Source organism: Mesorhizobium sp. M0968, assembly GCF_040319065.1.
GTDB lineage: Bacteria > Pseudomonadota > Alphaproteobacteria > Rhizobiales > Rhizobiaceae > Mesorhizobium.
This window is the reverse complement of record NZ_JAMYNL010000007.1, coordinates 55,199-162,957: the sequence shown is the minus strand read 5'-3', so window position 1 is coordinate 162,957 and position 107,759 is coordinate 55,199. Positions and strand designations below refer to the sequence as shown.

Sequence of the window (107,759 nt, the reverse complement as noted above, 5' to 3'; positions counted from 1 at the left end):
CGTCACGTCGACTCGCTGGATGGCGCAAACGGCCCCGCGGCGCTTCATATAAATTATTCAACCAAACGGTTGACTATCTTAAAGCGTGCGTCTATATTCAACTACATGGTTGAATTAGAGACACCCCAGATGGACGCGGTTTTTCACGCCCTTGGCGACGCCACCCGGCGGCACATGCTTCGCGATCTCGCCGATGGCGAGAAAACGGTAAGCCAGCTGGCGGAACCCTTCGCGATGTCGCTCGCGGCGGCCTCCAAGCACATCAAGGCGCTGGAGAACGCAGGGCTTATTCGTCGAGAGGTGAGGGGCCGCACGCATCTGTGCCGACTAGCCCCTGGACCGCTGGCCAGCGCCCATCAGTGGCTCAGCTTCTACGAGCGCTTCTGGACCGGTCGTCTCGATGTTCTCGAACGCCTTCTTCGCGAAGAGGACGCACGCAAAGCCCAGGATGAGTCCAGGAAATCGCCCAACCCGAATGAAGGAGACGAGCAATGAACCAGATGAGAAGCATCGACGCCTATGGCGAGCTGAGCGAGCCCGCCACGTTCACCATCCAGCGCCTCTTGCCCGGCCCCATCGAGCGCGTCTGGGCCTATCTCACCGAGAGTGACTTGCGCCGGCAATGGATGGCCGCGGGCCAGATGGAACTGAAGGCCGGCAGCTCGTTCGAATTGGTCTGGCGTAACGACGAGCTGACGGACCCGCCTGGCCAGCGCCCCGCGGGCTTTCCCGAAGAGCATCGGATGGAGGGCCGGATCACCGAACTCGATCCGCCGTCCAAGCTTTCCATCACTTGGGGAAACACCGGCGGCGTCTCCTTCTTGCTGGAGGCGAAGGGTAGCGATGTGCTGCTCACCGTCGTTCATCGCCGCCTGCCGGAACGTGCAATCCAGCTCAACATCACCGCCGGCTGGCACATCCACCTCGACCTGCTGGCCGCCCGCCTGGCGGGCAAGACGCCGACCTCGTTCTGGGACGGCTGGAGCCACCTGCGGGAAGAATACGACCGCCGTCTGCCGGCCTGATGTAACTCGCGGCGGCTATCCCTGAGGTCGCCGCCAGCAACACGAAGCAACGCTGAACCGATGAAACGTGCTTGCATCCCGCAAGCCTGATGGAGGAAGTCATGCGCAAATTGATCGCTGGAATGAAGATTTCCGTCGATGGCAAGATGGAGGGGCCCGAGGGTTACGCCGATTGGGTCGACGCGTGGTCGGACGAATACGGCCTGACGCCGCAAATCGATGCCTGCCTGCTTGGCAGCGTCATGTATGCCGGCTACGAGCGCTACTGGAGCGCCATCCAGAACGAGCCCGACAAGCCGCTGCCGATGACCGGCAAATTGCCGAAGCCGGCCGAGCTAGAATGGGCCCGCTTCGCCGCGCAGACGCCGCATTATGTGCTGTCGAACACAATGACTTCGGCGGCCTGGCCAAAGACGCGCTTCGTGCGGAATTTCGAGGATATCGCTGCGCTGAAACAGCAGCCCGGCAAGGACATCTACCTTATGGGCGGCGCCCGAATTACCGCGAGCCTTATCGATGCCGGGCTGGTCGATGAACTCAGGCTGATCGTCTATCCGCTGCTCGCCGGTGACGGAAAGGCGCTGTTTGGGACGGCGAAAAATCGTCGTGGGCTCGAACTGCGCAAGGTCGAACAGCTTTCGGACGGCCGCGTCGGGCTGGTCTATGGGATCGGCTAAAGCGCGTCGCGTTCGATCGGCCTCATGCGACGCGCTTTTTTCGCGGCATGCATTAGCGCCAAGGTCAGGCAACGACGCCGCGGCAGGCCCAGGCGACATTGGCAAAGGACCTCGGGCCATCGGGCCGGCCGGCCTCGTAGGCGTCGCGCATGGCGGCGTCGGTGCGCGCCCGCTCTTCCGGGTCGAGCGCGGCCACATACTTGCCGAGCGGCCCTTCGCCGGCGGCAATCGGCGCCCAGTAATCATCGAAGTTTTGGTAGTCCATGCGGATCATCAACTGGGTTTCCGTAACGTCGCGGAGACCCTGTTCGACAAAGGTCCGTTTCATTTCACCCGGCTGCATCATCGGCTGCGTGCAATAGCGGGCACGCAGCTGGCGTCCGCCTTCACTGAGCACCGCCACCGTGTCGATCATCATGCGCATCCCCGGCATGCCGCCGAGATGGTCCCATACCGTCGCCGCGACGACGCCGCCCGGCCGCACGACGCGGCGCATCTCGGCGACTGCCTTGCCGGCTTCGGGCACGAAATGGAGCACGAGCAGGGCCAGGGCACGGTCGAACGCGCCGTCCTCAAAGGGCAGGGCGCAGGCATCCGCCTGACGGATTTTTATCCGCGGATCGGTGTTGCGCCGGATTGCCTCCTCGACGAAAACGGCCGAAAAGTCGATCGCCGCGACCTCACCGAGGTCAGCGGCCTTGGCGAGCGCGAAGGTCAGACTGCCGGTGCCGCAACCGACGTCGAGGATCTTTTCGCCGTCCTTGAGGCCCGCGAAACCGATGAACAGCGGCGCGAGCTTTTGGCTCCAGCGGCCCATGAGCTGCTCATAGCCGGCAGCATGGTGAACGTTGAAACTTGAAGTCATCGAACCCTCCCTTAGCATAAGCTAAACCTCGACACAGCGATTGCCAAGGCGGGCGAGCATTCGTCCACCTCGGGGAGCCGTTGGCGAAAGCTAACTTACGGATGCCGGGTTGCTTCGTGGATTGAGGCCCCGCGTCGGCCTCGATTAGCCTCAGCGAGTTATTCGGCCGGCAGCCCGCGACGTTTCAATTCGCTGCGCGGCACCGGATCTCCGACACGGAAGCCGAAGGAAATGACTTTCGTCGCGTCCGGATCGACCTCGCAACGAAAGCTCAGGTCGTACCACTGTCCGTTGACGGGAAAGGGTGCACTGGCGACGTCAAGGACCGTGCCCTCCTTCAACCGATACTTGGGAATGCTATCAAAAAAATAGGGGGGCGAGGCGTGGAGCAACTGCCCGCCGAGTTCCGTGGCGCAGAGCTGCCCGACCCGTTCGCCGCGCGGCAAAGCAGCCATTGCGATTGTCGCTATCGGATCACCGGTTGCTGCTTCCGAGAACAACGTCTTGGCTTGCTGAAGCTTCAAGGGTTTTTGCTCCTTGGCGACGTTCGCTGGCTTGGGCTTAGGCGGCGCGGATGCGCCAGGCGACGGAGCCGAGTCTTTGCCGTCGGCCGCAGTCACGGCAGGTGGCTGCGCAAGATCCTGTTTATTGGGATCTTGCGGCGCTGGCGGTTGTTCCGAACCATCCTCCGCACTGTTGCCGTCCAGAGACTTGCGAGGACCGGCGTCCTTCTCACCGAATTGGAAGACAGGTCTCTGCGCGGTGACCTCACGGCTCGTCGGCGTCTCGACCTTGGCTTCCGGCTGCTTTTCCGGCTTGGGCGGTTCAGCGGGGGACGGAGGTTTGGTTTTTTCCGGCGGTTTAGGCGGCGGCACGATATCAACTGCGATGGGCTGCTCCTTCTGCGGCTGCGGCTGCGGGGGCGACAGCGGCAGTGCGGACAAAAGAAGCGCGGCGGCGAGCAAATGCACGACCGCGGAGGCAGGCAAGGCCCACCCGAATACCCGGCGCTGATCCCGTATGTCGTCTCTCATTGTGACCGGTGTGTGGAATGAAATATTGGCGGCATCAAGCATCGATGCCGCCAGACGTCGAAATAACCTGTTGCGAATCGAAAGTCGGCGGCTGCAATGCGGCGCGGCATCCAATCGTGTGGCGTCGGCGTCCGCGCAGGGGACCGGGCCAGCAGCGCATGCATCAAGTCGTCATTTCAGGCGGCTAGCAGGCACGCCCTGCCGGCACGGTGCCGCCGGTTGAAATCACAGGGAAACCGATAGCCCGCCGTCAACCGCCAGCACGTGCCCGTTGACGTAAGCGGCAGCGTCGGAGGCGAGAAACACCACGGCTCCGCCGAGCTCCTCAGGCTGGGCCCAGCGGCCCGCGGGGGTTCGTGCCTCGACCCATTTGGTGAAGGCCTCGTCGTGCATAAGTGCGGTGTTGAGCTCGGTGGCGAAATAGCCGGGGGCGATGGCGTTGACGGTGATGCCGTGACGGCCCAGCTCAGCGGCAGTGGAGCGTGTCAGCCCGTGCAGGCCCGCCTTTGCCGCCACATAGGCGTGAATGGTGGGGCGGCCAAGGATCGCTGCGACCGATCCGGTGTTTATTATGCGCCCGAACTTGTTGGGCAGCATCAGGCGCACCGCGTCGCGCATCATGCGGAAGCAAGCCGACAGATTGACGGCAACCACATGGTTGAAATCCTCGTCCTGCCATTCGACCAGCGGTTTCCGATGCTGGATGCCGGCGTTGTTGACCAGAATGTCGAGGCGGCCGTGGCGTTCGACGATTCCTTCGAGCGACGCCCTTGAGATCGCCGCGTCGGTGACATCGAACGGCAGGGCTTCTGCACCGATCCTTTCGGCCGCCACGGAAAGGGCGGCCACGTCGCGGGCATTGACGATCACCGTCGCACCGTTTTCAGCAAGTGCCTTGGCCATGGCAAAACCAAGACCACGCGAGGCACCCGTGACCAATGCGACACGGCCCTTGAGCGAGAACAATTCCGGCATTGAGATCCCCTATGAAAAGGGCGGGAGTTTCCTCCCGCCCAAAAGCGCTATTTGGCGACGCAGGTGTCGGCTGTCTCCGGAGTGCAGACATCGAGGCCCGTGTAGGTCGGGTCGGCCGGCGGAGCCTTGCCCTCCTTCATGTCCTTCAGCGCCATCATCGTCTTGTAGCCCATCTCGAACGGCCGCTGACCGACCTGGCCAAGGGAGAAACCTTCCTTCATCTGGTCGATCTGTACCGGAAGCGTGTCGGCAACGACAAGGGCCAGGGCTTTCGAGGCGATCTTGTCCTTGTACGGTGCGACCGCGGCGCGGTTGGCGTCGGGAATGAACTGCGGGAAGCCACCGGTTGGGACGAATGCGTCGAGGTTCGGGTTTTTCGCCATGATATCCTCGAACTGTTGCACCGAAAGCGGGAAATCATCGTTGGTGTAGAGCGGACAGCCTTCGATTTCGGTCCAGCCGTTCTGGCCCGTCAGCCGATCCCCGGGCGAGGCCGCCGATTTGGTGCCCGAAAGCGTATCGCGAATGCCCTGCATGCGCTCGTTGTGGTTGGCCGCCGCGGCGCCGCCGGACTGGATGCAGATCGTGCCGCCTTTGGGCTTGATCTGCATGACAAGCTTGGCGAGGTTCTCGCCGATCTCATAATTGTGCGTGCCGATATAGGCAACGCGCAGATCCTTGTTTTCGGGCAGGAGATCGGAGTCCCAGGTGAGGACCGGGATGCCGGCTTCCTTGGCGGCCTGCAGCGCAACCGCCATCGCGGCGGCGTTCGATGGCGACACGGCGATGCCGTCCACCTTCTTGGCCACGAGATCCTGCACGATCTGCACCTGCTCGTCGCCACCACCATGCTCGCCGGGGCCGATATACATGCACTCCACGGCGCCATTGGATTCGGCCTCGGCTTTCTTGCAGCCGTCGCGTGCCTGGTCGAAGAAAGGATTGTTCATGTTCTTCGGCACCAGGGCGAAGGTGTATTTCGCCTGGGCGCCGGAAACGGCAAGCACCATTGCGCCAAGCGCGACGGCGGCCGTCAGCAAATGTTTTTTCATGTGACGTTCTCCTCCTTGGTGTGATGTCCCGCAAGCCTCCCGCCGGCGGGTTTCTAGCGGCGTTTTTTGGGCATCAAGACTGCCAGCGACGCGGCGAGAATCGATTTGCCGCCCGTTTGCATGCCCAAGAGAACCGCAAGAACGATGAAGGCGCCGACGAAGGCACCCTGCCAGTTTGAATCGATGCCGGCCATCAGCAGCGCATTCCTGATCACCTCGAGGAAGGCCGAACCGATGATCGCACCGAAGGCCGTGCCGGCGCCGCCCATGAGGCTGGCGCCGCCAATGACTGTCGCGGCGATAACGCGCAGTTCGTAGCCCTGGCCCATGGCATTTATAGCCGAACCGTTATAGCCGAGGAGCAGGAGCGAGGCGAGCGCGGCGGTGAAAGCCGAGAAGACATAGGCCTCGAATTTAATCCAGTTGACCGGAACGCCGGTGAGCCGTGCCGCCTCCTCATTGCCGCCGATGGCGAAGAGATGCCGGGCCCAGGCTGTGAAGTTGAATACGAAGCCGACAATCAGGGCCAGGATCACCATGGTCCAGAACTGTGACGACAGTTCTGGTATCCAATGCGGTGCCCAGTCGTTCGGACCATGCCGCGGCCATTTCCACTGACCGATTGCCTTCACGATCGGAGCATCGGGCCCGAACTGGTAGAGCATCTGGTTGGCCGAGAATACGACCGCCAGCGAGCGCGCGACGGACAGCATGCCGAGGGTGACCACAAAGGACGGCATCCCGACATAGGCGACAAAGACTCCGTTGACCGCGCCACAGGCCAGACCGGAGAAAAGGCCCATGGCGAAGGCGACGTACCAGGGATAATGCCAGGTGAGGAACAGGCCGGCGACGATGACCACGAGACCCATGACGGAGCCGACCGACAGATCGATACCGCCGGTGATGATGACGATCGTCATGCCAAGTGCCATGATGCCGAAAGGTGCGAAATTGCGCGTCACATTGGCGACGTTTTCAGAGGTGCCGAAGCTCGGCTCCATCGCAGTCATCAACATGACGAGCGCGATGAGCGCGATCATCACCCAGAAGGGCTGACTTGAAATCACACGTTGGAGAACTGTTTTTTCCTTGGTCGGGACGAAATCCGACATGGCCGGCCTGCCATGTTCTTCGACTGAGCCCTGAACGCCAACTGACTCCTGAACACTATTCGCCACGGATGGCCCCCGTTATCAGTCCGGTGATTTCCTCGGGCGATGTTTTGTCGGCTGGCTTGTCGGCAACTTTCGAGCCCCGCCTGAGGACGATAATGCGATCTGCCACGGCGAACACGTCAGGCATTCGGTGACTGATCAGCATGACGCCGACTCCTTGTGCTTTGAGGCGTCGGATCAGTTCGAGTACTTCCGCCACCTGGCGCACGGAGATGGCGGCCGTTGGTTCGTCCATCAGCACCAGCTTAGCATTTGAAAGCCGGGTCCGCGCGATGGCGACCGCCTGGCGCTGCCCACCCGACATCTTCCTGACGAGGTCGCGCGGCCGGGTTTCCGATTTGAGTTCCTTGAACAGCGCTGCCGAGCGATCGATCATCGCCTGCTTGTCAAGAATCCTGATCGGCCAGAAGCCTTTCTTGATCTCGCGCCCCAGAAAGACGTTCTGCGCGGCCGTCAAGTTATCGGCGAGCGCCAGGTCCTGATAAACAACTTCGATCCCCTTGGCGCGGGCCTGCACGGGCTGGTGGAAGTGGCACACCTCGCCCTCGACTACAATTTCGCCGTCGCTCGGAGGAAAATTCCCGGCCACCGTCTTGACTATCGTCGACTTGCCGGCGCCGTTGTCCCCCATCAGACCAACGACTTCGCCTCGCTCCACCTGGAAGCTAACGTCGGTCAGGGCCTGGATAGCCCCGAAATTCTTGGAGACGTGGCGAACCTCAAGCACCGGCATCGCGGTCCTCCCGGGACAACATTTTATCGGTCTTGTCCCTAGTCTATGCACAGCAGCTAATCAGCGAAACGTATTCAACACAATCATTTATTAGGTCAGGCATTTATTAGGTCAGGCCTCCCGGCAGTGACACGCGTCGTCTTAGGCCGTGACCTTGTAGCTGCTGCAGAACACCGAGGACTCGGCCGGTCCTTAAGACAATCACCAGGCGATCCTCAGGCTTGCGCCGCTTCATATCCGTTTCGGGTGAAATGAGTAGGCATTTTGCGAGCGGTGCCAACGCCTCGGGTATGGAGCGCGGCAGAACACGGCTTTGCGTCATTCAAACACACGAGGACAGTGGCCAAGCCTGTCCCTAGCGTGCGTCGGCCAGAGCGCACGTCAGGAGATGAACCCGCATTCGGGGGAGGCGAGGGTCAAGTGTTGAAAATCCGCTCCTTGCCGGCGCTGCACGAGAGGGATATTCGGTCATGAATTTCAAAGGTTTGATCAAGCGTGCCGAGACAGTGGAGAGAGCGTTCAAGGAGCTCGAAACCGATTTGGCGGATGCGTTTAGCGAATGTCTCAATGTGGACGATCAGTCGCCGTTGAACGACGTCACTGTGCCGGATGAGACGGTATCGGATGAGAATCTCGCGGCAACGGATGACAGCTCGCAACTCGAAGCCAATGCGGACGCTTTCGAGACCGCACGACGGCTGTCCCCCCATACGCAAACCCGGCTGGCTGCCTTAAATGCGGTCGATGGGCTCTTTCACGACGCGCAGGAGTATCTGGGGGAGATCAATGCGAAACTGTCGGAGATCGCGACCTCGCATCATCTGACGGGCGAATTCCTGAAACTGCTTCACGGCGACATTCTTCGCGCCAACGAATTGGAGCTGGCAAATACCGGCCTGACCGCGCAGCAAAGGGTGCTGTCCGAACAGCTCCACGATGCAACCAGAAAGCAGCGCGAGCGCGACAGCGCTATCGAGGCCCTGCAGCAGCACGAGGCGAGCCTGGTCGAGGACAAGGAAGCACTTCGCGGCGCGCTGGCTGCGGCAAGGCTGGAACTCGTCGTCGCAGGCAATGCGAGCGCAAAACGCGAGGCCGAGTTCGGCGAGCTTGTCAAAACACTCTCGGCCAGAGCCGTCGAGGCCAACAGACGCTCGCGCGAGAACGAGATGCTGCGGGAGAAACATGTCAGCCTGTCGATCGACCTCGACAAGGCGCTGAAACGGGAGGCCGAGGCTCGGCACAGGCTGGACGAACTCTCGACTGTCCATGCCAATGATGCCGCGCAGGTTTCGGAACTGCTGGCCGCGCTTGGCAAGAGCGAGAAAGAGGAGATGCGGCTGCAGAAATCGCTCGATATGGCGCAGGCAAAGCTATCGGAAATAACGGAAGCGGCCCGCCTCAGGGACGGTGACAGGGAAGCCGAGCTTGCACGCAGTGTCGCGGAGATGACCGGCTTGCGTTCTGAAATCGAGGACCTTCGATCGCGATTGGAGGCCGCCTCCAACCAGAACAGCGAAGCCGCCAGCGAGATCGCCAGGCTCAAGGCCCAAGCGAGCGACGCGGTGGCGGAAAAGCAAATTGTCGAGAAAAAATTGTCCGCTCTCACGAAGGAGAGCGAAAACGACAAGATGAACCTTTCCGCAATCAGCGCGAATTTTTCGCAGCTTTCCCTGCAGCAGGCATCCGAACAGATACAGTTCGACGTTCAGAGGCAGGAATGCGAGGATCTGCGAGCCGAAGTCGCGTCGCTTCAAGCCCGGGTCAAGGAACTGTTGCCCTATGAGCGGCTCCACAAGGTCACCAACGCCAGACCGCGTGAAGACGGCGTGGTCGAGATCACCGCCGCGGTGGCGGAGAAGGCCCGCGCCAGCAGGCGGCGCCTTCGCCTGCGCGCTGCTTCGTAGCTCAGGCGCGGCTGTCTGAAGGTCGACTGGTGCGGAGCGAACATCCATCGATGGGAGCGATCGTTGGGGCTGGCCTCCCCCGCGTCAGGCTGCGATAGTGCACGCCGGGAGGCGGAGGGGGCTGAGCATGCGGCTGTTCACAAACCGGAATCACCTCCGGTGGAGGATGTTGGCCTTCATCGCAATCATGGTGCTTTTGCCGAAGGCGGCGTCGGCCGACACCATTACACCCGACCGGATCGCCGCGGCCCTTGCGAAGCTCGAATTGCTGGCCGAAGGCGTCGTCGCGGATGGTAGCGTACCTGGTCTCGCCATCGGTGTCGTGCACGGCGACGAGGTGATCTTCCTCAAGGGTTTTGGGCATCGCGAAGCCGGAAAACCGGAGACCGTCGATGTTGACACGGTTTTCCAGATTGCCTCGCTCTCCAAGCCGGTCTCCGCCACCGTCGTGGCGGCGCTGGTCAGCGACGGGATCGCTTCGTGGGATTCCAAGATCGCCGACCTCGATCCGGCTTTCCGGCTCGCTCAGCCCTATCCGACCAGCGAACTCACAGTCCGCGACCTGTTTGCGCACCGCAGCGGGCTTCCCGGCACCGCCGGCGACGACCTCGAGGATATCGGCTATGACCGCGCGGAGATCCTGCGCCGGCTGCGGTTCGTGTCGCCGTCATCGAGCTTTCGTGCGGGCTATTCCTACAGTAATTTCGGACTGACCGAGGGTGCCGTCGCGGCCGCGAAGCCGACGGGTAAATCATGGGAAGAGGTCTCCGAAGAGAAGCTCTACCGTCCGCTTGGAATGGCCTCGACCAGCTCGCGTCATTCGGACTTCATCAAACACGCCAACCGCGCCGAGCTCCACGCCAAAATCGATGGCGCCTGGACCGCGAAGGTCCAGCGCTATCCGGATGCGCAGGCGCCAGCAGGCGGCGTCAGTTCCACCGCACGCGACCTCTCGCAATGGATGCGCCTTGTGCTCGGCAACGGGGTCTATGCCGGCAAGAGACTCATTGCCGCCGATGCGCTGGACCAGACACATATTCCCTTGACGGCTCGCGGCAAGAATCCCGTCTCCGGAGGCGAGGCCTTCTACGGCCTCGGCTGGAATATTGAATTCGGCCGGCACGGGCTGATCTGGGGTCACGCGGGCGCCTTCAGCACCGGCGCACGCAGCCTGGTGATGCTCTTCCCCGAGGAGAAGCTTGGCATCGTCGTCGTCGCCAACGCCTTTCCGACAGGCGTGCCGGAGGGGCTGTCCGACAGCTTCGCCGATCTCGTTTTCGACGGAACGCTGGGGAAGGATAAGGTAAAGGCATGGAATAATATCTATGCGAGCATGTTCGGCCCGGTGATTGCGGCGGCCAAGGCCACCTATGCCGCGCCGCCCTCTCCAGCAAGTCCAGCCGAGCCGGCTAGTGCCTATGCAGGCCGTTACTTCAACGATTTCTTCGGCGATGCTATTGTATCGGGCGAAGGAGACACTCTTGTCCTCAAGGTCGGGCCTGCCGGCGCGCGGTCCTATTCGCTGAAGCATTTCGACCGCGACCTCTTCGTGACCTTCCCCGATGCCGAGATGCCGGACAGGCCCTCGGCCGTCAGCTTTGCCGTCGGCCCCGACGGCAAGGCGTCGGCCATCACCGTCGAATTTCTCGACGACAATCATCTCGGCACGCTGCAACGCGTGGAAGATTAGAGCACTTCCAGGAAAGTCCGGAGCGGCTTTCCGTCCATAATTGCGTAAAAACAGATATTTGGAGCGGGTCAGCGACTATCAAAAGCTGAACCGCTTTAGGTCAAAATTCAATCAGCGGGCTGCCGCCAACAGCCGAGATGGTCAAAAAGCAGTCAAGCTTATTATGGTAGGAATCGCCGATAGCGGATTCGACAAATCATGCAAAGACCGACTAACGAGACCAGTCGGCTTTCGTCCCAAATTGGAGACCAGCAGGTGGCCTGGGTGCAGAATTGGGTCTGGCTAGTTAATTGGAACCCGCTGATCGATGAACTCGGTCACATGGCTGGCGAGGCCCTTGATGTCGGATTGCGTAGGATTCTCGAAGACGAGCTCAAAGAAACCGATACAGATGCATCTCCACAGCGATGGGCATCGTGCCATTTTGATGGTCCCCGACCGATTGCCGCTTTGTTCGGAATTGATCAAGGAACAGACATTTTACTCGTTCGGATCGAGGTGCCAGACAACCTTTCTGTACGCGCCGAGACAACACTTGATCTGATGAAGTCATACGCGTTTGTGGCGCTTGACTGATCGTCCGCAATGGGGTCGAACCTGGTCGTTGAGTGTTTGGCTCGTTCTCAACTCAAAGGCGCCGGGCCGAACTGGAGCAATTTGAAGCAATCGCCACTTCCTGACTTCAACTGCGTCAGGAAGGGTTTCGACCGGTCGAGCCATTCCTGGTGCGATCTGGCATCGGCTTCGATTTCATTGGCCGGTGCAAGCTTGACGAAGCCGCGCCCCGTGCTGAAAAGCCAGCACGCGCGGGCGAGAAACCGCCTGCTGCGCTGGCGCAGGAGGTCGGCATCATAAAAGACGTCGAGCACCTCCTGCTTGATCTTCCGTTCCTTTTCGGGATTGGCGATCGCAACCTCGATCGGCTCGCCGCCGATTGCATCCTGCAGGTCCTTGTAATCCAGGGCGATCTGGGTGGTGGCATATTTGATGTCGCTCTCGTCCCGGACGATGTTGAACCATAGCGTTGGGTTGAGCTCGTTGACGACGAACGATGCTTCGAAATCGCGCGACAGATTGAGAATATCGAACCCCTGGACATCGACGTCGCGCTCGACCAGAAGGATCTGCGAAACCTGCTTGGCGAGCCCCGTTCCCTGGGCGCTGACGGCGGCATTGTTTCCGCCGTGTTCCGGACTGACATAGGCACCGCCATCATCCAGCAGCGCGTCGAATTCGCCGAGGGCCTCCACGACAGCGCTGCCGCGGGCAACACGCGCCGCCAGTTTGGCGAGAACCTGCTGGAGCTCCGTTTCGCGTTTGCGCTGGTCCTGATAATTCTGCTGGAAAAAGAAGATGAACAGGGACACGCCAATCCCGATCAGGATCACGCCCAGCTGCGAAAAGATATTGCGATAATATTCCAGCAGCTTTTCACGATGGCGTACGTCGTCACGCACACTGTGCGCCACGCGAAGATTGACGATCAGCGAAACGACCAGGAGCCCGGCGCCGACCAGGATCAGGCCACCGATCAGCAGGTAGCCATGGCGTGAGTTGAAGTCCATTGCTTTGCCGCGCTCCCGAAACCCCAGACAGCGCAGACTAATACCATTCCGCCTCAACACCTACGATCATCCCCACCATTCGGCCACTGTTCTTACAGCCAGGACTATGCTCGCCATCCGCCTCGTTTCGTGGCGGTCTTCTCGCAGCCGGATTCAGGCCGCGTGCTTGGAACCAATGACGGGCGAGACTGTTCAGCTATGACTTTGATACGACGCCGACGTGCCCGGCCGGCTGGGCATGCGGCGATCTTGAGGAGTTCTCATCATGAAGATTTCGTCCAGATTTCGTTCAGTCGCAGTTGCCGTCATCGCTGCGGCGGCAGTTAGCTTTGCCAGCGTCGCGCATGCCGACAGCGGTACGATCCGCTTCGCCGTCTACAAGGCGGCCTTCTTCATCGGCGGCTCCGGAGGCGAGGGCACACTGACCTTCCATGGTCGCCGATATCCGATCTCGGTCGGCGGCATCTCGGGCGGCCTCGCCTTCGGCGCCTCCAAGACCTATTTCAAAGGTACCGTGCGCCACATACGCCGCGCCCGGGATGTGACGGGGGTGTACGGTGCAGCGGGCGGTGGCGGCGCGCTCGGCAAAGGAGCCCAGGTGATCGTCATGACCAATGACAAGGGTGCCCAACTCGAACTCACGGGCAGGCAGGTAGGCCTGCAAGTCAATGCCGATCTCAGCGGTATGAGCATCTCGCTGAAATAAGGACAGTCACTGCATTCGTTATTCCTTGGATGGGCCGGATTTGGCCGCTCCAAACCGCAACCCATCCATCAGCAGCGACACCAATCGGCGCGAGCGGTCGCGCCAGTCCTTGGTGTCCGGGGCCGAATAGATGCCGCCCAGCGCATGCAGCACGTCGGAGGCATCGACATCGCCGCGGATCGAGCCGTCGGCGACCGCAGCATCGATCAGCCGCCGCAAGGCGAGCGTCACCCTGCCGGAAACGTCGGAGAACAGGGTTGAGTTGGTCGTGAGCAGGATGCGCAGGCTTGTCGACAGCCCGCGCTTGGTGGCGATGTAGTCGACGAAGCGCTGCATCCATTGTTCGAGCGCCATGTCGGGCGGATGATCGCGGGCGAGTTCGTCGGCCGCCTGGCACAGTCCTTCCACTTCGCGCCGATAAACCACCTCGACCAGGTGCTCGCGGGTTGGGAAATGCCGGTAGAGCGTGCCGATGCCGACGCCGGCCTGGCGCGCAATCTCCTCCAGCGAGGCATCGACGCCTTGCGCGGCAAAGGCTTTTGCCGCGACCTCGACCAGAGCATCGCGGTTGCGCTGCGCGTCGGCGCGCAGCGGCTTTGCAATGGCGGCTTCGGTTTTGTCTCCAGAAATGACGGGCGGCTCCGCGGCCAATTTTTTCTCCAGTGCTGATCCGAAGCATACCCGGATAGGCAGGCCCCGTTTCAAGAACGCAGACGCTTCCACCTTCGTTACGTCTCCGGCAAATATAATCGCAAGTAAACATAATCACAGGATCGAATCTGGGCCGGCGTTCCGGCAGGCGAGGCATCTTGCCCGCCTCCGGTGCACGGCCCGTGGATGACGTCCGGTGGATGACGACGGAGGATATTTCCTCGCGGCCGGCACTCGTCATCTGTTCGGCCGATGCCGTGGGGCAAAAATGAGCCCATGTTGAGCACGATCCCCTCAGGATCATTGGACTGTCCTGCCCCTACAGACAGTTCAGAGAGCACCACCGGCTTGGGCCGGTGGTGCTTTTTTGTCTCCAGACATGACGGCCGGCTGCCCTGCCAATTTCCTCCAATTTTGATCATTTTCGATCCGGGGCTTGAACAGGGCGGAGCAGGCCCTTAGGTAACAAACGGAGGCGCCTCCGATTGTGGAGCGCCTTTCTCATGTAATCACGGGATCGGGTATGTCACGTCTTTCGACCTCCCAAGCCGCAGCCCTCCCGGAGCTCGCGCCAAGTCGAACCGACCCCCTCTGCCCTGCCGGGCACTTCCCCCAAGGGGAAGATAGCCTTCACCTAGCCATAAGCTGACCTTGCCGCTCGCCGGCCGGGCACCAGATCATCCCCTCCCGCGTCAAGCAACTGGAGCCAGACGCCCCATGACAAGCAAAACCCGAACTCCAATCCAACTTCGAATCAACGGACATCGACATGAGCTGGAGGTCGAACCGCGCGTTACCCTGCTCGACGCCTTGCGCGACCATCTCGGGCTGACCGGCACCAAGAAGGGCTGCGACCAGGGCCAGTGCGGCGCCTGCACCGTTCATATCGACGGCCAGCGCGTGCTGGCCTGCCTGACGCTTGCCACTCAGGCTGAAAGCAGGGACATCACCACCATCGAAGGGCTTGCCGGGGAGGATGGCACGCTGCATGCGGTGCAGGCCGCCTTCCTCGAACAGGATGCCTTCCAGTGCGGCTATTGCACGCCGGGCCAGATCATGTCGGCGGTCGCCTGCATTCGCGAAGGCCATGCCGGCTCGGATGAGGAGATCCGCGAATACATGGCCGGCAATCTCTGCCGCTGCGGCGCCTATCCGCATATCGTCGCCGCCGTGCGCCAGGTGGCCATGGAGGCCGCGTCATGAGGGACTTTTCGTATCTCCGCGCCGGCTCCGTCGATGCAGCCCGTGAGGCAGCAGCACTTCCCGGCGCCATGCTTCTGGCCGGCGGCACGACGCTTGTCGATCTCGCGAAATGCGGCGTTGCGGAACCCGAGACGGTGGTCGACATCACCCATCTCAAGGGACTGGATACGATCGCCGTCGACGGACGGGGCGCCACGATCGGGGCGCTGGCCAGGATGAGCCGCGTCGCCGATCACGCCGATATCAAAAGCCAATTCCCCGCCGTCTCGGAAGCCTTGTGGCAGGCGGCGTCGGCGCAGCTGCGCAACATGGCGACGATCGGCGGCAATCTGATGCAGCGTACGCGCTGCCCCTATTTCCGCGATCCGGCGAATTTCCCCGCCTGCAACAAGCGCTTGCCCGGCAGCGGCTGCTCGGCGATCGGCGGCGTCACCCGCGGTCATGCCGTGCTCGGCGCCAGCGATGCCTGCATCGCCACCTATCCGGGCGACCTGGCCGTTGCGCTCGTCGCCTTCGACGCGACCGTCCATCTCGGTGACCGCCAGATCGCCGTCGATGATTTTTTCCTGCTGCCGGGCAACACGCCCGACAAGGAACATGCGATCGAGCCCGGCGAGATGATCACCGCGATCGGCATTCCGGCTTCCGCCGCCGCCCGCCGCTCGACCTATCTCAAGGTCCGCGACCGCCAGTCCTATGAATTCGCCGCGGCAAGTGCCGCGGTCGGCATCGAATTCGAGGCTGACGGACGGACGATCCGCGATCTGCGCGTGGCACTTGGCGGCGTCGCCACCAAGCCATGGCGCGCCCTTGCCGTCGAAGAGGCGCTGAAAGGCAAAGTGCTCGAGCCGGAGGTCGTCAGGCAAGCCAGCCTGCTCGCCGTCGAGGCCGCCGTCGACCATGGCGCCAACCACTACAAGATCGAACTGGCGCCGCGCGTCGTCGCCCGCGCCATCCTCAAAATGGGAGAAACGGCATGACCGTTCACGAGTTGAGAACAAGACCCGGCGATGCCAAACGCGGCGACGCTTCGGACGGTGCCGTCCTCGCCGACCAGGTCGGCGGCCGGCTGTCGCGCGTCGACGGCCCGGCCAAGATCACCGGTGCCGCCAAATACGCCGTCGAGCAGCAGCTCGAGGGGCTCACCCATGCGGTGCTGGTCGAGAGCACCATTGCCGCCGGCCGGGTGCGTTCGATCGACACGGCCGCGGCCAAGGCGTCGCCCGGCGTGCTGCTGGTGCTGACGCCCGACAATATCCTGCCGCTGAGAACCGCAACGGACTGGCTGGGCACGCCGCCGCCGGATGTCGCCTATTGCCCGCTGGCGCGCGACATCACCTTCAGCGGCCAGCATGTCGCGGCGGTGGTGGCCGAGAGTTTCGAGCAGGCGGTCGCCGCCGCGGCGCTGGTCAAGATCGCCTATGACGAGGCGCCGGCGATCGTCGACCTCAGCGATCCAAAGGCCGGCGACGGCATCCCCGTCGATGCGATGACCAAGGAATGGGACGAAGCGGAGACAGCGTTCGCCTCGGCTCCGGTCAGGATCTGCAACGCCTACAACACGCCGCGCGAATACCAGGCGCCGATGGAGCCGCATGGCCTGATCGCAAAGTGGCAGGGCGACCAGTTGACGGTCTGGGAGCCGAGCCAATGGCTCGACGGCATGGCGCGGACCTATGCCGAATGGTTCGGCGTGCCGTTCGAGAATGTACGACTGGTCTCGCCCTATATTGGCGGCGGCTTCGGCTCCAAGGCGTTTGCCTATGGCTACGGCGCTGTAGCGGCAGTCGCCGCGAAAATGCTGGGACGGCCGGTGAAGCTGGCGGTCACCAGGCCGCAGACCTTCACCGCCTATGGCGGACGGGCGGCGACGCGCCAGACCGTGGCGCTCGGCGCCAACGCGGAGGGCCAGATCCAGTCGATCGTGCATCGCGGCGTCAACGAGACCTCGGTCGACGGCATGTGGGTCGAGCCGCTCGGCTCGGTCACCTCGGTCATGTACGCGACGCCGAATTTCTCGTCGCGGCAGAACGTCGTGCGGGTCAACACGGTGGTGCCGGGGGCATTGCGCGCGCCGGGCGAGAACCCGAGCGCCTTCGGCATCGAAAGCGCCATCGACGAGCTCGCCTATGAGGTCGGTATCGATCCGCTGGAAATCCGGCTCAGGAATTATGCCGAGCAGGATCCGCATGCGAAGAAGCCGTGGTCGACACGGCAGCTGCGTGAGGCCTTCGCGGCCGGCGCCGAAGCCTTTGGCTGGTCGAAGCGGAACCCCCGGCCGTGTTCGATGCGCGACGGCAACCAGTTGATCGGCTGGGGTGTCGCGGCAGGCACCTACCCGGTACGGCGCGCCTATGGCGAGGCGGTCGTGCGCATTCTCGCCGACGGCTCGGTCGAGGTCGAAAGCTCATCGATCGACATGGGGCAGGGCACCTACACGATCCTGGCGCAGACCGCCGCCGAGGTGGTGGGCGTGCCGGCGGAAAACGTCGTCGTCAAGCTTGGCGATTCCCGCTATGCCCGTGCCGGCGTCACCGGCGGTTCGCGGCTGGCCGGGGTGATGACCGGCGCCGTCCACAAGGCGGCGAGTGCCGCGCTCGACCAGCTGATCGGGCTCGCCATCAGCGATCCGGCTTCGCCGTTCCATGCGCTGCAGGCCAACACGCTCGTCGTCGCCAATGGCCGCATCGCCTCGCCGCGCGGCAACGGCCCTGAGGTTTCGATCGCCGAACTGCTCAGCAGCGTCGGGCGCGAGCATATCGAGGCGAAGGGCGACACCATGCCGGCCAATTCGACGGTCGAGGACCGCTACAAGAACTACACCACCATAGCCATGGCGCTGCCACACACCGAGGGCGACTATTCCCGCCACAGCTGGTGCGCGCATTTCATCGAAGTCCGTGTCGACGAGGACTTTGGCACGGTTCGCGTCTCCCGCGTGGTGTCGGCGCTGGATTCGGGCCGGCTCTACAATCCCAAGCTCGCCGAAAGCCAATGGAAGGGCGGCATCATCATGGGCATCGGCCAGGCGCTGCTCGAGGAGGGCATCGTCGACCGCCGGCATGGGCGCATCGTCAACGACAATTTCGCCGACTATCTCATCGCCACCAATGCCGACATTCCCGACATCGAGGTGATCTCGGTCGGTATTCCCGATCCGCATTCCTCGGTGCTGGGCGGCAAGGGGGTCGGCGAACTGGGCATTGTCGGCGTGGCGCCGGCGATCGCCAACGCGGTATTCCACGCCACCGGGAAAAGGGTGCGGGACCTGCCGATCACGCTGGAGAAGCTGATTTAGGCGGAGGTTGGGACTGTCGGCGCATTGGCGATTGTCAAAAGCCGAGGTGACGACCGATCTCCCCACGAGAGGGGAGATCGGCAGCTTCAACGCTTTGCCTTTTTCAGGCTCACCACGACAGACTGAATGCAAGCTTGCCGAAATGCCGACCGCCGGCTGCCATATGGGCGTAGGCCTCGGTCGCCTGGTGCTGGCTGTAGACCGTGTCGATGACCGGATCGATACGGGCGGCGCCGATGGCCCGCGCCGCGTCGCGCAGGTCGGATACCGAACCGGTGTTGTTGCCCACCACCTTGAGTGCCTTGATGATGATCGGCAGCAGGTTCGTGGTGGCCTCGGCGCCGGTGACGAAGCCGATGGCGAACACCGTGCCGCCGAGCGCCGCGGCATTGATGGAGCGGGCGAAGGTCGCCGCGCCGCCGGTTTCGACGATCAGGTCGGCGCCCAGCCCGTCGGTCAACTCGAGCACCTTGGCGTCCCAGTCCGGCGTCTCACGATAATTTATGAGATGATCCGCACCCAAGGCCTTGGCGCGCGCCAGCTTTTCGTCAGACGACGAGGTGATGATGACCGTGGCGCCGGCTGCCTTGGCCAGTTGCAGGGTCAGGATCGAGACACCGCCGGTACCGAGCAGGACGACGACCGACCCCGGCCCGGCATCGGCGGCGCGAAGCGCATTCCACGCGGTGGTGCCGGCGATCGGCAGCGTCGCTGCCGCTTCGAAGGACAGATGCGCCGGCATCGGCACGACGGCATCGGCCGGCAGCGCGACGTATTCGGCGAGCGAGCCGGGCAGTGTCAGCCCGCGCATCTCTCTGGTCTCGTAAGGCCGCGGACGGCCGCCGATCCAGCGCGGTTTTGCATGGGCGATGACGCGGTCGTTGATGGCGAGCCTCGACACGCCCTCGCCGATGCCGACGATCTCGCCGGCGCCGTCGACGACGGGAATGAGCGGAAAGCTCGGACCTGGATAGTTGCCGCTCGCTATCGCGACATCGACAAAATTGAGGCTTGCGGCGCGCAGGCGGATCAGCACTTCGCCGCGCTGCGGTTCAGGCGTGGGAACGGTGGCCGCGCGAAACGCGTCCAGTCTCGGGGCAGTCAGTTCGATCGCTTTCATGTCTCACTCCGGTTGATGGCCGATTGACGGGCCGGGATTGAGTGAAACTAGCTGCTGCGCTATTGGTATATAATCCTTGTGTTTTACATTTGAGCTCTGCGCCTGATGCAGCAATCGCACGAACCGGCAGCATTGGTCGAAATGGCCGCCTTCGCGGCCATCGCCGAAGCACGCTCCTTCACCAAGGCGGCTGCTCGCATCGGCCGCGACGCGACGATCCTGTCGCGGCGCCTTGCCTCGCTGGAAGAGCGGTTGGGCGTGCGCCTGCTGCACCGGACGACACGAAGCGTGTCGCTGACCGAGGCGGGTTCGGAATTTCTCGTTCGCGTCCGCGCCATCCTGGCTGCGGTCGACGAGGCCGAGGCTGCCGCGTCGGCGCATGCCGGCGGCGGGCCGCGCGGCGTGCTGCGGCTGGCGCTGCCCGGCTCGTTCGGGCGCATGTGGATCGGCCCGCTGCTGCCGCAGTTTCTCGCCGAATTTCCCGATGTCCGTATCGAGGCCGAGTTCTCCAACCGCTTCGTAGATCTCGTCGCCGAGAATTTCGATGTCGCCGTGCGTCTCGGCGCGCTGGAGGATTCGCGGCTGGTGGCGCGCAAGGTCGCTACACGGCGGCGGCTGCTGTGCGCCGCGCCGTCCTACCTCGCCCGCCGGGGCACGCCGACTGAACCTGAAGCACTGCTGGAACACAGTTGCCTGGGCTTCTCAGGCTTCCAGACCTTTCCGGCCTGGGAGATGACCGACAGTTCGGGCCGTCGCGTCAGTATCGAGGTCTCCGGGCCGCTGGTCACCGATGATGCCGAGGTACTGGTCGAAGCCGCCGTGCAAGGCGTCGGACTGATGATGAGCACGGATTGGCTGGTCGGACGCGAGCTCGCCGACGGCCGTCTGGTGCCAGTGCTGGAGGACTGGACGCTTGCCGACGAGGGCGCTGTCTATGTCGTCATGCCTTCGGCCAAGGGGCAAGCCGCCAAGACACGTGCCTTCGCCGACTGGATCGGCAAACGCTTTGCGCCGGTCCCGCCGTGGCGGAGGTGAGGGTGCTGATCTCCCCCTCGAGGGGGGAGATTATGCGCTCAGCCGCCTCCGCCTCCACCACCCTGCTTGATGAAATGACCGAGCAGATCCATCGGCACCGGAAACACGACCGTCGACGAGCGTTCACCGGCGATGTCATGGAGAGCCTCGAAATAGCGTAGCTGCATGGCCTGCGGTGCTTCGGCCAGCATCTTGCCGGCCTCGACGAGCTTTGCCGCCGCCTGCTGTTCGCCGTCGGCATTGATCACTTTCGCACGCCGCAGCCGTTCCGCCTCGGCCTGCTTGGCGATGGCGCGGACCATGTTCTCGTTGAGGTCGACATGCTTGATCTCGACATCGGAGACCTTGATGCCCCAGGCATCGGTGCGCTGGTCGAGAATCTCCTGGATATCGCTGTTGAGCTTGTCACGTTCGGCCAGCATTTCATCGAGCTCATGCTTGCCGAGCACCGAGCGCAACGTGGTCTGTGCCAGCTGGTTGGTGGCGGTCATGAAGTCTTCAACCTGGATCACCGCCCGCTCGGCGTCGACGATACGAAAATACAGCACTGCGTTGACCTTCACCGAGACGTTGTCGCGCGAGATCACGTCCTGCGGCGGGACGTCCTGGACCACCACTCGCAGATCGACCTTCACCATCTGCTGCACGAAGGGGATGAGGATGATAAGGCCGGGGCCCTTGACCCCGGTGAAGCGGCCGAGCGTGAAGACCACGCCGCGCTCATATTCCCGCAGGATGCGAATGGCCGCGGATAGGAACATGACCACGACGAGCGCTGCTGCCAGATAGGCCACATAACCGATGATCATTGCCTTGCTCCATCGCTTCTCACATTGCGGCGCCGTATCGTCAGCACAAGATCCCTGACATCGGCCACCTCGACGCTGTCGCCCACTGCAAGCGGTTCGTCGGCTTTTGCCCGCCAGCGCTCGCCCCGGGCGAGCACGTGGCCCTCGCTGCCCTGCCAGTCGAGGACCTCCGCCGGCAGCCCCTGCATGGCCTGTGCGCCAACACGCGGAACGTTCTTGCGGGCCGCCCACAGATAGCTGCCGGTCAACAGCGCCAGGCCGAGCGTCAGGACGGCGGCGGTGCCGATAACGGCCCACGACATCTCGAAGCCGGGCCCCTCGATCCTGAGCAACATTGCAGCGCCCAGCAGAAACGCAGCCACGCCTCCCAGCCCAAGGACCACAGTCGGGTTCAAGGCTTCGACGACCAGGAAGATGATGCCAAGCAGCATCAAGGCAAGGCCGGCATAGCTGATCGGCAGGAGATTGAGCGCATAGAGTCCGAGCAGAAGGCAAATCGTGCCGATCACGCCGGGCGCGACCGCGCCCGGGCTCGTGAATTCGAAGACGAGGCCATAGACGCCGACCAGCATCAGGATGACGGCGATGTTCGGGTCCGTGATCACGGCGAGAAGCCGGATGAGCCAGCCTGGCTCGAGCGTTTCGACCGGCAGTCCTTTCGTCGCCATTGCCTCTTTTTTGCCGACGATCTCGACTGTCCGGCCGTCGGCCAGTTGAAGCAGTTCGGTGGTGTCGCGGGCGACGAAGTCGATGACATGCTGCTGCAGCGCCGCGCCGGCCGACAGGCTGGCCGCCTCGCGCACGGCCTTTTCTCCCCATTCGGCATTGCGCCCGCGCAATTCAGCCAGGCTGCGGATCAGGGCAACGGCATCGTTCGTCGCCTTGGCGATCATCGCATCGCCCGCGGGTGCGTTCTTCTTGTCCTTGTCCGCCTCCGGGCCATCGTTCTTGCCACCGGGAAACGATGGCAGCGGCCCGCCCATCTCGATCGGCGTTGCCGCGCCCAGATTGGTGCCGGGCGCCATCGCCGCCAGATGGGTGGCGTAGAGGATGTAGGTTCCGGCGCTCGCCGCGTGCCCGCCGGCGGGCGCGACATAGCCGATGACGGGAACCGGCGAGGCGAGAATGCCGGCGATCATCTCGCGCATGCTGGTGACCAGCCCGCCGGGCGTGTCCATCTGCAGGATGAGAGCCTGGGCATTTCGGTCCGCGGCCACCGCCAGTGCTTCCTCGAGCTGCCTGGCACTCGCCGGACCGATGGCGCCGTCTATCTCGACGCGCAACACAATTTTCTCCCGGCCGTCCGCCTCTCCGGTTGCGGAAGAGGGACAAACGGCCGCAACAGCCACGAAAGCCGCGGCAAGCAGGACCGCACGCGCGAGTTTCACGCTCAAAGCTCCACATCTAGGAATATGGGCTGGATTTTGCCGAAATCCATGACGCGGCGCGCGGCGGGTGACGCATCGCACGGTCCTACTGGATGTCGGCCTGCTCAGGCGGCGGCTACGGCACCGTAGAAGCTCCGCCAATCGGGCGCGTTTCGCGTCTATGAAGATCCCGACGACATGCTGCGCCATGTCGACGAAGTCAGCGGCCGCACATGAAGGCGACGGCGGGCTGTCGCCGTCATTCGATCACACCTATGTCTCTTGCGCATTGGAGCCATCTAGCGGGCTTCTATTGCGCGACGTCCTCCTGGGTTGTCTGTTCCTGGATTCGGGCGGGTGCCCCGAGACACTGATCGTAGCCGATGGTGCAATTATTCAGACATTCGTTGCGCCCCTGGATGGATTTGACGCTGTTGTAGTCGATCGGCACAGCCTGGCATTTCTTCTGGCACGCCTGGTCCTTCTCGGCGCAATTCGTGCCGTGGCCCTTAGGGTACTTCTTCGTGGTCGCTTCAGCGTTCAATGGCATGACGGCCAGCAGCGCCAGCAGCGTCGGTATCAGTCGGAGCATACGCATGGATCCTCCCTTGCGCGTTAGACCCTCTACACTTGGAGGCAATGTTAGCGCGCCACTTCCGCTGGCCACATCACCCGTGCGGGGGATGGACGGCAGCGGGGCCGCCGCTAGCCCAGGCAATTTCCCCGTGGTCGGTTCCGATCGTCATCGCTCCGGCCGGCAGCCGATCACAAAACGCGACGACGTTCAGGCAGTCATATCGCGCGCTGGGCACGATCAGACCGTCATAATCGAGGAAATGCGCGGCCTCGCCGATGTCTTGCGACCTCGGATATTCGGCGTGCTTTTCCTGATACGAAAGCTGCCCGTAGCGCGCGGTGTCGAGGCCAAGGGTCTGCAAGGCTGCAAGGTCGAGCAGTCTGAGCGTCCGGTCCAAAGCAAGATCGATCTCGAAGAGATTGTATCTGACGCGCGAAGGGATCACTGGCTGCCCCCGCGTCAGGTGGAATCTCATCTCGCTCAAGGCACCCTCGCGCTCTTGCGAGGTGTAGAGCACGTCGAACGTTCCATCGTCCCAACGGCCGCCGGAGCTCGAGCACTGGATCGGGCTGCGGCCCTGGCGCACCACACGCCAAACCGTCCCGGAGTATTCGACCGGAACCATTTCCTCGATAGCATCGATGAGCCGACTGTCTCGTCTCATCCGCCCGGCGATCGCCAATTACAGAAAGACCTCGTTCTCAAGCCGGTCGATGACTTTGAGCACGTCGAGAGCACGGTCGTCGTGAATGAGATCTATCGCCCTTTCACCGTTCAATTGCGGGTGGCGAGCGTAAAGCCAGGTGCGGATATCGCTTGGCTCGTAGAATTCCTGCAGTCGGCCGACGATATAGTGCAGGTCCGACAGAATGAGCTCGCTGCGCGGCTGGGGCTTGATGTCGCCGGCCTTCCACCTCGAAACCGTGGCCTTGGACACGTCGGTGATGTTTGCAATATCGGTTCCCTTGAGGCCGCCAAACGTACCCAATTCGTCCAGGAACCTGGGGACCGCCCGCAACGCCGTGCTCATGCTTTTCTCTCCGGCTGCCGAGCCACTTCGCGTCGGACCAGCCCTTCAATTGCGCTGTCGCATTTCGGTTTCATAAAAGGAAAATATGAAACAGAAATGTTAATGTCAATCACCCGTTCGGTGCGAAGGCCCTGGAGCCAGCACTTCAGGCCTGAAGTAGCGCCAGCTCTTCCGCGCTCCGATGGCGTGCCTTGCCATTGGCAAGCTCGCCGAGCTGCAATTGGCCGATCGCCACCCGCACCAGGCGCAGCACCTCGATATCGTAGGCGCCAAGCAGCCGGCGGATGTGGCGGTTGCGGCCCTCGTCGAGCACGATCTCCAGCCAGGCGGTTCTGGTGCCGCTTCCACTCGATCGAAAATCAATCGCCTGAATTGCTACAGCGCCCTGGTGTCGCCGGTAATGCCACGGGACAATTTGTTTTGTATAGTCCTTGATGCCACGTGGCCGACGATGGTTCGATGACTTGGGAAGGGAAGATCATGCGAAGCGGATTGGCGAAATTCGTCGTGGCGGGTTGCGTCGCCGCTCAGGTCGTCCTGCAAGCGGCGCAGCCGGCGTTTGCCGCGCCGTGCGGCTGGACGGCGAAACTGGAGGAAGAGGAGGGCGGCAAAGTGCTGATGGCGTCGGTCTGCGGCGGATCGAATGGCGGCGCCCAGCTGACGCTGGCCTGTTTCGGCAAGCCGACGCTGAGCTATGATTTGGGCGACAGCGGTCCGCAACTGGAACCCGGCATCGCTTCGTTCGCGTTCAAGGCCGGCGGCAAGGCGGTGACCAAGACGCTTCAACTCGAAGAAATGTACAACACCTTCACCGTGGAATTGAGCAGCACCGACCCGCTGTTGGCCCTGCTGCGCTCCAAGGGCGAGGTCACGGTCGCCTCGGGCAAATATGGCGAGAACAGCTTTCCGCTTGCCGGCTCATCCGCCGCCATCGGCAAGGTGCTGGCCCAGTGCGGCAAAGCCAAGGCTTCTTCCGACAATGAAGATTGATGAACCCCTCACATTTCGATTTGAATCACGCGAGACGTTGGTCGCGAACATAGAGCGTGATCCTGCTGATCTCGATCCCTGGACAGGGCTTGTCGAACTGGAGGCCGAGGAAAGCAGCCTGGACACCGCGGTGTCAGTTCTCTTGCGGGCAATTGATGCTGTATCCGACAGGGAACAGCTTTGGCGGGCAGCTGCCTGACTGTCGAGTCGCCGCCAGCAGTTCAGGCCTGAAGCAGCGCCTGCTCTTCCGCGCTCAGATGGCGTGCCTTGCCTTTGGCAAGGTCGCCGAGTTGCAGAGATCCGATCGCGATCCGCACCAGGCGCAGCACCTCGATATCATGGGCGGCGAGCAGCCGGCGGATATGGCGGTTGCGGCCCTCGTCGAGCACGATTTCCAGCCAGGCGGTGCTGGTGCCGCCGCGCAGCAGCTCGATCGAGCGGGCTGCCAGCAATTCGCCGTCGACGGTCGCGCCGGCGCGCAACCGCGCCAGCATGGCCTCGTCGGGCAGCGCGCCGATCTGCACGTGATAGGTCTTGGCGACGTGCGAGGCGGGGTCGAGCAGGCGCTGCGCGAAGCGCGTGTCGTTGGTCATCAACAGCAGGCCTTCGCTCGCCTTGTCGAGCCGGCCGACCGGCGAGACGAAAGGCAGGTCGAGGCCTGCCAGGCAGTCGTAGACGGTGCCGCGGTCCTGCGGGTCGTCGCGGGTGGTGACCAGCCCGCGCGGCTTGTTGAGCATCAGATAGACCTTGCGCTCGGCGGCGACGCGGCGGCCGTCGACCTCGATGCGATCGCGGCCTGGATCGACGCGCATCGAGCCGTTGCGCACGATCTTGCCGGCGACCCGCACGCGCCCCTCGGCAACCAGATGCTCGGCCTGCTTGCGCGAGCACAGGCCAAGCTTCGACAGCGCGCGACAGAGGCTGACGCCGGGAGGCTGGGCCCCGGGGGCAGGGCGTTGCCGGGCAATGTTCGGTCGCGGCGACATGATGTTGCCTGTGGATTCTTGTATACGAGCATCCCACTATAGCCGGCCGCCGGCTATGTCCACGGAAGGGAACTGCATATCGTTTGCGTCGTGCGCAGCGGCTGCGAGGACTTGCATGAAAACAGCCATTCGCCTTTGCCTGCTGCTCGCCTTCCTGCCGACATCGCCGGCGCATGCCGGCTGGCAGGCGGTCGAGAAGGTCGAGACCTATGCCATCTCAGGGCAATCCGGCCCGGAGCTCTATGCCTCGATCGGCGGGCGCGGGCCGCTGCTCGGCGAGCGCCGCGTCATCGCGCATACCAATTTCAAGCTGACCTGGGTAAGGGACTACCAGCCGCAAGGCGACGCCTGCGTGCTGGTGTCGGCGCAGCCGAAGCTGATCATCACCTACACCTTGCCGAAGCCGGCTGCGGGGCTGCCGGGCGCAATCCAGAAGAACTGGGAGGTTTTCGCAGCCGGCCTTGCCGCCCACGAGAAGGTGCACGGCGCCAGCATCGTCGACATGGTGCACAAGATCGAGGCGGCCACCATTGGCCTGACCGTCGCCGATGACCGTGGCTGCAGCAAGATCAGGATCGAAGTGACGAGACGGCTCGCCGGAATCTCGCAGGCACAACGGCAGGCGAGCCGCGATTTCGACCGGGTCGAATTCGGCCCGGGCGGCAAGCTGCGGCAGCTTGTGTTCACGCTGATGACCGGCGGATGACGCTGCGGGGGCGGCGCAGGGTACCACCTTGCGGCCTCACGCCTGCGCGGTCGGATAGAGCGTCAGGATGTTGACGTTGACCCTTGGCGGCTGGCTCACCGCATAAAGGATGGCGGCGGCGATGTCCTCGCTTTCCAGCTGCTCCATGTCGCCCAGCCTCTGCTCGACCGCCTGGCGCACATCGGCGCGCATATTCTGGGTGAACTCGGTCTTGACGGCGCCAGGCTCGATGCAGGTGACGCGGATGCCGTCCTTGCCGATCTCGCGGCGCAGCGATTCCGCCATCGCGCTCACCGCGTGCTTGGTGCCGGAATAAACCACCGAAGGGTGGATATAACGGCCGGTGCCGGACGAGACCACGACGATGTGGCCGGCGCCTTGCCGCTGCATCGACGGCAGTGCCGCATGGATCGGATAAAGCAGGCCCAGGATGTTGACGTCGACCATCCGGCGGTATTCTTCCGGCGTCGTGTTGCGGAACGGCGCGGCGACGCCGACCCCGGCAACCGCAAGCAGCATGTCGAGCCGGCCGTACTCCTGCTGGACCCGCTCGACCATCGCCGTGGCTTGCGTTTCGTCGGTGACGTCGACGGCAATCGGCAGTGCCGCGCTGCCGGTCTCACGGATCCGCTTCGCCAGATCGTCCAGCCGCTCGGCGCGCCGCGCGGCAATCGCCAGCGTGGCGCCCTCGGCCGCCAGCGCCAGGGCGGTGGCCTCGCCGATGCCGGAAGAGGCGCCAGTCACCAAGGCGATCTTGCCGCTCAGTTTTCCTGTCTGCATCTTTTTCTCCTGACGCTTTGGACCGGCCGTGAAGCTAGGGCGCGGACATTCTGGAACAATGCTGATCGAAAAACCGAATGCACCGTTAGGGTTTTGGCCCCAGCAAGCCCACGTCTGCGCACGAACGGGCCTTGACGCGACCGGAGGTGTTGCGTCTTGATACGGGGGCTGCGGGGCTTCGCATGAAAACAGCTGATCGACTACGTCTGCGGGTGGCTTGTTTGCATGCGACGCTTGCATGCACCCCCGCGATCCTCTCGCGACCGACAGGTCTGAGCGCCAGATGAAGGTCCTCGTCGTCCATTGCCATCCCTGCGCCGACAGCTTCAGCGGCGCGGTGCGCGACACGGTGCTGGAGACGCTTGCCGAAAGCGGTCACCAGGTCCACCTGCTCGACCTCTATGCGACCGGCTTCGATCCGGTCATGCGCACGCAGGAATGGCGCGGTTACCACGACAAGGCGGCGAACCTGCAACGACCATCACCATCTATCACAACCCCGATTGCGGCACCTCGCGCAACACGCTGGCCATGATCAGGCAGTCCGGCGAGGAGCCTGAGGTGGTCGAATATCTAAAAAATCCGCCGTCGCGCGAAAAGCTCGTCGAGCTGATCGCAGCGATGGGCATGACGCCGCGCCAATTGCTGCGCGAAAAGGGCACGCCCTATGCCGAACTTGGCCTGGGCGAGCCGAAGTGGAGCGACGACGAGATCCTCGATTTCATGCTGGCGCATCCGATCCTGATCAACCGGCCGATCGTGGTGACGCCGCTCGGCACCATGCTCGCCCGACCATCCGAAGCGGTGCTCGATATCCTGCCCAATCCGGATATCGGCCCGTTCACCAAGGAGGACGGCGAGATGGTCATCGACGCCAGCGGCAAGCGCGTCGGCTAGATATCGTCTTATTTCGATCTTTGTCGAAATTCTCTTGACGTGCAGCGATTCTGGAAATAGTTTATTTCCATGAAACTCGAAAAAGCAGCCTCGCAACTTGAAGCCCTCGGCAGCCCGACGCGGTTGCAGCTCTATCGGACGCTGGTGCGGGCGGGCGATGAGGGGCTTCCGGTCGGGCGCATCCAGGACAGGCTCGGCATCGCCGCCTCGACGCTGTCGCATCACCTCAAGCGGCTGGTCGACACCGGCCTGGTGACACAGGAGCGCCAGGCGACGACGCTAATCTGCCGGGCTAACTATCCCGCCATGAACGGGCTCATCGGATACCTCGCGGACGAATGCTGCGCCGACGCCACCTGTGCGCCGGCATCGACGGAAGCGGCCGCCAAAACGGCGGCATGAATTTTTTTGGCAGTATAATTCGAAATTACCGGAAGGATGGAAGAGATGGAGATGATCGAAAAACTCCCCGTTGCAGTGATTGGCGCCGGGCCAGTCGGCCTGGCGGCAGCGGTCCACCTCATCGCGCAAGGCATTCCTGTCAAAGTCTACGAAGCCGGCAATGCGGTTGCATCCAATCTCAGGGATTGGGGCCATGTCCGTGTGTTCACGCCTTGGCGCTATTGCGTCGATCAGGCGGCCAGAAACCTGCTCGAGGCGCATGGCTGGCGGATGCCTGAGCCCGAGGCATTCCCAACCGCGGACGACCTCGTCGCGGATTATCTCGAGCCGCTTGCAAAGCTTCCGCAATTGTCGCCGTCGATCGAAACCGGCGCCCGGGTCGTCGGCATTTCGCGCTGGGGCGCCGACAAGGTGCTGAGCAAGGGACGCGAGAACCGGCCGTTCATGCTGGCGGTCGAGACTGCCGATGGTACAAGACGCGACAGCGCACGTGCCGTCATCGATGCTTCGGGAACCTGGCAGATGCCGAACCCGCTCGGCGCCGGCGGAATTCATGCCGAAGGCGAAGCCGAGTTTGCCGACCGCATCGCCTACGGCATACCCGATATTCTCGGCCGCGACCGCAGCCTTTATGCCGGCAATACGACGCTGGTCGCCGGCTCCGGCCATTCGGCCGCCAATGCGGTGCTGGATCTCGCCAGCCTGGCAAATGTGGAGGCCGGCACCGCTTTCATCTGGACAACGCGCGGCACCGACCTGGTGCGCATCTACGGTGGCGGTGATGCCGACCAATTGCCGGCACGCGGCGAACTCGGCGCCGAAGTGCGCGAACTCGCCGAGAGCGGCGGCGTCAGGCTGGTGACGGGCTTTGCGGCTGTTTCGATCCGCGATGCCAACGGCCGGCTGGTCGTCGAAGGCCAGACCAGGGACGGTTTGCAGGCGCTTGGCCCGGTCGACCGCATCATCGCCGCGACCGGGCAACGCCCGGATCTGTCGCTGACCCGTGAGCTTCGGCTCGAGCTCGATCCATGGCTGGAAAGCGTCAAGGCACTGGGACCGTTGATCGATCCCAACGAGCACTCCTGCGGCGACGTGCCGCCGCACGGCCACCGTGAGCTCAGCCATCCAGAGCAAGGGTTCTACACAGTCGGCATCAAGAGCTATGGCCGCGCACCGACCTTCCTGCTGCTGACCGGGTATGAGCAGGTCCGCTCGGTCGCGGCGGCGATCGCCGGAGACATGGTGGCGGCCGACAATGTCCAGCTCGTGCTGCCCGAGACCGGCGTCTGCACCGTGCCGCGGATCGGCGTGGCCGACAAGGGGTGCTGCGGCGGTCCGGCGCCGGCAGTGGTGGATGCGTGCTGTGTCGCCGACGCCAAGGCGAAGGCGGTCGGCAAAGGCGGCTGTGGCTGCAGCGTCGCGGCATGAGTTTTTCGCCGCCTTCGCCGGCCATCCTGCGCAGCCGCGGCGCGATCATCACCGCGCTTGGCCTGACGCAGATCATGGCGTGGGGTTCTTCCTACTATCTTCCCGCGGTCATCGCACCGGCAGTCTCCTCCGATACCGGCTGGCCGCTGGCATGGGTTGTCGGCGGCCTGTCTCTCGGCTTGCTTGTGGCCGGATTGATCTCTCCGCGCGTCGGGTCGTCGATCGAGCGGCATGGCGGCCGCAATATCCTGGCGTTCAGCGCCGGATGCATCGGGCTCGGCCAGATCGGGCTGGCTCTTGCCCCTAATCTTGCGGCCTATATCGCGGCCTGGCTGATCGTCGGTCTGGGCATGGGGGCGGGGCTTTACGATGCCGCTTTCGCAACGCTTGGCCGCCACTACGGCCACGGCGCGCGCTCCGCCATCACTATGCTGACGCTGTTCGGCGGCCTTGCCAGCACCATCTGCTGGCCGATCTCAGCCTTGCTGCTGGGGGAGGTCGGCTGGCGCGGCACCTGCCTGGTTTACGCCGCCTTTCAGCTGGCAATTGCGCTGCCGCTCTATCTCGTGATCCTGCCCCGGGAGCCGCCGCAACCGGCAGTCAAACCGGGAGTGAAGAAGGCGGCACCCATTCTCGACAACCAAGCCGATCCGTCGATCATGATCGTTCTGGCCGCGACCCTGACACTCGCAGCGGTGATCTCGTCGACACTATCGGTGCATCTGCTCACAATCCTGCAAGGCAGCGGCATGGCGCTTGCCGTAGCCGTAGGGCTCGGCGTGCTGGTTGGTCCATCACAGGTGGCGGCGCGCGCGATCGAGATGATGATCGCGCGCTACCACCATCCGATTTTCACCAAGTTTGCCTCGGTTACGTTTGTGGCGATCGGCGTTTCGACGCTCTGGGCCGGCATGCCAATCATCCCGCTGGCGCTGGGCTTCTACGGCGCAGGGATCGGCCTGGAATCCATCGCGCGGGGGACGTTGCCGCTCGCGCTGTTCGGCTCTAACGGCTACGCGAGACTGATGGGCCGCCTCGCCATGCCGAGCCTGATGGCCCAGGCGGCGGCACCCTCGGCCGGAGCATTGCTGCTGGAGCGCTTCGGCCCGCACGGGACGTTGGCCGCGCTTTCTGGTCTAGCGCTGGCCAACGTCATCCTCGCATGCGGCTTGGGCTGGCGGATGCTCCGCCGGCGGCAATCGCAGGTTCAAACCCGATAGGATTTCGACCTGCGTTCAGCGCCTTCAACTGGAGAGCGGGAGATCTTCCAAGGGATCGACAAGGAAAGACGCGGCGATCAGATCGTCCGCATCGAGGCGCAGTGAGCCTTTGGCGCCGCCCATAATGGCGGCAACCTTTTGAAACGTCTTGATCTCATGCTCGGTAATCTGGGCACTTTGCATTCTGGATTTGAGGTCAGCGACGCGCAGCCCCAAACTGTGGGACATTCCGATTTTACGGTTCGACATGGTAAGATGCTCCTCCCCGGCCCATGTTGTTTTGCCACCCGCCCTTATTCGTATTTCCTCCGCCTGCCTAAATATGAGGCATCGCGATACAGCGCCCGAACGCCCGATGCAAGGGAAGGTTCCGGCGCGCAGAGGTCACGAAATAATAATACGAAGGAAGTACGGCCGATGGTCCGGCCGGAGGTAGGACTTAGGTACGACGCCCCGCCGGACAGAGGGCTCCGGTGCCTTATCGGCTGGCGAGGACCATGCGGTTGCCTTCGCTGTCGCGAAACTCCGCCACTGTGCGCCCCGGCTGCCACGGCGCCTCATGCGCTTCGGTGATGATCTCGACGCCGCCCGCTTTCATGGCCGCGATCATTGCCCCGACATTTTCGTCGACCAGCACCAATACAGGCTCCGCTCCGGGAGCGTCGTCGGCGCGCCTGACAAAATGCAGGTTCGTCACGGCATGCGGAAATGCCAGCTCGATCCAGCGCCAGCCGCCATCACCCATCTTCTGGTCGGCCATGACCTGGCAGGCGAGATGCCTGGTGTAGAACGCCTTGGCGCGGTCCTGCTCGAACACCGGAAGCTCGGCAAACTGGATATGCATGATCGTCTCTCCTGCTTGATGGCTGCCGCGCAGCCGCCCACGCGGGAAAGACGATGCGGGCAACCGAAAAGATTCTTCGGCAAGGAGAATCTTTTCAGCGCAGCCGGTCGTCCTTCGTTCATACCAACCAGTCAGGAGACGATGATGAACTACGCGCTCATTCGATACGGTGTGAACCAAGCCGACCTGGAAGATAACCGCGTGCTGGTCGAAAAAGTATTTGAAGCGCTGGGCGAGGCGGCACCGCCGGCGGTGCGTTATCTCGTGCTCGAACTGGACGACGGCTCGTTCGTCCACATCGTCTGCCAGGACGGCGATTCGTCGGCGCTGACCGGGCTTGCCGCCTTCAAGGCATTTGCGGAAAACCACGCCCAGCGCCGTTCGACCCCGGCAATGCGATCGCCTGTTAAAGTCATCGGCAACTATCGTATGCTGGCGGATCAGAAAGCCGGGTAGCGCCCGCCATGCCGCTCGCGCAGAAATGGGAAGCTACGCCGAAAATGAACAGGGCGACTTTGGAGGCGATGCTCGTCGGGTTGCGGCCAAGGCTGCATCGATACTGCGCACGCATGGCCGGCTCGGTGATCGACGGCGAGGACATCGTCCAGGAGGTGCTGATCAAGGCGCTGCAGGCGATCGACGGCGGTGCGATCGTCGAACGTCCCGAGCAATGGCTGTTTCGCATCGCCCACAATGCCGCGCAGGATCATCTGCGGCGGCGCAATCGGGAAAGGTCGCGCATGACCGAGGCCGACATGAGCGTCATCGAGGATCCCTCCGGCAGCGCCGACAGCCGGCTCGCCGCCCAGACCAGCCTGCGCTCCTTCATGCAGCTTTCGGTGCCGCAGCGCAGCGCTGTGATCCTGGTCGACGTGCTCGGCCTCAGCCTGCACGAGACCTGCGAGGTGACCGGCACGACGCTTGCCGCCACCAAGGCCGCGCTGCATCGCGGGCGGGCGCAGCTCAAGCTGCTGGCGCTGCAGCCCGAACAGGCGCTGGCGCCGAGGCTCGACGCCGATGACGAGCGCCGGCTGCGGCGCTATGTCGACCTGTTCAACGCGCGCGACTTCGACGCTGTGCGGGCACTGATCGCCGAGGACGTGCGGCTCGACGTCGTCAACCGCGTCCGCCTGCGCGGCAGGGCCGAGGTTTCGACCTATTTCGGCAATTACGACCGTATCAGCGACTGGACATTGTCGCTCGCCGTGGTCGACGGCCGGCCGGCGATCCTCATCCGCGACCCGCAGGCGGCCGACGGCGCTGTGCGCGGCTTCATGCTGGTCGAATGGAGGGACGATCAGGTCATCCAGATCCGCGATTTCCGCTATGCGCCCTGGTGCCTGGTCGACGCGGAGATCAGGGCCGTGGAGGGGTGAGGAGAGCGCTGGAAATGGTGCGAAATGGCGATCAGGCAGCCTCCTGCTGTTTGACCCAAACGCAATTGCCACATGGCAGCAAGTTCTTGGAGCGGTTCCGGTTCTCCTGGAACCGGTAACTCGCTCTAACTATCTGTTTTGGCGCATTTATGCGGACGCCAAATGACTCCATTTGGCTGCAAAATGCTCTAGCCGATACGCACGCGGCGCGTCACCTGGCCATTGCTTTCCCAGTATGTGTGTTTCTTGGCTATCAAGGGATCGTCCATCGCCGGTTGAATTTGTCCTGTGGTGCTGACCGCGCGCGAGGTCACCGTGTGTTCTCCAGGAGAGGGATTTGCCCAAGCCAGGGACCAGATTTTCCAGGCGTGTTCGGCCTCCTCACTGTGGTCAATGGTCGCTGGTGTCCAAGGCCCTTGATCGATTTGCACTTCGACCCGGTCGATCGGCGCCCCCCAGGCTGCCCCAACGATGCGGTAATCTGAATCTTTCCGGGTAACCTTCGCAGGCGCGGACTTTATCAGCGCTCGCCCGACTGACGTCTCGGCCCATACGGTCTCGCCGTTGTGGTCCTCCTCCCGGATGGTGACATAGTCACGGGCCATCAGAAGGCTCATGAACCGCGTATCGCGAACTTCGATGCGCTTTAGCCACTTGACGTTGGCGATCCCGTACCAGCCTGGCGCAATGAGCCGTACCGGGAAGCCATTGGGCGCCGGCAAGGCGGCCCCGTTCATTTCATAGCAGAGGAGATTGTCGGGGTTCATCGCGTCGGCGAGCGACATGCTGCGAGCGAAGTTCTGCTGCATCTTGACGTCGCGTATCGGGATCTCGCCTGTGTCGGTACCGAAAAAGACGACCTCGATGCCCTTCTCCAGAACGCCGGCTTCCTCGAGGATCGGGGCGAGCGGCGTCCCTGCCCAGCGAGCATTGCCGATGCCGCCGGTGAAAAAGGGAAACCCGTGGTTGCCCGAGCATTCCACTGTGAAAACGACCTCCTGCCGCGGTCGCGCCCTGATGTCGGCGAGCGTTAACTCGAGGGGCTTCTTGACCAGGCCTCCGATCTCCATCGACCATGCCTTCTCGTCGATCGTCGGTCGGTTGAAATGCGAGATGCTGAAGAACTTGTCGTTTGGCGTTATCCAGCTATCCAAATCCTCCCAGACAAGCTGCTTCTGGATACCCGCCGGATCGGGATTTTCGGTCGGCTGATCCAGCCATCGAATAACTTCCTCGTTCGGCCGTGTTGGAAAAGCGTAAGCCCGGCGCGAGGTATAGAGAGCAGCAATTGCGGCAAGAGCCGCGCTTCCTTGAACAAGAAGTTCTCTGCGCTGAAAATCAGGCATGTTGTTTACCTCCCAGTTGATCCGGAACGGGCTGCAACGTGCCTTAGGCCGTAGCCTGATCACGGATAGGCGACACAATGTGAGGTCTGCCCACCCGGAAGTATCCGGGTAGGTCAGATAATCACCGACGCAAGTCAAGCATGTGAAGCGTTGCACGAAACGCTAGCTCGCGTTTCGCATGCTAAGAGTGCGCCTTTGAGAAGGAACTGTCCACAACTTGGACGGGACATGATGATGATTGCAGCATTCCATGCCGATTTCCGATCCTGCCAAAATCGTTGCTGCTCGGATCGCTGCCGAACGCCCGCTTCTGGGTCATTTCCGGACCTTCGCGGGTTCTCGTCGAACCGGTGTTTCCTGCAGGCCAGTGGGTTGGCCGGGCGGCCGGCACCGCCCTGATCGCCTGGGGCAGCGCAACGCTTTTGGTCTGACGACCAGGGCCGCCTCGAATGTCGCATTTGCAGGAGGAGGCGGGCCCGGGCGGCACATCAGAACCGAGGTGGCCAGCAAGCAGGCCGCCTGGCTCGGGCGCGGCAGAATCAATCACACGTGAACCATTCGCCAACCGAGCGGGGACACCCTAATTGGTGGTGACTTGCGTCACCGCCACGCCGGTTATCCTGCCGTTCCCGGCTGTGTAGGTGAGCGTCTGCGTGACCGTGGCGTCCTTCTGGTCGGGAGACGAAGCAGGATAAGAGGCGGCGAAGCCGAAATGGCCGTAACGATCGGGCTTGGCGGCGCCAAATTTCGCGGCCACGTCGCTCAGCGGCGCTCCGACGCCGGGCGTATCGAGTTCAATTGCTGTCAGGCTGGCAGGCGCGCCGGCGCATCCTTCCGGCACCTTGCCTTCCGGGTTCGGCTGCAGGGCGACGGACAGGACACCGTAGTCGGAGCCGCCCATCTCGCCGGAGACGAACCAGAAGATCGACGGCGATCCGCCGGCGTCGGGGCCGGCATAGCAAAGCCAGTGGCGTGAATCTCCGGCGTCACCTTCATCGTGCATCGCTCCGCCGAAGGCTTTTTCGACATCGGCAAGCGTGGTTTCCTCAAGCTTTATCTCCAGCGGCCCGGCCTTGACCTGCTTGAATAGCGGGCTGGCCAGCGGCGAGTTGATATCGCCCAGGGATGGAATCGCCCGGTCCGGGTTGAGCGGCTTGGCCAGCGTCGTTGCATTGGTCACCAGTCCGGCAACGATGAGTGCGAAATATCCGGCGTTCTGTCCCATGCCGATCTCCTGTCGTTCGAAGTGAGGGCGGAAGGATTTGCGAGCGGGTGCTACCCTGTCTGGTTAATACCCAAACGGGTGCACGACGAACTGGTCCAAGATAAATTCACAACGGCGCAGCCTTCAACGTCATTCCGGCGACTTGGCAACCAAAGTGTAATCGAGGCTCACAGTTCCTTTTCGGCCAGCTCGCGAAACGCGTCGGGAACCGACCGCTGTAGCCCGAGCGCGACCGAGGCGTAGCCCACCGCCTCCCAGCCGAAGCGGTCGCGGATCTTGTCGACGGCGCGGTCCGCGGTCCAGCGCGCCGCGCCCTTGCTGGTGCCGGGGCGGCGGCGGTCGTCGTCGAGCCCGAGCGGCAGTTCCAGTTGCAGGCCGGCATGCTGCTCCAGATGCGAGACGGCGATCGCCAGCAGCGAGATTGTCTTTTCGTGCGGATGGTCGATGAGCACCTTGCGCACCAGCGCCTCGGCGATCTCGGCCAGCATGGCGGTTGCCGATATCGGCTGGTCGAGCGTGATCGAGCGCGTCACCGAGCGCAAATCGGCAAAGCGGACGCGAACCGTCACTGTACGGCCGGGCCGGGATTTCGCCCGCAATCTTGTGGCGACCCTGTCGGCCAGATGCAGCAAAGCCGGCACGAAGACCTGCTCCTCGGCCGGCTTTCGGCCAAGCGCCGACTGCGCACCCGCCGAGCGCGCCCGGCGCTGCGTCTCAAGCTTGCGCGGATCGCGGTTCCACGCCAGCGCGTTGAGTTTCTCTCCCGCCGCCGGCCCGAGCAGGCGCTCAAGCGCCCCACCATTGGTCTTCGCCAGCTCGCCGATGGTGTTGACGCCGATGCCGGCCAGCCGCTGCCTGGTGACCGGGCCGACGCCCCACATCAGCTCGACCGGCAGGTGGTGCAGGAACTCCAGCTCGTGGCGCGGATCGACCACCACCAGCCCGTCCGGTTTTGCGACCTGTGAGGCGATCTTGGCCAGATGCTTGGTGCGGGCTACGCCGACCGAGATCGGCAGGCCGAGCTCGGCCCGCACGCGGCGGCGGATCTTGCCGGCGATCTCGGCCGGCGAGCCGAACAAATGGGTGCAGCCGGCGACGTCGGCAAACGCCTCGTCGATCGAAATGCGCTCGACCACCGGCGTGAAATCGCCGAGCACCTTGATTGCCGCATCGCCCAGCCGCTGATAGTCCTTGAAATGGCCGCCGACGAAGATGAGTTGCGGGCAGAGTTCCCGCGCCCGCCGTCCCGGCATACCGCCGCGCACGCCGAACGCCTTGGCTTCATAGGATGCGGCAAGCACTACCCCGCCGCCGACGGCAATCGGCTTGCCGCGCAAGGCCGGGTCGAGCAACTGTTCGACCGAGGCATAGAAGGCATCCAGATCCGCGTGGAGGATGTTGGCTTCCATCCGGCCCGTTCGCCCGCGGCGGTTCGAACGCCGCATTGTCTCGAGTTGTGGTGAGAACATAAAGAGAACATTGTGGGTGGATTGTCAAGCAGCGCGGACGACAGGTGAAGGGGCAATCGCTTCAGGTTGGCGCTGCCCCTCATCGCCCTGCCGGGCACTTCTCCCCGTATAGTGACGGGGAGAAGGACGCTTTCGTCGATGGTTTCGCCAATCACTAACGTTGCAGGAAAGTGCCGAGGTTGCGGACAGCCCCTTCTCCCTGTCGCTATACGGGGAGAAGGTGCCGGCAGGCGGATGAGGGGCAGCGCCGACTTCGGCAATCAGCCGAGCGCTACAGCGCCAGCTTGTAGCCGAGATGACTGGCGGTGAAGCCGAGGCGCTCGTAAAAAGCGTGCGCCTCCCGTCGACCTTTGTCCGTGGTGAGCTGGACGAAGCTGCAATTGCGCGAACGGCATGTTTCAATCGCCCATTCGATCATCAGCTTGCCGACGCCGCGCGAGCGCCATTGCCGGGCGACGCGAACGCCTTCGATCTGGCCGCGCCAGGCGCCTTTTCTCGAAATGCCTGGAAGGAAGCTGAGCTGCAGCGTTCCGACCACTTGCCCGGCGTTGACCGCGACGGCCAGCAACTGGTTGGGATCGGAATCGATTGCGCTGAAGGCATCGAGATAGGATGGCGCAAGCGGCGTGGACGGGTCTTCCCGGTCTGCGCCGAGCACATCGTCGGCAAGCATTGCAACGATCGCCGGCAGGTCGGGCGCCTGCGCGCGACGGAATTCGATCTCGCTCATCGCGCGGAGACATACGGCGCGGTGTCGGCGATCGCAATATCCGTTTTGACTTGCAAGGGAGGCCCGCGCGCCTTCAGGTGGCCTCGAGCGCCCAGAGGCGGTGACCGTAGCGGCGGAAGAAGCGGGCGAAGAGGCGCTGCTGCCTGGCGCGGGTGAGGTCGGCGGCGCGCCTTTCCTGTCGCCAGTGCGGCATGTTGCGGAACATCGACAGGAAGCGGGCGGCATCCTCGAGTGCCTCCTCGGCTGACTGCGCCGGGCGGATCGCCGCCAGGAACAGAGCGCGGCTCGGCTTCATCCGGTCGATCGCCGCCTTGCGCTGGCGATGACCCTGGCGTGCCTTGCGGATGCCGTCCTGGCGGATGGCCGCGAAAGCGGCAAGCATGGCCGGGCTGTCGCCGCTATAGCCGCAAGCATGGGCGAACTGGGCTGGGTCCATCGTCATTCCCTTGCTGCCGGCCGGCCGCGGTTCTGTTGCTCGCGCCGATTCCAGTCCTCGCCACGTATAAGCATAACTCAAATAATTGAACAAGTGAAACTTTCACGTTGATGTAAGCGGAACCGACTCGACTCCGCTCCAAAATCCGATAATGTTGCGAACAAAGCAGGAACAACGATGGGGATAACCATGGCATTGGCAGGCAAGGAAGCGACGATCGCCGATGTTGTCTCGATTGCCGTCGAATGCATCGACTGCGGCCGCAACAGGTGGTGGAAGCCGGCCGAGCTCAAGCGGCATGGGGTGATGCCGGAGACACCGCTGGCCGCACTTTCGGGGCGCCTGATCTGCAAGGCCTGCCGGGCCGACGGCCTGCCGGGCGCCGCCGTCTCGATCCAGGCCGCCTTCATCGACGACCGGCAGCGGACCCGCGCCGAGGCGCGCCTGCTCAACGGTCGAGAGCTGCAGTCGAGGCGGGCTTGAGGGGGCGGGCGTGCTGCTCTTCCCTTCTCCCCTTGTGGGAGAAGGTGGCCGAGCGAAGCTCGGTCGGATGAGGGGTGTTGGACGGATCGCTACCTTGATGGCGTAAGTGCTTAAAAATCGCTTCTACATTTCCTCCGCCGCGTTCCTTCCAACACCCCTCATCCGGCTCGGCGCTGCGCGCCGATCCACCTTCTCCCCAAGGGGAGAAGGGCGCGCCGGCGCCTCCTCAATACCCCAGCAGTTCCTTGAGCGGGATGACGCGGAAGACGTTCTTGATGGCGTAGCGGTTGAAGGACAGCGTCTTGGGCGGGTTGTACTGTTCGACGATCAGCTCGGCGGCGGTGCGCTTGACCAGCTTCTTGATGAAGGCCTTGCCGTTTTGCTCGTTCTCCTCGGGCAGGGTCTCGATCACCACATGGTCGCCGGGCAACGCTTCGCGGCCGCCGCAATAGATCATCTCGCCGGGCTCGTAGCGCGGCACCATCGAATCGCTCAGCACGTGCAGCGCAAACACATTGCGCAGATGCCGGATCCCCGGCGGCCGCTGGACATAGCCGGCCGGCTGGCCGTTGAAGGTGAAGTCGCCATCGTCGCCGCCGACGGCGGTGCCGAGAAGCTGGATGTCCATCGGCCCGGCGGGCAGGGGGCCGGGATCGGTGACGATCTCGGCATCGGCGACCGGTCCGGCATCTTCGAGGAAAACGACCTCGCCCTTGCCGAGCGCCACCGGGTCGACGCGCAGGAAAGCGGCGGTCTTCAAAAGGTTCTCGGTCTTGGGCAGGTTGCGCCCGGTCTCCCAATTGCCGACGGCAGCAACGTCGGTGTCGTTGTGCTCGGCAATGTGCCGCATCACCAGGCCGCGCTGCTTGCGCGCCCGGCGGATCGCCGCTCCGACCTTGATCGACAGTGCAGTTTTCGCCATGGCTCCATCTGAGGCATAAGATTCGGTTTAGTCTATGCAAGAATCGCTTGCATTACGATTTGAGTTATGCTTTTATGTAGGCATGCACAAGTCGCTTCGCCAGCTTTCGGTCCTTGAATCCGCCGTTCAGCGCGCCGGCAGCGCTCGCCTGGAGGCGGTAGCGCAACCGATCGCCGGGGCCATGCATGTGCCAACCCTTTCCCCTTCGTCGCGGCTGTCCTCCTCCCCGGCCGGGACGATGCCCGAGGCTCGCGCCTCGGATCCGGCAGCGCAAGCGGCCGGAACGGCCGGAGCCGTTCCCCTCACGACACCGGCCACGAATTGCCTGCCGGCCGGCAATGCGGAAGCCGCGGTTTCCTGCATCCGCACCGAAGACGGCACGGTCATCGCCTTCGACGAGCGGACGGGCAAGGCAGTGTCCGGCGCAACAAGGCAGGCGGCCGAGATGAAGCGCGATCGCAGCAGACCACGCGAAGGCTGACCGGCTTTCGAGCCTGAGACCGGCGAAGCCGGCGCCGCACACAACCATTTTTGCAGGGAATGAAACATCATGGCCGCCCGCTATTCCGCCTCGGAACTGGAACAAATCGAGAACTGGCTGACGAGCGGACTGTCGGCCGCGAAGATCGCCACCCGGTTGACCGCGCTGCGCGGCCGCCCGGCCTCGCGTGCAGCCATCATCGGCATCGTCCACCGCACCGCCCGTTTGCGCACCATCGGCCTTGCCAGATCCAAGGGCTGGTGTGGCGGACGCTCTGGCGGCCGGCTCGGAAATTCGGCGCCTGAGCCATCAAGCACTGCTGATCAAGCGGAGTCGGCTCCGAAGGCCGAGCCACGCTGCCGCCCGGCAAGGCTGTCGGCCAGGCTGGCGCCGCCGGCCTGGCAGCCGGGTCCGGCTCGGATCACCGGGACCGATGGCGCACCGCTCGAAATGCCGGCGCCGCGCCCGATCGCCGCCGGCGGCCGCCAGCCGCATTTCGCCGCCATGCGCTTCATCGATTGCCTGTTCGAGCGCTGCCGCGCGCCGCTCGACACGACGCCGCAGGAGGATGGGGAAAACGACGCCCCCGGCAGCCGGCCAGGTTTGGACATGCTGTGCTGCGGAATGCGCACGAACCCATCGAAAAGCTACTGCGCCTATCACGCGGCGCGCTTCCTGCGCACGCTGCCGGCCGAAGCGATTTGAGCCCGCTGCAATGAGACTGGAAGTTCGCCAGAGCCCGACGACCAAAACCCAGGAGGACCGAGCCGATGAGCACCAAAACCGCCCAAAAGGTCAAAGCCAGGCCACCGAGATTGCCGAAAGGCGAGGCCGAGCAGGTGCGCATCCGCAAGGAGATCGGCCATGATTTCGCACTGAAGGACGACCGGTTCGGCCGCAAGCGGCTGGCGAAGGGGACGCAGGAAGGAGCGCGCCTCTATGAGGTCGCCAATGACGGCCACACAGCGACCGGCGGCATCGTGCGGGTGCGCAACGTCGACCCGCTGAGCGGCCTCACCTCGCTGTCGCGCCAGCAGCGCGAGGCGGGCATGCGCTACCGCCAGGATTTCCGCAACTCGTCCGAGGCAACCGCCAAGCCGATGGCCTGGGCCGAGCGCGTCGACGGCGGCCGCACCGGCAGCGGCGTCGCCGAACACATCCTGTCCGCCGGCCGCGACCATGCCGAGGCCACCAGGGCGCTTGCCCACTGGGAGATCGCCGGCATCGTGCAAAAGGTCTGCTGTGCCGACGCAACGGTCAAGAGCCTGGCCGAACAGGCCGGCGAGCCGCGCGACGTGGTGGTGAAACTACTCAAGATCGGGCTCGACATATTGGCCGTGCATTACGGCATGATGCTGATGCGCAAGCCGAGGTGAGAAGCCCCGCCGATCCGGCCGGCACTACCGGCCGGATCGATCCGTCAACGACGGCAGACACGGATTCTTTCGATGATCCGGTGGTGATGACGCCAGTGCCTGATGACTTCGGTGTGGCAGCGCCGGTGGTACCGGTACCGGTAGCGCGGCGCGTAGTCCTCGTTATAGACATCATAGCGGTAACGGGGAACGTACTCATCGTCGTAATCGGAATACCGATGGTGGCGATAGTAATAGTCGTCGTCGTCATAGCCGTTGCCGATGCCGATTGTGACGCTGCCGCCGGCATTCGCCGGGCCGATCACGGAAGCCGCCGATGCGATGGCGATCACCGAGGCAAGCAGGAGCTTCTTCATAGCTACCTCCTTCTTTAACGTCCCTCTAATAGAAAAACCCCCGAGGGGCAGCCTCGTTCCATAGATTGGCAAGATGTAACGAACGGACGAGCCCGAAGTTTAGCGCCTGCTGGCGCGAAAACGCCGCTGGCTGCGCCGGGGTCGGATCGTCGACGCAGCGTGGCCGCTCCTCTCATCAAACAGCGGCAATCGCGCGTCAGTCCCGTTTTTTGCCGACGTCTGCCTACAGAACATGGCCCAATTCAAGCAAAACGAACGCGGTCGCACCCAGCACAGCGAGGGCGTAGGCCGCATAAAGAACAAGCAGCATTACCTCAAAGTCCCGGACGAAGCTTGCGGCAATCCTGGTCTCCTTAGGCTCCGTTTTCTCGATGCGGTCGGTTTCCAGCTCCTCCGTTGCCACGACGAGGCAAACAATTCTGTCGTTGTCGGCCGCCTGTAATATCCGTTCCGTCAAATCGACTGCAATCACTGGATCATCGGCCAACTGATCCCGCGATAGCCGGCTTTCAGTGACGGTCTGGATTTCACGCTTTCTCACGCACGCATAATTGCGTCGACTAAATTAGGTTCCACTAAAATAGATAGATTGCCTCGACCCGATCACGACGTGGTGAGGCGTGAGCCCAGCTGGGCGGGGAACTCCGCCTGAGGCCCCCATTTGCCGACCGTCGAGGCGAATCTCGATCGGCGCATCCTCCGATCAAACGGCGCGGGCTTCTTTATAGGCTGCTACGGTGCGCCATTGCTGGTAGGTCGCAATGCCAAAGCAGCCAAACTCTCATATCGCGAACGCAGCGCCGACGTCTTCGGTGCCGACCGGTTATGACGAAGATCGCATGCTTACTTATATCCGGCTGCTCGACGCGTCGGCTGAAGGGACTGATTGGCGTGAGGTCGCCCGCATCGTTCTGCACATTGATCCGGAGCAGGAGCCGGACAGGGCTTTCCGGGCGTGGGCGACACATCTGGCGCGTGCACGATGGATGACCAGGAAGCGGAACGAGCTTCGCCAATTGCATGATGAGTGGTGGGGATGAGCACCATCTAAGCGGAACTGCCGTCAGGTCTGGCCGTTGAGGGAGGAGGCCAATATGGAAAAGCGCCCAATGACTTCTTGGCCAGCCAATACTTTCGAGCTGTGCTGCCTTCTTGCAGTTCCGCTGTCGCTTATCCTTACCGTTTTACTGGCTGGTCTCATCCTTAGCTGACCCCGCATGGTTCCTTGCCGAGGGGCTGGGTCGTGATCCGATAAGATCCGGAACCGTTACTTTACAGCCGCCGCCATCACATCCGAAAACAGCGCCCGCTCCACCGCCGGTTCCAGCGTTTCGGCGAAGGGCGTCGCCAGGTGGTGGCGGTCGCGGAAGGCTAGTTTGCCGTCGATGAAGACGTGGCAGGTGGTCTGGTCGCAAAAGCGGTCGGTCATGTCGATGTAAGCAGCGTTCGGTGTCGAGCGCACGATATCGCGCTCGATGGTGGCGATGTCGTCGTTTGCCGCCATGATCCTCGGCGTGTCGCATGTCGCGGGCGTCTGGCCCCGCCACAGCGCCCGCGCCACGCACTTGTCGGCGTAGCTTGCATTGTAGGGAACGTCCCTGATGACCGCGACCTTGATGCCGGCCTGGCTGAAGGCCTGAAGCGTCCAGGTGAGGCCCGTCCGCCACTGCGCTTGCCAATCGGCGTGCCTCAACTCCTCGGGCGATTCCTTCATCACATTGCCGATCGAGAACTCCGAGATCACCACCAGTTGGGGGTGGAGCGCGATGATGTCCTTGACCGACTGCTCGCGCCATTGGTCGCATTCGGTGTAGTCGCGCTTCAGCCGCCAGTTCCAGGTCGTCACCCGCGAAGCCCGGCAGGAGGATTTGAGAAAGGTGACGACGCGAAAATTGTTCTTCTCGGCCGCCTTGATCAGCGGCGTCGACCAATGGTCGGCATGCGAGTCGCCGAACAGCACGACCGAGCGCTGGGCATCCTTGCGGCCGAACATGCAGGGTTTTGGCTTGACGGTCTCGAAATCGAGCACGCAGCCGCCATTGCTCGCGCGCACAGTGGAGAGCTGCGCGGCGCTGTCGGCGATGACGTGCTGTTCGGGGCTGAGATTGTGCTCGGCAAAGCGCGCATTGCCATAGGCCGCGACCACGCCGGCGCCGGTCAGCGCGACGGCGGGCACCAGCGCCCGCGCTGCTCCGGCCATCAGCCAGCCGTTGCGGCGGATCGGGTTCTCGATGAAATGATAGGTGAACATCGACAGAAACAGCGTCAGCGCCGCGCAGGCAAGGCGGTCCAGGATGGACAGGCTGGGAACCACCATCGCCGCATAGACGATGACCGGCCAGTGCCAGAGATAAAGCGAATAGGACAGCCGGCCCAACCATTGCATGGGCGGCAGCGCCAGCAGGGCGCTCGGCAGATTGCGGCCGCCGCTGCCGCTGAGCAGCAGCAGCACGGTGCCGACAACAGGCGCCAGCGCATTCACCCCGGGAAATGGCGAGTCTTCGTCCAGCATCAGATAGGCCCAGGCGATCAGCGCCAGACCGAGGCATGCCTGGAGCGTGGCCAGCAGCGGCCGGTCGCGCCAGATCTTTGCCGGCGCCATGGTCGCGAGGCCGCCGGCGGCGAATTCCCAGGCCCTGAGCGGCGAGAAATAGAAGGCCCAGGGCTGCGACACTTCCGTCAGCCAGGCGCAGGCGGCGAAGGAGGCCGCGCCGGCGACGCCGATGACGATTATAGCGGCGCGCTTGCCGGGACGCAGCCAGGCGGCGGCAAGAAGCAGCGCCGGCCATGCCAAATAGAACTGTTCCTCGACCGAGAGCGACCAGAAGTGGATGAACGGGTTGTTGGTGGCGTCGGCGGCGAAATAGTCGAACGACCAGCGGATCAGCCAAAGGTTGATCATGTAGGCGGAGGCGAACATGGCGCCCTTCGAATAAAGCGCCTGTTCCTCGGGCGACAGGATGAAGTAACCCGCGAACAGCGTGGCGAGGATGACGAACAGTGCCGCCGGCAACAGGCGCCGGGCGCGCCGGGCGTAGAAGCGCCAGAGGTTCAGCCGCCCGGTCTCGGTAATTTCCGTAACCAGGTGGCGGGTGATCAGATAGCCGGAGATGACGAAGAAGATGTCGACGCCGGCAAAGCCGCCGGGCAGGCCGGACAGACCAAAATGGAAGGCTATGACACCCGCCACCGCCAGCGCGCGCAGCCCTTCGATGTCAGGCCGAAATGATGCCGACACAATCACCTCATGCAAGGAATGCCCACCTCGCAGAGGCTCGACCCGATGCGACGATATTGCAATGCAACAAATCTAACGCAGTGCAACATAGGGGGAGGGCGCGGCTCCTCCAGTTCCTCGCGTGGGCGGTTCACTCACACGAGCGATTCGAGAGCCACTGATATGGAAGCGAAGCGAAGGGTGCCGAGGCGATCACGCCTTTTTCAAAAACTCGGTCTTCAGCACCAGGCCCTTCACCTGCCTGGTGCTGCATTCGATCTCGCCGGGATTGCCGGTGAGGCGAATATTCTTCACCAACGTGCCGCGCTTGATCGTCTCCGACGTGCCTTTGACCTTGAGATCCTTGATCAGGGTCACGGAATCGCCCTCGTGCAGCGCCGTGCCATTGCTGTCTCTTATGATCGCGTCGGTCATGGCAGGTCTTTCGTGGGACTCCGGTGGGAGGTGGTCGGGCCAGTCCCCGGCCTATCCCACGCTCGGCGACAAGGTCAAGCGTCAAGCGGGGTCAAGCGTCAAGCGGGCCGTCCGCCAATACTATGCGGGAACGGCCGACCGGAAAACCCAGGTTGCAAGCAGACGGTGCCCCTGGACCATAATGTCATTGCCGCTCCGGCCGGCGTCGCGATTTCAAATGGCTAGGCACCCGCCGGTATGAGTGCGGACTGGAAGGTCGCGAAAGGGCCGCCCGCCCTTTCGCTTGGCCCCATTTCGCTTGGCAAGAAGCCGACGGTTACTTGTTGAGCTGCTTGGCCATCTTGCAGAAGTCGGCATGCATCTTGGCAATGCCTGCGTCGCTGCATTCCTTCAACATCATGGCCCGGTCGCTCGTGGACATGGCCATCCATGCCGCCTTGAATTCGGCTTCCGACTTCATGGTCTTCATGCCGGCGTCGGTGAAGAAGGGCGTCATTTTCTGCGGATCGTCGAGCGCCGAAGTGCCAGTGGCACCGGCGGCAAGCGCTGCGCCGGTCATCATCGAAAGGGCCATCGCGCCCATGCAAAGCGTCTTGAAGTTCATGATCATTCCTCCTGAGCTGCTGCTTTGAGGTTGTCCATCAGCGATCTACGAAGGAACGGTGTTTTGACCCAAAAGTTCCACGTTCTGGCGCAGACATGGAACAGGATTGCCCGTGACGTCATTAATGCAAAAAATTCTACCATGACTGAATTTGCCGCGCTGCCGACCAGGGCAATCGGCGTCCAGCTGGGTGAGACGCTGCGAAGTTGCAGGCCGGCTCAATATGCCCGATCATGGCGACGGCGGAGCGGAGGTATCAAGTGGCGGCAAATCGTCGAAACGACGCGCACCTGTCGGAGCCCCGGCGGGCGGGCATCGTTTCCGCGGCCAGGGCGCTTCCGCGCACATCGTTGCCCAGCGTAGCGTCGGTCGTGACGGCCGTCGCGGCGCTCTATTTCGGGCGCGAGGTCTTTCTGCCGATCGCAATCGCGCTGCTGCTTACCTTTGCGCTCGTGCCCATGGTGTCGGCACTCAAGCGAGCCGGCATCCCGCGTCTTCCGGCCGTGATCGCCAGTGTGCTCGGCGCATTCACCGTGCTGGCGCTGTTCTCCTTCATCGTCGCCACGCAGGTCAGTGAACTGGCGCAGAACATTCCGCTCTACCAGGCGAATATCCTGACCAAGGTCCGGTCGCTCAAGGAAACCGGCGTCGGCGGCGGCATCGTTTCCAGATTGAGCCGGGTGATCGAACGCGTCGGCCAGGAACTCGACAGACCCGAGCCCGTGCAACCCGCCGCCGATCAGCCTCCGCGGGAACCGATCCCGGTCGAAATCGTCGCGCGCGAACGACCGCTCGAGGTTCTCCAGAATCTGATCGGCCCGCTCCTGAGCCCGCTGGCATCGGCCGGACTGATCGTCGTGGTCGTCATATTCATGCTGCTCGAGCGGGAGGACCTGCGCGATCGCTTCATACGCCTCGTCGGCTATGGCGATCTGCATCGAACCACCGAGGCGCTGCAGGATGCCGGCAAGCGCGTCGGCCGCTATCTGCTCATGCAACTGGTCGTGAACATCGTCTATGCCGTCCCGATTGCAATTGGACTTTGGCTGCTGGGCATACCCAATCCATTGCTGTGGGGTTTGCTGGCGCTGGCGCTGCGCTTCGTTCCCTATATCGGCCCGGTCATCGCGACGCTGTTGCCTCTGTTCCTGGCGCTTGCCGTGGCGCCCGGCTGGTCGCTCGTGCTCTGGACCGCAGGGCTTTTCGTCGTGGTCGAACTGATCACCGGCAACGTGATCGAACCCTGGCTCTACGGCTCGCGCACCGGGCTGTCGCCATTGGCCATCATCGTTGCGGCGATATTCTGGACCTGGCTCTGGGGGCCATTGGGCCTGGTTCTGTCGACTCCGCTCACGGTCTGCCTCGTCGTGCTTGGCCGCCATGTGCCGCAGTTCGAATTCCTCGACGTTCTGTTCGGCAACGAACCCGTGCTCGAACCGCACGCCCGGCTTTACCAGCGGCTGTTGGCCGGCGATCCCGAGGAAGCGACGGACCATGCCGAGGAGATGCTGGACGAAGAATATCTGGTCGAGTTCTACGACAAGGTCGCGATTCCCGCACTTCTGCTCGGCGAGCAGGACCGGGTGCGTGGTGTGCTGAGCGACGAGCAAAGACAGCAGGTCGCGGGCAGCGCGCTGACGATGGTGGCGAACCTCGACGACAGCGCGCAGGAGGAGGCGGAAGCGGACGACACGGCCGCGGCCGAGGACAACGGCTCACGCGAGGACAGGCACGTTCAGGGGGAGGTTCAGGGCGAGGAGTACACCGAACTGCCGGATGGCACGGGCATGTCGGTGCTGTGCGGCGGCGGGCGCGGCGAACTCGACGACGCGGCGGCCGCCATGCTGGCCCAGGTGCTCGAAGTCCAGGGCGCTACGGTGTTGAGAGCGAGCTTCGCCGAGATGGAACCGGGGAGCATTCGCCGCCTTGAGCTCGACGCCGTCGATAGTGTCGTCATCGGATTTTTGAACCGGGATTCCGTCAAGCACGGGCGGTTCCTGGTCCGTCGGCTGAAACGCACCAAACCAAGGTTGCGAGTGGGCATCGTGTTGTGGTCGGAAGCCGACAGCGACAACCAGGAGGCAGATGCCAGATTGGCCAACGAGATCAACGCCGATTTCGTCGCACGTGGCATGGTAGGCGCGGTGCTCGGTGCGTTGTCCAGCGCTCCGCCGGTGGCGCTGAAGACCACCGCCAAACGCCGCATGCGTCGCCTGACGCCGGCGCGCAAGAAAGAGCCGCTCGCCGCGGCAAAATGAGCGCGGCGAAGACCGCGGCAGGTCGGGTTATTACCGCTTTCGCGAAAGTGGTAACAACGAAACGGATCAGGCTATCTTCGCAAGATCGCGCTGAACCATCCGCCACGGCAAACGGCGCCAACCATCATATAGTCCAGAAATAGCGCACGGTATGGAAGAAGACCGGGGCGGCGAAGACCAGGCTGTCGGCACGGTCCATCATGCCGCCATGGCCTTCGATCAGATGGCCCCAGTCCTTGACGCCCTGATCGCGCTTGATGGCGGAGGCGACCAGCCCGCCAAGGAAGCCCATCAGGCAGGCGATGAAGGCGACGCCGGCTGCCTGCAGCGGCGAGAACGGCGTCAGGAACGACAGCAGCGCGCCGAGCAGGCTCGATGCCGCCAGCCCGCCGACCAGCCCCTCCCAGGTCTTCGACGGCGAGACCGTCGGCGCCAGGAGATGCCGGCCGAACAGCTTGCCGAAAATATATTGCAGCACGTCGCTGCCTTGCACGGTGATGATCAGGAAAGCGATCAGCAACAGGTTGCGGCCTTCGAAGCCTGGCACCTCGAGCGTCAGCAGCGCCGGCACGTGGCTGACGCAGTAGACCGAAATCATGACCGCCCATTGCTGCGCCGAGACGCGCTCGAGAAAGCGTTCGGTGTCGCCGTGCAGCGCGGTGATCGCCGGCATCAGCAGGAAGCAGTAGACCGGGATGAAGATGGTGAACAGGCCATACCAGGCGGTCCACACCAGCCAGTACTGGAACGGGATGACGATGCCGAACATGCCGAGCAGCACCCAGTGGTCGCTGCGGCGGCTGTGCGTCAGCGTCACGAATTCGCGCAGGGCGGCGAACGAAATCAGCGCGAACAGGATGGTCATGCCGGGGCGGCCGAAGAAGAAGGCGACGGTGATCGCCACCACCATCACCCACCAGGCATTGATGCGCTGGGTGAGGTTGACCAGCGTCGGCGACAACGGCTTTGGCGCGCGCCATGACAAGACGCCGGCGGCGACGCTGGCACTGATCAGCACGGCCAGCAGGCCGACAATCAGAATGAGGGTTTCGTGCATCATCGGCAGCATTTTGCCTTGGTCCTCAATCGTCTCGCTGCGGCCGGGGGTTGAGCGCCAGCAGCGTTTCGCGGGCGCGGTCGAGAAAGGCGCGGCGTTCTTCACCCGGTTGAATGGCGATCGGCGCGCCGAAGACGACGCGGCAAAGCAGCGGCACCGGCACGAATTGGCCCTTGGGCAGCACCCGCGACATGTTCTCGATCCAGCACGGGATGAGCTCGACATCGGGCCGCGCCATCGACAGATTGTAGAGGCCGGAGCGGAACGGCAGCAGCGGTTCGTCGGTCATGTTACGCGTGCCTTCGGGAAACAGGATCAGCGAATGGCCCTGGTCGAGCACCGACAGCATGATCGAGATCGGGTGCTGCGTTTCATCCGTCCACTGCCGGTGGATCAGCACGGAAGACAGCATGTCCTCGGCAATGAAACGGCGCAGCCGCGTCTTGCTCCAATAATCGGCGGCCGCCACCGCATGGGTACGGGCGCGCTCCTTCTCGCTGAGGCAGGCCGACAGCAGGATGAAATCGCCGTGGCTGGCATGGTTGGCGAAGTAGATACGCTGCCGGTCCGACGGCTGGCTGCCGTTCCAGATCGGCCGCACGCCGGTGACCACCCAGGCCAGTGCCGACAGGCCGACCGAGGTCACCGTCTGCAGCAGGGTATAGGTGCTGACGCGAAGCTTTGTCATGGACGGGCTCAAAAGAATGCCGCGACGACCGAGGCCGCCGCGAACAGGCTGAAGGCGATACGCTGCTTGGCGAGCAGACGGCGCGTGCCGGCCATCCGCTGGTCGAGCGAGCGGCCACCGGCCGCCGTGGGTTTCAGCCGCATGCGCGCCAGCACGTCGTCGATCGCCGCAGCGCCGCCTGCTTCGCTGGCGTGGCTGGCCATCAGCCGGAACAGCAGCGCGTCGAACAAAAGCAGGGCCGAGAGAATGATTGTGGCTATGGCACCCGCGGCGGCGATCAGCCAGGCCGCCGCGGACAGCGACGATGTTTGCGGCGCAGTCGCCAGGCCGATGACCGGCGCCGCCAGCAAGGCAGCAGCAATCAACAGCAGCGGCCACGCCACCTGCACCATCAGTCCGGCGGCGAACGTCTCGGCCTTATCTCGAAAGGCGGTCATGTCGCCGCGTCCATGCCAAGATGCACAGGTCGGCCCGCGGCGGCGAGCTGGCCTCGCGCCTGATCCGGCGTGGCGGCCCGGCCGCTGGCGACCAGCCATTCGGCGACGACGGCGGCGCTGCGCTGGAAGCCGAGCGCACAGCAGACCAGCACCGTGCCCTGGCCCCGCGCCGTCTCGATCGCCGCCACCGCTTGCGCACGCGCCTCGCGAGACGGCGGCAAAAGGTCGACCATGGCCAGGCTCAACCAGCGGATCGAGGCGCCACGCGGCCGTTCCAATTCGCCGGCAAGGTCGATCACCGTGCCAAAGGCGTCGGCCTCGGCGGCGGTCGGAAAACGGCCAAGGGAAACACCGTCGGCGATGACGATCTGCGCCGGGAGCTTTCGCGTCCATGCCCACACATTGACCTTGGCGGCAACCCGGTAGGGCCACAGCAGAAGACGGCTGGCCAGCGACACGCGGCCATCGGCTGTTTTCTGGAACACCTTGGCGCCGGCGCCGGCATAGGCGAAAGCGACTATGGCCAGCGCCAGTGCCGGCCACAACAGGATGAGCCATAGCGCCGAGACCAATGCGCCGGCAGCAGCGCCGGCCAGCGCAAAGGCTGCGCCAAGCGCATAGAACAGCGCCAGGAGCCGCGCTTTCGGGTCCGCGGTCAGGCGGAAGCCGGCGAAAGGCAAGGCGCCGTCGCGCGGAAACAGCCACAGCGCGAAAAGACCGAGCAGCGCGCCGGTCGGTATGTCGATGAAATGGTGCTGCCACGTCGTCAGCACCGAGGCGCCGATCAGGAAACACCAGGTATGCCAGGCGACGCCGGCGATGCCGGTCAATCTGTGACGCCAATGGTCCCAGATGATGACCAGCAGCGCGATATGCAGCGACGGCGCCTGGTTGAAGGGTTTGTCGAAGCCGCCGAGCACGGCGAACATGAAGCCGGGCAGGCCGCTCGTCTGCGGGCGCACGAACGTGGCAGTCAGCGGGAACAGGATGAAGCAGGCGACGGCGACGATCTGTGCCGTCAGATAGCGGCCGGCAAGGCGGTCGACGCCGCTCTTCGAATTGTTCAACAGCAACGACAAGCCGTAGAACAGGTTGATCGACCAGTAGGGCACGATCGTCCAGGCAAGGAACGGGATGCCATGCTCCCAGCCAAAGACGATGCTGCCGACGTCGTCGCGCCGCGACGCCAGCCAGTTGGCGAAGCCGTAGGTGGCGTAGAAGAACGGCGCCACAAATGCCAGCCACAATGCGGCGCGCAGGACGATCCCGGGATACGGCTCGCGCGGCAAGGCCGGAAGGGCAGGGGCATCGCGAGGTGAGGCACAGGCAGGCAGATCCATGCTCAGACGCGCCGCGCGACCGAAACGGTGAAGATGCCCCACTGGTCGATGCGCTGGTCGAGCTTCTCGAAGCCGGCGGCCGCCACCAGCTGGTCCATCTCGGCCTGCGTGCGGCGGCGCATCACCCAGGCCTGGCCGCCGCGGTGCGAGGTCAGGCTGCGCGCGATCATCTCGAGCTGCGGATGCCAGGGCTGGTTGGTGTAGACGAGCAGGCTTCCGGGCTGCATGGCGCTGGCCAGTCCACCGAGCGAGCGGGCGATCATGGCATTGTCAGAAAACAATTCGTAGAGCCCCGAGACGATGGCGAGATCCGGCGCCAGGTCGAGCCCGGCCAGCATCGTGGCGTCGAAGGCGTCACCTTGATGGAACGAGACGGTCGCCGGCAGCTGGCGCTCGGCGATCAGCTTGCGGCCGAGCGAGACGTTGAGCTCGGAGAAATCCTGCAGCCGTACGCTTGCCGGCGGCGCGGCGCCTTTCTGCACGGCATCGAGCACGTAGCGGCCATGGCCGGCGGCGATATCGACGATATGGATCGGCCGGCCGGCGGCCTTGAGCGAGGCGGCGGCGCTGCCGATCAGCTCCTCCAGATGCAGCTTGCGCTGGCGGATGCCGCGCCAGCCGACGGCATCGAGAAAGGTGCGGTCGATCATGCGGCCGATGGGGCTGATGCCGCGCGCCTCGTTCTCATAGACATAGTCGAGCGTCGAGCCGGAATCGAAGCCGGTGGCAATCCCCGTCTTCATGCCGGACGACAGCCAGGCGCCCATGCGGATCGAGGCGCGGCTCATTGCCCAGTAGAGCCCCCTGGGAGACAGCAGCGGCAGCGGCGAGGCCAGCCGGTCGGCCTCGTCGCGTGTGTAGCCGGCACGGTCGGCCCCGGTCAGGTCGACCGGCTCTTCCGGCGCCGCGAACTGCTTTTCGAGGAAGGGCCTGATCAGGTCGAGTGCCTTGTGGCGGTCGCGCTCGCCCAGCGTGTCGTGGAAGAAGCCGGGCAGCACGTGCCGCTCCTTGGCCGGGCTCGCCAGATTGACGAAGAATTCGTGCTGCGGTCCATGCCGCACCACCCAGTCGCTGCCGGAGATCAGAAGCTGCGTCGGCACGGTGATGGCGCGGGCGTCGGCGACGATGCGCGCGGCATGATCGTAGAGCTCGACCAGGATGTTGGAGGCGATCGGCCGGGTGATCAGCGGGTCGGCGTCGAAGGAGGCGATGCGCTCGGGGTCATGCGTCAGGAATTTCGCCTTGACGTAGGAATTGACGAAGAAGCGGCCCTTCAGCTTCTGCCACAACGCAATGCCCTGCTTGGCGAAGGGTACGTAGAGCTTGACCGAGAAGGCCGGCGAGGCCAGCACCAGGGCGCGAATGTCAGGCGCATAGTCATGCACCCAGGCGGCGGCAAGCACGGCGCCGAAGGATTGCGCGATCAGCGCGATGTCGCGCCGGGCAAAGCCGTCGCTGCCGATCTCGCGCACGAAGCAATCGATGTCGCGCACCAGCGCCGCAAACGACGGCGCATAGCCGCGTTCGCCGGCGGAGCGGCCATTGCCGCGCGCGTCCCAGGCATAGAAGGCGTGATCGGGCATCTGCAGCTCGTCGACCAGATGCGCCATGCGGCCGCCATGCTCGTGGCCGCGATGGAACAGCAGGATGGCGCCCTTGCGGTTTTCCGACAGCGCCGGCCAATAGCGGTAGAAGATCTCGGTGCCGTCATGGCTCTTGAAGCTGCGCTCCTGCGCCACCCGCTCGATATTGGCTGGAGCCACCGCGGCAACCGTCTGTTGGTGAAGCATGTTGTTCTCCCTGGCGAGACCGGAATTCAGCTGCCGCTCCCGTTAAGGCCGCTGCGTATCCGGTTGATGGCGGTCGCCAGCGAGAGTGTAGCCATGGCCGGAAACACGAGCGGCGTGAGCGCCGGGACCCACAGGCCGGACGCGATAAGCACGGCGAGGATGCCGAGCGCCAGCGCCCGGTCGCTTTTGCCGAACGGGCCGGCATAGTTGCGCCCGGTTCCGGCGGCGATGCCGAGCACGCCGGCGAACTCAGTGATCATAGCCGCGATCGCAAATGCAACGACACCCCAGGCGGGAAAAATGACGGCAAATGCCAGGATCAAAGCGAGGTCGGAGATCATATCGCAGAGCTCGTTGAGATACATGCCGAGCTTCGAGGCCTGGCCATGTTCCCTTGCGAGCATGCCGTCGATGGCATTCAGCGCCATTCGCGTAAACAGCACGAGCGGCATCAGCAGAAAGACCGCGCGATGGCCTGCAAGGACTGCCACCGCAAGGCCGGCGGCGAGCGAGAGGGCAGCGGCCAGCAGTGTGATCTGGTTGGCGGTGACGCCGGCCCTGGCCAGGCCATCGGCAAGCGGCCGCAGCCTGGCCTGGAAGGCCGGTTTCAGCGCATAAAGCGTCGGCATATGCGAACCCCCCGGCCGCGGTGCAAATGATGTTGGCGAGGATGGTCAATTGGCGCGCAAGACGCAAGGGCGGCGCCCTGCCACTTTTCGACATCCGGATATGTCGGCGCTAGCTTTCCCTGCCATTGTTGCCCGGGAACCGTGCGGGCAAGCTTTCTTCGGCCGCCGCCCAGGCGCGACTATGATAGCGCCGCAGGATGAGAATGCATGTCGCGAAGACCGCCAGCCCGCAAATCACGCCGGGCGACATGCCCCCGCCGAAAGCGGACTTAACAACGATGCCGGTGAAGACGCCGGCAATGGCGCCGTTGATCGTGCCCACCATCCCCGCGGTGGTCATGAAATATTGCAGCGGCGAGGGTCTGAGGCCCTTGTCGACCAGCACCGCCGAGGGGTCGTCATGCGTGGAATTGACGAGGTATCTTTGCAGGACCGGCGCCAGTTCGACGAAATAGTGGCGGATCCTGGCCATGCCGCGGGCATGCACCATGTCCTCGATGGCAACCTGCACCGCGCGCACAAAGGTGACCAGTCCGATGAAGAAAAGGCAAGGCAGCAAGATCAGGCTGAACAACACGAACGGCCTGCCCATCTCCGTGACCTGCGCGACGAAGGACAAGGCAATCGTTGCGCTTGAGACCGAGGTCAGGAACAGATCGGCTCTCTGGTTCGCTTCCTGAATGGTCGCGGCGCGAGCGTTTTGCAGCACGAAATGCTCGGTCGTCAGGCACTGCAGGGCGTGCTGCGCCTGGTCAGGCGGAACCGGAGCGTCGGGAGAACGGGTCATCGACATTTGCCCGCTTCTGCCCGCCGGAACCGACAGGCAGAAGGGACGTCGTCCTACGAGCCGTCAGGACTTGCCGTCGCCGCCGGTGATGGCGATACGCTTGGCCTTTGCCTGGGCGCGCTCCGTCTTGGGCAGCGTCACGCTGAGCACACCGTTCCGGAACGCGGCGTTCACCTTGTCTTCGTCGACTTCGTAGCCGAGCGGGATACGCCGCTCGAAACGGCCATAGAAGCGTTCGGAGAACTGCCTGTCCTTGTCCTCGGTCTCTTCGCGCTTCTCGCCGCGCAGCGTCAGCACGCCGTCATCGAGCAGCAACTCGACGTCTTTCTCGTCCATGCCGGGGATCTCGGCGGTGACGCGGATCTCCTTTTCGCTATCGGAGATTTCGACACTCGGCCAGCTGGCGCGGGCAGCGGAGAAGCCGCCGAGCGACGGCAGCCTCGCGTCGAAGCCGCGGAACGCCTCGTCGAACAGGCGGTTCATTTCGCGATGCAGCGTCAGGAAGGGATCGCCGTCGCCGTTGCGGAACAGGCTGGGGGGCTGATTGTTCTCCCGGCCCCACGGAATGAGATCACGAATAGCCATTGCATAGTCTCCTTTCTCGACTGGTGCATTCAGGCAGCCTGCTTGTTTGCTTCGCCCTGCGCGACCTTCGGCCCGGTCTTCGGCGAGGCGACATCGGTCGCGATGGCGATGCGCCGAGGCTTCATCTCCTCTGGCACCTCACGTACCAGATCGATGCTGAGCAGGCCGTTGTCGAGCGAGGCGCCTGCGACCTTGACGTGATCGGCAAGCTCGAAACGGCGGGTAAAGGGCCGTGTGGCGAGGCCATGATGCAGATACTCCGTGTTGTCCGGCTCCTTGTGCTGGCCGGAGACAATCAGGAGGTTGGGTTCATGAGTGATTTCGAGGTCGTCCTCGGAAAACCCGGCTACGGCGATGGTGACGCGGTAGTTGTTCTCGCCGCTGCGCGCGATGTCATAGGGCGGCCAGGCGTCGAAGGCCTGCGGAGCATTTTCCAGCAGGTTGAAGACGCGGTCGAAGCCGATGCTCGACCGATAGAGCGGGGAAAAGTCGAATGCGGTTCTCATAGCTACATCCTCCATCGAGCAACATAGATACGAGGGGCGCCAAAGAGCTGGCGCTCCCTGGTTCCGCCGGCCCCATTTCGGCGACCGGTGCCTTCGATCTGGTTATTGTCCGCCGCAAGTCAAGACCCGGTGGCTCTCGCGTTGCCGGTTTTTCGGGCCGGTTTTCGGTCGGTTCGGCGAGGCTGCCAATCTCGCCACAAGTGGGGAGATGTCCGGCAGGAGATTGCCTGTCTGGTTTCAATTGCCAACGCTGACTTCCCCGGCCGGTTATTGTCTGCAGCAGGTCAAGACCCAGATTTCTTGTGTTGCCGGGCCCGTTCCCGGCACTCGCAGATGGAGCTGACCATGACACGCGACGAGATCATTTCTGTGCTGGGCCCGGTCGACGAAGCCGTGATCGCCGACATTGCGGCGACGGACGGGACGGTCCAGGAATTGCGCGAGGCCCTGGCCTGGATCGCCGCCGACGAGGCGCTGGTGAACGAGGGCCGACCGCTGCCGACGGCAAGGGTAGCGACGCTGATCGAACTGCTGCAAGGGCCGGACGAGGAGGAATAACCGGCTGTTGCCGCGATGCTCTTGAACCGCGCCCCCCGCTCTTGAACCGCGCAAAGGGACGAACCATGTCCTTCAGCGGCGCCGGCCGGCCGCCGGTGCCGCCAGCACAACGTTGCTTGCTCAAACAAGAAGACGATCAGAAAACAAGGAGGAAGTGATGGACGACGTCCGCTTCGCCGAGCCGATCACGTTGAAATTCCAATCCAGCGAGCGCAAGGTCGCCAGCAGTTGGGAAGCCATCGAATGCATGCGCCAGCAGTGGCCGGACCGTGCACGCGGCCGGAGCTGGCGCGCCGCCTATCGGACCTGCCGCGACGCGCTCGACGGCTGGCGCACCGCGCGTGATGCGCGCAAGGCCTTCGTCAGGGCGGCGCGCAAGGCTGGATTGCTCGCCCGCAAGCCTGTCGACCACGCCGGCTAGTCCGGACGCCCTCCGATATTGTGAGATCCAAAACAAAGTGGGGGAGAGTCAGCTACCCCTCTCCCCCGCTTCGGAGGCACTTTGTTTGCTGTCTGGCGGCAGATCGGCTTGCTCCTCAGTGGACGGTGATAATGCCGTTTACGGCCCGCCATTCGGACGGTTGGATCAGACGGTGATGAGCCACGCGCACCGAATGCAGCGGGCCTTCGATCTCGCGCTCCCAGAAATCGAGGAAATGCTTCAGCGTCGGGAAATCAGGGGCGATATCGTATTCCTGCCAGATATAGAGCTGAAGCAGGCTTCGATGATCGGGCAGACGGTAGTGGATCTCCGCCGTGGTGAGGCCAAACCCTTGCATCTGGAGCTGAAAGTCCCTGCTGGTCATGCAATCCTTCCTTTCCCAATGAACCTCGGTCTGCAAAACGCCTCGCCTTCCACATAGGTTCCAGCCGCCGGCAAGCGGCTCAGGAGACGGACAGATTTGGAAATCCGGCCGGGTCATCGCGCCGGAAACGGCGAATGTGCGAACAATTACAGCGTATTGGCACTCTCAGGCGTCGAGTGCTAAAATTTTTGCATGATCCTCTTGAAAGCTGAAAAAAGCGCGACTAGTTCGTATGCGCGCGATGCCTGAAGAAGAGATCGCGCACCCCGTGCCGGGCCGATATTGCCGGTCCGGTCAGGAGGATGTTCGAAAATCTGTTTGTCCCGAGAGGAGAACGACATGGCGTTCCGTCCATTGCATGACCGCATCCTGGTCCGCCGCATCGAGGTCGACGAAAAGACCGCGGGCGGCATCATCATCCCCGACACCGCCAAGGAGAAGCCGCAGGAGGGCGAGGTCATTGCCGCCGGTCCGGGCGCGCGCGACGACAGCGGCCAATTGCAGCCGCTCGACGTCAAGGTCGGCGACCGCATTTTGTTCGGCAAATGGTCCGGCACCGAGATCAAGCTCAATGGCGAGGATCTGCTCATCATGAAAGAGAGCGACGTGCTGGGCGTGATCGAAGCCACGGGCGAGATGAAGAAGGCTGCCTGAGCGGGGCCTGAACAAGCATTCCAGTCAACGAAAGCTGCCTATCGAGGAGTGTTCCAATGGCTGCCAAAGATGTGAAATTTCATACCGAAGCCCGCGAGAAGATGTTACGCGGTGTCGATATGCTTGCCAATGCGGTGAAGGTGACGCTTGGTCCCAAGGGCCGCAACGTTGTCTTCGACAAATCGTTCGGCGCGCCGCGCATCACCAAGGACGGCGTGACGGTGGCAAAAGAGATCGAGCTCGAGGACAAGTTCGAGAACATGGGCGCTCAGATGGTCCGCGAAGTTGCTTCGAAGACCAGCGACACCGCAGGCGATGGCACCACGACCGCGACGATTCTTGCTCAGGCCATTGTCAGGGAAGGGGCCAAGGCGGTCGCTGCCGGCATGAACCCGATGGATTTGAAGCGCGGCATCGACAAGGCGGTCGACGCCGTGGTCGCCGACCTGAAATCCAATGCCCGCAAGGTGACCAGGAATGACGAAATCGCTCAGGTCGGCGCCATCTCTGCCAATGGCGATGCCGAGATCGGCCGCTTCCTCGCAGAGGCGATGGAAAAGGTTGGCAATGAGGGTGTCATCACTGTCGAGGAAGCGAAGACCGCTGAGACCGAGTTGGAAGTGGTCGAAGGCATGCAGTTCGACCGTGGGTACCTCTCGCCCTATTTCATCACCAATCAGGATAAGATGCGCGTCGAACTCGAAGAACCCTATGTGCTGATCCACGAGAAGAAGCTGTCCAACCTGCAGGCCATGCTTCCTGTGCTCGAAGCCGCCGTGCAATCCGGCAAGCCGCTGTTGATCATCGCCGAGGACGTCGAGGGCGAGGCGCTGGCGACGCTGGTCGTCAACAAGCTGCGCGGCGGCTTGAAGGTCGCGGCCGTCAAGGCACCGGGCTTCGGCGATCGCCGCAAGGCCATGCTGGAGGATATCGCCATCCTGACCGGCGGCACGGCGATCTCGGAGGACCTCGGCATCAAGCTCGAGAACGTCACACTGGAGATGCTCGGCCGCGCCAAGAAGGTGCTGATCGAGAAGGAGAACACCACCATCGTCGACGGCGCCGGCCGCAAGGATGAAATCCATGCGCGCATCAGCCAGATCAAGGCGCAGATCGAGGAAACCACCTCCGACTACGACCGCGAAAAGCTGCAGGAGCGGTTGGCTAAGCTCGCCGGCGGCGTCGCCGTCATCCGTGTCGGCGGCTCGACCGAGATCGAGGTCAAGGAGCGCAAGGATCGCGTCGACGACGCCATGCACGCCACACGCGCGGCGGTTGAGGAGGGCATCCTGCCCGGCGGCGGCGTGGCGCTGTTGAGAGCGGCGAAGGCGCTCGATAATGTCGTCGTCGACAATCCCGATCAGAAGACCGGTGTCGACATCGTGCGTCGCGCCATCGAAGCGCCGGTGCGCCAGATCGCCGAGAATGCCGGCGCCGAAGGTTCGATCATCGTCGGCAAGCTGCGCGAGACGACCGACTTCGGCTATGGCTGGAACGCGCAGACCAACGAGTTCGGCGACCTCTACAGTCAAGGCGTCATCGACCCGGCCAAGGTCGTGCGCACTGCTCTCCAGGGTGCCGCCTCTGTTGCCGGCCTGCTGGTGACGACCGAGGCGATGGTGGCCGAGAAGCCGAAGAAGGAAGCTGCCGCGCCGGCCATGCCCGGCGGTGGCGGCATGGACTTCTAAGGCCAGGCTTCCAAAGCGCGACTTCGAAACGGCAGATGGACCGTGTCCGCCAAAAGCGGGCACGGTCTTGCCGGTCCGGGACTAATGCTGAGCAGGTGTTGCCATGGATATGATGGACAGTTTTGGAAAGATCGCGGCGCCGACCCGCCCGAAAAACGATTTCAACTATGAAGCCGACTGCAGGGCGGCGCTGGCGCCTTTGGTCGACGGCTTGCTGGATATGGCCGAGTCGGCCGGCTGGGACCGCCGCAAGGCGGCCTACACGCTGATGTTTCTGTCGGCTCAACGCGTGGGGGCCGGCACGGAGGAGCGCAAATGATCGCGGCGCGGATGCGCGAATGCCTGCGCCTGCTGCGTTGGTCGGAAACCGATTTCGCCGAAGAGGCGGGATACCCGCTCGCCAAGGCAAAGGCGTGGCTCTACGGGCGCGAACATCCGCCGCTGGGCGTGGCGGCCTGGCTCGAGGCGCTGGTCAAGGTGCATCGGCTGCTGCCGCGGCCGGGCATGCAAGCCGTATTGCATTCGTCGATCGACGCCGTCCTGCAGGCGGATCGAAGCGCCCGCGCGGTTGAGTTCCGAAAGGAGCCGATTGAGCCAGGAAAGGAGAGTGTCATGGATCGTGCTTCGTTCGACAAGCCGGTTACCATCCTCACCGGCCTCGGTACGCCGACGAAGATAGAAAGCGCGGCTGAGGCTTATGCACTTTTGGCTGAGTGGCCGGCAACGAGCCGGACGGCCGCGCATGACATCGCCGCAAAAGCGTGCCGTGCAGCACTGGAAGGAGAGATCGACGCCGAGACGGCGCGCGCCACCTTCGTTGCCTTCGCCCGCCGCAACGACCTGCTTGCGCCGCAGACGAACGGGACGGTTGCCGGCGAGAGCGTTGCTGGCGCCACGGTTGCCGACTGGGCAACGCGCGCACAGCGCGTCAACGCCCCGGCCTGAGCGGTTGGAGAAGTCGCCAATCTCCCCCCTTGAGGGGGAGATGTCGCCGAAGGCGACAGAGGGGGTCGGTACGTCCTGGCGCGACGCCATGTTGGACGAAAGAGAAAGTTGGCGCCTCACGCGCGGCTATCCCCTCTGGCCTGCCGGCCATCTCCCCCTCGAGGTCCACGAGAGGGGGGAGATTACGCGCTCAGCCGCTTTCGCCTACTAAGCCATCGGTAGCAGCCGGCGCATGATCAGCGAGGCATGGCCGCCCACCCCGTGTGCAGCCGGCCGGCGCTCGACGACCTCGAAGCCGTGCTTGCGATAGAAGGCGATTGCGCGGTCGTTGCCCTCGATCACTTCCAGGGCGATGCTGGGAATACCCGCATGCGCGGCAAGAACGGCATGCAGCAGGTCGGCGGCAAGGCCGGTGCCGTACTCTGTTTTGTCTATATGGAGCCGCTCGAGCATGACCTCGCCCTTGTCGTCCATCGCTGCCATCGCATAACCGGCGAGCGAGCTGTCAGCCCGCTCGGCGACGAAGGACATCTTGTTGTCATCCCCGAGCTCGGCCGCCAGCCGCTCCGGCGCGTGCTTCTCATCCGACAGCCGTGCCGTCGTCTCGGCACCCAGGATCGGCGAATAGGTGTGTCGCCAGGACCCTCCAAGCAGCCGCGACACCGCCGGAACGTCCTGTTCGGTCATGGTTCTTATTTGGGTCATTGGCACCTCGCCCCAGAAACCTGCCCCTTTTGAGCGGAGATGTCCGGCAAGACAGAGAGGTGCTGTCCCGCCGGCCCTGCACGGCTGAGTTCAGCGCACATCCGCGCCGGCCACCATGACTATGTGCTGGCAGACATTGTCGATATCGCGAATGACGTCGTCGTTCCAGAACCGCAGGATAGTCCAGCCCAGCGCTTCAAGCCGTGCGCTTCTGGTAGCGTCCGATATTGAGGCATCGGCCCGGGCATGCTGGGAGCCATCCAGTTCGACAATCAGCTTTTTGTCCGGGCAGGCAAAATCGACAATATGGCCTGCAATTGGCATCTGCCGCCGAAATGCCAGCCCCATGAGTCGATGCGCCCTGACCTCATTCCAGAGCTTCAGCTCGGCATCCGTCATGGCCTTGCGCATCTTGCGCGCATTGCCGCGGTTACGGGGAGGTACGGGATAGTGATTCACTACTTCTATTCCTCAGCGCGAACCTTGCCCATCTTCTCTATGCTGCGCTTGAACACCCCCCTCTGTCCTGCCGGACATCTCCCCCTCAAGGGGGGAGATTGGCAGCTTCGCCGAAAATTCTCCCTTCTTTAGAGATTGGCGAAAGCTGGAGCGACGTCCAATCTCCCCCCTTGAGGGGGAGATGTCCGGCAGGACAGAGGGGGGTGCTGGCCCGCCGACCTGGATAGGCATGGCACCTGTATCACCGCCTTACCCGCGATTTCAGCCAGCGGTCGAAGGCCACGGCGAGGATGAGGATCAGGCCGATGACAATGCTTTGCGTGTAGGACGAGACATTATTGAACTGCAGCCCGTTCTGCAGCACGCCGATCAGCCCTGCACCGACCACCGTGCCGCCGACGCTGCCGATGCCGCCGAACAGCGAGGTGCCGCCGATGACGACAGCCGAGATCACTGTCAGCTCGTAGCCGATGCCGGCGACGGCTTCGGAGGAGTTGAGCCGCGCCGACAAAACGAAGGCGGCAAGGCCGGCGAAGAAGCCGACGATGATGTAGACCGAGATCAGGATGCGATCGACACGCAGGCCGGAGAGTCGTGCCGCCTCGGCATTGCCGCCGACGGCATAGACCGCGCGGCCGTAACGTGTGTAGCGCAGCACGATATGGCAAAGGATCGCGGCAATCGCGAAGATGATCGCCGGCACCGGAACCGGGCCGATCAGGCCGGTACCGAACCAGCGCATCGAGGCGTCGAAGCCGGAGATCGGGCCGCCATTGGAAATCGTCAAGGTCAGGCCGCGAAACACGGTGAGGCCGCCAAGCGTGACGACGAAGGGCGGCACTTTCAGCCTGGTGATGGCAAAGCCCTGGACGCCGCCGGCCACGGCACCGACGACGACGGCGGCGAGAAGCGCGGCGAACCAGCCATAGCCTTGCGTGCCAGACGTCGACAGCGACAGCGTGTTGGCGGTGCCGCCCTTGGCCACCACCGCCGCGACCATGCCGCAGAAGGCGAGCAGCGAGCCGACCGACAGGTCGATGCCGGCAGTGAGGATGACGAAGGTCATGCCGAGCGCGATCAGGCCGGTGATCGAGATCTGGCGCATGATGTTGAACAGGTTGATCGGGTCGATGAAGCTCGGCTTCAGCACGGTGAAGACGACGATCAGCAACGCCAGGAACATCAGCGGGCCGAAGCTCATCAGCAGGCGCGCAATATTGACGCCGCCGCGCTGGCTCCGTTCGGTCGTGCTGGTCATTGCGTTGCTTCCTGCTTCTGGTCGAGCGCCATCAGTTCCATCAGTTTCTCCTCGGTCGCCTCAATACCGGGCATCTCGCCGGTAATGCGCCCGCGTCGCATGGTGACGATCCTGTCCGACACCGCAAGCACTTCGGGCAGCTCGGACGAGATCATCATGATGGCGATGCCGCGCGCCGCGAGCTCCACCAGGATCTGGTGCACTTCCGCCTTGGCGCCGACATCGACGCCGCGCGTCGGTTCATCGACGATCAGCACCTTGGGATCGCGCGCCAGCCAGCGGGCAAGGATCACCTTCTGCTGGTTGCCGCCGGACAGGCCCTCGATCGCCTGCTCGGGCGAAGCCATGCGGATCGACAGCATCTTCCTGTAGTTCGCCAGCGCCTCGCGTTCGCGCCGCTCGGCCATGAAACCGACACTGGAGTAGCGGTCGAGCGCGGCGATCGAGAAATTGATGAGGATGGCGAGTGCTGCGAAGATTGCCTGGTGCTTGCGGTCCTCCGGAACCAGCCCGATGCCGAGCTCGATGGCGTCGGCGGGTGAGGCGGGCGCGATCGGCTTGCCGTCGAGCATGATGGTGCCGGCGGCAATGCGGTCGGCGCCGAAGATGGCGCGGGCGAGCTCGGTGCGGCCGGAGCCGACGAGCCCGGCGACGCCGAGGATTTCGCCCGCCTTGAGGTCGAGATCGACGCCTTCGAGCACGATGGCGTGCGGCGCCTGCGGATCGCGCACCGTGCGCAGGCCGCGCACCGAGAGCCGGACGTCGCCGGCGACGTCGCGCTGCGTCGGCCTGGCATAGAGCTCGGAAGCGGCGCGGCCGACCATCTTCTCGATGATCTTCGGCAGTTTGATCGGCCCGCCTTCGCGGTCGAGATGGCCGGCCAGCCTGCCGTCGCGCAGCACCGTCATCCGGTCGCAGATCGCCGCGGCCTCCTCCAGCCGGTGGGTGACGAACATGATGGCGACGCCATCCTTGCGCAGCCGGTCCATGATCGACATCAGCCTGTGCACTTCGGTTTCGGTCAGCGCCGAGGTCGGCTCGTCCATGATGATCAAGCGGCTCTTCAGCGACAGCGCGCGGGCGATCTCGACCAGCTGCTGCTCGGCCACCGACAGCGCCGACACCGGCGTCGCCGGGTCGAGGTCGAGGCCGACGCGAGCGATGATCGCGCGTGAGTCTTCCACCATCTTTCGCCAGCTGACCAGCCCGAACCGGCCGAGCGGCGCGCGACCGATGAAGATGTTCTCCGCTACCGTCAGCGTCGGGATCAGGCTCAATTCCTGGTAGATGGTGACGATGCCGAGGCGTTTCGCATCCTGCGGATTGTGCGGGCTGAATTCGACGCCGTCGAAGACGATGCGGCCGCTGGACGGCGGCATCACGCCGGAGAGTATCTTGAGCAGTGTCGACTTGCCGGCGCCGTTCTCGCCGAGCAGGCCGAGGATCTCGCCGGGGCGGACTTCAAGCGATACGTCGTTCAGCGCGGTGACGCCGGCAAAGCGCTTGGTCACGCCCTCGACGGTGAGCAGGGCGGGAGAGGGTGAAGGCGCTGCGGCTTCGGCTGCGGGCAAAGGTTGCTCCCAATTTGCGATTGATGGCGGGACAGCGCCCCCTCTGTCCTACCGGACATCTCCCCACGAGGGGGAGATTGGATGTCTTTCGCCAATCTTCCTGCGTTGCAGAAAAGGCGCCATCGGCGAAGCTCCCGATCTCCCCCCAAGTGGGGAAGATGCCCGGCAGGGCAGAGGGGGGCGCGACAGAATGCTACTTTTTCCGCTGCGCGCCCTTTGTGCAACCTTACTTCGTCTCGCCCAGCCTCTCCGCCTTGTCGAGATTGTCCTTGCCGATGACGATCGGCGTCAAAAGCACCAGCTTTTCCTTCGGCTCGGTCTTGTCCCTGGCGTAGGCGACCGCGATCTGCACCGCAGTGCGCGATTGTTCGCCGGGGAATTGCTCGACCGTTCCGGCCAGCTTGCCGTCGCGCACGGCGACCAGCGCTTCGGGAAGCGCGTCGAAGCCGTAGATCTTGACGTCGGTGAAGTTGCGCGCCGCGCAGGCTTCAACCGCGCCAAGCGCCATGTCGTCATTGGCGCAGATGATCGCGTCGGGCTTGCCGTTGGCGGCAAGGCCGGCCTCGGTGACGGACAGCGCCTCGGCGCGGGCGAAGTTGGCGGTCTGCTCGAAGATGATCTGGTACTTGTCCTTCATCGGATCGAGGACGTTGTGCACACCCTTGTTGCGGTCGATCGCCGGGCCGGCACCGGGCTGGCCCTGCAGATGGAAGATCTTGGCGCCGTTCGGGAATGCCGCCACCATGGCCTTCGCTTCGGCCTCGCCGCCCTTGACGTTGTCGGCGCCGACATGGGCAAGGATGCCCTCGACGCCTTCGACACGGCGGTCGATGGTGACGACGGGAACGCCGGCCTTGACCGCTTCCTCGATGGCTGGGGCCAGCGCATTGACGTCGAGCGGCGAGATGACGATGGCGTTGACCTTCTGCACGAGCGCCGCTTCGATATCGGCGGTCTGCTTGGGCGCCGAATTCTGGCCGTCGCTTTCGACCAGGTTGACGCCCTGCGCCTGGGCTTCCGCCTTGATCTGGTTCAGCATGTGCACGAAGAACGGAAAGCCGAGGCTCGGCACCGAACCCAGGATGGTCAGCTTGTCCTGGGCAAAAGCCAGTTGCGGAGCGGCCAGCGCCAAAGCGCCCATCGCCGCGGTCGACAGCAGGAATTCACGTCTGTTGATCAATTTAGTCTCCTCCCAGATGAGCGCACGACCCCGAAACCGGAATGGGTTTTCCGGAAGGTTCCTTGCGTCGATTCAAAAATGGAGTGTCCTTCGAGCGCCCAACTCGTGTTTGAAGGGACGCAACGGCGCTCCAGCCGGTCCACCGCGACGTTCTCCTCCGCTCGGTGCCTGCCGGCGGATGCTAGCCAAGGCCGGAGCTTTGCGCAAGAACGCGCTACCGCGCGCGGCTCGCAGCGACCGCCAAATTGACAGCCGACACGCTCTCGGCCATCCTTAAGGCACGCCGCCTTGCGGCTTGTGCGTGAGTAACCAGCATGGCCAGTTCCGTCGCCAGTCAGAAATCCAAGCGCGCCGCGGTGCGGAACGCGCTCGACCGCCACAAGGTGTACATCACCGCGCAGCGTTTTTCGGCCGGCAGCTACAGCGCGCGGGTGCTGGTCAACGGCGAGGCCTATTGGGTCGACGAATTCCGGCTCAGCCAGCTGCAGCAGGGCCTGTCGCCGGCCGAGCTCGAATTGACGCCGGCCACCGACGATTGAGCGGCATGACGCCGACCTGCCGCATGCTGACAAAATGATTCAAGACATGCGCATCAAGCCGTTGTTTTTGCGCAAGAGCATGTGGCCGTGACCGCCCCGCCAAAGCTCAAGGCCTATCGCGCCAAGCGCGAGTTCACGAGGACGCCGGAACCCGCCGGCGGGCTGGTTGCCGGGGAAGGTAACCGCTTCGTCGTTCACAAGCACCACGCCACCGCCGACCACTACGACCTTCGCCTGCAGGTCGGCGACGTGCTGAAGAGCTGGGCGGTGCCGCGCGGCCCGTCGCTCAACCCCGCCGACAAACGGCTGGCGGTCGAGACCGAGGACCATCCGCTCGAGTATATCGACTTCGAAGGTGTCATTCCCGAAGGCGAATATGGCGGCGGGCCGATGATCGTCTGGGACACCGGCGTCTGGGCGCCGATGGACGATGTCGAGAAGAGCCTGCGCACCGGTTCCTTCAAGTTCCGCCTCGCCGGCGAAAAGCTGAATGGCGGCTGGATGCTGACGCGGCTGAAACCGAAGCCCGGCGAGGATGCGGGCAAGAAGAACTGGCTGCTGTTCAAGGAGCGCGATCTCGCCGCCGACGCCAAGCTCGACATACTGGAAGCCCGGCCGGAAAGCGTCAAATCCGGACGCCGCATTGAGGAACTGGCGGCAACGCCGAAGCCGGCCGCCAAGCCTGCCAGGCCGGTGGTGCTGAAGCCAGGTGCTTTGCCGGGCGCCGTCAAGGCGCCGCTGCCCACCCGCATCGAGCCGCAACTGGCGACGCAGGTTTCGAAACCGCCGGGCGGCGATGACCCAGCGGCCCGAACGGGCGAAGTCTGGCTGCACGAGATCAAATTCGATGGCTACCGCACCATGGCGCATCTCGCTAACGGCGCAGTCAGGCTGATCACCCGCGCCGGCCTCGACTGGACGAAGCGCTATGGCGACCTGCCCCTTGCCTTCGCCAGGCTGCCGTGCCGCGAGGCGATCATCGACGGCGAGGTCGTCGCGCTCGACGCCAAGGGCATCAGCCGCTTTGCCCTTTTGCAGAATGCGCTGGCCGAAGGCGCCGGCAACAAGCTCCACTTCTACGCCTTCGATCTTCTGTATCTCGACGGCTGGGACCTGAGACAAGCGCCGCTCCGCCGGCGCAAGGCGCTGCTTTCGCAATTGCTGTCCGGTCTCGGCGCCAATTCGGCCATCCAGCTCAGCGATCATGTCGAAGGAGACGGCCAGGCACTTTATGACCAGGCGTCCGAGATGGGGCTCGAGGGTGTCGTCTCCAAGCGCGCCACGGCAATCTACCAGAGCGGCCGTACCAAGACCTGGACCAAGACCAAGGCGCTTCAGACCGGCGACTTCGTCATCGCCGGCTACACAGTTTCCGACGCGGCCGAGGGGCTGGCTGCACTTGGCCTCGGCGAATTCGAGGACGGCGAGCTGCACTATCGCGGCAAGGTCGGCACCGGCTTCGATGCGGGAACCGCCGGCGAATTGCTGGCCAGGCTGGAGCCGCTAAGGGCGGGTGCATCCGCGCCAGAAGGCGTTCCGCGCGAAATCATGCGCGAGATGAAATGGGTGCGGCCGCTGCTTTCGGCGCATATCCACTACGCCAACCGGACCACCGACAATGCGCTGCGCCATGCGGTGTTCCGCGGCCTGCGCGACGTCGGCCTGTCGACGCCGGTTTCGGCCAAGCGCAAGCGGCTGATCGCCGAGGCCGACCTCGCCACCATCTGGGTGACCAACCCGACGCGGCGGCTGTTCGGCAAGACCGGCCCGACCAAGCTCGACATTGCCGTCTATTATGCGCTGGTCGGCGATTTCATGCTGCCGCACATTCTCGGCCGGCCGGTGTCGCTGGTGCGCTGCCCGACCGGCAGGCCGCAGGACTGTTTCTTCCAGCGCCACGCCTTCACCGGCATGCCGTCATCCGTGGCGACTTTCGAAGCGACCAATTCGGAGGGCGAGACCAAATCCTATCTCTCGGTGGAAGACGCCAAGGGCTATCTGGCCCTGGCGCAGTTCGGTGTCGTCGAGTTCCACACCTGGGGCACCCATCGCACGCGGCTCGACAAGCCGGACCTGGTCGTTTTCGACCTCGACCCGGGCGAGGGGATCGCCTGGCGCGAGGTGGTTGAGGCGGCGGTGCACATTAAGGGCGAGCTGGAAGCGCTAGGGCTGGTGCCGTTCGCCAAGACGTCCGGCGGCCACGGCATCCACATATCAGTACCGGTGACGCAAAAGCAGAACTGGAAGAAATTGCACCAGGCGACCAGCGCCATCTCGACGCATCTTGCCGCCACCGCGCCCGACACTTTCACCACCACCATGGGCAAGGATAACCGCAAGCGGCGCATCTTCATCGATTATCACCGCAATGCGCGCGGCCACACCTCGGCGGCTCCCTATTCGCTGCGCGCCCGCACCAATTTGCCGGCCTCGACACCGGTGAGCTGGAGCGACCTGGCGACCATCGATGCCCCGCAGGATCTGAATTATTCGTCACTGCCGGGCCTGCTGGCGACGTCAGGCGACCCTTGGGCCGACATGGAAGATTTCGCCCGGGATTTGCCGGTGATGGGCACTGCGAGATAGTCCCGCGGGCGCGGCCGCAGACTCCATCGACGCTCCGGAAAATTTGAATTATTCTTCGCCACGGACCTCTTACCTGCAGGGGCTCCGGCGGAGGAAGATTTCGCTAGGGATTTGCCGGTATTGTAAGGGCAATGTAGGATTTCGGCAGCCGCATTCGTCCTCCGGACGAATGAACGCTGCGAACAGTTCGACAGCACAAGGCCGCGTAGGAGTATTTCATGGCGCCCAGGGCAAGTTGGAAAGGTTACCTCAAGCTCAGTCTGGTCAGCTGTCCGGTCCGGCTCTATCCGGCGACGAGCGCCAGCGAGCGCATCAGCTTCAACCAGCTGCACAAGAAGACGCACAACCGCATCAACATGAAGCCGGTCGACCCCGAGCTCGGGCTGGTCGAGCGTTCGGACCTGGTCAAGGGCTACGAATACGAGGACAAGCAGTACATCATCATCGAGGACTCCGATCTCGATGCGGTGCGCATCGAATCCAACCATACGATGAACATCGAGGCTTTTGTCGACGAGCATTCGGTCGACGTCATCTATCAGGACGCGCCCTATTACCTGGCGCCGGACGGCGCAATGGCCGAGGAGACCTTTGCCGTGTTGCGCGAAGCGATGCGCAAATCCGGCAAGCTGGCGATCGCCCGCCTGGTGCTGTCCAGCCGCGAGCGCGTGGTGACGATCGGCGCGCGCGAGAACGGCATGTTCGTCTGCACCTTGAGGAATCCGAACGAAGTGCGTGGCACGGCTGAATATTTCGGCAATATCCCGGCCGGAAACCCCGATCCCGAAATGCTGCAATTGGCCGAAGCGCTGATCAAGCAGAAGGAAACCACCTTCGATCCGAAGAATTACGAGGACCGCTACGAGATCGCGCTGATGGCGATGATCCGCGAGAAGCTGAAGGGCCATAAGCCGATCATCGCGGCGGCCCCGGAGCGCGGCAATGTCATCAATCTCATGGACGCGCTGAAGGCGAGCCTGTCGCAATCGGCCAAGCCGCCGGCCAAGTCGAAGAGCAAGGCCGATGAAACGGCCAAGCCCGCGGCGAAATCCGCCAAGGCCGGCGCTGGCGCGGCCAAGGAAAACCCGCTCAAGGCGAACCTTCTCAAAGCCGTCGGCAAGAGCAAGGCGTGACGGCTCTCGCCGGCACGGTCTTCGGCATCGTCGGCGCGCTGGCGGCCTTTCCGCTCAGGCTGGCGGCGCGCGAGGTCGAGCGCCAGCACGGCCAGTTGCGGCGCGGCGTCACTCGGCGCACCACACATGTCGTGTTGGGCCGCAAGTTGCTCGCCAAAGCCGGCGATGGCGAGATCGAGCGTCGCGCTGCTGCGGAGCGCGCGGCCGGGCGCAAGCTGGTCAGCGAGAACGGCTTCCTGCGCCTGCTCGGCCTGATGAAAGCGCCGGAGGCTTCGGCGCTGTCGCGGCAGTCGCTGATCGACCAGTCGCGGCTGACCGGCGAGGATCTCGACCTTTTGTCGCTGTTCGATGCCTTCGAGCATGATTGCGAACCGTATTCCTTTCGCGACCTGATCCTCGCCCGCAAATATGCCGGGCTGGTTGCCGGCGGCGCCTCGTGGGGGGCGATTGCGCGCTCGGTGCACCGCTCAGGCCCGGTCGCCTCGCTCACCGCCAAGTCGCTCGCCGTCGGCTCGCAGCATGGGCGGGCCGACGCGATCTATCTCGAGGGAGGCCAGAGCGAACTCGACGGCCAGCTGCTGTTCGATCTGGGAACGCAGGATGACGACACGCTGGAAGAGCTGTTCGCCGATGCCGAGGCGGCGGAAGGGGCTGAAGACCACGAGCAGGCGGCGGCGCTCTACCAGCGCTGCCTGGCCATCGACCCAAGCGATGCCATCGCCGCCTTCAACCGCGCCAACTGCCTGCGCGCCGCCGGCCACGCGGCCGAGGCGGCGCACGACTATGCCCGCGCCATAAAGCTCGATCCCGGCTTCGTCGAGGCCTGGTTCAATCTCGCCGGGCTGATGAGCGAAGAGGGGCGGGTAGCCTCGGCGCGCCGCCATTTGCTGAAGGCGATCGCACTCGATCCCAATTATGCCGACGCGGTGTTCAACCTTGCCAGGCTGGAGTTCGACGCCGGCAATCTCGCCGAGGCGCGGCGTCGCTGGGTGCGCTACCTCGAGCTCGACGCCAATTCCGAATGGGCGCGCACGGCGGGCAAGGGGATACAGTTCGTGGATTTGCAGCTGGCGCGGATGTCGGCGGGATAGGTAGTAGCGCCTCCTTCTCCCCTTGTGGGAGAAGGTGGATCGGCGCGCAGCGCCGAGACGGTTGAGGGGTGTTGGAAGAAATGAGGCGTCGGCGTTCCCTGGAACACCCCTCATCCGACCGAGCTTCGCTCGGTCACCTTCTCCCACAAGGGGAGAAGGGGTCACCAGCGTTGGAGTCCCCATGACAACCTTCCTCTTCGACGGCCCCGACACCGCCGCCATCACGGTCCTGCTCGCCCATGGCGCAGGCGCTCCTATGGACTCCCCCTCGCTGACAGCCACGGCAAAAGCGCTGGCCGAGGCCGGCTTCCGCGTCGCGCGCTTCGAATTCCACTACATGGCGGCTCGCCGCTACGGCCACCGCAAGCCGCCGCCGCGCGCCGAGACGGTTAACCCGGAATACGTCAAGGCGATCGCCGACCTCCGGGCGAAGGGCGTGAAGGGTCCGCTGATCATCGGCGGCAAGTCGATGGGCGGACGCGTCGCTTCGATGATCGCCGACGAGATGTTTTCGAAGGGCGAGATTTCAGGGCTGCTTTGTCTCGGCTATCCCTTCCATCCGCCTGACAAACCGACGCAGCTTCGGACAAAACACCTGGCCGATCTCAAGACGCCGACAGTGATCTTCCAAGGCACGCGCGACGAGTTCGGGACCAAAGACGAGGTCGCGACCTATGCTCTGTCCGACGCAATCGAGATCTTCTGGCTGGAAGACGGCGACCATGATCTGAAGCCGCGCAAAAACATCTCCGGCTTCTCCACCGCCGATCATCTGAAGACGCTCGCTGATGCGGTGAAGGCGTGGACCGAACGCATCGTGCGCTGAAGCAGGCCGATGAAGATCGCCACCTTCAACATCAACAACATCAACAGCCGGCTGCCGAACCTGCTCGCATGGCTGGCTGCCGCCAAACCCGACATCGCCTGCCTGCAGGAGCTCAAGGCGAGACAGACGCAGTTTCCGCGCACTGCGCTGGCGGCGGCCGGCTACGGCGCGGTTTGGGTCGGGCAGCCGACCTGGAACGGCGTCGCCATCCTTTCGCGTGGCGCAGAACCCGTTCTGACCCGCGAGGCGCTGCCCGGCGACGATAGCGACCAGCAGGCGCGCTACATCGAAGCTGCGGTCAACGGCATCGTCGTCGCCTGCCTCTACGCGCCGAACGGCAATCCGCAGCCCGGCCCGAAATTCCAGTACAAGCTCAACTGGCACGAAAGGCTGGAGGCGCATGCGGCGCAGTTGCTCGACACCGGCCTGTCGGTGGTACTGGCCGGCGACTACAACATCGTGCCCGAGCCGCGCGACATCTACCCGACCCGCTCCTATGACGACAACGCGCTGGTCCAGCCGGAAAGCCGCGCATCGTTCCAGCGGCTGCTCGACCAGGGCTGGCTTGACGCGCTGCGCAAGAAGCACCCGAACGAGACGCTCTACACATTCTGGGACTATCGCCGCAACCGCTGGCCGCGCGATGCCGGCCTGCGCCTCGACCATATCTTGCTCAGCAAGAAGCTGTCGCGCCGGCTGGTAGCGGCGGGCATCGACCGCGACGTGCGCGGCGAGACCGGCGCCAGCGATCATGCGCCGGTCTGGGTGGAGTTGAAGTGAGGCACGGAGGCTGGCGCCGCCTTTTCGGGCGGCAACCAGTCAAGTTGGCCGCGCCGCTTCGCGGGCGAACGCCTCGATCAGAGGTGCGTATCCCTCAAGGTCGGGCTGCGTTGCGAAACTGTGGCTAGCGCCGGTCGAAGCCCAGGGCAGCTTTTCCGACGTGAAGACTTCGACGAAAGGCACATACCAATGGTGCTGGTCCAGCATGGTCGCACGAACGTTGACGAAGAAGTCCAGGCCATGCGGGCGCGTGAACATCCAGTTCTTGCAATGCGGGCAATAGAGCTGCCGGTGCGGGCCGTGCAGGCCGCCGACCACCGGCTCGCCCTGGGTGACGGCGAAACCGTCGCTGGGCACGGCGATGGTCAGGGAATACGCGCTGGCGCTCAGCTTCTGGCAGCCGGCGCAGTGACACGCCATCGTCAGCAAGGGCGGGGCGCTGATGCGAAAGCGTATTCCGGCGCACAGGCAACCGCCGTCCCAAGGGAGCTTCCAATCGTCCATTGCTGGCCTCGCCTTAGCCTCTGCCAGCGATCTAGCGCGCGACCGGCCTCCCGGCAAACGCGGCGATGCCTGCGGCTGCTGCCGAAGGGCTGGGGTGGACTTGAGCCATCACCGACAGCCAGGCGCCGAGCGCCATCATTGCAGAGCGGATAGATGAACAGGTTTGCTGACAGGCTGCTTGCAGCCCTCATGATCGTGATCGGCACGGCTTGCTTCATCGAGGCGTATCTGGCGCTGGGCGAGGCGTGCTCGCGAGGTGCCGAACGGCCTCAGTTTCACCGCCGGCAGACCGGCAACCAGCTCGCCATGTTCGACAGCCAGTCCGGCCCGATCTATGCGGTTGCCTTTGCCGCGGGCGGCACGGTGCTGACCGGCGGCTACGACCGCAGCATCAGGGACTGGCCGGCTGGCGGCGCCGATAGGATGGTGCTTTTCGCCGGGGCGCCGGATTGATTGCGGGATATCCAATTTCGTCGCCAGGGCTTGGACACCCCCACTGTTGCGCTGGGCAATCGCATTTGGATTCTTGCGAAGATGGACCCCCACCCTAACCCTCCCCACAAGGGGGAGGGAATGCTTCCGCGCGCCCTTACTTCCCCTTTGGCGCCGAAAGGCAGGCAATTTGCCGAGGTCAGCGCCAACGGAAGTCTCCCTCCCCCTTGTGGGGAGGGGTTAGGGGTGGGGGTCCATCGTAGAGCGAAAGTCTCGGCTTTCCATCTGCCATAGCCCTGCGCTGGTGGGGGGAGATCGGCAGCTCCAGCGTCGGCTTCGGCGCGTATACTTGACCCGCCTACCACCAACGCTATGTTCGCGGCCATGTCAGGGACCAGCCCCGCGGCCACCGTGCCGCTCATCGTGATCGATCTTCAGACCGGCATGTTCGACGGTGTTGCCGAACCGCCGATCCATGATGCCGACGGCATCGTTGCCCGCACCCGCGCGCTGATCGAATGGGCGCGGCGCAGCGGGCGCAAAGTCGCCTTCATCAGGCATGACGGGCCGCAGGGCGATCCTCTGGCGCCGGGTGAGCCGGGCTGGCCGGTGTGGCCGGCGCTCGGCCAGGCCGAGGACGAGCCGACTTTCGCCAAGTGTGTCGGCGATGCGTTCAGCAATGCCGCCCTTGCAGAATGGGTGGCCGGGCAGGGCGCCGGCGAGGTCGTTCTGATCGGCGCGCAGACCGATTTCTGCGTGGCGGCCACGGTGAAGGGCGCCTTTGCAGCGGGCCTGGGCGTCACCGTGGTTTCCGACGCCCACAGCACGCTCGACGCGGCCAGCGAGACCGCCGCGGAGATCATCGCCCGGCACAATGCGGCATTTGCCGCCGCCGGGGTCAAGCTGGCGACGACAAAAGCCCTGACCGATAGCTGATCCGCCGGCTCATCCCTACGCCGTCAAAGCCTGATCCAGCCGGGAAGCAACTGGCGGGTTCAGACAATTTGGCGCGGGGCGCCTCACTACTGCGGGCTTCCGCCGGCGCGGTCTATCGCGTATTGGCGCAGGAACTCTCCTTTGGCCTTCCCCGGAAAACCATGATTCGTCTCGAAAGCATCAGCAAGCAGAACGGCAGGCAGATCGTCTTCATCGAAGCCTCCGCCGCGTTGCAGAAGGGCGAGAAGGTCGGGCTGGTCGGGCCTAACGGCGCCGGCAAGACGACGCTGTTTCGCATGATCAACGGCGAGGAGCAGCCCGACGAAGGCCAGGTCTCGGTCGATCGCGGCGTCACCATCGGCTATTTCAGCCAGGATGTCGGCGACATGGAAGGCCGCAGTGCGGTGGCCGATGTGATGGACGGCGCCGGACCGGTCAGCGAAGTGGCGGCCGAGATGCGCGAGCTCGAGCACGCCATGGGCGACCCTGACCAGGCCGACCAGATGGACGAGATCATCGCCCGCTACGGCGAGGCGCAGCACCGCTTCGAGGAGCTCGACGGCTACGCGCTGGATGGCCGGGCGCGCGAGGTGCTGGACGGCCTCGGCTTCAGCCAGGAGATGATGGACGGCGACGTCGGCAAGCTGTCCGGCGGCTGGAAAATGCGCGTGGCACTGGCCAGGATCCTTTTGATGCGGCCCGACGCCATGCTGCTCGACGAGCCGAGCAACCATCTCGACCTGGAAAGCCTGATCTGGCTGGAGCAGTTCCTGAAGAACTATGACGGCGCGCTGCTGATGACCTCGCACGACCGCGAGTTCATGAACCGCATCGTCAACAAGGTGGTCGAGATCGACGGCGGTTCGCTGACCGCTTACTCCGGCAACTACGAATTCTACCAGCAGCAGCGGGCGATTGCCGACAGGCAGCAGCAGGCGCAGTTCGAGCGCCAGCAGGCGATGCTGGCCAAGGAGATCGCCTTCATCGAGCGCTTCAAGGCGCGTGCCTCGCATGCCGCCCAGGTACAGAGCCGGGTGAAGAAGCTGGACAAGATCGACCGGGTCGAGCCGCCCAAGCGCCGCCAGAAGGTATCGTTCGACTTCCAGCCGGCGCCGCGCTGCGGCGAGGACGTGGTGACGCTGAAGAACGTGCACAAGGGCTATGGCAGCCGCTCGATCTACGAGGGATTGGATTTTCAGGTGCGCCGCCGCGAGCGCTGGTGCATCATGGGCGTCAACGGCGCCGGCAAGTCGACGCTGCTGAAGCTGGTCGCTGGCGCTTCCGAGCCGGACAATGGCACGGTGGCGCGCGGGCCCAGCGTCAAGATGGGCTATTTCGCCCAGCACGCCATGGAAGTGCTGGAGGGCGAGCGCACCGTGTTCCAGACGCTGGAAGATGCGTTTCCGCAGGCCGGCCAAGCGCCGCTCAGGGCGCTGGCCGGCTGCTTCGGCTTTTCCGGCGACGAGATCGAGAAGAAATGCCGCGTGCTGTCGGGCGGCGAGAAGGCGCGGCTGGTGATGGCGCTGATGCTGTTCGATCCGCCCAATTTGCTGGTGCTGGACGAACCGACCAACCACCTCGACATCGCCACCAAGGAGATGCTGATCACGGCACTGTCGCAGTACGAGGGAACCATGCTGTTCGTCTCGCACGACCGCCATTTCCTGGCGGCGCTGTCGAACCGGGTGCTGGAACTGACGCCCGAGGGCATCCACACCTATGGCGGCGGCTATACCGAATATGTCGAGCGCACAGGGCAGGAGGCGCCGGGGTTGCGGAGCTGAGGCCGGCTCTGCCGCTCACGGTCACGTAGACGCTCGATGCCGGAGGCCAAGCACGAGATGCTCAGCCATGTATCGCAATTTCGCGCAGCGGATCGCCGCCGTCGATGAACAGCCGGCCTTGCGCGGTCAACGCCGCCTTGAGCCGTCGCAGGGCAATTTTTCCTGCTTCGGGATGACGCCCGTCCAGCGCGCCGACGCGCACCGCAACGGCAATGTCGAAGTGCTTCTCATCGGCCTCCAACTCGAAATCCTCGATGGCGATCTGGCGAAGGCTCAGCCGGCCTGCCGCAATCTCGGCGCGCGAGGCGGCCCCGGCCTGCGCGATGGCCTTGGCTGAGCGGTCGATCGCCAGCACGTGCCCGCCGCCGATCCGGCGCGCGATCTCGCGCGCTGCAGCACCCGGTCCGCAGCCGATCTCCAGCACTCGCATGCCCTGCCGCAAAGGCAGCGCATTGACGATCTCCAAAAGCCTTGGCGACAAGTCGTTCGCCATACGCTGTTCTCCAGCTTTTTCACAATCCGAGACTAGCGACCGCGGCCGGCGACGGGAAGGCCGAGAGACGCGGGCATCGCCGATGTGTTCAGCTGGCATGTTCAGCTGGGTGCTGCTTGAGCAGGGGGCATGATCGACATCGAAGAGGTCGACGATCCGGTCTCGACCGCGGGCGACCGGGCGGGCCCGAGCGGCCCGGCGTCGTTGACCTGAGGGGTAGGGAGGGAACTGGCGCCGAGCCTAACCGGTTGGGGGGTAGATCACCGGCCGTTTATGTGTATACGCTCAAGCTAATATAAGAGCAAGCTAATGTTATGCGTCAGCGATGTTGGACGATTGTTCTGATCATGGCCGGTTGTGGCTTCCTGCCGCGCCCTCCAATCCGGCCAAACACCGCTTATTGCCTTCAAGTCCTGGCTTCAATGCTGTACCCCGGCCCGAAATTCAAGGAGCCTGCGATGACCTCACATCCCGACATCCCCGACGCCAGCATGGCGGTCGATGCGGCCGGCGTGGCAGCCGATGACCGGCGCGCTCGCGAGGCGGATGCCGCATGGCGGGACGATGTTCGCGAGGGCGTGCGGCAGGTAGGCGATCTGGATTCGCTGCCGCTGTCGCCAGCCGAGCGGGCGGCGGCCAAAGCCGCGGCCACGCGCCACAAGGTTCGCATTCCCAAGGCCTATCTCGACCTGATCGACTGGAACGACCCCGCCGATCCGATACGGCTTCAGGTCATCCCGTCGCCCGACGAACTGGCAGAGCAGGAGGGCGAACTCGACGATCCGATCGCCGACCACGCCTTCAGTCCCGTGCCTAGATTGACGCATCGACATGCCGACCGGGTTCTGTTGTTCCCGACCTATCAATGCGCGGTCTATTGCCGGTTCTGCTTTCGCAAGGAGCAGCTGACCTCGGTCGGCCGGGGTTTTTCGCGCGAGGCGCTGGAGCCGGCCTTCGCCTATATCGCGGCCCATCCGGAAATCCGCGAGGTGATCCTGACCGGCGGCGACCCGCTATCGCTGCCGGACAGGGCGCTGGCGGAAATCCGCGCCGGTGTCGAGGCGATCCAGCATGTGCGGCTGTTGCGCATCCACACTCGCGTACCCGTCGCGCTGCCGTCGCGCGTCACCGGCGGGTTGATTCAAGCCTTGCAGGGCCGGCTGATGGTCACTGTCGTCACCCATTTCAACCACCCACGCGAAATCACGGAGGCGACCGAGCGGGCCTGCCGCACGTTGCGGCAGGGCGGCTTCGTGCTGCTGAACCAGAGCGTTCTGCTGAAAGGCGTGAACGATACGGTCGAGGTGCTGGAAGAGCTGTGCCGCGAGCTGATGTATCGCCTTGGCGTCAAACCCTATTACCTGCACCACGGCGATCTCGTGCGCGGAATGGCGCACCGGCGCACCACGATCGCCGAGGGCCAGGCGCTGGTCAGCGCCTTGCGTGCGCGCCTGTCGGGCATCTGCAATCCCGTCTACGTGCTGGACCTGCCGGACGGCGGAGGGAAAGTCCCGCTCGGCCCGTCCTATCTCGAGGCGCGCGAAGCGGAGACGTGGCGAATACGTGCGCTTGATGGGGCGGTGAGGGCGTATAGGGAGGTTGCTGGGGAGTAGGGGACGCGCAGCCGCTGTCCAAGCCAGCCCACCTTGGTGACCTGACATGCAGCCCTTGATCACGGAAGCATGCGTTAACTGCTGTTCTATTTGGTGCTTGCGCAATTGCTAAAATAGTGAAAACGTTGGCCCGGGGTAATGGGTTAGGGGAGTTCGTCCCGGCTGTTGCGAGTTTCGGGGCGGCGCAGAAAAGTCATGAACTTTCCACAGTTCCTGGTGGGGCTGACCACCACATCGTCCATCGTAGCGATCTCGACTTACTTTGCGACGGGTTCAATCTGGAAGACGCTGGCCTGGACGATCTTGACCTTGATCGTCATGCAGGTTGGATATTTCCTGTTCGTCGTCCGGTTGATCTACGGATCCGGGGCGAAAGGCGCGGCGGCAAAGCCGCGGCGTCTGAGGGCTGTGCCGCCGAACCGTCGAGGTCGCATTCAGCTTATGCAGTAATGTCCCATATAGATATCATGGTCTAGACAGGACATGTTCGGTTCTGGGAATGTGCGTTGGACGTTCCGCTAGTTTAGCCAACTAATATATATCGCCCAACTCATATCGTCGTTTTTGGGCTAGCGGGAAAACCTGCCTGCTGCTTGTACGACTGTGCCTAAGGCCACATTTTACAACCGGCCGGCAAGCTCCCTTTTGTTGATGCCAGCCTAAATCCGGCTGGTGTTTTCGATGGGCGGTTGAGGCTATAAAGCCGTTCAACCGGGCGGCATCGGGATGCATTTCGGCCGGTCGAGAGGGTTGTGGTGATCGACGGAACACCAAACGTGATCTTACTGATCGGCAGCGCCCCCGATGTGGTGCGCTGCGCCGCCTGGCCCAAGCAGGCCTTCGGCAAGATCGTCGCCATCAACAACGCCTGGCGCGTGCGGCCCGACTGGGATTTCCTCGTCCATGCCGGCGATTTCCCGGCGGAGCGGATGCCGCAAGGCGGTCCCCTGCAGCAGGCGCAGATCTTCAGCGCCTCGCATTACGTGCCGGCGCAAAACAGCTTTGGCGGCTTCGTCTATGCCGGGGGCACCATGTCGATGACGGCGGCCTACTGGACGATCCACAGTCAGAAGCCGGACGTGCTGGCATTCCTTGGCTGCGACATGATTTACGACCAGCCCGGCAACACGCATTTTTACGGCGTCGGCCGCGCCGATCCGCTGCGCAACGACGTCACCCTGCGCAACCTCGAGGCGAAGTCGGCCCGCCTGCTCATCCATGCGCTTCGGCGCGGCTGCCTGTGCGTCAACCTATCCGACCTGCCGCGCAGCCGGCTGGTCTTCCCGCGGCTGACGCTCGATGAAGTCGGCGCGCTTTCTTCCTCGCGGCTTTCGGAAATGAAGGCCGAGATGCTTGCCGGCCTGCGGCTCGATCAGGCGGAGGAGGCCGACAGGATCGAGAAGGAACTCGGCTATTTCTTCGAGGACGGCATGTACTGGAAGCACCTCGAAAAGCTCGACGAGAAATTCCTGGCCAACATCGACCGGCTGTGGATGGCGGCGGTGAAGGCGAGCTTGAGCAGTCGGCCGAAGCTGCCGATCTCCCCCCTTGTGGCAGGGCAATCGCATTTGGATTCTTACGGAGATGGACCCCCACCCTAACCCTCCCCACAAGGGGGAGGGAACGCTGCCGCCCGCCCTTACTTCCCCTTTTGGCGCCGAAAGGCAGGCAATTTGCCGAGGTCAGCGCCAACGGAAGTCTCCCTCCCCCTTGTGGGGAGGGGTTAGGGGTGGGGGTCCATCGTAGAGCGAAAGCCTCGGCTTTCCATCTGCAATAGCCCTGCCCATTGTGGGGGGAGATCAGCAGTTTCAGTCGTCCGCTTAGCTTTTGGCCGCCGCGAGCTTGTCTTGCGTCTTGGTCTCGAAATCGCTGGCGTCATGGCGCTCGTGCAGCTGCATCGAAGGCTCGCCGAAGGTGCGGTTGACCATGCGGCCGCGCTTGACCGCCGGCCGCGCGTCGATGGCGTCGGCCCAGCGCTGCACGTTCTTGTACTGCTCCACCTGCAGGAACTCGCCGGAATCGTCATACATACGGCCCTTGGCCAGCCCGCCATACCAGGGCCACACCGCAATGTCGGCAATCGTATAGTCGCTGCCGCCTAAATACTCGCTTTCGGCGAGGCGTCGGTCGAGCACGTCCATCTGCCGCTTGGTTTCCATGGCGAAGCGGTCGATGGCATATTCGATCTTCGTCGGCGCATAGGCGTAGAAATGGCCGAAGCCGCCACCGAGATAGGGCGCCGAGCCCATCTGCCAGAACAGCCATGACAGCGTCTCGGCGCGAGCCGGCTGCTCCGTCGGCAGGAATTCGCCGAATTTTTCGGCGAGGTAGAGCAGGATCGAGCCGGATTCGAAGATGCGGACCGGCTTTTTCCCACTGCGATCCATCATGGCCGGGATCTTCGAGTTGGGGTTGACCTCGACGAAGCCGCTGCCGAACTGGTCGCCGTCGTTGATCCTGATAAGCCAGGCGTCGTATTCGGCGCCGCTGTGGCCGAGCGCCAGAAGTTCCTCCAGCATGATCGTCACCTTGACGCCGTTCGGTGTCGCCAGCGAATAAAGCTGCAGCGGATGCTTGCCGACCGGCAGTTTCTTGTCGTGCGTCGGGCCGGCGATCGGCCGGTTGATGCTGGCGAAAGCGCCGCCATTTGCCTTGTTCCAGGTCCAGACTTTTGGCGGCGTGTATTGGTCCGTTGCGTAGTCGTTCATTTGGGAGGCCTTTGGAAGGGTTGGGTTGGGAGGATATCAGATATCAACGTGGGCAATGGCGGAGGAACTTTGCATAGGGCAGCTTGGGATAGCCGTAGGTACAGATAGGGCTGCCGGCGCTGTTGCAAAACCCCGGCGCGAACGGCGCGGCGCCGGTCCACGCCAAAGCCGGCGCCACCTCTTGCGCCTGATCACCTGCGCCATACCTATAGCCCATATCAGCTGCGAACATTGCCAGGAACCAAAGCATGAATATCGAACCCCTTTTGCGATCCATCGTGGCCGTCCGCGCCACCGTGCCAGAGGACGCCTTCACGGCAAATACACTTGGCACCCGCCGCGAGGGCAGTGGCGTGGTCATCCGCGGCGACGGGCTGGTACTCACCATCGGCTATCTCATCACGGAGGCCGAGGAGGTCTGGCTGGCCGACCAGGACGGGCGCGTGGTTCCCGCCCATGCGCTCGCCTACGACCAGGAGTCGGGCTTCGGCCTGGTGCAGGCGCTGGCGCCGCTCGGGCTGCCCGCCATTGCGCTCGGCGATGCGTCCAGGGCCAAGATCGGCGATCCCGTCGTGCTCGCCGACGGCGTCGGCCGCTCCGTGCGGGCGCGGATCGTCACCAAGCAGGAATTCGCCGGCTATTGGGAATATCTGCTCGACGAGGCGATCTTCACGGCGCCGGCTCACCCCTCATGGGGCGGCGCCGGCCTCATCGGCGCGGATGGCAGGCTGCTCGGCATCGGTTCACTGCGCCTGCAGATGAGCCGCAACGGCGAGGTCGCCGACATCAACATGGTGGTGCCGATCGATCTTCTGCCGCCCATCCTCGACGATCTGCTGACGCGCGGGCAGGTCGCCAGGCCGCCGCGGCCGTGGCTCGGCGCCTTCTCGGCCGAGAGCGACGGCAAGGTCGTGGTGATGAGCGTCGCCGAGGGCGGTCCAGCCGCCCAGGCGGGCCTTCGCCAAGGCGATGTCATCTCGGATGTCCGCGACACGGCGGTCGATGGGCTTGCCGATTTTTATCGCAAGCTTTGGAAGAGCGGGCCGGCGGGTGCCGAGATCCCGCTCCGGGTGCTGCGCGATGGCCGCGAAACCTGGCTGCGCGTCAAGTCCGCCGATCGCAACAGCCTGCTGTGGAAGCCGCCGCTGCAGTGAGGCAACCGAAACCTCTCACTCTCCGCAAGCGCTGAAGCCAGTGCCCGGGGTCCATTCCGCAAATGGGATGACCTTGCCTTCGACCGATACGGTCGCTTGCCTGGTGCTGCCGTCCGCCAGCTTCTTGCTGCTTTTGCCCTTGCCGGTCAGCACATTGTAGTCGCAGTCGCCGGCAACATTGTCGTCCATGTAATCCCAATAATCGTAGGCAAAACCGGCGACGACGAACGTGCCGTTGCGCCAGGCGAGCGTCAGCGTCTTATTGGTCCGCTCGCTGCCGATCTCCATCGCCGGAACATAGAGCTTGATCGAACCGTTGGGGAGCGCGGTGAGTTCGGGCTCGGTGTCGGATGTGGCGGGGCCCGGCCGGTCATAATCCTTCCATTCGCCGTAAATCTGTTCATGCACGACCCCGGCAGGTTTTAGAAAATCGCCATCGCGATCCTTGAGGAAAAAATACATGTCCATGGGATGGCCGGGCTCGGTCTCCACGATCATCGCCAGATCGGCGGCGCCGTCGCCGTTCCAGTCGCCGGTCGCCGCCGTGATGATCTTCTGCGTCTCGATCGGTTCTGCCAGGGCGGAGGCCGGCAGCAGCAGGACCAGACCGAATATTGCCGATCGCATGTAGATCCCCCCGCGCTTGGGCAGGCCTGAGAGCACGCTTCTCAGGAGGCCCGGCTCTGCCGCGTCTCGGAACGGCTCGTCTCGTTGAGCAGCCGGCAGAGCGAAACCGCTTCACGACGGCTCAGGCCGATCAGCGCGATTTGCGAAAATTGCGCCGGCAGATCGTGAACGATGTCCCACACCATCCATCGGCCGTTCGGCTCCATGACACATTCGTAGCGCAATAATTGTTCCTGCATCCGACCCCCCGGCTTTGCTCATCGGACTGGTACAGCGTCGAGGTAAATGAGTTGTTGCGCCGCGAGAGTATTCCGCGGCTGTCAAAACCAGGCGTTGAATCCCCACAAGGGCGAACCCGACAGGTCACGGCTGACGGTGCCGATGCTCTCGACAAGGCAGCAGGGCAGGGACGCTTCCGGCGTGAACGGCGGCCGCCGCCAGAGTTGGATCAGGCGTTGCGGCTCGCCATGTGCGCGTCGAGCTTCCTCCTCGAGGGGCCGTAACGCTTGATGATGGTCGCGGCCTCGCTTTGCGGTATGCCGTATTTGCGGGCAAAGGCAGCGACCTCGTAAGGCTCTTCGCCTGAGACCAGTTTGCGATCCTGCTTGGTCTTGGATTTGTCGTCGGCCATGGCGTCCTCCATCACATCTGGTCGTTATAGGGCTCCTTGGTCCGGCCGACCATCCTGGCCAGTTCGGCAAAGGACGGTACGCCGGTTTCACCCTGGGCATTGTTGGCCGCCTGCAGCAGCCTGAGCGGAAAGCAGACGGCGTCGCGGTTGGATGGCGACATGTCTTCATAGAGACGCTCCTCGCTGGTCATCGCCGCCTCGGCCCGGCGCAACGCCATGTCGACCTCGTCGACCGACAGCAGGCCCTTGTGGACCAGCGCGTTGTTGACGGCCGCGATCGCCATCATCAATCCTTCGAGCTGAAGATTGGCGACGTTCATCGTCTTGCGTCCTTGCCGGGCTTCTTGATGGTGGCCTTGCCGTCTGGCCGGATCGCTGCGCGCGGCGGGTTCTGGCCCTCCGAATGCAGGGTCCTGTCGTCGAAATCGTCAGCCGGCCTGGTCAATCCCATGCCGCCGGGAGGTGGCTTGTTGCCGGCCGCATCCTGCGAAAATTCGTCGGCCGCGTCGCGGCTCGTCTTTGCCGGATATTTCCTCGCTCCGGTCTCGTAGCGGTTCGGGTCGTCGGCCATGTCCTGTGCTCCCGTTGCAATGAGCAGATAACTTTCATGCGGCGGCAGCGGTTCCGTGGCGAAATCGACCTTGCCGGTGCGCACGCCTTCGCAATCTGCGACCACGACTACGAGGATTGCCCGAAGCGCAGAACCGATGCCGGACGGCAGAAGCAGACGCCAGGCAACGCGTCCCAGCCCGCAGCCGCGGCTGCAGGGGAAATCGGCTAGCCACCCTGAACCACCCGCCGGTCCGGCCGGCTGCCCCGAAGGTCTTTCCATATCCAGAGGATTGCAATGCCGCCACTATTGTGGGCAAAAGCAGCACGGGCAATCAGGTTGGGGTGGGGTGATGACCGAAACGCAAGGCAATTCAAGCCGTCCGCAGGGCAAGCCGGGGATGGCATCGGGGTCGATCGGTTCCGGCCTGATCGCACTTGTCATCGTGGCGCTCGGCGTCTTTGCGCTGTTTGGATCCTGGTACACGATCGATCAGGGCGACCGCGGCGTGCTCTTGACCAACGGAGCGCTGAGTTCGGTCGTTGATCCCGGACTGCATTTCAAGCTGCCGTGGTTACAGCGTGTCGAGAAGATCAGCCTGCGCCAGCAGGTGCTCAAATGGGGCTGCGAGAACCAGAACGATTGCAGCGGCCTGCCGGCCATGCAGGCCTATTCGCGCGACCAGCAACCGGCCGACATGCGCGTCACCGTCAATTTCCACGTGCCGGCCGCCGAAGTCAGCAACGTCTATACCAATTATGGATCGATCGAGGCACTAGCCGACCGCGTCATTGCCAGGAAAGCACCGCAGGAGATCAAGACGGTGTTCGGCCAGTACGACGCGGTGTCGGTTATCCAGAACCGGGCGAAGTTCAACAAGGACGTCGCCGAGGCCATCGCGGCGGTAACCGACGGGCCGGTGATGATCGACAGCGTGCAGGTCGAGAACATCGACTTCTCCGATGCCTACGAGCAGGCGGTCGAAGCCAGGATGACGGCGCAGGTCGAGGTGCAGAAGCAGGAACAGAACCTGCAGCAGGAAAAGATCAAGGCCGATATCGCCGTCACCCAGGCCAAGGGCCGCGCCGACAGCGTCAAGGCCGAAGCCGAGGCCAGCGCCTACAAGACCAGGGTCGAAGGCGATGCGACCGCGGGCGCCATCAAGGCTCGCGCCGCCGCAATCGCCAACAATCCGCTGCTGGTCGAACTGACCAAGGCGGAGAGATGGAACGGCGAATTGCCGAAGTCGATGATCCCGGGCTCGACCGTACCGTTCCTCGAACTCAGCACGCCTGCCGCAGCATCGAACTGAGGCGCGGCGCAAACCAGATCAGGGCGGCGGCGCGATAGCCGTCCTGGTGCGGTTACGGCTGAAGCACGGCGCCTCGGGCGATTGCCTGCGTTTGACCTGGAAAAGCTGTCAGCAGCTCCATTCCCGCCGGCCAGTCGCCGAGCCCGCTGTCGCCATTGATGTGGCCAAGCGGTCCGGCGATATGGAGATCGCTGCCCCATCGCTCGGATTTCGCCCTGGCATGGTCCAGCGAGCCGTAGGGATCGTTGGTGCTGGCGACAATCAGCGACGGAAAGCGAAGCCGTTGTTGCGGTGCGTCGGCGAAGGCCCGGGCGGAGGAGGGGAAGGCCGGCGACGCAGGGTCCGGAACCGCGACCAGCAACGCGCTGCTGATCTTGCGGGGGGAGATCCGCTGCCAGTGTACGACCAGCAGACAGCCGAGGCTATGGGCGACGAGCACCGGCGGTGTCCTTGCCTGGCATACAGCGGTTTCCAGCGCAGCCACCCAGTCGTCGACGTCCGGCGCGTCCCAACTCGCCGGGTTGAACCGCCGCATCGCCGGGTTTGCCTGCTGCCAACGTGTCTGCCAGTGGGCTTCGCCCGATCCGCCGATGCCCGGCACAATGATGAAGTCGGTCATGCGAAGCCCTTCTTTCCTGATGCAGCGCGTGCAATTCTAGGTCTTCTCCCAGGTGGCGGAATGAGAGATCATCGGAAAGCAGCGACGAAATCCGATGGATTAAAGGGCGATCATGCGGAACGGCGATTATCGGCCAAGGCTCGACCCCACCGATCTGGCGATCATTGAGATCATGCAGGAGGATGGCCGCATCGGCATCTCCGAGCTTGGCCGCCGCGTCGGACTGTCCCAGCCCGCCACCTCGGAACGGGTGAAGCGGCTGGAGGAGCGCGGCGTCATCACCGGTTACAAGGCGGTGATCAATTCGGCAGCGCTCGGGCTCGGCACCATGGCGGTCATCCGCCTGCGCACCACGCATGAGCATATCCAGGCCTGCCTGAAGAAGTTCGCCCAATTGCCGGAGGTGGTCGAGGTGCTGCGGGTGACCGGCGAGGATTGTTTTCTGGTCAAGGTCGTGGTCCCGTCACCGCCCGATCTTGAAAGCATCGTCGACAGCATCGGCCGGTACGGCACGGTGACGACAAATGTGGTTCTGCGCGCCGAGCAACCGAAGCGGCTGGGACGCGAATTGATGACCAGGGCCTGACCGGTCTAACGCTTGGTCTGCGTATGCCCGACGGCATTGGCGAACGAGATGCCGCCCTTGATCTCGCGCATCGCCATCGAGGTGATGGTGCGCCGCACGCCGGGCAGCCGGCTGAGCTCCTCGCGCAGCATCCTGTCGAGCGCCATCATGTCGACGGTGACGATCTGCAGGAGATAGTCGGCCTCGCCAGTCGTGGCGTGGCAGCGGCGGATCAGCGGATGCTTTTTGACCGCCGCCTCGAAGGCGTCCGACAGTTCGAAATCGATCGACACCTGGATGAAGGCTTCGATGCCGAAGCCGAGCTTGGCCGGGTCGATCCGGGTCGAGTAGCCGCGGATGACGCCGGCGTCCTCAAGCGCCTTGACCCGCTTCCAGCACGGCGTCTTGCTCAAGCCGACCTCATCGGCGAGCGCGGCAAAGGAGATACGGGCCTCGCGTTCGAGCGCCGCGACGATCTTCCGGTCGACCGCATCCAGCATCATTCGTTCTTCCAATCTGCTTCAGCGGCAATTTTCGTCCTTCGTTTCCCGCCAATCGAATAACAGAAAGGGACAATGTTCGGCAAGAAAGCGATTAGACCTGAGGGACCGGGATCCAACAAGCGCCTGCGGCCCAACGGCCGGGGCAAGGAGCATGGCCATGGACAAGCAGGACTATTATGCCCGCATCGAAACGCCTGAGATGCGCGACTATGGCGTCTACCTCAAATGCGACAGGCTGCTTGCCTGCCAGAAGCCGCTGGCCGAGATGGTGAATGCCGACGAGTTGCAGTTCCAGATCGTTCATCAGGTCGAGGAGCTGTGGATGAAGCTCATCGCCTATACGCTGGTCGATGTCGTTGATTTCCTGGAAAAGCAGGACACGCATCGCATCGTCACGCTGATGGGGCGCGTGCACCGGCTGATGCGGCTGATGACGGCGCAGCTCGACCTGCTCGAAACCATGTCGCCCAAGGAATACCAGCAGATCCGGCTGCAGCTCGGCAATGGCAGCGGCCAGGAATCGCCGGGCTTCAAGCAACTGCTGCGCCTGCCGCCCGATCTGTGGCGGGCCTTCAAGGCGTCGTACCTCGACGACCGCGGCCTTTCGGTCGAGGATGTCTACGATACCGGCTACGATCACGGCGACAGCTATGTCGTTGCCGAAGCGCTGATCGAGTTCGACGAGCTGTTCCAGAAATTCCGTGCCAACCACCTCTGTCTCATCCACCGCACGATCGGCCTCGGCGCGAAATCGCTGAAGGGCCGGCCGGTCGAATTGCTGGAAGCCGGCGCCCGCCACCGCTTCTTCCCGGAACTCTGGGACATACGCTGGGCGATGACCGACCGCTGGGGCAGCCAGTATGGAACGGTACGCGAGCCGATCAGCAAGCCGGGGGTCAAGTTGGGGTAGCGCAACCTTTCTTCTCCCCTTGTGGGAGAAGGTGGATCGGCGCGCAGCGCCGAGACGGATGAGGGGTGTTGGACGGAGTGCCGCCGGCGCCAAGCTGGAGCACCCCTCATCCGTCGCCTTCGGCGACACCTTCTCCCACAAGGGGAGAAGGGAAGGCGCCACTTTGGTGCCGGCGCTTGTATCTCTCAGGTTTTTCGGGGGATGATGTCGGGCTTGCGGCTGGTGGTGCGTCCTTGGGGCACAACCACCGTAACTCTTGGGAGGACATCATGACCTTGGAAACCGCTCAATCAACCGTTCAGTCGCCGTGGCAGACCGCGGCAATCCTTATCGCCCGCCTGATCTTCGCCGCCGTCTTCCTGATGGCCGTGATCTTCAAATTCATCGATATCGGCGCCACCGCCGGCTATATCGCGGCGGCTGGATTTCCGTTCCCGCTGTTCCTGGCCTGGTGCGCAGCCCTGCTCGAGGTCGTCCTCGTTCTATGCTTCCTGACCGGCGCCTTCTTCTCCTGGGCAGCACTCGTCGCCGCCGCCTATGTGGTGTTCCTCGGCTTTGCCTTCCACGGGCCGTCGCACTGGGCCGGCAACCAGGCGGAGTTCGGCTTCTTCGTCGATCACTTCACCTTCCTGGCCGGGCTGCTGTTTGCCGCCGTGCACGGGCCGGGCCGCGTCCTGGCGCTGAGGCTTGGCAGGGGGTGATGCCAAAGCTTGCTGCGGCGGTCATCCTCGGTCGCCGCGTCACATCTGGTCGTTGTAAGGTTCCTTGATCTGACCGACCATGCGCGCCAGTTTCGAGAAGGACGGCATGTCCGTCTCCGGCTGACATTGATTGGCCAACTCCAGCAACCGGATCGGGAAGTTGACGGCGTCGCGGCTCGACGCCGACATGCCTTCGGACCTTTCCTCGTTGGTCTCGCTGGCTTCGGCCTTGCGCAAGGCGATGTCTATCTCCTCGACGGAGACCACGCCCTTGCGGACCAGGACCTGATTGATCGATGCGATGGCCATCAGCAGGCCTTCGAGTTGCAGATTGGCGACGTTCATGGCTTTTGCTCCCATTGGCTGGGGTTCAAACGCGCGAATGCCTGTTCTGATCCGCGGCTGCGGCTGCTCGTCGGCCGGTGAGATGCCTCGGCAAATGGAGGAAGCGCCAATTGCCGACGCTGCGTTCGCGCCCACAAAGTGGCTGGCGGGCAACGCGAGGCGCCGAAGAGAATTCGGTTCTTTTGTCGCAACGCCACATTTTGTTCTTGCTTTGTGCCGGCAGCTATGCTACTAATTCGGGTATGGTGCTAATTGGCTCCAACGACCCGCCCACAGAGGCGGGTTTTTGTTTTCAGGCTTCTTTTTGATCGAACGTTGCTTGTGTTGCCGGCTGTGAAGTCGGCGGGACAGCGCTCGGGACAGTACCCCCTCTGGCCTGCCGGCCATCTCCCCCTCAAGTGGGGAGATTGGCGGTTTCGGCGCTGCGCTCTTCCTGCAACGTTGGAGATTGGCGAAAGCCGGCGCGAAAGCCGATTTCCCCCCAAGTGGGGGAGATGTCCGGCAGGACAGAGGGGGGCGCGAAGGAATGCAGCCTAGCGGTCTTCTTGGAAGGTCAATCGGGAGGCAGACAAGGCGAGGCGCTGAACGGAATTCGCATTTTTCTGCCGCCGTGCCACATTTTGTTCTTGCTTTGTGCCGGCAGCTATGCTACGGATGTATCCCCTTGAAACATGTAGGCGATTCTGCTATATAATCGGGCATGAGCAACAAACTCCCTACCCTTCGCCAATTCCAAGAGCGATTCGCTAGCGAGGACGCCTGCCTCGACCACCTGATGGTCACGCGGTATGGCGAGCGTCACGTCTGCACCAAATGCGGAAAGGACGCCAAGTTCCACCGCGTGAAGTCCCGCCGCTGCTACGAGTGCGACTTCTGCGGCGCGCAGGTCTATCCGACCGCTGGCACACCGTTCGAAGCCACGCGCACGTCATTGCGCGACTGGTTTACCGTCATGTTCATGTTCTGCGCTTCCCGCAACGGCGTGTCCGCAAAGGAAGTCCAGCGCACCATCGGCGTGACCTACAAGACCGCTTGGCGCATGTGCAACCTCATCCGCCAGTACATGGGCTATGTCGATGGCGACAACGTTCTAGGCGGCTTCGACGGCGGCATTGTCGAGGTCGATAAGGCTTTCTTCGGTGGCGTCGATAAGCGCGGCGAAGATGACAAGGCCATTGTATTCGGTGCTATTGAGCGCGGCGGCGATGTCGTCACCCAAATCCTGCCGAGCCGGGGCGCTCGCCATGTCATGCCCGCTATCTTCAAGTGGGTTAAGCAGGGGTCGCGCGTTGCGACGGATACGGCTGGAGCCTTCAACGAAATCTCAGAGAACGGCTACATGCACGGAACGGTCAACCATAGCGAAGGCGAGTACGTTTCAGGCGAGGTTCACACCAACAACATCGAAGCCTTTTGGTCTCACGTTAAGCGCTCTATGTGCGGGACTTACGTTTCGGTTTCGAAGAAGTGGTTGCAGACTTACCTTTGGGAATTCGAGTTCCGGCAGAACCTGCGGAAGCATCCCCACTTGATGCTTGACCTTTTGCTGCAATCGTTCCCGCGCCCGGCACGGTAAGGGCGGGCTTGGTGACCATCGCCTTTAGGAGGCGGTCAAAACGGGCGTTTTGGTTATCGGTCATATCGTGTCCTTATTGCCGTAACGCTTATTGTACGTGATAGTTGCCGCCATGGGAAACTGGGGCGGCGTTTTCTACAATGTTTGGCAGTTACTGGCGCGTGGTCGTTGCCGCTTGCGGTCTTGTTTCGCTTGGTGCGGCATCACCGCCAGACGAGCGCAAGAGCACAGAGCCCCAACATTCCGAACAACATCAAGAGACTGTAGGCTCCCCTGCTGCGGTTAGTCCGCGGCCCGTTCAACAAGCCAATGAACCCCCAGGTTACGCTGACCCATGCCAAGCAGGTCACGATGATCGCAGTTCCGATCTGTGCGCCCAATGGAAGGCAGCAGATGCTGCCCAACAGTCTGCGAACTGGACCACTATTGGGGCTGTCGTGGGCTTGCTGACTCTTGCGGCAGCCGGTGCCGCCGCTTGGTTCGCTAAAGAAGCCGCCGACCACACTCGCGATGGAAATGAACTCACTCGGAATGCCCAGCGCCCGTGGTTGTTGATCGCGGATGTAACGAGCACTACTCACGTCTTTGAAATTGCAGACAATGTTCTCGTAGTTAAGCGTGTTTTCGAGCTGATAAACTCTGGCCAAAGTCCTGCCGCAGAAGTCCGTGTCTATGGTGTCATGGTGGATTCCTCGGAGTTTCTGCCTGCTGAAATCAGCGAGTTTTTCGATAAGGCGTTGACCTCCGCTGTGCAGATCAAGCCTGATGAGACGCTCCCATATCTTCTCACAGGGCAGCCTCATCGTTTCTTGTTGCAGTTCAAGATGCCTTTGAGTGACGCCCACAAGTTGGAAGCGGACAGGACTCGCAGAATTTATCCTCAAACGGCAGTGGCTATCGCTTACCGAATGTTTGGAATTGGAACTGCCACTTTCCAGACAACCTACGCCCAATTCGCTGGAGAACCCATTGAGCCGGGTGGCGACATCGTTGGGATTATCGTGGGATCCCAAAATGTCATCAAAACTCAGCCGGCGGATGTCGGTTGGCGAGTGAACACTAAAGCATCCGTTCTTCGTGACAAGGACACTAAAGTTTGACCCGCAGGCCGGCGTCACACAACCGACCATCGTCGCCAGAATCGCCCCCAAAAGCGCGCGCATTAGAGTGGCCCCCACACTGCCCGGATTCCCCGCGCTTGTGTAGCGGTCGCCGCATAAGCACTATGCGCGCGGGCTGGAGGGGCGGTTATGCGAGTCTTGGCGTTGTTGGCGTTCATGGTGCTAGCCACCCACGTAAGCGCGCAGGAAGCCCAAGGGGTGGCCACTGAAGCCCCAAGCCAGCAAGAAGACAAAGACGGGAAGGCAAATGATACTCAGCCCAAATCCTACGAGCCTTCTATCCCGATACGCATTATCGAAAGTCCAGATGAGACCCAGCGTACCAGGGACCGCGAAGCCGCAGGCGACAAGCACGATTCCGATGATTTGAAAGCCCAACAAAAGGCTGCTGATGCCGCCGATAGAGCCGCTACAGCCGCTGAGAGGCAGGTAATAACGGCATGGTGGCAGGTCGGCGTAGGAATCGCCGGTATCATCGCGCTGCTCGTTACCATTGGGTTCAGCATTCGAGCCACTAGCGCCGCTGTTCAAGCCGCCAATTCGGCTGAGGATACATTGAAAATTATCCGCGCTACAGAGAGGGCTTTTGTCTTCCCAAGTAGCCTTAAGTTGCTCGGTTTCCGGCCATCTCGTGATTGGGAATATCATCCGGCCGGTATTATGTCTTGGGGGTACGATGGCACTGAAGTGACAACCTTTATCAGGTTTCACAACACTAGTAAGACGCCAGCAATTTTGACGGAACTTTCGATAAAGATTTATATGGTGAACAATAGTAAGCCCGATGAAACTGTTAATTTCTTTGTCCTGCAGTGGGCTCTTCCGAACGCGATTATTAAATCGGATGGACGCCAGAAGATTGATGTCAGGACCAAGAGACCCGATAATGGGGCGGTCTGGGATGGAACCGAAGGCTACTATTGGGGCGACGTATTTGTGAGGGGAACACTCAGATACATGGACACACAGGGAAACAGGTTTGTGTCCGGTTTCCTGTTCACCTACGTCGACGGGAGCTTCCAGCCCAATGGCGGAAGTGAAGACAACTACGACCGGCGTGAAGAGGTAGAGAATCACCCCAAACAGCGTGCGCATTAGCGCACCCCGCCAAGGCATTGAGTTTCCTCGACGTACATGTTCGAACGGTATACATCCGCTATGCTATTAATTTGGGTATGGTGCCAATTGGCTCCAACGACCCGCCCGCCCGAGGCGGGTTTTTTGTTTTCAGGCCGGTTTGGAGACGATCACGGCGAGCGAGGCGAGCTTTCCGTCACTCAGGCTTCGGATATAGTTGCGGCGGCGCTGCAGGAATTCCGCGCCCATGACGACTTCGTTTGCCTGCTGCTGCGCCGGCGAGGGCACGACGCCGGAATTGGCCCTCTTCAGCGCCAGCTCAACATGTTCGCCGGTTTCGTCGACGATTTCGTCGATGCGAAATCCGGCATCGACAAACAGGGTTTTCAATTTTTCCCGATCGGCGAGGTGGCTGGTCGCCGCAGAAACCGCCCAGGGCATGGGATAGTAGGGCTCGCCGCCGGCGAGCACGGCTTCGGTCCAGATCAGCCTGCCTCGCGGTTTCAGCACGCGCCAGGCCTCGTCGATGACCGCGGCTTTGTTCTCGATGTTCATGCCCACATAGAAGCAGATCGCCGCATCGAAGGTGCTGTCGCCAAAAGGCAGTTTCGTTGCGTCGGCCTGATGGAAGCGAACTTTGTCTGCCAGTCCGCTGAGTGCGGTCAGTCGGCTCGACGCGGCGACAAAGGCTGGTGTCAGGTCGATGCCGTCGACCTCGCAGCCATAGGCCGAGGCCAGAAACCTTGCCGGCCCGCCAATGCCGCTGCCGATATCCAGGATTCGATCTGTCGGCGAAGGAGCAAGACGGGCCGCATGCTCCTGCGTGGCGGTCAGTTCGCGGCCATGGAACTGATCGAACGGATAGAGTTGCGCGGCCGCGAGTTTGCCGGCCGGGTCGGCGTCCGGGATCGCGGCCAATATGCGATCGACGATGCCGTCGCTGCCCTCGCTGCCGTAGTGACTGGTGACATTGCCCATGACGCGTTCCCCTCAAGCGCAACCACCATCCCATCAACGCAAGTCTCACGCAATGCCCCGCCTTTTTCGCCCCTCTTTCCATCCGTTCACCGACGGGGATGCGAAGTCGGCAGCGCATTTTTCTGCCGCCGTGCCACATTTTGTTCTTGCTTTGTGCCGGCAGCTATGCTACTAATTTGGGTATGGTGCCAATTGGCTCCAACGACCCGCCCGCCGAGGCGGGTTTTTCATTTCGGGCTCCTGTTCGACCGAATGTTGCGTGTGCTGCCGAGGTATGTCGGCGCGAATGAACGCGACCGACTATCCCGGTCCGCAATCACCTATCGTCCATAGATTTCCCAACGCGCCCGTGCGCCCACTTCAGAGAACATCCCCATGTCCAACCGTTACGCCACCATCATCACCGACGATGAGGGCCGCGAGGTCGTCAGCGCTATTGGCGAGTTCGCCGGCGCCGCACCCTATGCACGCCATGGCCGCTTCGAGCAGGTGGCCGCCGGCGTGCGGATCGGCATGGTGCGCGGCGGTACCGTCGATGCGGTCGGCGGCTTCGGCTTCCGGTCGGGAGCACTCGACGACAAGGCGGTGGCAATTCTCAGGGCAAGGCTGAATGCCTTGCCCGACGCCGGTGCGATGAAGCCCGGCACGACGACTGATGCGAAACCGGCAAGCCAGCTGCGGAAGCCGAAGTCCGCACTCGCCGGCAAGAAGGCCAGGCCGCGCAAGCGCATCGTGCGGCCAGGCAACAAGAAGCCGATGTCCGCCGGGACGGCGGAGTAGGGCATGGCCAAGGCTCCTTCTACCGGCGATCCGCAGCCGCACGATCAAGCACCCGGCAAGCCCGGCCGAACCAGGCGGGCGAAGAAGACGCTGGCCGACGGCTTTCTCGAAGCGATCCGCGCCGATTTTCGCGCCCATGGCGCCGGCGTCATCGCCGAGGTGCGCGCCGAAAAGCCCGATCAGTATCTGAAGCTCGTGCTGTCGGTGCTGCCCAAGGATCTTAATGTCAACATCAACAATCTGGATGCATTGAGCGATGACGAAATCAGGCAGCGCATCCGCGGCCTCGAAGCCGTCCTCAGGCCGTTCCTCGAGAAGCCGGGCTTCGCAAAAGGCCTCGCAGAGCCGGGCGGCAAGGACGGAATATCTCAGCCTGCTGGCGGAGCTGGACCGCAGGCGCCGCACTAACCAGCTTGCCGCCTATCGGCCCTATCCCCGGCAGGCCGAGTTCCATGCAGCCGGCGCGACCAATCGCGAGCGCCTGTTCATGGCCGGCAACCAGCTCGGCAAGACCAGGGCCGGCGGCGCCGAATGGGCGATGCATCTCACCGGCCGCTATCCCGACTCGTGGCAAGGCAAGGTTTTCGATTGTCCGGTTCGGATGTGGGCGGCCGGCGTCACCGGCGAAAGCACGCGCGACAACCCGCAGCGCATCCTGATCGGCCCGCCGCAGCAGCAGGCGGCCTGGGGCACCGGCATGATCCCGGCCGACGCCCTCGTCAGCACGATGGCGGGACGGGCGCCGGGCGCGCTCGACAGCGTCGTGGTGCGCTGGGGCGGCGGCGGCGACGTCCAGGCCGGTGAATCGGTGCTGTCGTTCAAGAGCTACGAGAAGGGTCGCGAGAAATGGCAGGGCGAAACGCTGCACGGCGTCTGGTTCGACGAGGAACCGCCGCTCGACATCTATTCCGAAGGGCTGACCCGCACCAACGCCACCGGCGGCATCACCATCGTCACCTTCACGCCGCTGCTCGGCATGAGCGATGTGGTGCTGTTGTTCTTGTCGGCGGAGGAGGTGGGAGGGATGGGGAGGGGGTGAGGCAAGTTCAGGAAAGAAGCATTCGCTCCTCTCATCCGTTGCGTTCCTTCGCGCCCCCTCTGTCCTGCCGGACATCTCCCCCACGAGGGGCGAGATTGGCAATTTCACCGGCCGCGCTTTGCAGTCGACGTTGGAGGTTGGCGAAAGCTGGAGTGGCATCCGATCTCCCCCCTCGTGGGGGAGATGTCCGGCAGGACAGAGAGGGGCGCTGTCCCGCCATCGGAAAGTTCCTTGTCAAACAACATCATCCGTCCAGCGCCTGCCACTACGATTCAATGCCGCGAGGGCGCACAATGACCCGCCACGTCACCTTCATGACCATCGACGATGCCGAGCACTATACGCCGCAGCAGCGCGCCGAGATCGTTGCCGCCTATCCGGCGCATGAGCGGGAAGCCAGGGCAAAAGGCATTCCGGTGCTCGGCTCCGGCCGCATCTTTCCGGTGGCCGAGGAGCTGATCGCCTGCGAACCGTTCCCGCTGCCGCGCTATTGGCCACGGCTCGGCGCGCTCGATTTCGGCTGGGACCATCCCTCGGCGGCTGTCGAGCTCGCCTGGGATACGGAGGCCGATGTCGTCTATGTCACAAAGGCCTGCCGGGCTTCGCAGCAAACTCCGGCCATGCAGGCGCTGACGCTGAAACCATGGGGCGAATGGCTGCCTTGGGCATGGCCGCGCGACGGCCGCCGCGAGACGCTGGAAGGCGCCGGCACCGCACTGGCGAAGCAATATTCCGCACATGGGCTGAACATGCTCGCCAGCCATGCGCAGTTCGCCGACGGTTCGGTCTCGGTCGAAGCCGGGCTGATGGAGATGCTCGACCGCATGCATTCAGGCCGCTTCAAGGTGTTTGCGACGCTTTTGCCGTGGTTCGAGGAGTTCCGGCTCTATCACCGCAGGGACGGCCAGGTGGTGAAGCTGCGCGACGATTTGATGGCGGCGACACGCTACGGCGTGATGATGCTGAGGGAAGCGGTGGTCGACCCGGCTCTGTTCAAGGCCGCGCGGCGGAAGGCCGGGCAGAGCGATCCGCTGGGGGCGTTTCGGTGAGGAAAATCGGGGAGGGAGGCAATGCGCTCCGGCTCCGATTGGAAAACTGTAGTGAACGTCCGTGGACGTGGTGTAGCATCGAATGATCCCGCTCAAGGGACGCATCGGCGTGGCCTCACGGGGGCATTCGCCGATAGGGGAGGATCAGATGCAAAACGGAATTTCTCCAGACCACATACTGCAAATTGGCTTTGGGTTCTGGCCAGCCAAGACATTGTTGAGCGCCGTGGAACTGGGACTCTTCTCGCTGCTTGCGGACGGCCCCAAAACGGGCCTCGAACTGCAAGGCGCGATGAGGCTGCATCCGCGCGCAACGTATGATTTTCTCGACACCCTCGTCGCGCTCGGATTGCTGCAGAGGGACGGCGCCGGTGAAACCGGCAAATACGGCAATACGCCATCGACCGCGCTGTTCCTGGTCAAGCGGAGCCCCCAATACATCGGTGGAATCCTTGAGATGGCGAACGCACGACTGTATCGGTTCTGGGGCGATCTCACACCGGCATTGCAAACCGGAAAGCCTCAAAACGAGATCAAGGAGACAGGCAAGTCGATGTTCGGCGAGCTCTATGCGGACCCGGCGCGCCTGGAGCAGTTCATGGACGCGATGAGCGGCATCTCCATGGGCAATTTCACGGCGTTTGCCGAGAAATTCGATTTTTCCAAATATAAGACGCTGGCCGATATAGGCGGCGCAACCGGGCAGCTTTCGGCCATCGTCGCGGCGCGGCATCCGCACATGCAATGCCGGACGTGCGATCTCGCCGATGTGCAGCCGATCGCCGAACGGCGCTTGAGGGAGCGCAATCTCGGCGGCCGGGTCATCGCCGAGGCGATCGACTTCTTCGCGGACGAATTCCCCAAGGCGGACATCATCACGATGGGAATGATCCTTCACGACTGGAATCTCGAGAACAAGAAAATGCTGATCGCCAAGGCCTATCGTGCATTGCCGACCGGCGGCGCGCTGGTCGCCATCGAGAACATCATCGACGATGAACGCAGGCAAAACGGCTTCGGTCTCATGATGTCGCTGAACATGCTGATCGAATTTGGCGAGGCGTTTGACTTCACCGGCGCCCAGTTCACCGAGTGGTGCAAAGAGGCAGGGTTTAGTCGCTGCGAGATTATTCCGTTGGCGGGACCTGCAAGCGCAGCAGTGGCTTACAAGTAGAGGCTCGGCACCCGCGCGCAGTTCGCCGACGGTTCGGTATCGGTCGAGGCCGATGCTCGGCCGCATGCAATCAGGCCGCTTCAAGGTTTTCTCGACGCTTTTGCCGTGGTTCGAGGAGTTCCGGCTCTATCACCGCAGGGGCGGCCAGGTGGTGAAGCTGCGTGACGATTTGATGGCGGCGACACGCTACGGCGTGATGATGCTGAGGGAAGCGCAGGTCGACCCGGCGCTGTTCAAGGCCGCGCGGCGGAAGGCGGGGCAGAGCGATCCGCTGGGGGCGTTTCGGTGACGATGCTTGCGTTTATGCACGCCCGGCGGCAAAACGACGATGTAGCGGCAACATCATATTAGGGGGGCAATATGGAATCGGAAAACTCGCTGCTCGGGATATTCATCTCCTGGATGCCGATGCTGATTTATCTCGCAGCAAGCCTTTGGGTAACGATCTGGCTCACCTTCAAGCTGATCCGCGTTCAACAGGCGATGGTGCAGGCGCAGGAAGGCATTCTCGCCAAGCTGACCGAGATCGACAGCCGGATGTCCGCGAAGATACGCCAGGACTGAGATTCGCGGCGGACGCATAGGACGAAGCGCCGAAAAGCTTAGCCGGGCTCCTTAGCCCATTCGCCGCCGCTGCCATGATAGGTCTCTGCGGAGAGCAAGAAAACCTGTGCGCAGGTCGTGCAGCGAAAGCGGTAACGAAGCAGATCGTCCCATGGTCCATCCGGGTTGAGATCCGAAAGCGGGATGACACTCGACATAGGACCACCCGGTACTTCCTGCAGAATACCGTCGCGTATGGCCTCTTTGGCCATCGTGATCGCCGCCGCGAGACGACCGGTGCTAAAGATCGTACGGGTCTCCTCGATCGGCGCGCAGTTACTACAAGTCATGCGCTTGTTCCCATAGGTACATCCACAAGTCACAGGCCAAGGAAATCCAGACGGCAAAGAGAGTCAATCTAGCTTGGCGCCTCGTTTCCCTAGGGCTCTCCGCTTCGCAGCGTGCCGGAAAGTGACCCAACATGATCCTCCGCATCATTCCCGCCACTTTGCGCGACCTCTCCTACATCGCTGCCAACCTCCGGCTCGAGGACCGGGCCGAGATCGATTGCCAGTTCGACCACTGGTCGCCGGCGCTGCTGGCGTTGACGGCGCTGCAGGGGTTTGCCTATGTCGCCGAGCTCGACGGCAATCCGGAGGCCGGCTTCGGCGCTGCCGAGCAGCGCAGCGGGCTGTGGATCGCCTGGAGCTGGGGCACGCGCCGCATGAGGCGCTGCGTGCCTGGGATTACGGAATTCTTTCATGCCGTGCTCGGGCCTGAAGTTGCCGCGCGCGGCGCATGGCGGGTCGAGGCGCGAGCGCTGGCGGCCAATCAACTGGGGCTGCGCTGGCTTGCCCGGCTGGGCGCGACGCAACGCTGCCGCCTGCCGGGCTATGGCCGGAACGGCGAGGATTTTCTGCTCTACGACTGGACAAGAGCCTCTCACTTTGGAGAAAACCATGTGCCTTTTTCAAAAGCCGCCGGCGCTGAAGCCGTTGCCACCGACACCGACCATTGCCGACAAGGACGTGCAGGCGCGCGAAGCCGCCTTGCGGGCCCAGCTTGCGGCCAATGACGGCACCGCAGGAACGGTGAAGACCGATCTGTCGCCCAGTGAGCTGACCGGCCAGCGCCGCGTGCTGCTGGGGGTGTGACATGGGCGCCATGAGAAGAGTGTTCCGCAACCGGGTGCTGGCTTGGTGGTACTGGCGCCGGCACGCAAGGTTGGTGAAGAAGAGATAGACGGGAGCTTGCCTGCCGGGATCGCGTAAGCCGCGATCCTTCGCGCCCCGGGTGTTCAACTGCATGCCTCTACAATTGCCCTCAGATGTTCCGCCTTTTCCGTAACAACCGAGCGCAAATCGTGTTCCTTCCGCACGGTTGACATTCCTCCCTCAGCCGCCATGCTGCATTGCAACATGGCAATCGAGGAGTTCGGCATGACAGAAGCCCGGTCATCGCGCATCGAGTGCCTGGACGGGCTTCGGGCGCTCGCCGCGATCTGGGTGCTCATCGGGCACTGCCTGCTGTTGACCGGCTGGCAGATTCCTATTCTCGGCGAACCGGACCTCGGCGTCGATCTGTTCATCATGCTGTCCGGCTTCCTGATGGTGTTCCACTACCAGCTGCGCCAGGACAGGGAGCCTTGGCAAAGGCCGGAAACCTGGCTGAAATTCTGGACCCGCCGCTATTTCAGGATAGCGCCGCTGTTCTACGTCATGCTGTTCGTTGCCCTGGCGCTTGGCCCCTATCTCTACGGGTCGAGAATGGTCATCGACGAGTTCCTGCTGCGGTCGCCGCAGGCGCCCGAGCGTTATCTCGACAGCGGCCTCAAGAATATCGGCGCCCATCTGCTGTTCCTGTTCGGCCTGGTGCCGAATTTCGCCTATCGCACGCCGCTGCCCGACTGGAGCCTCGGGCTGGAGATGCAGTTCTACGCACTGTTTCCGGCCATCATGCTGCTGGTGCGCAGGCTTGACTGGCTATGGGCGGCCATGCTGGTCGCGGCGATCGGCAGCGCGATCGTGTTCTTGATGGGACAATTGTCGGTCCACTTTCCGATGCCGTCGTTCCTGCCGTTGAAGATGCAGATTTTCCTGTGCGGGATGCTGCTGGCGGGCGTCGTCCATCAAAGGCAGAAGCGGCCTTTCGTGCATCTGGCACTGGCCATGCTGCTGGCGGCGCTGCCCTTCGGCGGCGGCTATGGGCTGAGCAAGCTGTTGATGCGGGAAGCGCTCGTCCTGGGGTTCTTTGCCCTGGTTCTCTACCGGATGCTGCCGGGAACGATGGGCATCGTGGCCAGAAAGATCGCCATGACGCTCGCCAACAGGTTCTTTCATTTGATGGGTGAGCTTTCCTTCAGCATCTATTTGATCCATCTGCTGGTTCTCCAGCCGGTGGCGGCTCTGGTCATCACCCAGTTCGGCCACGAGCTGTCGGCGCCGTTGCGCTTCGCGGTCGTTGTTGTCGTCGTCTTGCCGGTGGTGTGCCTGCTGTCCTGGATCACCTACACGCTGATCGAAGTGCCCGGCCAGAAGATGGGCCGTTTCGTGGTGCAGCGCTTTGGGCGCAAAGCCGCGCTGGAGACGACGCCGGCGGAATAAGGCGCTGCCGATCTCCCCCCTTGAGGGGGAGATGTCGCCGAAGGCGACAGAGGGGGTCGCCGATCCACGCGAGACGACCCCCTCTGTCCTGCCGGACATCTCCCCCTCAAGTGGGGAGATCGGCAGCTTCGGCGTCCCGCCATTTCTTTCTTTTTCCCATTGAGTTCATCAAGCGAGGCTGACCATGAGCGATTCCCGTGCTCGCGATATTCTGTCGCGACAGGCAGAACTGGAGAGCGAACGCAGCCAGTACGAGCATGTCTGGGAGGCGGTGTCCGAATTCTGCGATCCCGATGCGCCCGATATGTGGAGCGGCAGCCGAAAGGCCGGCGTCGATTCGCAGGCTGAGCGGCAGGAGCGGCGCGGTGCGCGTGTCTACGCCAATACCATAAACTCGGCCGCCAACCGGCTGGCCGCCGGGCTGGAGAGCCTGATCATTCCGCAGTCGGAGAAATGGCATGGGTTGTCGACCGCGGCCATCAACGACGAGGAGACCGACGAGGAAAAGGAATGGGCGGAAGCGCTGCGCGATTTCCTTTTCTCGCTGCGCTACTCCGCCAATTCGAACTTCGTGCCGGCAACGCAGGCCTGCCTGCGCAATGTCGTGCGCTATGGCCCGGCCTATCTCTATGCCGAGGAAGGTTTTGGCGGCACGCTGATCCGCTATGCCTCGATCCCGGTGGTCGAGGGCTATCTCTCGCGCAACCGCTGGGGCCAGGTCGACATTTTCCACCGCCGCTACGAGCGCACGGCGCGGCAGGCGGCGCAACTGCTCGGCTACGACAGACTGCCGGCGCTGATCAAAATCCTGGTCGACGACCCCGCCAAATGCGAGACGAAAATCTCGCTGATCCAGTGCATCCAGCCGCGCGACGAGCGCAAGATGTACAGCCTCTCCGGTTCCTACCAGTATCTGGATACGGCGTTCGCTTCCTATCACGTCATCGAGGACGAGGAGGCGGTCGTCAAGGAAAGCGGTTTTCGCTCGTTCCCGGTGTCGTGCTTCAACTGGCGCCGCTACGAGGGCGATCCCTACGGCATCTCGCCGACCATTGAAGCGCTGACGACGGTGCGCGAGGAGAACGCGGTGCGGCGCTCCGGCCTGCGCGCGCTGCAGCAGATCACCGATCCGGCGACCGCCTCCAAGGCAAGGCTCGACTATGTGCCGGTGCTCAATCCCGGCGAGAACTATCCCGGCCTCATCGACGATGCCGGCCGGCCGCTGATCGCGCCGATCGCCACCGGCCAGAACCCGACCTATGCCTTCAATTATGCCGACAGCCGGGCCGAGGAGATCCGGGACATGATGTTCGTCAACCTGTTTCAAACGCTGGTGCAGAACCCGCAGATGACGGCGACCGAGGCCTTGATCCGGCAAGAGGAGAAGGGCGCGCTGCTCGGGCCGTCCGGCTCGATCATTCAGGCCGGCTTTGCCTCTAATCTCGACCGCGAGCTGGGCATTCTCGAGGACAAGGGACTTTACGAGGAAGATAGCCGCTTCCTGCCGCCAACGAGCCTTGCCGGCAAAGCGCTGCGGCCGACCTTCACCGGCCCGCTCGACGTGCTGCGCCGTTCGGCCGAGGCGCGCGACACCATCCAGGTTGTCACCACCGCCATGCAGATGGCGCAGTTCGATCCCGGCGTGATGGACAATATCGACGGCGACGCGGCGCTGAAGATCGTGCAGGGCGCCGGCCGCAGCCCGCAGCGCATTTTTCGCCGCCAGGATGAGGTGGCCGGCATCCGCGATGCCAGAGCCAAGGCTCAAGCTGAACAGGCCGGCATGGCGGCGATGGCTGCCGCCGGCAAGGTCGCCAGGGACGCCGTGCCGGCGGCAGTGCAGGCGCGCGACAGCGGCCTGCTCGACGGGCTCGGCGGGCTGATGCCGCAGGCTGCGCAAGATGCTTCGGGCGGGCAGGGCGCATGAAACGCTTCGCCCATTCCAGCCAGGCCGGCGGCCCGGCCAAGGCGCAGGATGCGCTAGCCAAGGCCTATCTCAGGGTGTTCTCGGGCCAGGACGGCGAAATGGTGCTGGCCGACCTGGCGGCCGCAACCGGTTATTACCGCCGCCCGTCCTATGGCGAGTGGCTGGCCAAGACGAAAACGCCGAACGGCTTCGAGCTGCACAGCGCGCTGAGCAATGCGCGGGCCGAAGTGGTGCAGCATATTATGGGGTTTTTGATGCTGGACGAGGCGCAGTTGGCTGCGCTGGAGAAGGCGGCGAGGCTGGAGGCGTAGGGGCTTTAGGAAAGCGTATGCTCAGGCGAACCCCGACGTGAACATCGAGGATGTAGTAATTCATCATCCGGCTGAGCAGCAATTACTTAAGAGGCTTCTAAATTTCCTATCGAAGAAAAAGATCAATTCGATAGAAAATCTACGCGGGATCCCTAAGGATTTAAATGATATTCTGCATCTTGTTATCATTAGGGGCGAAAATGACAAATTCTATGAAAAGTACCCGTATCCAACGGAGCAGCAGATTCTGGATCATTCTACAATGATGGATAAGAAATATGGCCATCATTTCGTGCCGCCTGTCGGAAAATATAGGTGAAAAATGGATTATTATTATGTAGAGCCATTTGTTGCTGGTGATTTTGGCAAAAATACGGTTCTCGATAACCGCGTTCACCCGCCGATTGTGCACAAACTTCACTACGAGATTGACGTTTGGATAGGTGATGTCCTGATAAGGAGTTTTCCCTGTTATCTTGTCACCAAAGAAGCCGAGCTGGAGCTGCTGAAGATGCGAGTTTCAGGGGCGACGTTTGCCGACGTCGAGGTTACTGCTTCGGAGTTGTTTCATCGGCTGCAGCCAGAAACAGAACTTCCAACCTTCGTCTGGATGAAGATCCATGGGCAGCCAGGACATGATGACTTCGGCATGGCTTCGAACCACACGCTTGTTGTTTCAGAGCGGGCGCTAGACGTGTTTGAGCGCCTCGGCAATGAGTCGGCCGGGATTCATTCATTCGACGAGCCGGAAAAGGATTGAATGATCCTAGTGACTTCGCACGTCAGAGATTTAGCTGATGGACTGCAAAACCTGAACGCGAATAGCCATCGGTTCTGCGGGCATCAATTCTGCAAGGTGCAGTCCAAATACCACGTGTTCAGATATGTTGGAGTTTGTAGCGTGACCCGCGCCTTGGTCGGAGGACCTTCAATATTTGCTGTCCTCATAACGAAGGTGTCGAGCATAAATGTCGTGCTGTCAAATGCAGCGATCTGATATACGTTTCGTCGGAAGATATCGTATTTCGTTGACGATGGTTTGAGCGTGCCCGATTTGCTGGTTACAATGAAGTGATCGGCAAATTCTTGGATATCAAATTTCCTGGCCTTGTTAGCTGCGACGAATCCCGAGTCATCTGATGACGGTATGTCGGACCATGTGTGGAAGTCGCTTACTGAACATATGAAGACGTCGCCATCTTTTGAGTTCACTGGCTCCATTGCAAACAAGCAAAGCGACAAAAGGATTATGAGGCGCAGGATCGCCGGCCTCAATGTTGCAATAGTCCGCATTGCCCGCCCCCGTGGGTAGCCCTGGACGATAGCGCTGACCTCTAATCAGGGGAAGGACCAAATCATCGGGGGAAACGGATGCGCGAGGTTGACGCTGCGCCCCTCTCCCCGTTCTACGGGGAGAGCGATGCCGGCAGGCAGGTGAGGGGCGGTGCCGGCATTTCAGAAGTTTGCGCTGCCCCTCATCCCCCTACCGGGACCTCCTCCCCGTAGAACGGGGAGAAGGGACCAATCAATAATCGCCGTTATAATACCGGTCGTCGCAGGGGGCGGTGTAGATGCGGCCGCTGGTGCGATCCTGATAGCGGCAAAGCTGTTCGCTGCGCGGCTGCGGCGTGGTGGCGTTGCCGACGACGGCGCCCAGCAAGGCGCCGGCTCCGGCACCGATGACCGTGCTCTTGGTGTTGCCGCCGATCGCCTGGCCGGCAAGCGCGCCGGCGCCGGCGCCGAGCAGCGCACCGGTGCTGGTTCTCTGCTGTGCTTCGGTCTGCGCGCAGCCTGCCAGCGCGGCGGTTACGAACATGGCGGCAATGGCTCTGGACATGGTCATCGTCTGATACTCCCTTGAAGTCTATGAACTAATTCGCAGGCTGATTTTGCCAAGTACGGTCGCATTTGCGGCGGAACATAGGCACCGTGCCTCACGAAATAAGACATGGTTGTTTTTGTCTGACGGCCTGATCCGCAAAGAAAGTAACCGAACAAGACCCAAAGAGCTTCATCTCCAGTCGCGCCTTCCAGGGCGCTACGCCGCCTCGATCTGCATTACCTTTTTCGCCGCAGCGGCCAGAAATCCGGATCGGCTGTAGCCGTGGCGCTCCGCATATCGGTCAATCTGATCGAGGACATCTTCCGGAATGGTGACGTTGACACGCACGACCTTCGCAGCTTCAGCTTTCAAGGGAACCAGGATGGCGACACCGCTCAGATTGTCCTTGTCCGACATCACTTCCTCCAGGGATGACGGCTCGGGAATGGCCTCGCCATCCTCGACCAGCCCCTCGACATGAAAGGCCAGTGCTTCCCCGGCCATGGCACGGGCATCATCCAGGTTGACGCCGGCTGTCACCAGGCCCGGAAAATCGGGAAAGGAGACGCCGAAGTCGCTGTCCGCTTGCTTGTGGATCAATCCGATATGGTTCCGCATTTCTCTACCTCAGCTTCACGCCGGATTGTTTTTCAATACTCTTGAGAGTGCCGATCGGGATGTCGCGCTTGGGATGCGGAACTGTCAGCTGGCCCGGCTTGGATTTGTGCTTGAACTGGGCGTGACTTCCTTTTCGAGCCACTTCGTACCAGCCATCCGCCAACAGCCTGTGGATGACATCGGCGCACTTCATGTTGTGTATAAATACACATAAATCCAAATGTCCATGAGCTTTTGCCGCTGTTGCGTGCGGCGGCCCAGCCGACCCCGTTTTCAATCCCGCAAGAATGGAGAAATCAAATGACCCGAGGTCTTGCCCGGACGCTTTCGCGTGCCGCCGCCAGAGAAGCCGGCCTTGCCCCGCCCAAGGCGGGGCTCACCGCCAGGACGACCGGACAGGGCGGCGCCTACCGCACCGTCTTCTCCTTCAATGCCATGCCGGTGCCGGTCACCGATGCACTGGCCTATGCCAGCCAGAAGCTGTTCGATTTCATCGATGGCAAGATCCGCATCAGGGGCGGTACGGCCCGGCTGCAGTTCGCGGTGCTGACTACCCGCGCGTCGACCATCAACGACAATGCCGCGCTGACCTGGTCGCTCGGCTCGACGGCAGCGTCGACCCCAGCGCTCGCCTTGACGATGATCAATGTGCTGGCGGCGACCGGCCGCACGCTGGATGGCGCCGGTGCCGCCCT

At 63.2% G+C, this 107,759-nt stretch carries 127 protein-coding genes and 2 pseudogenes (1 of these 129 cut by a window edge); 67 read left to right on the top strand and 62 right to left on the bottom strand.

Going from position 1 to position 107,759, the window contains the following annotated elements; translation table 11 throughout:
• The first annotated feature begins 105 nt into the window (after nt 1–105).
• The 3 genes from NKH67_RS15265 to NKH67_RS15255 all read left to right on the top strand — a co-directional run bounded on the left by NKH67_RS15265 (nt 106) and on the right by NKH67_RS15255 (nt 1,702).
• Complete coding sequence (locus NKH67_RS15265) at nt 106–495, top strand: ArsR/SmtB family transcription factor (RefSeq protein ID WP_352501433.1); 390 nt, start codon at nt 106–108, stop codon at nt 493–495.
• Nucleotides 492–1,025: an SRPBCC family protein gene (locus NKH67_RS15260; RefSeq protein ID WP_352501259.1), complete on the top strand. Its 534-nt coding sequence runs from the start codon at nt 492–494 to the stop codon at nt 1,023–1,025. The genes NKH67_RS15265 and NKH67_RS15260 overlap by 4 nt, the downstream gene beginning before the upstream one ends.
• A 101-nt stretch (nt 1,026–1,126) precedes the next feature.
• Nucleotides 1,127–1,702, top strand: coding sequence for a dihydrofolate reductase family protein (locus NKH67_RS15255; protein ID WP_352501258.1), 576 nt, complete (start codon nt 1,127–1,129; stop codon nt 1,700–1,702).
• A gap of 64 nt (nt 1,703–1,766) precedes the next feature.
• Here the strand turns inward: NKH67_RS15255 and NKH67_RS15250 are convergent, their stop codons facing one another.
• The 6 genes from NKH67_RS15250 to NKH67_RS15225 all read right to left on the bottom strand — a co-directional run bounded on the left by NKH67_RS15250 (nt 1,767) and on the right by NKH67_RS15225 (nt 7,539).
• Nucleotides 1,767–2,567: a class I SAM-dependent methyltransferase gene (locus tag NKH67_RS15250; RefSeq protein ID WP_352501257.1), complete on the bottom strand. Its 801-nt coding sequence runs from the start codon at nt 2,565–2,567 to the stop codon at nt 1,767–1,769.
• A gap of 158 nt (nt 2,568–2,725) precedes the next feature.
• Nucleotides 2,726–3,643, bottom strand: coding sequence for a DUF930 domain-containing protein (locus NKH67_RS15245; protein ID WP_352501256.1), 918 nt, complete (start codon nt 3,641–3,643; stop codon nt 2,726–2,728).
• Between the two features lie 183 nt (nt 3,644–3,826).
• Nucleotides 3,827–4,576: a glucose 1-dehydrogenase gene (locus NKH67_RS15240; protein WP_352489988.1), complete on the bottom strand. Its 750-nt coding sequence runs from the start codon at nt 4,574–4,576 to the stop codon at nt 3,827–3,829.
• A 47-nt stretch (nt 4,577–4,623) separates the two neighbouring features.
• Nucleotides 4,624–5,628 carry a sugar-binding protein gene (locus NKH67_RS15235; RefSeq protein ID WP_352489989.1) on the bottom strand — a complete coding sequence of 335 codons (1,005 nt, stop codon included), beginning with the start codon at nt 5,626–5,628 and terminating at the stop codon, nt 4,624–4,626.
• A 53-nt stretch (nt 5,629–5,681) separates the two neighbouring features.
• Nucleotides 5,682–6,743, bottom strand: a complete 1,062-nt coding sequence (locus NKH67_RS15230; protein ID WP_352501255.1) for an ABC transporter permease — start codon at nt 6,741–6,743, stop codon at nt 5,682–5,684.
• 55 nt (nt 6,744–6,798) lie between these two features.
• Complete coding sequence (locus tag NKH67_RS15225; protein WP_254819718.1) at nt 6,799–7,539, bottom strand: ATP-binding cassette domain-containing protein; 741 nt, start codon at nt 7,537–7,539, stop codon at nt 6,799–6,801.
• Between the two features lie 470 nt (nt 7,540–8,009).
• On the opposite strand from NKH67_RS15225, the gene NKH67_RS15220 reads away from it, so the two are divergent.
• The 3 genes from NKH67_RS15220 (at nt 8,010) to NKH67_RS15210 (ending at nt 11,709) form a co-directional block, all read left to right on the top strand.
• The gene (locus NKH67_RS15220) at nt 8,010–9,443 is read left to right on the top strand and encodes a coiled-coil domain-containing protein (RefSeq protein ID WP_352501254.1); all 1,434 of its coding nucleotides are present in this window, start codon (nt 8,010–8,012) and stop codon (nt 9,441–9,443) included.
• Between the two features lie 127 nt (nt 9,444–9,570).
• Entirely contained in the window at nt 9,571–11,133 is a 1,563-nt protein-coding gene (locus NKH67_RS15215; protein ID WP_352501253.1) for a serine hydrolase, read from the top strand.
• A gap of 255 nt (nt 11,134–11,388) precedes the next feature.
• Nucleotides 11,389–11,709, top strand: a complete 321-nt coding sequence (locus NKH67_RS15210) for a hypothetical protein (RefSeq protein WP_352501252.1) — start codon at nt 11,389–11,391, stop codon at nt 11,707–11,709.
• Nucleotides 11,710–11,756: 47 nt separating this feature from the next.
• Here the strand turns inward: NKH67_RS15210 and NKH67_RS15205 are convergent, their stop codons facing one another.
• The gene (locus NKH67_RS15205; protein WP_352501251.1) at nt 11,757–12,698 is read right to left on the bottom strand and encodes a hypothetical protein; all 942 of its coding nucleotides are present in this window, start codon (nt 12,696–12,698) and stop codon (nt 11,757–11,759) included.
• A gap of 265 nt (nt 12,699–12,963) precedes the next feature.
• Here NKH67_RS15205 and NKH67_RS15200 point away from each other — a divergent pair, with 265 nt between their 5' ends.
• On the top strand, nt 12,964–13,404 hold the full coding sequence (locus NKH67_RS15200) for a lipid-binding SYLF domain-containing protein (protein ID WP_352451439.1): 441 nt from the start codon (nt 12,964–12,966) through the stop codon (nt 13,402–13,404).
• An 18-nt stretch (nt 13,405–13,422) separates the two neighbouring features.
• On the opposite strand, the gene NKH67_RS15195 is transcribed toward NKH67_RS15200, so the two are convergent.
• Nucleotides 13,423–14,055, bottom strand: a complete 633-nt coding sequence (locus NKH67_RS15195) for a TetR/AcrR family transcriptional regulator (protein ID WP_352501250.1) — start codon at nt 14,053–14,055, stop codon at nt 13,423–13,425.
• A gap of 717 nt (nt 14,056–14,772) precedes the next feature.
• On the opposite strand from NKH67_RS15195, the gene NKH67_RS15190 reads away from it, so the two are divergent.
• Genes NKH67_RS15190 through NKH67_RS15180 form a run of 3 tightly spaced genes read left to right on the top strand, consistent with a single transcriptional unit; the run spans nt 14,773 to nt 18,556 of the window.
• Nucleotides 14,773–15,258: a (2Fe-2S)-binding protein gene (locus NKH67_RS15190; protein ID WP_352489999.1), complete on the top strand. Its 486-nt coding sequence runs from the start codon at nt 14,773–14,775 to the stop codon at nt 15,256–15,258.
• The gene (locus tag NKH67_RS15185) at nt 15,255–16,238 is read left to right on the top strand and encodes an FAD binding domain-containing protein (RefSeq protein ID WP_352501249.1); all 984 of its coding nucleotides are present in this window, start codon (nt 15,255–15,257) and stop codon (nt 16,236–16,238) included. Before NKH67_RS15190 ends, NKH67_RS15185 begins: the two co-directional genes overlap by 4 nt.
• Entirely contained in the window at nt 16,235–18,556 is a 2,322-nt protein-coding gene (locus tag NKH67_RS15180; RefSeq protein WP_352501248.1) for a xanthine dehydrogenase family protein molybdopterin-binding subunit, read from the top strand. Before NKH67_RS15185 ends, NKH67_RS15180 begins: the two co-directional genes overlap by 4 nt.
• A 109-nt stretch (nt 18,557–18,665) precedes the next feature.
• On the opposite strand, the gene NKH67_RS15175 is transcribed toward NKH67_RS15180, so the two are convergent.
• Nucleotides 18,666–19,676 (bottom strand): zinc-dependent alcohol dehydrogenase family protein, encoded by a 1,011-nt coding sequence (locus NKH67_RS15175; protein ID WP_352501247.1) that lies wholly within the window; start codon nt 19,674–19,676, stop codon nt 18,666–18,668.
• Between the two features lie 105 nt (nt 19,677–19,781).
• Here NKH67_RS15175 and NKH67_RS15170 point away from each other — a divergent pair, with 105 nt between their 5' ends.
• Nucleotides 19,782–20,711 carry a LysR family transcriptional regulator gene (locus tag NKH67_RS15170; RefSeq protein ID WP_352501246.1) on the top strand — a complete coding sequence of 310 codons (930 nt, stop codon included), beginning with the start codon at nt 19,782–19,784 and terminating at the stop codon, nt 20,709–20,711.
• Nucleotides 20,712–20,749: 38 nt separating this feature from the next.
• Here NKH67_RS15170 and NKH67_RS15165 read toward each other — a convergent pair whose 3' ends face one another.
• The 6 genes from NKH67_RS15165 to NKH67_RS15140 form a co-directional block, all read right to left on the bottom strand.
• Nucleotides 20,750–21,520, bottom strand: coding sequence for a slipin family protein (locus NKH67_RS15165; RefSeq protein ID WP_023680344.1), 771 nt, complete (start codon nt 21,518–21,520; stop codon nt 20,750–20,752).
• Complete coding sequence (locus NKH67_RS15160) at nt 21,517–22,908, bottom strand: NfeD family protein (protein ID WP_352451433.1); 1,392 nt, start codon at nt 22,906–22,908, stop codon at nt 21,517–21,519. Before NKH67_RS15160 ends, NKH67_RS15165 begins: the two co-directional genes overlap by 4 nt.
• Nucleotides 22,909–23,197: 289 nt before the next feature.
• Complete coding sequence (locus NKH67_RS15155) at nt 23,198–23,479, bottom strand: hypothetical protein (RefSeq protein WP_352501245.1); 282 nt, start codon at nt 23,477–23,479, stop codon at nt 23,198–23,200.
• A 76-nt stretch (nt 23,480–23,555) separates the two neighbouring features.
• On the bottom strand, nt 23,556–24,146 hold the full coding sequence (locus tag NKH67_RS15150) for an RES family NAD+ phosphorylase (protein WP_352614377.1): 591 nt from the start codon (nt 24,144–24,146) through the stop codon (nt 23,556–23,558).
• Complete coding sequence (locus NKH67_RS15145) at nt 24,147–24,494, bottom strand: antitoxin Xre/MbcA/ParS toxin-binding domain-containing protein (protein ID WP_023680350.1); 348 nt, start codon at nt 24,492–24,494, stop codon at nt 24,147–24,149.
• Nucleotides 24,495–24,639: 145 nt separating this feature from the next.
• Nucleotides 24,640–24,807 (bottom strand): hypothetical protein, encoded by a 168-nt coding sequence (locus NKH67_RS15140; RefSeq protein ID WP_502893752.1) that lies wholly within the window; start codon nt 24,805–24,807, stop codon nt 24,640–24,642.
• 167 nt (nt 24,808–24,974) lie between these two features.
• Between NKH67_RS15140 and NKH67_RS15135 the strand changes: the two genes are divergently transcribed.
• A complete protein-coding gene (locus NKH67_RS15135; RefSeq protein ID WP_352501243.1) occupies nt 24,975–25,484 on the top strand; it encodes a hypothetical protein in 510 nt (169 codons plus the stop codon).
• Nucleotides 25,474–25,683 carry a hypothetical protein gene (locus NKH67_RS15130; RefSeq protein WP_352501242.1) on the top strand — a complete coding sequence of 70 codons (210 nt, stop codon included), beginning with the start codon at nt 25,474–25,476 and terminating at the stop codon, nt 25,681–25,683. The genes NKH67_RS15135 and NKH67_RS15130 overlap by 11 nt, the downstream gene beginning before the upstream one ends.
• Before the next feature lie 22 nt (nt 25,684–25,705).
• Here the strand turns inward: NKH67_RS15130 and NKH67_RS15125 are convergent, their stop codons facing one another.
• Complete coding sequence (locus tag NKH67_RS15125) at nt 25,706–26,470, bottom strand: pseudouridine synthase (RefSeq protein WP_352501241.1); 765 nt, start codon at nt 26,468–26,470, stop codon at nt 25,706–25,708.
• A 115-nt stretch (nt 26,471–26,585) separates the two neighbouring features.
• Here NKH67_RS15125 and NKH67_RS15120 point away from each other — a divergent pair, with 115 nt between their 5' ends.
• On the top strand, nt 26,586–27,176 hold the full coding sequence (locus NKH67_RS15120) for a DUF922 domain-containing Zn-dependent protease (protein WP_352501240.1): 591 nt from the start codon (nt 26,586–26,588) through the stop codon (nt 27,174–27,176).
• A gap of 36 nt (nt 27,177–27,212) precedes the next feature.
• Here NKH67_RS15120 and NKH67_RS15115 read toward each other — a convergent pair whose 3' ends face one another.
• A complete protein-coding gene (locus NKH67_RS15115) occupies nt 27,213–27,956 on the bottom strand; it encodes an SDR family oxidoreductase (RefSeq protein ID WP_352501239.1) in 744 nt (247 codons plus the stop codon).
• Nucleotides 27,957–28,239: 283 nt separating this feature from the next.
• Here NKH67_RS15115 and NKH67_RS15110 point away from each other — a divergent pair, with 283 nt between their 5' ends.
• From NKH67_RS15110 to NKH67_RS15090, 5 genes are all read left to right on the top strand, one after another.
• Nucleotides 28,240–28,491 (top strand): NAD(P)H-dependent oxidoreductase, encoded by a 252-nt coding sequence (locus tag NKH67_RS15110; protein WP_352501238.1) that lies wholly within the window; start codon nt 28,240–28,242, stop codon nt 28,489–28,491.
• Entirely contained in the window at nt 28,395–28,853 is a 459-nt protein-coding gene (gene arsC, locus NKH67_RS15105; protein WP_352501237.1) for an arsenate reductase (glutaredoxin), read from the top strand. Before NKH67_RS15110 ends, arsC begins: the two co-directional genes overlap by 97 nt.
• A gap of 69 nt (nt 28,854–28,922) precedes the next feature.
• The gene (locus NKH67_RS15100; RefSeq protein ID WP_352501236.1) at nt 28,923–29,255 is read left to right on the top strand and encodes an ArsR/SmtB family transcription factor; all 333 of its coding nucleotides are present in this window, start codon (nt 28,923–28,925) and stop codon (nt 29,253–29,255) included.
• A 51-nt stretch (nt 29,256–29,306) separates the two neighbouring features.
• Nucleotides 29,307–30,683 carry an FAD-dependent oxidoreductase gene (locus NKH67_RS15095; protein WP_352501235.1) on the top strand — a complete coding sequence of 459 codons (1,377 nt, stop codon included), beginning with the start codon at nt 29,307–29,309 and terminating at the stop codon, nt 30,681–30,683.
• Nucleotides 30,680–31,903 (top strand): MFS transporter, encoded by a 1,224-nt coding sequence (locus NKH67_RS15090; protein WP_352501234.1) that lies wholly within the window; start codon nt 30,680–30,682, stop codon nt 31,901–31,903. The genes NKH67_RS15095 and NKH67_RS15090 overlap by 4 nt, the downstream gene beginning before the upstream one ends.
• A 24-nt stretch (nt 31,904–31,927) precedes the next feature.
• Here the strand turns inward: NKH67_RS15090 and NKH67_RS15085 are convergent, their stop codons facing one another.
• A complete protein-coding gene (locus NKH67_RS15085) occupies nt 31,928–32,152 on the bottom strand; it encodes a hypothetical protein (RefSeq protein ID WP_031213090.1) in 225 nt (74 codons plus the stop codon).
• 229 nt (nt 32,153–32,381) lie between these two features.
• Complete coding sequence (locus NKH67_RS15080; RefSeq protein ID WP_023680367.1) at nt 32,382–32,747, bottom strand: VOC family protein; 366 nt, start codon at nt 32,745–32,747, stop codon at nt 32,382–32,384.
• Between NKH67_RS15080 and NKH67_RS15075 the strand changes: the two genes are divergently transcribed.
• The gene (locus tag NKH67_RS15075; protein ID WP_352501233.1) at nt 32,742–33,203 is read left to right on the top strand and encodes a hypothetical protein; all 462 of its coding nucleotides are present in this window, start codon (nt 32,742–32,744) and stop codon (nt 33,201–33,203) included. The two genes, NKH67_RS15080 and NKH67_RS15075, sit on opposite strands and share 6 nt — an antisense overlap.
• A 44-nt stretch (nt 33,204–33,247) precedes the next feature.
• On the top strand, nt 33,248–34,123 hold the full coding sequence (locus NKH67_RS15070) for a sigma-70 family RNA polymerase sigma factor (protein ID WP_352501232.1): 876 nt from the start codon (nt 33,248–33,250) through the stop codon (nt 34,121–34,123).
• A gap of 188 nt (nt 34,124–34,311) precedes the next feature.
• Here the strand turns inward: NKH67_RS15070 and NKH67_RS15065 are convergent, their stop codons facing one another.
• The 5 genes from NKH67_RS15065 to NKH67_RS15045 all read right to left on the bottom strand — a co-directional run bounded on the left by NKH67_RS15065 (nt 34,312) and on the right by NKH67_RS15045 (nt 39,335).
• Nucleotides 34,312–35,469, bottom strand: a complete 1,158-nt coding sequence (locus NKH67_RS15065; protein WP_352614367.1) for a sulfite oxidase — start codon at nt 35,467–35,469, stop codon at nt 34,312–34,314.
• Nucleotides 35,470–36,049: 580 nt separating this feature from the next.
• A complete protein-coding gene (locus NKH67_RS15060) occupies nt 36,050–36,694 on the bottom strand; it encodes a hypothetical protein (protein WP_352501230.1) in 645 nt (214 codons plus the stop codon).
• 167 nt (nt 36,695–36,861) lie between these two features.
• Complete coding sequence (dinB, locus tag NKH67_RS15055) at nt 36,862–38,103, bottom strand: DNA polymerase IV (RefSeq protein ID WP_353031234.1); 1,242 nt, start codon at nt 38,101–38,103, stop codon at nt 36,862–36,864.
• 331 nt (nt 38,104–38,434) lie between these two features.
• Nucleotides 38,435–38,893 carry a GNAT family N-acetyltransferase gene (locus NKH67_RS15050; protein ID WP_353031232.1) on the bottom strand — a complete coding sequence of 153 codons (459 nt, stop codon included), beginning with the start codon at nt 38,891–38,893 and terminating at the stop codon, nt 38,435–38,437.
• Nucleotides 38,894–38,966: 73 nt separating this feature from the next.
• Nucleotides 38,967–39,335, bottom strand: a complete 369-nt coding sequence (locus tag NKH67_RS15045; RefSeq protein ID WP_352472141.1) for a hypothetical protein — start codon at nt 39,333–39,335, stop codon at nt 38,967–38,969.
• 171 nt (nt 39,336–39,506) lie between these two features.
• On the opposite strand from NKH67_RS15045, the gene NKH67_RS15040 reads away from it, so the two are divergent.
• A complete protein-coding gene (locus tag NKH67_RS15040; protein ID WP_352501226.1) occupies nt 39,507–39,812 on the top strand; it encodes a hypothetical protein in 306 nt (101 codons plus the stop codon).
• Nucleotides 39,813–40,038: 226 nt separating this feature from the next.
• On the opposite strand, the gene NKH67_RS15035 is transcribed toward NKH67_RS15040, so the two are convergent.
• A complete protein-coding gene (locus NKH67_RS15035) occupies nt 40,039–40,734 on the bottom strand; it encodes an XRE family transcriptional regulator (RefSeq protein WP_352457320.1) in 696 nt (231 codons plus the stop codon).
• A 238-nt stretch (nt 40,735–40,972) separates the two neighbouring features.
• On the opposite strand from NKH67_RS15035, the gene NKH67_RS15030 reads away from it, so the two are divergent.
• From NKH67_RS15030 to NKH67_RS15020, 3 genes are all read left to right on the top strand, one after another.
• Nucleotides 40,973–41,215 (top strand): hypothetical protein, encoded by a 243-nt coding sequence (locus tag NKH67_RS15030; protein WP_352501225.1) that lies wholly within the window; start codon nt 40,973–40,975, stop codon nt 41,213–41,215.
• A 69-nt stretch (nt 41,216–41,284) separates the two neighbouring features.
• Nucleotides 41,285–41,920 (top strand): high mobility group family protein, encoded by a 636-nt coding sequence (locus NKH67_RS15025; RefSeq protein WP_352501224.1) that lies wholly within the window; start codon nt 41,285–41,287, stop codon nt 41,918–41,920.
• A 65-nt stretch (nt 41,921–41,985) separates the two neighbouring features.
• Nucleotides 41,986–42,591 (top strand): DUF6456 domain-containing protein, encoded by a 606-nt coding sequence (locus NKH67_RS15020; RefSeq protein WP_352501223.1) that lies wholly within the window; start codon nt 41,986–41,988, stop codon nt 42,589–42,591.
• Between the two features lie 44 nt (nt 42,592–42,635).
• On the opposite strand, the gene NKH67_RS15015 is transcribed toward NKH67_RS15020, so the two are convergent.
• Nucleotides 42,636–42,947: a hypothetical protein gene (locus NKH67_RS15015; RefSeq protein ID WP_352467934.1), complete on the bottom strand. Its 312-nt coding sequence runs from the start codon at nt 42,945–42,947 to the stop codon at nt 42,636–42,638.
• A gap of 223 nt (nt 42,948–43,170) precedes the next feature.
• Entirely contained in the window at nt 43,171–43,488 is a 318-nt protein-coding gene (locus NKH67_RS15010; RefSeq protein ID WP_352501222.1) for a hypothetical protein, read from the bottom strand.
• Nucleotides 43,489–43,708: 220 nt separating this feature from the next.
• Between NKH67_RS15010 and NKH67_RS15005 the strand changes: the two genes are divergently transcribed.
• Nucleotides 43,709–43,987 carry a hypothetical protein gene (locus NKH67_RS15005; protein WP_352457314.1) on the top strand — a complete coding sequence of 93 codons (279 nt, stop codon included), beginning with the start codon at nt 43,709–43,711 and terminating at the stop codon, nt 43,985–43,987.
• A gap of 227 nt (nt 43,988–44,214) precedes the next feature.
• Here NKH67_RS15005 and NKH67_RS15000 read toward each other — a convergent pair whose 3' ends face one another.
• The 3 genes from NKH67_RS15000 to NKH67_RS14990 all read right to left on the bottom strand — a co-directional run bounded on the left by NKH67_RS15000 (nt 44,215) and on the right by NKH67_RS14990 (nt 47,203).
• Nucleotides 44,215–46,185 (bottom strand): acyltransferase family protein, encoded by a 1,971-nt coding sequence (locus NKH67_RS15000; protein WP_352501221.1) that lies wholly within the window; start codon nt 46,183–46,185, stop codon nt 44,215–44,217.
• Between the two features lie 192 nt (nt 46,186–46,377).
• On the bottom strand, nt 46,378–46,599 hold the full coding sequence (locus NKH67_RS14995) for an alkylphosphonate utilization protein (RefSeq protein ID WP_023675660.1): 222 nt from the start codon (nt 46,597–46,599) through the stop codon (nt 46,378–46,380).
• A 316-nt stretch (nt 46,600–46,915) separates the two neighbouring features.
• On the bottom strand, nt 46,916–47,203 hold the full coding sequence (locus NKH67_RS14990; RefSeq protein ID WP_352501220.1) for a hypothetical protein: 288 nt from the start codon (nt 47,201–47,203) through the stop codon (nt 46,916–46,918).
• Between the two features lie 260 nt (nt 47,204–47,463).
• On the opposite strand from NKH67_RS14990, the gene NKH67_RS14985 reads away from it, so the two are divergent.
• A complete protein-coding gene (locus tag NKH67_RS14985; RefSeq protein ID WP_352925844.1) occupies nt 47,464–49,461 on the top strand; it encodes an AI-2E family transporter in 1,998 nt (665 codons plus the stop codon).
• Between the two features lie 124 nt (nt 49,462–49,585).
• On the opposite strand, the gene NKH67_RS14980 is transcribed toward NKH67_RS14985, so the two are convergent.
• The 9 genes from NKH67_RS14980 to NKH67_RS14940 all read right to left on the bottom strand — a co-directional run bounded on the left by NKH67_RS14980 (nt 49,586) and on the right by NKH67_RS14940 (nt 57,280).
• Nucleotides 49,586–50,521, bottom strand: coding sequence for a phosphatidate cytidylyltransferase (locus NKH67_RS14980; protein WP_352501431.1), 936 nt, complete (start codon nt 50,519–50,521; stop codon nt 49,586–49,588).
• Between the two features lie 22 nt (nt 50,522–50,543).
• Complete coding sequence (locus NKH67_RS14975; protein WP_031211476.1) at nt 50,544–51,206, bottom strand: lysophospholipid acyltransferase family protein; 663 nt, start codon at nt 51,204–51,206, stop codon at nt 50,544–50,546.
• A gap of 8 nt (nt 51,207–51,214) precedes the next feature.
• The gene (locus NKH67_RS14970; RefSeq protein WP_352501219.1) at nt 51,215–51,643 is read right to left on the bottom strand and encodes a hypothetical protein; all 429 of its coding nucleotides are present in this window, start codon (nt 51,641–51,643) and stop codon (nt 51,215–51,217) included.
• Complete coding sequence (locus NKH67_RS14965; protein ID WP_352501218.1) at nt 51,640–52,983, bottom strand: phosphatase PAP2/dual specificity phosphatase family protein; 1,344 nt, start codon at nt 52,981–52,983, stop codon at nt 51,640–51,642. Before NKH67_RS14965 ends, NKH67_RS14970 begins: the two co-directional genes overlap by 4 nt.
• Nucleotides 52,984–52,985: 2 nt before the next feature.
• On the bottom strand, nt 52,986–54,773 hold the full coding sequence (locus NKH67_RS14960) for a bifunctional alpha/beta hydrolase/class I SAM-dependent methyltransferase (RefSeq protein WP_352501217.1): 1,788 nt from the start codon (nt 54,771–54,773) through the stop codon (nt 52,986–52,988).
• 26 nt (nt 54,774–54,799) lie between these two features.
• Nucleotides 54,800–55,402, bottom strand: a complete 603-nt coding sequence (locus tag NKH67_RS14955) for a CDP-alcohol phosphatidyltransferase family protein (RefSeq protein WP_352501216.1) — start codon at nt 55,400–55,402, stop codon at nt 54,800–54,802.
• A 109-nt stretch (nt 55,403–55,511) separates the two neighbouring features.
• Nucleotides 55,512–56,189, bottom strand: coding sequence for a hypothetical protein (locus NKH67_RS14950; protein WP_352501215.1), 678 nt, complete (start codon nt 56,187–56,189; stop codon nt 55,512–55,514).
• A gap of 63 nt (nt 56,190–56,252) precedes the next feature.
• The gene (locus NKH67_RS14945; RefSeq protein ID WP_352472123.1) at nt 56,253–56,774 is read right to left on the bottom strand and encodes an Hsp20/alpha crystallin family protein; all 522 of its coding nucleotides are present in this window, start codon (nt 56,772–56,774) and stop codon (nt 56,253–56,255) included.
• 29 nt (nt 56,775–56,803) lie between these two features.
• A complete protein-coding gene (locus NKH67_RS14940; RefSeq protein WP_352472122.1) occupies nt 56,804–57,280 on the bottom strand; it encodes an Hsp20 family protein in 477 nt (158 codons plus the stop codon).
• Between the two features lie 345 nt (nt 57,281–57,625).
• Here NKH67_RS14940 and NKH67_RS14935 point away from each other — a divergent pair, with 345 nt between their 5' ends.
• Nucleotides 57,626–57,838, top strand: a complete 213-nt coding sequence (locus NKH67_RS14935) for a hypothetical protein (RefSeq protein ID WP_245274651.1) — start codon at nt 57,626–57,628, stop codon at nt 57,836–57,838.
• Nucleotides 57,839–57,995: 157 nt separating this feature from the next.
• Nucleotides 57,996–58,259, top strand: coding sequence for a DUF982 domain-containing protein (locus tag NKH67_RS14930; RefSeq protein ID WP_352501214.1), 264 nt, complete (start codon nt 57,996–57,998; stop codon nt 58,257–58,259).
• A 115-nt stretch (nt 58,260–58,374) separates the two neighbouring features.
• Here NKH67_RS14930 and NKH67_RS14925 read toward each other — a convergent pair whose 3' ends face one another.
• Entirely contained in the window at nt 58,375–58,644 is a 270-nt protein-coding gene (locus NKH67_RS14925; protein WP_352457304.1) for an usg protein, read from the bottom strand.
• Between the two features lie 339 nt (nt 58,645–58,983).
• On the opposite strand from NKH67_RS14925, the gene NKH67_RS14920 reads away from it, so the two are divergent.
• From NKH67_RS14920 to NKH67_RS34160, 4 genes are all read left to right on the top strand, one after another.
• Complete coding sequence (locus tag NKH67_RS14920; protein ID WP_352457303.1) at nt 58,984–59,298, top strand: co-chaperone GroES; 315 nt, start codon at nt 58,984–58,986, stop codon at nt 59,296–59,298.
• 56 nt (nt 59,299–59,354) lie between these two features.
• Complete coding sequence (gene groL, locus NKH67_RS14915) at nt 59,355–60,986, top strand: chaperonin GroEL (RefSeq protein WP_352501213.1); 1,632 nt, start codon at nt 59,355–59,357, stop codon at nt 60,984–60,986.
• A 103-nt stretch (nt 60,987–61,089) separates the two neighbouring features.
• A complete protein-coding gene (locus NKH67_RS14910) occupies nt 61,090–61,305 on the top strand; it encodes a hypothetical protein (RefSeq protein ID WP_254819654.1) in 216 nt (71 codons plus the stop codon).
• Entirely contained in the window at nt 61,302–61,931 is a 630-nt protein-coding gene (locus NKH67_RS34160) for a DUF982 domain-containing protein (protein ID WP_502893751.1), read from the top strand. Before NKH67_RS14910 ends, NKH67_RS34160 begins: the two co-directional genes overlap by 4 nt.
• A 207-nt stretch (nt 61,932–62,138) precedes the next feature.
• Here NKH67_RS34160 and NKH67_RS14900 read toward each other — a convergent pair whose 3' ends face one another.
• From NKH67_RS14900 to NKH67_RS14880, 5 genes are all read right to left on the bottom strand, one after another.
• A complete protein-coding gene (locus NKH67_RS14900) occupies nt 62,139–62,636 on the bottom strand; it encodes a GNAT family N-acetyltransferase (RefSeq protein WP_352501212.1) in 498 nt (165 codons plus the stop codon).
• A gap of 90 nt (nt 62,637–62,726) precedes the next feature.
• Nucleotides 62,727–63,095: an endonuclease domain-containing protein gene (locus NKH67_RS14895; RefSeq protein ID WP_352472114.1), complete on the bottom strand. Its 369-nt coding sequence runs from the start codon at nt 63,093–63,095 to the stop codon at nt 62,727–62,729.
• Nucleotides 63,096–63,336: 241 nt separating this feature from the next.
• Complete coding sequence (locus NKH67_RS14890) at nt 63,337–64,353, bottom strand: ABC transporter permease (protein WP_352453856.1); 1,017 nt, start codon at nt 64,351–64,353, stop codon at nt 63,337–63,339.
• Nucleotides 64,350–65,924 carry a sugar ABC transporter ATP-binding protein gene (locus NKH67_RS14885; protein ID WP_352501211.1) on the bottom strand — a complete coding sequence of 525 codons (1,575 nt, stop codon included), beginning with the start codon at nt 65,922–65,924 and terminating at the stop codon, nt 64,350–64,352. Before NKH67_RS14885 ends, NKH67_RS14890 begins: the two co-directional genes overlap by 4 nt.
• A 226-nt stretch (nt 65,925–66,150) precedes the next feature.
• On the bottom strand, nt 66,151–67,101 hold the full coding sequence (locus tag NKH67_RS14880; protein WP_352472200.1) for a substrate-binding domain-containing protein: 951 nt from the start codon (nt 67,099–67,101) through the stop codon (nt 66,151–66,153).
• Between the two features lie 317 nt (nt 67,102–67,418).
• Between NKH67_RS14880 and NKH67_RS14875 the strand changes: the two genes are divergently transcribed.
• The 6 genes from NKH67_RS14875 (at nt 67,419) to NKH67_RS14850 (ending at nt 74,059) form a co-directional block, all read left to right on the top strand.
• A complete protein-coding gene (locus tag NKH67_RS14875) occupies nt 67,419–67,643 on the top strand; it encodes a hypothetical protein (protein ID WP_352472112.1) in 225 nt (74 codons plus the stop codon).
• Nucleotides 67,644–67,730: 87 nt separating this feature from the next.
• Nucleotides 67,731–70,229 (top strand): DNA ligase D, encoded by a 2,499-nt coding sequence (gene ligD / locus NKH67_RS14870; protein WP_352501210.1) that lies wholly within the window; start codon nt 67,731–67,733, stop codon nt 70,227–70,229.
• A 218-nt stretch (nt 70,230–70,447) separates the two neighbouring features.
• Nucleotides 70,448–71,362 (top strand): non-homologous end joining protein Ku, encoded by a 915-nt coding sequence (ku, locus tag NKH67_RS14865; RefSeq protein ID WP_352501209.1) that lies wholly within the window; start codon nt 70,448–70,450, stop codon nt 71,360–71,362.
• Nucleotides 71,359–72,453, top strand: a complete 1,095-nt coding sequence (locus NKH67_RS14860) for a tetratricopeptide repeat protein (protein WP_352501208.1) — start codon at nt 71,359–71,361, stop codon at nt 72,451–72,453. The genes ku and NKH67_RS14860 overlap by 4 nt, the downstream gene beginning before the upstream one ends.
• 181 nt (nt 72,454–72,634) lie before the next feature.
• Complete coding sequence (locus NKH67_RS14855; RefSeq protein ID WP_352501207.1) at nt 72,635–73,279, top strand: alpha/beta hydrolase family protein; 645 nt, start codon at nt 72,635–72,637, stop codon at nt 73,277–73,279.
• Between the two features lie 9 nt (nt 73,280–73,288).
• Nucleotides 73,289–74,059, top strand: a complete 771-nt coding sequence (locus NKH67_RS14850) for an exodeoxyribonuclease III (RefSeq protein WP_352501206.1) — start codon at nt 73,289–73,291, stop codon at nt 74,057–74,059.
• A gap of 39 nt (nt 74,060–74,098) precedes the next feature.
• On the opposite strand, the gene NKH67_RS14845 is transcribed toward NKH67_RS14850, so the two are convergent.
• Nucleotides 74,099–74,563, bottom strand: coding sequence for a GFA family protein (locus tag NKH67_RS14845; RefSeq protein ID WP_352501205.1), 465 nt, complete (start codon nt 74,561–74,563; stop codon nt 74,099–74,101).
• 153 nt (nt 74,564–74,716) lie between these two features.
• Between NKH67_RS14845 and NKH67_RS14840 the strand changes: the two genes are divergently transcribed.
• From NKH67_RS14840 to NKH67_RS14830, 3 genes are all read left to right on the top strand, one after another.
• Nucleotides 74,717–75,016 carry a WD40 repeat domain-containing protein gene (locus tag NKH67_RS14840; protein ID WP_352501204.1) on the top strand — a complete coding sequence of 100 codons (300 nt, stop codon included), beginning with the start codon at nt 74,717–74,719 and terminating at the stop codon, nt 75,014–75,016.
• A 363-nt stretch (nt 75,017–75,379) separates the two neighbouring features.
• The gene (locus tag NKH67_RS14835) at nt 75,380–75,931 is read left to right on the top strand and encodes an isochorismatase family protein (RefSeq protein ID WP_352501203.1); all 552 of its coding nucleotides are present in this window, start codon (nt 75,380–75,382) and stop codon (nt 75,929–75,931) included.
• Nucleotides 75,932–76,092: 161 nt separating this feature from the next.
• The gene (locus tag NKH67_RS14830; RefSeq protein ID WP_352501202.1) at nt 76,093–77,715 is read left to right on the top strand and encodes an ABC-F family ATP-binding cassette domain-containing protein; all 1,623 of its coding nucleotides are present in this window, start codon (nt 76,093–76,095) and stop codon (nt 77,713–77,715) included.
• A 61-nt stretch (nt 77,716–77,776) separates the two neighbouring features.
• On the opposite strand, the gene NKH67_RS14825 is transcribed toward NKH67_RS14830, so the two are convergent.
• Nucleotides 77,777–78,208: an SAM-dependent methyltransferase gene (locus NKH67_RS14825; RefSeq protein ID WP_023675692.1), complete on the bottom strand. Its 432-nt coding sequence runs from the start codon at nt 78,206–78,208 to the stop codon at nt 77,777–77,779.
• 491 nt (nt 78,209–78,699) lie between these two features.
• On the opposite strand from NKH67_RS14825, the gene NKH67_RS14820 reads away from it, so the two are divergent.
• The 3 genes from NKH67_RS14820 to NKH67_RS14810 all read left to right on the top strand — a co-directional run bounded on the left by NKH67_RS14820 (nt 78,700) and on the right by NKH67_RS14810 (nt 81,422).
• Nucleotides 78,700–79,821 (top strand): KamA family radical SAM protein, encoded by a 1,122-nt coding sequence (locus tag NKH67_RS14820; protein ID WP_502893756.1) that lies wholly within the window; start codon nt 78,700–78,702, stop codon nt 79,819–79,821.
• A gap of 195 nt (nt 79,822–80,016) precedes the next feature.
• The gene (locus NKH67_RS14815; RefSeq protein ID WP_352472098.1) at nt 80,017–80,271 is read left to right on the top strand and encodes an exopolysaccharide production repressor protein; all 255 of its coding nucleotides are present in this window, start codon (nt 80,017–80,019) and stop codon (nt 80,269–80,271) included.
• A 326-nt stretch (nt 80,272–80,597) separates the two neighbouring features.
• Nucleotides 80,598–81,422, top strand: a complete 825-nt coding sequence (locus NKH67_RS14810; RefSeq protein WP_352501200.1) for a hypothetical protein — start codon at nt 80,598–80,600, stop codon at nt 81,420–81,422.
• A gap of 219 nt (nt 81,423–81,641) precedes the next feature.
• Here NKH67_RS14810 and yghU read toward each other — a convergent pair whose 3' ends face one another.
• The gene (gene yghU / locus NKH67_RS14805) at nt 81,642–82,529 is read right to left on the bottom strand and encodes a glutathione-dependent disulfide-bond oxidoreductase (RefSeq protein WP_352453698.1); all 888 of its coding nucleotides are present in this window, start codon (nt 82,527–82,529) and stop codon (nt 81,642–81,644) included.
• A 248-nt stretch (nt 82,530–82,777) separates the two neighbouring features.
• Here yghU and NKH67_RS14800 point away from each other — a divergent pair, with 248 nt between their 5' ends.
• Nucleotides 82,778–83,683: a S1C family serine protease gene (locus NKH67_RS14800; RefSeq protein WP_023675699.1), complete on the top strand. Its 906-nt coding sequence runs from the start codon at nt 82,778–82,780 to the stop codon at nt 83,681–83,683.
• A 15-nt stretch (nt 83,684–83,698) separates the two neighbouring features.
• On the opposite strand, the gene NKH67_RS14795 is transcribed toward NKH67_RS14800, so the two are convergent.
• The 5 genes from NKH67_RS14795 to NKH67_RS14775 all read right to left on the bottom strand — a co-directional run bounded on the left by NKH67_RS14795 (nt 83,699) and on the right by NKH67_RS14775 (nt 85,617).
• Complete coding sequence (locus NKH67_RS14795; RefSeq protein ID WP_352501199.1) at nt 83,699–84,310, bottom strand: hypothetical protein; 612 nt, start codon at nt 84,308–84,310, stop codon at nt 83,699–83,701.
• A gap of 41 nt (nt 84,311–84,351) precedes the next feature.
• Nucleotides 84,352–84,549: a hypothetical protein gene (locus NKH67_RS14790; RefSeq protein WP_352472094.1), complete on the bottom strand. Its 198-nt coding sequence runs from the start codon at nt 84,547–84,549 to the stop codon at nt 84,352–84,354.
• Nucleotides 84,550–84,758: 209 nt separating this feature from the next.
• Nucleotides 84,759–84,941, bottom strand: coding sequence for a DUF3606 domain-containing protein (locus NKH67_RS14785; protein WP_023675702.1), 183 nt, complete (start codon nt 84,939–84,941; stop codon nt 84,759–84,761).
• An 11-nt stretch (nt 84,942–84,952) separates the two neighbouring features.
• Nucleotides 84,953–85,261: a hypothetical protein gene (locus NKH67_RS14780; RefSeq protein ID WP_352472092.1), complete on the bottom strand. Its 309-nt coding sequence runs from the start codon at nt 85,259–85,261 to the stop codon at nt 84,953–84,955.
• Entirely contained in the window at nt 85,258–85,617 is a 360-nt protein-coding gene (locus NKH67_RS14775) for a hypothetical protein (RefSeq protein WP_352501198.1), read from the bottom strand. Before NKH67_RS14775 ends, NKH67_RS14780 begins: the two co-directional genes overlap by 4 nt.
• A gap of 226 nt (nt 85,618–85,843) precedes the next feature.
• On the opposite strand from NKH67_RS14775, the gene NKH67_RS14770 reads away from it, so the two are divergent.
• The gene (locus tag NKH67_RS14770; protein WP_352465360.1) at nt 85,844–86,803 is read left to right on the top strand and encodes a prohibitin family protein; all 960 of its coding nucleotides are present in this window, start codon (nt 85,844–85,846) and stop codon (nt 86,801–86,803) included.
• Nucleotides 86,804–86,855: 52 nt separating this feature from the next.
• Here the strand turns inward: NKH67_RS14770 and NKH67_RS14765 are convergent, their stop codons facing one another.
• Nucleotides 86,856–87,422, bottom strand: a complete 567-nt coding sequence (locus NKH67_RS14765; protein WP_352501197.1) for an RBBP9/YdeN family alpha/beta hydrolase — start codon at nt 87,420–87,422, stop codon at nt 86,856–86,858.
• A gap of 112 nt (nt 87,423–87,534) precedes the next feature.
• On the opposite strand from NKH67_RS14765, the gene NKH67_RS14760 reads away from it, so the two are divergent.
• A complete protein-coding gene (locus NKH67_RS14760) occupies nt 87,535–88,008 on the top strand; it encodes an Lrp/AsnC family transcriptional regulator (RefSeq protein ID WP_352472087.1) in 474 nt (157 codons plus the stop codon).
• A 5-nt stretch (nt 88,009–88,013) separates the two neighbouring features.
• Here the strand turns inward: NKH67_RS14760 and NKH67_RS14755 are convergent, their stop codons facing one another.
• A complete protein-coding gene (locus NKH67_RS14755; protein WP_245274655.1) occupies nt 88,014–88,490 on the bottom strand; it encodes an Lrp/AsnC family transcriptional regulator in 477 nt (158 codons plus the stop codon).
• A 157-nt stretch (nt 88,491–88,647) separates the two neighbouring features.
• Between NKH67_RS14755 and NKH67_RS14750 the strand changes: the two genes are divergently transcribed.
• Together NKH67_RS14750 and NKH67_RS14745 are read left to right on the top strand one after the other, a co-directional pair.
• Nucleotides 88,648–89,400, top strand: a complete 753-nt coding sequence (locus NKH67_RS14750) for a tryptophan 2,3-dioxygenase family protein (RefSeq protein ID WP_352501196.1) — start codon at nt 88,648–88,650, stop codon at nt 89,398–89,400.
• A gap of 269 nt (nt 89,401–89,669) precedes the next feature.
• Nucleotides 89,670–90,101: a DoxX family protein gene (locus NKH67_RS14745; protein ID WP_352501195.1), complete on the top strand. Its 432-nt coding sequence runs from the start codon at nt 89,670–89,672 to the stop codon at nt 90,099–90,101.
• A 39-nt stretch (nt 90,102–90,140) separates the two neighbouring features.
• Here NKH67_RS14745 and NKH67_RS14740 read toward each other — a convergent pair whose 3' ends face one another.
• Nucleotides 90,141–90,446 (bottom strand): hypothetical protein, encoded by a 306-nt coding sequence (locus tag NKH67_RS14740; RefSeq protein ID WP_352472199.1) that lies wholly within the window; start codon nt 90,444–90,446, stop codon nt 90,141–90,143.
• Nucleotides 90,447–91,146: 700 nt separating this feature from the next.
• Between NKH67_RS14740 and NKH67_RS14735 the strand changes: the two genes are divergently transcribed.
• From NKH67_RS14735 to NKH67_RS14725, 3 genes are all read left to right on the top strand, one after another.
• Nucleotides 91,147–92,022, top strand: coding sequence for an IS1595 family transposase (locus NKH67_RS14735; protein ID WP_352501194.1), 876 nt, complete (start codon nt 91,147–91,149; stop codon nt 92,020–92,022).
• Between the two features lie 437 nt (nt 92,023–92,459).
• Nucleotides 92,460–93,122 (top strand): hypothetical protein, encoded by a 663-nt coding sequence (locus tag NKH67_RS14730; RefSeq protein WP_352501193.1) that lies wholly within the window; start codon nt 92,460–92,462, stop codon nt 93,120–93,122.
• Nucleotides 93,123–93,272: 150 nt separating this feature from the next.
• The gene (locus tag NKH67_RS14725; RefSeq protein WP_352501192.1) at nt 93,273–94,241 is read left to right on the top strand and encodes a hypothetical protein; all 969 of its coding nucleotides are present in this window, start codon (nt 93,273–93,275) and stop codon (nt 94,239–94,241) included.
• A gap of 129 nt (nt 94,242–94,370) precedes the next feature.
• Here the strand turns inward: NKH67_RS14725 and NKH67_RS14720 are convergent, their stop codons facing one another.
• The gene (locus NKH67_RS14720) at nt 94,371–95,198 is read right to left on the bottom strand and encodes a class I SAM-dependent methyltransferase (protein WP_352501191.1); all 828 of its coding nucleotides are present in this window, start codon (nt 95,196–95,198) and stop codon (nt 94,371–94,373) included.
• A 375-nt stretch (nt 95,199–95,573) separates the two neighbouring features.
• Between NKH67_RS14720 and NKH67_RS14715 the strand changes: the two genes are divergently transcribed.
• From NKH67_RS14715 to NKH67_RS14685, 7 genes and pseudogenes are all read left to right on the top strand, one after another.
• Complete coding sequence (locus NKH67_RS14715; RefSeq protein ID WP_352501190.1) at nt 95,574–95,978, top strand: hypothetical protein; 405 nt, start codon at nt 95,574–95,576, stop codon at nt 95,976–95,978.
• Between the two features lie 3 nt (nt 95,979–95,981).
• Entirely contained in the window at nt 95,982–96,386 is a 405-nt protein-coding gene (locus NKH67_RS14710) for a hypothetical protein (RefSeq protein WP_352501189.1), read from the top strand.
• Nucleotides 96,352–96,981 (top strand): annotated as a pseudogene (locus tag NKH67_RS14705) (terminase large subunit domain-containing protein); the annotation flags it as partial. The gene NKH67_RS14710 and the pseudogene NKH67_RS14705, both read left to right, overlap by 35 nt.
• Before the next feature lie 329 nt (nt 96,982–97,310).
• On the top strand, nt 97,311–98,066 hold the full coding sequence (locus NKH67_RS14700) for a phage terminase large subunit family protein (RefSeq protein WP_352820013.1): 756 nt from the start codon (nt 97,311–97,313) through the stop codon (nt 98,064–98,066).
• Nucleotides 98,067–98,214: 148 nt separating this feature from the next.
• The gene (locus NKH67_RS14695; protein ID WP_353015881.1) at nt 98,215–99,240 is read left to right on the top strand and encodes a methyltransferase; all 1,026 of its coding nucleotides are present in this window, start codon (nt 98,215–98,217) and stop codon (nt 99,238–99,240) included.
• A 52-nt stretch (nt 99,241–99,292) separates the two neighbouring features.
• Nucleotides 99,293–99,529, top strand: a pseudogene (locus NKH67_RS14690) (phage terminase large subunit family protein); the annotation flags it as partial.
• A 71-nt stretch (nt 99,530–99,600) separates the two neighbouring features.
• A complete protein-coding gene (locus tag NKH67_RS14685; RefSeq protein WP_023675723.1) occupies nt 99,601–99,804 on the top strand; it encodes a hypothetical protein in 204 nt (67 codons plus the stop codon).
• 38 nt (nt 99,805–99,842) lie between these two features.
• On the opposite strand, the gene NKH67_RS14680 is transcribed toward NKH67_RS14685, so the two are convergent.
• Complete coding sequence (locus NKH67_RS14680; protein WP_352501187.1) at nt 99,843–100,133, bottom strand: hypothetical protein; 291 nt, start codon at nt 100,131–100,133, stop codon at nt 99,843–99,845.
• Between the two features lie 131 nt (nt 100,134–100,264).
• On the opposite strand from NKH67_RS14680, the gene NKH67_RS14675 reads away from it, so the two are divergent.
• The 6 genes from NKH67_RS14675 (at nt 100,265) to NKH67_RS14650 (ending at nt 105,384) form a co-directional block, all read left to right on the top strand.
• On the top strand, nt 100,265–100,858 hold the full coding sequence (locus NKH67_RS14675) for a hypothetical protein (RefSeq protein ID WP_352501186.1): 594 nt from the start codon (nt 100,265–100,267) through the stop codon (nt 100,856–100,858).
• A 364-nt stretch (nt 100,859–101,222) separates the two neighbouring features.
• Entirely contained in the window at nt 101,223–102,386 is a 1,164-nt protein-coding gene (locus NKH67_RS14670; protein ID WP_352501185.1) for an acyltransferase family protein, read from the top strand.
• Nucleotides 102,387–102,570: 184 nt separating this feature from the next.
• Nucleotides 102,571–104,313, top strand: coding sequence for a portal protein (locus tag NKH67_RS14665; protein ID WP_353031223.1), 1,743 nt, complete (start codon nt 102,571–102,573; stop codon nt 104,311–104,313).
• Nucleotides 104,310–104,624, top strand: a complete 315-nt coding sequence (locus NKH67_RS14660) for a Bbp19 family protein (protein ID WP_352501183.1) — start codon at nt 104,310–104,312, stop codon at nt 104,622–104,624. The genes NKH67_RS14665 and NKH67_RS14660 overlap by 4 nt, the downstream gene beginning before the upstream one ends.
• A gap of 37 nt (nt 104,625–104,661) precedes the next feature.
• The gene (locus tag NKH67_RS14655; RefSeq protein ID WP_352501182.1) at nt 104,662–104,943 is read left to right on the top strand and encodes a hypothetical protein; all 282 of its coding nucleotides are present in this window, start codon (nt 104,662–104,664) and stop codon (nt 104,941–104,943) included.
• A 3-nt stretch (nt 104,944–104,946) separates the two neighbouring features.
• Nucleotides 104,947–105,384: a hypothetical protein gene (locus tag NKH67_RS14650; protein WP_352501181.1), complete on the top strand. Its 438-nt coding sequence runs from the start codon at nt 104,947–104,949 to the stop codon at nt 105,382–105,384.
• Nucleotides 105,385–105,467: 83 nt separating this feature from the next.
• On the opposite strand, the gene NKH67_RS14645 is transcribed toward NKH67_RS14650, so the two are convergent.
• The 4 genes from NKH67_RS14645 to NKH67_RS14630 all read right to left on the bottom strand — a co-directional run bounded on the left by NKH67_RS14645 (nt 105,468) and on the right by NKH67_RS14630 (nt 107,257).
• Entirely contained in the window at nt 105,468–105,917 is a 450-nt protein-coding gene (locus NKH67_RS14645) for a hypothetical protein (protein ID WP_352501180.1), read from the bottom strand.
• Nucleotides 105,918–106,149: 232 nt separating this feature from the next.
• Nucleotides 106,150–106,467, bottom strand: coding sequence for a YMGG-like glycine zipper-containing protein (locus tag NKH67_RS14640; RefSeq protein WP_292654509.1), 318 nt, complete (start codon nt 106,465–106,467; stop codon nt 106,150–106,152).
• Nucleotides 106,468–106,662: 195 nt separating this feature from the next.
• Entirely contained in the window at nt 106,663–107,064 is a 402-nt protein-coding gene (locus NKH67_RS14635; RefSeq protein WP_352501179.1) for a type II toxin-antitoxin system HicB family antitoxin, read from the bottom strand.
• Nucleotides 107,065–107,068: 4 nt separating this feature from the next.
• Nucleotides 107,069–107,257, bottom strand: a complete 189-nt coding sequence (locus tag NKH67_RS14630) for a type II toxin-antitoxin system HicA family toxin (RefSeq protein ID WP_352501428.1) — start codon at nt 107,255–107,257, stop codon at nt 107,069–107,071.
• Nucleotides 107,258–107,364: 107 nt separating this feature from the next.
• Between NKH67_RS14630 and NKH67_RS14625 the strand changes: the two genes are divergently transcribed.
• A protein-coding gene (locus NKH67_RS14625) for a hypothetical protein (protein ID WP_352501178.1) crosses the window boundary here: on the top strand, nt 107,365–107,759 show its 5' portion. It continues 178 nt past the right edge of the window; 395 of the gene's 573 nt are visible here — the first part of the coding sequence; it begins with the start codon at nt 107,365–107,367; the stop codon falls past the right edge of the window.

Bases quoted from the DNA above. Each gene is read 5' to 3' on its own strand.
- NKH67_RS14660 (WP_352501183.1), top strand. From the start codon at position 104,310: ATGAAACGCTTCGCCCATTCCAGCCAGGCCGGCGGCCCGGCCAAGGCG.
- NKH67_RS14955 (WP_352501216.1), bottom strand. From the start codon at position 55,402: ATGCCGACGCTTTATGCGCTGAAACCGGCCTTCCAGGCCAGGCTGCGG.
- NKH67_RS14910 (WP_254819654.1), top strand. From the start codon at position 61,090: ATGGATATGATGGACAGTTTTGGAAAGATCGCGGCGCCGACCCGCCCG.
- NKH67_RS14695 (WP_353015881.1), top strand. From the start codon at position 98,215: ATGCAAAACGGAATTTCTCCAGACCACATACTGCAAATTGGCTTTGGG.
- NKH67_RS14720 (WP_352501191.1), bottom strand. From the start codon at position 95,198: ATGGGCAATGTCACCAGTCACTACGGCAGCGAGGGCAGCGACGGCATC.
- NKH67_RS14785 (WP_023675702.1), bottom strand. From the start codon at position 84,941: ATGGCCGACGACAAATCCAAGACCAAGCAGGATCGCAAACTGGTCTCA.
- NKH67_RS15205 (WP_352501251.1), bottom strand. From the start codon at position 12,698: ATGGACTTCAACTCACGCCATGGCTACCTGCTGATCGGTGGCCTGATC.
- NKH67_RS14815 (WP_352472098.1), top strand. From the start codon at position 80,017: ATGAACTTTCCACAGTTCCTGGTGGGGCTGACCACCACATCGTCCATC.
- NKH67_RS14725 (WP_352501192.1), top strand. From the start codon at position 93,273: ATGCGAGTCTTGGCGTTGTTGGCGTTCATGGTGCTAGCCACCCACGTA.
- NKH67_RS14850 (WP_352501206.1), top strand. From the start codon at position 73,289: ATGAAGATCGCCACCTTCAACATCAACAACATCAACAGCCGGCTGCCG.
- NKH67_RS14680 (WP_352501187.1), bottom strand. From the start codon at position 100,133: ATGACTTGTAGTAACTGCGCGCCGATCGAGGAGACCCGTACGATCTTT.
- NKH67_RS15170 (WP_352501246.1), top strand. From the start codon at position 19,782: ATGCAGCAATCGCACGAACCGGCAGCATTGGTCGAAATGGCCGCCTTC.
- NKH67_RS15015 (WP_352467934.1), bottom strand. From the start codon at position 42,947: ATGAAGAAGCTCCTGCTTGCCTCGGTGATCGCCATCGCATCGGCGGCT.
- NKH67_RS14780 (WP_352472092.1), bottom strand. From the start codon at position 85,261: ATGAACGTCGCCAATCTTCAGCTCGAAGGATTGATGATGGCGATCGCG.
- ku (WP_352501209.1), top strand. From the start codon at position 70,448: ATGGCGCCCAGGGCAAGTTGGAAAGGTTACCTCAAGCTCAGTCTGGTC.
- NKH67_RS14960 (WP_352501217.1), bottom strand. From the start codon at position 54,773: ATGCTTCACCAACAGACGGTTGCCGCGGTGGCTCCAGCCAATATCGAG.
- NKH67_RS14685 (WP_023675723.1), top strand. From the start codon at position 99,601: ATGGAATCGGAAAACTCGCTGCTCGGGATATTCATCTCCTGGATGCCG.
- NKH67_RS14940 (WP_352472122.1), bottom strand. From the start codon at position 57,280: ATGAGAACCGCATTCGACTTTTCCCCGCTCTATCGGTCGAGCATCGGC.
- NKH67_RS14900 (WP_352501212.1), bottom strand. From the start codon at position 62,636: ATGACCCAAATAAGAACCATGACCGAACAGGACGTTCCGGCGGTGTCG.
- NKH67_RS14795 (WP_352501199.1), bottom strand. From the start codon at position 84,310: ATGCGATCGGCAATATTCGGTCTGGTCCTGCTGCTGCCGGCCTCCGCC.
- NKH67_RS15175 (WP_352501247.1), bottom strand. From the start codon at position 19,676: ATGAAAGCGATCGAACTGACTGCCCCGAGACTGGACGCGTTTCGCGCG.
- NKH67_RS14635 (WP_352501179.1), bottom strand. From the start codon at position 107,064: ATGCGGAACCATATCGGATTGATCCACAAGCAAGCGGACAGCGACTTC.
- NKH67_RS15200 (WP_352451439.1), top strand. From the start codon at position 12,964: ATGAAGATTTCGTCCAGATTTCGTTCAGTCGCAGTTGCCGTCATCGCT.
- NKH67_RS15035 (WP_352457320.1), bottom strand. From the start codon at position 40,734: ATGGCGAAAACTGCACTGTCGATCAAGGTCGGAGCGGCGATCCGCCGG.
- NKH67_RS14845 (WP_352501205.1), bottom strand. From the start codon at position 74,563: ATGGACGATTGGAAGCTCCCTTGGGACGGCGGTTGCCTGTGCGCCGGA.
- NKH67_RS15220 (WP_352501254.1), top strand. From the start codon at position 8,010: ATGAATTTCAAAGGTTTGATCAAGCGTGCCGAGACAGTGGAGAGAGCG.
- NKH67_RS15005 (WP_352457314.1), top strand. From the start codon at position 43,709: ATGCCAAAGCAGCCAAACTCTCATATCGCGAACGCAGCGCCGACGTCT.
- NKH67_RS14990 (WP_352501220.1), bottom strand. From the start codon at position 47,203: ATGAACTTCAAGACGCTTTGCATGGGCGCGATGGCCCTTTCGATGATG.
- NKH67_RS14700 (WP_352820013.1), top strand. From the start codon at position 97,311: ATGACCCGCCACGTCACCTTCATGACCATCGACGATGCCGAGCACTAT.
- NKH67_RS14735 (WP_352501194.1), top strand. From the start codon at position 91,147: ATGAGCAACAAACTCCCTACCCTTCGCCAATTCCAAGAGCGATTCGCT.
- NKH67_RS15045 (WP_352472141.1), bottom strand. From the start codon at position 39,335: ATGACGATGGACCCAGCCCAGTTCGCCCATGCTTGCGGCTATAGCGGC.
- NKH67_RS14790 (WP_352472094.1), bottom strand. From the start codon at position 84,549: ATGCAGGAACAATTATTGCGCTACGAATGTGTCATGGAGCCGAACGGC.
- NKH67_RS15085 (WP_031213090.1), bottom strand. From the start codon at position 32,152: ATGTCGAACCGTAAAATCGGAATGTCCCACAGTTTGGGGCTGCGCGTC.
- arsC (WP_352501237.1), top strand. From the start codon at position 28,395: ATGGCGCGGTTACCACGACAAGGCGGCGAACCTGCAACGACCATCACC.
- yghU (WP_352453698.1), bottom strand. From the start codon at position 82,529: ATGAACGACTACGCAACGGACCAATACACGCCGCCAAAAGTCTGGACC.
- NKH67_RS15020 (WP_352501223.1), top strand. From the start codon at position 41,986: ATGAGCACCAAAACCGCCCAAAAGGTCAAAGCCAGGCCACCGAGATTG.
- NKH67_RS14930 (WP_352501214.1), top strand. From the start codon at position 57,996: ATGGACGACGTCCGCTTCGCCGAGCCGATCACGTTGAAATTCCAATCC.
- NKH67_RS15120 (WP_352501240.1), top strand. From the start codon at position 26,586: ATGAAAACAGCCATTCGCCTTTGCCTGCTGCTCGCCTTCCTGCCGACA.
- NKH67_RS15215 (WP_352501253.1), top strand. From the start codon at position 9,571: ATGCGGCTGTTCACAAACCGGAATCACCTCCGGTGGAGGATGTTGGCC.
- NKH67_RS14825 (WP_023675692.1), bottom strand. From the start codon at position 78,208: ATGGCGAACGACTTGTCGCCAAGGCTTTTGGAGATCGTCAATGCGCTG.
- NKH67_RS14675 (WP_352501186.1), top strand. From the start codon at position 100,265: ATGATCCTCCGCATCATTCCCGCCACTTTGCGCGACCTCTCCTACATC.
- NKH67_RS34160 (WP_502893751.1), top strand. From the start codon at position 61,302: ATGATCGCGGCGCGGATGCGCGAATGCCTGCGCCTGCTGCGTTGGTCG.
- NKH67_RS14980 (WP_352501431.1), bottom strand. From the start codon at position 50,521: ATGATGCACGAAACCCTCATTCTGATTGTCGGCCTGCTGGCCGTGCTG.
- NKH67_RS15225 (WP_254819718.1), bottom strand. From the start codon at position 7,539: ATGCCGGTGCTTGAGGTTCGCCACGTCTCCAAGAATTTCGGGGCTATC.
- NKH67_RS14650 (WP_352501181.1), top strand. From the start codon at position 104,947: ATGGATTATTATTATGTAGAGCCATTTGTTGCTGGTGATTTTGGCAAA.
- NKH67_RS15190 (WP_352489999.1), top strand. From the start codon at position 14,773: ATGACAAGCAAAACCCGAACTCCAATCCAACTTCGAATCAACGGACAT.
- NKH67_RS14770 (WP_352465360.1), top strand. From the start codon at position 85,844: ATGACCGAAACGCAAGGCAATTCAAGCCGTCCGCAGGGCAAGCCGGGG.
- NKH67_RS15100 (WP_352501236.1), top strand. From the start codon at position 28,923: ATGAAACTCGAAAAAGCAGCCTCGCAACTTGAAGCCCTCGGCAGCCCG.
- NKH67_RS15065 (WP_352614367.1), bottom strand. From the start codon at position 35,469: ATGCCTGATTTTCAGCGCAGAGAACTTCTTGTTCAAGGAAGCGCGGCT.
- NKH67_RS14935 (WP_245274651.1), top strand. From the start codon at position 57,626: ATGACACGCGACGAGATCATTTCTGTGCTGGGCCCGGTCGACGAAGCC.
- NKH67_RS14875 (WP_352472112.1), top strand. From the start codon at position 67,419: ATGGCCAGTTCCGTCGCCAGTCAGAAATCCAAGCGCGCCGCGGTGCGG.
- NKH67_RS15080 (WP_023680367.1), bottom strand. From the start codon at position 32,747: ATGCATATCCAGTTTGCCGAGCTTCCGGTGTTCGAGCAGGACCGCGCC.
- NKH67_RS14975 (WP_031211476.1), bottom strand. From the start codon at position 51,206: ATGACAAAGCTTCGCGTCAGCACCTATACCCTGCTGCAGACGGTGACC.
- groL (WP_352501213.1), top strand. From the start codon at position 59,355: ATGGCTGCCAAAGATGTGAAATTTCATACCGAAGCCCGCGAGAAGATG.
- NKH67_RS14710 (WP_352501189.1), top strand. From the start codon at position 95,982: ATGGCCAAGGCTCCTTCTACCGGCGATCCGCAGCCGCACGATCAAGCA.
- NKH67_RS14855 (WP_352501207.1), top strand. From the start codon at position 72,635: ATGACAACCTTCCTCTTCGACGGCCCCGACACCGCCGCCATCACGGTC.
- NKH67_RS14830 (WP_352501202.1), top strand. From the start codon at position 76,093: ATGATTCGTCTCGAAAGCATCAGCAAGCAGAACGGCAGGCAGATCGTC.
- NKH67_RS15260 (WP_352501259.1), top strand. From the start codon at position 492: ATGAACCAGATGAGAAGCATCGACGCCTATGGCGAGCTGAGCGAGCCC.
- NKH67_RS15050 (WP_353031232.1), bottom strand. From the start codon at position 38,893: ATGAGCGAGATCGAATTCCGTCGCGCGCAGGCGCCCGACCTGCCGGCG.
- NKH67_RS15040 (WP_352501226.1), top strand. From the start codon at position 39,507: ATGGGGATAACCATGGCATTGGCAGGCAAGGAAGCGACGATCGCCGAT.
- NKH67_RS14800 (WP_023675699.1), top strand. From the start codon at position 82,778: ATGAATATCGAACCCCTTTTGCGATCCATCGTGGCCGTCCGCGCCACC.
- NKH67_RS14840 (WP_352501204.1), top strand. From the start codon at position 74,717: ATGAACAGGTTTGCTGACAGGCTGCTTGCAGCCCTCATGATCGTGATC.
- NKH67_RS15070 (WP_352501232.1), top strand. From the start codon at position 33,248: ATGAACAGGGCGACTTTGGAGGCGATGCTCGTCGGGTTGCGGCCAAGG.
- NKH67_RS15110 (WP_352501238.1), top strand. From the start codon at position 28,240: ATGAAGGTCCTCGTCGTCCATTGCCATCCCTGCGCCGACAGCTTCAGC.
- NKH67_RS15250 (WP_352501257.1), bottom strand. From the start codon at position 2,567: ATGACTTCAAGTTTCAACGTTCACCATGCTGCCGGCTATGAGCAGCTC.
- NKH67_RS14745 (WP_352501195.1), top strand. From the start codon at position 89,670: ATGACCTTGGAAACCGCTCAATCAACCGTTCAGTCGCCGTGGCAGACC.
- NKH67_RS15030 (WP_352501225.1), top strand. From the start codon at position 40,973: ATGCCCGAGGCTCGCGCCTCGGATCCGGCAGCGCAAGCGGCCGGAACG.
- NKH67_RS14965 (WP_352501218.1), bottom strand. From the start codon at position 52,983: ATGGATCTGCCTGCCTGTGCCTCACCTCGCGATGCCCCTGCCCTTCCG.
- NKH67_RS14645 (WP_352501180.1), bottom strand. From the start codon at position 105,917: ATGCGGACTATTGCAACATTGAGGCCGGCGATCCTGCGCCTCATAATC.
- NKH67_RS15265 (WP_352501433.1), top strand. From the start codon at position 106: ATGGTTGAATTAGAGACACCCCAGATGGACGCGGTTTTTCACGCCCTT.
- dinB (WP_353031234.1), bottom strand. From the start codon at position 38,103: ATGGAAGCCAACATCCTCCACGCGGATCTGGATGCCTTCTATGCCTCG.
- NKH67_RS14760 (WP_352472087.1), top strand. From the start codon at position 87,535: ATGCGGAACGGCGATTATCGGCCAAGGCTCGACCCCACCGATCTGGCG.
- NKH67_RS14755 (WP_245274655.1), bottom strand. From the start codon at position 88,490: ATGATGCTGGATGCGGTCGACCGGAAGATCGTCGCGGCGCTCGAACGC.
- NKH67_RS15240 (WP_352489988.1), bottom strand. From the start codon at position 4,576: ATGCCGGAATTGTTCTCGCTCAAGGGCCGTGTCGCATTGGTCACGGGT.
- NKH67_RS14920 (WP_352457303.1), top strand. From the start codon at position 58,984: ATGGCGTTCCGTCCATTGCATGACCGCATCCTGGTCCGCCGCATCGAG.
- NKH67_RS14740 (WP_352472199.1), bottom strand. From the start codon at position 90,446: ATGAACGTCGCCAATCTGCAACTCGAAGGCCTGCTGATGGCCATCGCA.
- NKH67_RS15135 (WP_352501243.1), top strand. From the start codon at position 24,975: ATGCGAAGCGGATTGGCGAAATTCGTCGTGGCGGGTTGCGTCGCCGCT.
- NKH67_RS14670 (WP_352501185.1), top strand. From the start codon at position 101,223: ATGACAGAAGCCCGGTCATCGCGCATCGAGTGCCTGGACGGGCTTCGG.
- NKH67_RS15255 (WP_352501258.1), top strand. From the start codon at position 1,127: ATGCGCAAATTGATCGCTGGAATGAAGATTTCCGTCGATGGCAAGATG.
- NKH67_RS15095 (WP_352501235.1), top strand. From the start codon at position 29,307: ATGATCGAAAAACTCCCCGTTGCAGTGATTGGCGCCGGGCCAGTCGGC.
- NKH67_RS15165 (WP_023680344.1), bottom strand. From the start codon at position 21,520: ATGATCATCGGTTATGTGGCCTATCTGGCAGCAGCGCTCGTCGTGGTC.
- NKH67_RS14995 (WP_023675660.1), bottom strand. From the start codon at position 46,599: ATGACCGACGCGATCATAAGAGACAGCAATGGCACGGCGCTGCACGAG.
- NKH67_RS14750 (WP_352501196.1), top strand. From the start codon at position 88,648: ATGGACAAGCAGGACTATTATGCCCGCATCGAAACGCCTGAGATGCGC.
- NKH67_RS14715 (WP_352501190.1), top strand. From the start codon at position 95,574: ATGTCCAACCGTTACGCCACCATCATCACCGACGATGAGGGCCGCGAG.
- NKH67_RS14640 (WP_292654509.1), bottom strand. From the start codon at position 106,467: ATGACCATGTCCAGAGCCATTGCCGCCATGTTCGTAACCGCCGCGCTG.
- NKH67_RS15060 (WP_352501230.1), bottom strand. From the start codon at position 36,694: ATGGGACAGAACGCCGGATATTTCGCACTCATCGTTGCCGGACTGGTG.
- NKH67_RS15230 (WP_352501255.1), bottom strand. From the start codon at position 6,743: ATGTCGGATTTCGTCCCGACCAAGGAAAAAACAGTTCTCCAACGTGTG.
- NKH67_RS14945 (WP_352472123.1), bottom strand. From the start codon at position 56,774: ATGGCTATTCGTGATCTCATTCCGTGGGGCCGGGAGAACAATCAGCCC.
- NKH67_RS14630 (WP_352501428.1), bottom strand. From the start codon at position 107,257: ATGAAGTGCGCCGATGTCATCCACAGGCTGTTGGCGGATGGCTGGTAC.
- NKH67_RS14665 (WP_353031223.1), top strand. From the start codon at position 102,571: ATGAGCGATTCCCGTGCTCGCGATATTCTGTCGCGACAGGCAGAACTG.
- NKH67_RS14890 (WP_352453856.1), bottom strand. From the start codon at position 64,353: ATGACCAGCACGACCGAACGGAGCCAGCGCGGCGGCGTCAATATTGCG.
- NKH67_RS14765 (WP_352501197.1), bottom strand. From the start codon at position 87,422: ATGACCGACTTCATCATTGTGCCGGGCATCGGCGGATCGGGCGAAGCC.
- NKH67_RS14835 (WP_352501203.1), top strand. From the start codon at position 75,380: ATGTCAGGGACCAGCCCCGCGGCCACCGTGCCGCTCATCGTGATCGAT.
- NKH67_RS15125 (WP_352501241.1), bottom strand. From the start codon at position 26,470: ATGTCGCCGCGACCGAACATTGCCCGGCAACGCCCTGCCCCCGGGGCC.
- NKH67_RS15075 (WP_352501233.1), top strand. From the start codon at position 32,742: ATGCATGATCGTCTCTCCTGCTTGATGGCTGCCGCGCAGCCGCCCACG.
- NKH67_RS15115 (WP_352501239.1), bottom strand. From the start codon at position 27,956: ATGCAGACAGGAAAACTGAGCGGCAAGATCGCCTTGGTGACTGGCGCC.
- NKH67_RS14950 (WP_352501215.1), bottom strand. From the start codon at position 56,189: ATGACCCGTTCTCCCGACGCTCCGGTTCCGCCTGACCAGGCGCAGCAC.
- NKH67_RS15155 (WP_352501245.1), bottom strand. From the start codon at position 23,479: ATGCTCCGACTGATACCGACGCTGCTGGCGCTGCTGGCCGTCATGCCA.
- NKH67_RS15245 (WP_352501256.1), bottom strand. From the start codon at position 3,643: ATGCTTGATGCCGCCAATATTTCATTCCACACACCGGTCACAATGAGA.
- NKH67_RS15235 (WP_352489989.1), bottom strand. From the start codon at position 5,628: ATGAAAAAACATTTGCTGACGGCCGCCGTCGCGCTTGGCGCAATGGTG.
- NKH67_RS15145 (WP_023680350.1), bottom strand. From the start codon at position 24,494: ATGAGCACGGCGTTGCGGGCGGTCCCCAGGTTCCTGGACGAATTGGGT.
- NKH67_RS15180 (WP_352501248.1), top strand. From the start codon at position 16,235: ATGACCGTTCACGAGTTGAGAACAAGACCCGGCGATGCCAAACGCGGC.
- NKH67_RS14820 (WP_502893756.1), top strand. From the start codon at position 78,700: ATGGCGGTCGATGCGGCCGGCGTGGCAGCCGATGACCGGCGCGCTCGC.
- NKH67_RS15185 (WP_352501249.1), top strand. From the start codon at position 15,255: ATGAGGGACTTTTCGTATCTCCGCGCCGGCTCCGTCGATGCAGCCCGT.
- NKH67_RS14925 (WP_352457304.1), bottom strand. From the start codon at position 58,644: ATGACCAGCAGGGACTTTCAGCTCCAGATGCAAGGGTTTGGCCTCACC.
- NKH67_RS15090 (WP_352501234.1), top strand. From the start codon at position 30,680: ATGAGTTTTTCGCCGCCTTCGCCGGCCATCCTGCGCAGCCGCGGCGCG.
- NKH67_RS14970 (WP_352501219.1), bottom strand. From the start codon at position 51,643: ATGACCGCCTTTCGAGATAAGGCCGAGACGTTCGCCGCCGGACTGATG.
- NKH67_RS15025 (WP_352501224.1), top strand. From the start codon at position 41,285: ATGGCCGCCCGCTATTCCGCCTCGGAACTGGAACAAATCGAGAACTGG.
- NKH67_RS15130 (WP_352501242.1), top strand. From the start codon at position 25,474: ATGAAGATTGATGAACCCCTCACATTTCGATTTGAATCACGCGAGACG.